Genomic DNA, 115,343 nt, shown 5'->3' with positions numbered 1-115,343 from the left:
AAAGCTGGACACTCAAAGCCCAGATAACTTTTTGCGATCTTTCGAGCAACTCACCATTGACTGGCAAGAACATGCAGATGCTATCGGGCTAACAAGCGACCAGGAAAAATATGAGCGTGCGGTCACCCTGATTCCTAATAGTATGAGCCTACCAGATCGCTTGGCGCTCATCGCAGAGCTAGAACGAACTTACTTAACGAAAGAAGAAAGTAAAAACATTCATGCTCGTCAGCAGCAAATTACAGAGCAAAAAAAACAAGTCAAAGATTACCAACAAGCATTACAACAACTTGAGTCCAAGCTAAGAACACAAAGAGCCTCTAGCCATTCACATTTGTCAGAACCGGAATGGCAAAGCTATTACCAACAAGAAGTCGCGGATTTTCGTCGTGAATTTTTTTCTTCTTAACAATGCGCTTTGACTGACTGGGAGCTTAAAAAGGCACGTTGTTAACCAACCGTCGTGCCTTATGTTCAACTCTTTACTTTTAATTCAGAACAAATTCAAACCAAATACATCTTTCACATCAAATAGCACTTTTTCGGTTTTCTCGCGAGAACGCTCACTACCTTGTTTTAAAATATCAATCAGTTGCGCTTTATCATTCAAATACATAGCGCGCTTTTCTCGAATAGGGCGAAGCATCTCTTGTAAACATTCTTCTAACACTTTCTTGGTCAAACCATCACCTAACCCACCTCGTCGATATTGGTCTTTTAGCTGTTCGACATAATTTTTATCAGGATGAAAAGCATCGAGGTAGATAAATACAATATTCCCTTCGACTTGGCCAGGGTCCTCAATTTTCAGATGATTGGGATCGGTATACATAGATTTCACTGCCGCGGAAATCTCCTTTTCGGAGGCCCCTAAGTTGATTGCGTTCCCCATGCTTTTAGACATCTTATTTTTACCGTCAGTACTCGGCAAACGAGGTGCATCACTAAGTAATGGACGGCATTCTCTAAGAACCTCTTTTCCACCTAGATGGTTTATTTTTCTCACGATTTCATTAGTTTGCTCTAACATCGGCAGTTGGTCATCACCCACTGGTACTAGCGTCGCATGAAACCCCGTAATATCAGCAGCTTGAGAAATTGGATACGTTAAAAAGCCTGCGGGAATAGAGCGTTCAAAACCTTTACTCTGAATCTCATTTTTAACCGTAGGGTTTCGCTCTAATCGTGCGATAGAAACAAGATTACTGTAATACATTGTCAACTCGGCTAACGCTGGAATTTGAGACTGCAACGTGATCGTAGTTTGAGTGGGGTTGATACCAACAGCCAAATAATCTGCAACGACATTGAGAATATTAGAGGATACCTTTGATGGATTATGCGCGTTATCCGTCAACCCTTGCATGTCCGCGACCAAGATCGTTTGCTCGTGCTCCGTTTGCAATTTGACTCGTTGTTGCAATGAACCAATATAGTGCCCTAGGTGTAATGGACCTGTTGCTCGATCTCCGGTAAGTATAATTTCACGCTGAGATGTATTTTTATGGGTATTCATATTTGTCTCCAAGTATTTAATAGATCGCTACTGGAGATAAAAAGATCAAACACTCTTAGCTACCATCCAGCAGCTTAAGAATGTAAGTATTCCGCGCCGCTCTATTTAGAGCGCCACCAAGAGAAGGTTGTTAATGAAGGGCGAACGTGTATTTTCATGTTTTTTAAACTAACAGCACACACCGCAGAACTCAATCTGTTTTGTACTGAATTAGTGTGAGTGTTCCAACAGCCAATTAAGAGGATTACATTGGTAAAGACATCGCAATGACCAAAACCGCACCAAATACCGAACCAGAGACAAACGCACACAGTACAGTTTTGTTGTGTTTCCTTTTCATTGATGAACTCCTATCCATAACTACGATGACCACCCCTCACATCTAATACGCATGTGGATGCATCACGACAACGAGTTAACCAACATATCGCACGTAGGACCAGTACCGCTTTGTTAAATTGGGACCTCGTCCATAACTTGGAGTGTAAATGACTCCGGAACCTACAACAGAAGAAAATTTCATCACGTTACTGTCCTACCCTCCGGGTTTGTGGCTTAATAGGCAACAGGAACACTTTTTTCTTTTGCTGCGGATACTTACATGGAAGCTGTTTTACATCAGTTGCAATTCTCTTTGTCGATAACCGGACCTATCTGTTTGATGTTGGTACTTGGCGTTCTTTTTAAGCGCTTTGGTCTAATCAACGATAATTTTATCGAAGTAGGCTCTAAGCTGGTGTTTCAAGTTACCTTGCCTGCGATGTTATTTGTCAGCATTGTGGCTTCAGAACACAACTTTTCCGCGGCAAGTGGATTCGTCAATTTCGGCGTCATCGCTAGTATTTCGTTTTTCATTTTCACCTACCTTTCCGTCAAACTTCTGTTCAAAGCATCGCCTGACCAAGGCGTTCTCATCCAAGGTGGGTTCCGAGCAAATACAGGTATTATTGGTATCGCTTACGTTGCCAATGCGTATGGTTCTCAAGGTGTGGCGCTAGCAGCGCTCTATGTCGCGGTCACCACATTTATTTATAACGTCCAAGCGGTAATTTGCTTATCGCCCAAGGGGGCAACGTCTGCCTCGCAAGCAGCAAAGATGATGGGCCGAACACTGACTAGGAATCCGCTCATAATCTCCATTGTTCTAGGAATGGCTTTTTATTTACTCGCTATTCCAGTACCGAATGTGGTTATTGACGCAGGAGACTACTTGTCCAAAATGACATTGCCTTTGGCGCTGTTGTGTACGGGTGGCTCACTTGACTTTAGCTTGATGAGAAAAGAGAAAGGTCCATCTTGGTTTGCGAGCAGTTACAAGCTCATCGTAGCGCCAGTCATCATCACCATGGGAGCTTACTTAGTAGGATTTCGAGGAATTGAGCTAGGTATTCTTTTCTTTATGAACGCCTCTCCAGTCGCTGCTGCCAGCTATGTCATGGCGCGTTCCATGGGAGGCAATGCCACGTTAGCTGCAAATATCATCGCACTCACTACGGTGCTTTCTACCGTGACCTGTACGTTGGGCATCCTATTTCTTAAGTTCTACAACTTAATATAATTGGTCCGCGATAAAATAAAGACGCTAAACGGCATTGATGTCAGTTACTGGTCGTGATTCGCAAAAGTGAGCTTTCTTACCAGACGAAAAAATTCACTCGCTTCAGATTCCGACAAACAAGAAAAAAACTCTTTCTGTAAATTCGTCATGATTTGATGAACTTGCTTTAAAGCATTTGCTCCCTCTTTTGTCATGCTTAGCATTTTAAGGCGCTGATTCGATTTACTTTTAGAAACTTGAACAAACCCTCTCTTTTCCAGATTGTCCACCATCCGCTTTGCTACACTTCGCTCAGTTCGAACCGCATCAGCCAACGCTTGCTGGCTCATAGGTTGAAATTCTTCTAAAGCGGCCAGTGCACTTGCCATTTCTAGTGTCATCAAATTTTGCCGAGAGAGCTCGGCTTGGGCACGATTGCGGTACATGCGCTGCATCACACCGCAGACAAACATAGGGCTTTGATCCAAAACGGAAATTGGAGAAATTTTCTGATCTTTCATCGTCGTTTTTCTTCTTTAGGCTTTCATTCGGTCGAAAAGGCTGTGCTGATACTGCACACAACACGCCGTCTTTCAGGCTCGCGTCATAGACGGTAACCACCAAGTGAAAACATAAAATAAAGAGCGCCGAAGCGCCCTTTTATTGTGTTTATTATCACTAGTATAACTCAGTTAACACAACCAAGTCCTACTCGCTTTGCTGAGTGGGTTTAGTGCTGGTCTCAGACAACTCTGCCTCCGACTCTTTTCTCGCACGTCGATCAAACAATCGCTCAACCACTACAAAGAAGATTGGGACGAAGAATATACCCAATATCGTGGCACTGATCATGCCACCAAGTACGCCGGTACCCACTGCGTTTTGACCTGCCGATCCCACACCTGAACTGATAGCAAGTGGTACCACACCCAAACCAAAAGCAAGCGATGTCATGATAATTGGGCGCAGACGAACGCGAACAGCATGTAAGGTTGCTTCGATAAGCCCAGCGCCTTTCTCATAGTAGTCCTTTGCAAACTCAACAATCAGAATGGCGTTTTTGGTTGCCAAGCCGACCGTAGTTAATAAGCTCACCTGGAAGAACACATCGTTATCCATACTGCGCGTCATTACCGCAAGCACAGCACCAAGCACACCAAGAGGAACAACTAACACCACGGCGAAAGGTACTGACCAACTTTCATACAAAGCGGCAAGAACTAAGAATACGACGAGGATAGATAGCGCATATAGCATCGGCGCTTGGTTTCCGGAAAGGCGCTCTTCATACGAAATACCATTCCAGTTCACCGTGAAGCCTTCCGGTAGCTTTTCTACCATTGCTTCAATTTCTTCCATGGCTTCACCAGTACTTACACCAGGAGCTGCACCGCCTTGAATATTCATTGCTGGCAAACCATCAAAGCGCTGCAAAAGAGGAGAACCATAGGTCCACTCGCCACTCGCAAAAGCAGAGAAAGGCACCATCTCTCCTTTAGCGTTGCGTACGTACCATGAATCGAAGTCTTTTGGCTGCATGCGGTATTCCGCATCACTTTGTACCATCACTTTCTTCACACGACCGCGGTCAATATAATCGTTAATGTAAGCCCCGCCCCATGCAGCTGACAGGATTTGGTTTACGTTATTGATACTGACATCCAAAGCACGAAGTTTGACGTGGTCAATGTTCACTTTGTACATTGGCGCATCTGCCTGACCGTTTGGACGAACACCGACAAGTTTCGGGTTTTGTGCTGCCATGCCCAGAAGTTGCCCTTGAGCCGCAACTAATGCATCGTGCCCTTTATTCAACGAGTCTTGGAGATAGAAATCGAAACCTGTCGAGTTACCTAGCTCTTGAATCGCTGGAGGGGCGAACGCAAACACCAAAGCTTCTTTAATGGTAGAGAAGTACCCCATCGCTCGACCTGTAATGGAAGCGGCATCGGCGCCAGGCGCTTCACGCTCAGACCAATCTTTCAGGCCGATAAATGCCATCCCCATGTTTTGGCCTTGACCTGCGAAACTAAATCCAGCAACGGAGAAGACGGATTTTACATTGTCTTTTTCGTCTACTAGGTAAAAGTCACGCATTTTCTCAAGTGTTTTTTCCGTCTGTTCTTGTGTTGAGTTAGGTGGCAAAATAGCCATTGAGAATACTGTGCCTTGGTCTTCATCTGGCAAAAATGACGTTGGAAGGTTCATAAATAACCAGCCAGCACCTGCACTCATTGCCAAAAATACAACCAACATGCGACCTGTGCGTTTTAGAAGTTTGGCAACGCCGGTTTCATAGCCTGCTGTCATCGCATCAAACTTGCGGTTAAACCAGCCAAAGAAGCCTTTCTTCTCTAGAAGCTCAGCATCGCCTTTTTTCAGCAACGTAGCACACAATGCTGGAGTCAGAATTATCGCAACCAAAACGGAAAGCGTCATAGCCGCCACAATAGTTATCGAGAACTGACGGTAAATAACCCCGGTAGAACCAGACATAAACGCCATAGGGACGAATACCGCTGAAAGCGTCAACCCCACACCAATCAGGGCACCAGTGATCTGCCCCATCGACTTTTTGGTCGCTTCTTTGGGCTCTAAACCATCTTCATGCATCACACGCTCGACGTTTTCCACCACAACGATGGCGTCATCCACCAGCAAACCGATAGCCAGAACCATCGCGAACATGGTTAACGTGTTTACGCTAAATCCAGTCGCATACAAAATAGCGAAGGTTCCGAGCAATACGACAGGCACTGCGATCGTTGGAATGATCGTCGCACGGAAGTTCTGCAAGAACAGGTACATGATTAAGAACACAAGAAGAATGGCTTCTAATAGCGTTTTAACCACTTCTTGAATCGAAGCTTTGACGAATGGCGTTGTTTCAAATGGGTAAGCAATCTGCAACCCTTCTGGGAACGTTGCACTCAGTTGTTCTAAGCGCTCTTTTACCGCATTGGCTGTCTCAAGCGCGTTTGCGCCAGTACCTAATGAAATACCTAACCCCGATGCTGGGAAGCCATTATATTGGCCTCGAATATCATAACTTTCTGCACCACGCTCAACGCGAGCTACATCTTTCAAATAAACATTCGAACCACTGGCGTCGGACTTAAGAATGATGTCTTGGAACTCTTCTACACTGCTCAAACGACTTGCAGAAGAAATCGTAGCATTCAACAACTGACCCTCCTGCGCAGGTGCCGCACCAAGTTGACCTGAAGAAACTTGCGCGTTCTGTTCACTGATTGCATTTGCTACGTCGATCGCGGTCAAGTTGAACTGCGTAAGCTTAAAAGGGTCCAGCCAAACTCGCATTGCATACTGCGCACCAAACGCCTGCACTTGTCCTACGCCAGTTACACGACTTATCGGGTCTTGAATATTCGTTACAACAAAGTCGCCGATATCGTTTTCTGTAAAGTCTGGATCTTCAGAATAAACTGCGACAACCATGAGAAATGCCGTGTTGGATTTATTGACGACAATACCTTGGTTTTGTACCTCCATCGGCAATGAAGTCAATGCCAATTGCAGTTTGTTCTGCACCTGTACTTGCGCGATATCAGGATCAGCTTCGCTATCAAACGTCAGGGTAATTGTCGCATTACCAAATGCATCACTGCTCGATGATAGGTAGCGAAGGTAATCTAATCCTGTCATGTTTTGCTCGATAACCTGCGTTACCGAGTCTTCAACGGTTTTTGCTGATGCACCTGGATAGCGAGCACTGATGGTGATCGTCGTCGGTGAAATCGTTGGGTATTGCGAGACGGGTAAATTGAATAATGACATTACCCCCGCCAACATCGTTAGAATCGCGAGAACCCAAGCAAATACCGGACGATCGATAAAAAATCGTGCCATGATTACTCCTGTTCACCGTTTTGGATAGTTACCGAACTGCCTGGCCCTACCTTTTGTAAACCGGCGGTAATGACTTTATCACCCGCGTTCAAACCATCAATAATGCGCCATTGGCTATTGATCGCTTCGGCAGTCTTCACTGGTTTCGCTTCCACTTTGTTCTCGCCATTAACCGTCATCACTGTCGCTTTACCTGTCGCATCACGAGATACCGTATTTTGTGGTATTAGAATCGCATCAGGGTCGACACCAGTAATGACCGTCGCACGAACAAACATTCCAGGTAGCAACAAACCGTCAGGGTTTGGGAATTCGGCACGAAGCGTCACGCTGCCCGTACTTTCGTTCACATTGACCTCAGTAAATTTCATTGTGCCTTTGTGTTCGTAAGTGCTGCCATCTTCAAGCATCAATGTAACTTGCGCAGAGTCATCTTCTTGCATATGGCCTTGGGAGAGTGATGCTTTCAAACGCAGCAGTTGCGCGGATGATTGCACAATATCAACATTGATAGGGTCAAGCTGCTGAATGGTCGCTAATTTGGCAGCTTGGTTAGCCGTAACCAACGCACCCGCTGTCACACTCGATTTACCGATCACCCCGCTAATCGGAGCTTTGACTTGCGTATAATCTAAGTTGATTTTTGCTGTGTTGATCTTGGCTTTTGCGACTAGGACCTGCGCTTTCGCTTCTTTGTATGCCGCTTCTGCTTCATCCAAGTCTTGTTGGCTGATGGATTTTTTGGTGATCAAGGTTCTGTAACGCTTCACCGTGGCATAGGTCGACTCTGCCGCAGCTTGCGCACGGATTAATTCCGCTTCAGCGCTCAGCAAATCCGCCTGAAATGATGAATCATCAATTTGATATAGCGACTGTCCTTGTTCAACAAGGCCACCTTCAACAAAATTTCGCTCCGAAATAATGCCAGTGACTTGCGGACGAACTTCCGCTTCTTTGAATGCTCGGCTACGACCCGGCAACTCTACTGTCAATGCTTGGCGCGTTGGCTGCACTGTTAACACTTCTACTTCGGTTGCGGGCGCAGGCCCCCCTCCTTGGCTCGATCCTTCTTCGCTAGGTTGACATCCAACCACAAAAAGGCTCGACGCAATCAGCAGAGATAGCGTGGTTTTACGTCTCATGAATTTTTCTCTCTTATCTACCGACAAGCCTTCAAGATTCCTTATTAAAAGCTTCTAGAATGACTTAATAATGACTAAAGGATGTATATCCAGAACAAATTAATTAGGATGATAAATACCCAGTGTTGTACATACAACAAAATTTACAGTTCTATACGCTTACGGAAAACGTTTATGGTAAAGGTGTTATAAAGTTCTCAAATTTGAAGATTTTGGGTTGGAAATCACATTTTCCTGTGTGCAATTGCAATGGTTAAAAAGCAGCAAAAGTGATGATAAAAGCATCATCACGCTGTACAGAGTTTGTTACCGCTGTCTAGGGTTATTTGCCCACTCTGGTATACGAACTAAAGTGAGAAAGGAATGTAAATATAGTCGAAATTTCACAAGTCAGGTTCGCCACTTATCTAAAAAATAACCCGCTAAGAAGCGGGTTATTTCGTCAGTGAGATTGCTGTTCTCAAGCTTATACTTTGAACTGACTGACCTGATGATCTAAACGTTGAGTTTGCTCTGACAACATGGCTAAAGAAGCTTGCGCTTGGTTTACGATTTCCACAATTGAAGTGCTACTGTCTGCAATGCCTTGTACGTTGCTATTTACTTCGTCACTTACTGTACTTTGCTGGCTCGCAGCCGTTGCAATGTGTGTATTCATCTCGTTCATACGTGAAATCGCGTTCAAGATTTCAGAAAGGGATTCACTCGCTCGGCCAGCGGACTTGATCGTTTCATCACTGCTATTTTGGCTACCGCGCATCACTTCTACAGCTTGTCCTGCACCAGATTGTAGCTTTTCAATCATGGTTTGGATTTCTCCCGTACTCTGTTGCGTACGACTGGCTAAAGAACGAACCTCGTCCGCTACCACAGCAAAGCCTCGCCCTTGCTCTCCAGCGCGAGCCGCTTCAATGGCTGCGTTAAGCGCTAATAAGTTTGTTTGCTCGGCAATACCACGAATTACATCCAGTACGGACGCAATGTTACTCACATCATGATCCAATGTGTTAATGACGTGGCTTGCGCTTTCGATTTCACTTGCGAGGCTACGAATTGAGCTAACCGTTTGATCCAAAATAACATTGGTATTGGTAAGTTCATCATTCGCTGTTTGGCTCGCAACCGCAGCTTCGTTAGCGCTATCGCTTACATTTCTGCTGGTGACTTGCATTTCATGCACTGCCGCCGCTACCGCCTCGCTATCTTTTTGCTGAGAAACGGTCGAGTTCGCGATGGTCGTGGTCAACGAGCTAAGATTTGCCATTTCGTTACGTAAGGTATTTGAGCTTTCAATTACCTGAGCGACTGTCATTTGAATTTTGGACACAAACTGGTTAAATGCGTCTGCTAAATTGCCAATTTCGTCTTGTGTTTTTACATCGATTCGCTGACTTAGATCACCTTCACCGGACGCAATTTCTGTCATCGCATTTTTAATATCATTGATAGGCTTCACAACCGTTTGTAACAACAAAAAAGCCATCGCGATAGCGGCAAAAATAACAATCACAATGCCAGCCTCAAGAATGAGTTCTGCTCTTGTTGCAGCCGCTGATATTTCGTCCTTCAATTGGCTTTGCTTTTCTTCTATTGCATCTTTTACAACGTTAAGCTGCGCTCTAACCTCGATAAATTGGTCTTCAAAGGTATGTTTGTGCTCATTATAGTAACCACGCCATTGAGATTGAGGTAAACGTAGCATCGCTTCATAACTTACTAACCATTTTTCACCCAAAGAGACAAGCGTTCGAACTTCATTACCATGTGTAGAAGGCATCACACCGGCTTGTGATAGCTCAATCATTTGTTCCATACGTGGCAGTGCTTTGTAGGCGTTGTCTTTGTATTCACCGATGTGATGATCAATATCGTTTTGAGTATCAGAAAGTGCAACACCTTGGATTGCAGATGTTGCTTGGTAAAGATCGCGATAAGCATCCTCAATCGTTAATAAGTTCGGCACGATCTGTTCGTTGAGTGTCTCACTCAATTCAGATTGCTTCCAACTTGTCATAACGTTTAATACAGAGCTCACAATAAACAATCCAATAATCAATGACAGCGGGATCACTATCTTCTGCTTGATCGTTAAGTTCTGGAACATGAATAGACTCTCTTTATTTATGGTATACAAACTGCCGGAAATTATATCAAACAAATAGAGTATACTATTAGGTAAAAGAGGCTATTCAACATGAAATCTAATGACTTTTTGACAAGGGTTCTAATTTCAACAATTAGTTGATTTTATACAAAATTTAACAAAGAGACCTTTTCAAAAGATGCAAATTAAAATGCTCTTTCAAAACGAAAAATATGTAACAGAAAGTGAATTAAAAGGGACCACATTTTGAAGAATAGATCGAATCAATGATTTACTGAGAACACATACAAAACACAGTTCTTGGATTGAGCACCACCGCGGAATATGCAAAGGTCCGAACATTTCTTCTAAAGCTCAAAAAACCATTGTTTATCTGACGTATTTAAGGGTACTCCTTGATGATGTTAGTCGTGATGTTGGCAAACAGGATGCTTACAAGTTTTCGAAGTTAACCAGTAGCACAGTGAACGATTCAGATTTTCTTGAGCGCCAAGGCAATAAAAAAGTTTGCTATTTTCCTCTCAAGAGACGCATTAAAGAAAATAATGCAACCTAGTCACAAAGTCTTGCTACATCTTCAGAAAAGAATGATGTTGCTAAACAAATCTGGTGCAGCATACACATTGAAGCTAAACTCGTTTAAGGAACTTTTTCATATCAATATGAGAAAACATAGATTTCTCAAAGTTACACCGACCATTCAACGATTAAACTAATGTTAGCGTACCGGTACGTCCGAAAACTCCATGCATGAACCATTTGAAAGAGCCAAAATGTTCCAACCCAACTTCGCCTCAGTGGAGTGGCGAGTCGTTTCGCTCGCTCTCCTACTCTCTCTTCCTCACACTGCTCAAGCGGATCCACTAGATAAGGAAATTAGCAACCTTCTCCAACAACGTTTTTCTATCGCGGTGTTGCTGTCCGACACTGACGCAATTGCGTTTGGTATTGGCGACTTTGATCCGAATGCATTATTTGATACCGCCAACCCAGAGTTCGGGACTGACGAGTCAATCAATGAACGTCGAAGCAAATCCGTATATGTTCTCCCTTACACGACTAACTTTGACATAGAGGGCAGCGAGGACTTACATGAGCTGTCGTTTAAGGCATTTACGATACAAACAGAGAATGATCTCAAACTATTCGGCACAAGTAAGGATCTTCTCAAGGAAAGGACATACGGTGCATCGATTGGTTATGGGTATCTATACAAAGCAAGTGAAAACGTCACCCTTAGCACCAGAACGACGACTCACCTTATGCGTTATAAAAACTCATTCTCTACCGATAATAAACTTTCATCCATCATTGGAAGAATCCTAGACGGCCGTGCCGTTAACGTTTCAGCATGGGCGGCAATAGTTCAACCATCCATTAAAGCCAAATACACGTCTCCCACAAGTTGGGGGAAATGGCATGCCAGTTCGACATTGAATTCATTCATTGGGCACAGCTGGGGAAGCGCAAATAACGGCAATATAGGCAACCCTAAAGGTTGGTACCTATCTAATGAAATCACCGGTTACTACAATATTTATCACGGTGAGCAAGCTTTATTTACTGGGATTAAAAGAGTCGACCTTTCGCATGATTTAAGCGACGAACTTGGAAGTCCGCATTACTACGAAGCTTCTATAGGATGGCTATTTTATGCACCAAAGCCCTTTGATTGGTTGGACAATTTCGGCATAGGCGTTAACTTCAACTACGGCTCGACTCTCAGAGGTGGCAGCATTCAACTTTACTACAACAAACAATAAAGCCGTCAGTACAGGAACCAGTTGGTAGCATATATAACAAGAAGAACTAGAAGACACAAAAGGAATGGCAGAGTTAGCGTCTTCGCAAACTTTTTCATGAGACTTGGGTTATCAAACACCACACCTTCCGCTTCTCTTACCCTTCGCTCTTCGTCAAAATGCCATTTAATGGCTAAGTAGGCTCCTATCCCTAATACAATAAGCTTAAAAGCTCCAGCAAAGTAAGGAAAGAAATTAGCCCAACTGTCGTTCATTATCCATCTCCATCAAATTCAATATCAGCTTTGCGGTGGCAGAATCCAAGATTCATGTAGAATGCCCCCCTCAAAGTCAGACTCTCTGGCTAGCGTCAGTCTACTGCTCGAGATAGCTGTCCACAACTCTCTTTACCATATCGGCATTTATTAATTATTTAATAAATAACAAGAAAGACACTAGCACACTTGCTGAAAAGTAAGTGTCAGTTTGGATTGAAACTCATCAGGAATCGAAAATGGTCCGCAGTCGACTTGTTGATTTAGTGAAAGCCGAATTACCTAGTGCTAAATCGTTCGCTAGTATAAAAATGTAGCCTATCGCACTTCTGGTCGAGTGCTAACGAACTTATGATGCATATGTCATTAACGGCGCAATTTTGAGTTTATCAATTAGCTAAAGTTTCCCACCTTAACTGTCAGTAAGCTTGCTGTGTTTGAGATGATCTCGACATGACTAGTGTATAAATAGTATGGAGGTTCAAAGTGAAGGCAAGGCAAATTTCCTTACTAAAAATATTGTTTCTGTAATTTTATTTCAGGATTATCGAAACCATCATAAGGATAATTCGAACTAATCTTAATCCATGCTCCTTCAGTTACATTTGCTTTCTTTTACTCACTTCTCGCGACTATTAGTGGCATTTTGAGACAATTTCCTACACTCCTTTCTTTGTCTTAGTTGATATAAATCATGGTTAGAAGAAAACAGAATCACCTGTATTTCTCGATACATGAATCCAAACTGCCCGACTTTTCGTAACTAAATTACAGATAGACACGATTTTTAGTATGGCACGTTTTTGAGGAACCAAGATGTTAGATACCCTCATACTGTCGCGGATCCAGTTCGCGGCCAATATCAGCTTTCACATTCTCTTCCCGACCATCACCATTGCGTTGGCATGGATGTTGGTGTTTTTCAAGTGGCGATATAACCGCACACAAGCCCCCGTATGGCTCGATGTTTATTACTTCTGGGTCAAGATATTCGCTCTCACTTTCGCCTTGGGTGTGGTATCCGGCATTACGATGAGTTTCCAGTTTGGTACCAACTGGCCAGGCTTTATGGAACGAGTCGGAAACGTAGCTGGACCATTGCTCGGATACGAAGTGATGACCGCCTTCTTTATGGAAGCCACCTTCCTGGGTGTAATGCTTTTTGGACGAGGACGAGTACCGGAATGGGTTCATACTCTCGCCACCGTTCTGGTTGCTGTTGGGACAAGTATGTCCGCGTTTTGGATTCTAGTGCTTAACAGCTGGATGCACACACCAAGTGGCTATGAAGTGATTGACGGCATTGTTCATGTAACCAGTTGGAAGGAAGTTATTTTCAATCCTTCTTTACCTTACCGTCTTCTGCACACGCTATTAGCATCGGCGCTGACTGCCAGCTTCTTGATTGCAGGTATCTCGGCTTATCAAATAATGAAAAAGCCAGATCACCGCTCAGCCAAACTTGGCCTAAAAGTCGCGCTGTTCGCGGCGGCTGGGTTCATCCCGGTACAAATCTTTGTCGGTGACCTTCACGGGTTAAACACGCTTGAACATCAACCTGCAAAAATCGCAGCGATGGAAGGCGTGTGGGAGACCGAGCAAGGCGCACCTCTTCTACTATTTGCGATGCCAAATGAAGAAACTCGCAGCAATGATTTTGAAGTGGGCATCCCAAAGCTGGCGAGTTTGATTCTTACGCATGACTTAGATGGGGAAATCCAAGGACTTAACGAGTTTGCACCTGACCACCCGCCAGTGAAGCCCTTGTTCTTTGGCTTCCGCGTGATGGTTGGTGTTGGTGTCCTTATGTTGCTTGTTAGCTGGTATGGCGCGGTGAAGCTAGCACGTAAAAAAGCGCTACCTAAACCTTACCTGTACACGGTATTAGCCATGACGTTCTCTGGTTGGATAGCCACACTGGCGGGTTGGTATGTTACTGAGATTGGTCGACAACCTTGGTTGGTCAGCGGTGTATTGCGAACATCCGAAGCCGTCACCACGGTTGCGAGCAGTAGCGTGATGACTTCGCTCATTATGTACTTAGCCATTTATGCTGCATTGCTGGTTGCGTACATCCATACCCTATTCTATTTGGCGCGCAAAGACATTGCAGCCCATGAAGTCCCACTGACACAACAAGAGGCCTAATCATGCTCGACTATCTACCAGAAATTTATCTTCTGCTGCTTGGCTTCTCGGTCTTTATGTATGCTGTGCTCGACGGCTACGACCTTGGCGTCGGTATCCTTTTACCAAGTGATAATGAAGCGCAACGTGACCGAATGATAGCCTCTATCGGCCCTTTCTGGGACGCGAACGAAACGTGGTTGGTGTTAGCCGTTGGTATTTTGTTGATTGCCTTTCCTACCGCTCACAGTTTGATTTTAACGGAGCTCTATATGCCGACCGCCATAATGCTTATCGCACTGATCATGCGTGGCGTGGCATTCGACTTCCGAGCCAAAGCCAACTCGGATCATAAGCCTCATTGGGATTGGTGCTTCCGAATTGGCTCGCTAATCACCGCACTAACTCAGGGTTACATGGTGGGTCGTTACATCATGGGGTTTGAGCAATCAACCGAAGCATTTGGCTTTGCATGGTTAAGCGCACTTTGTGTAACAGCGGCGTACGTTTACATCGGTGGCGCATGGTTGGTACTGAAAACGGAAGGTGATTTGCAAATACGTTCGGCGCGTTGGTCTCGCCGTGCTGGTTGGTTAGCGGCTCTGGGTATCTTGGTAGTGAGTGTTGTAAACCCAATTGTAAATCAACAAGTTGCCTTGCGTTGGTTCAGCTTCCCAGAAATCTTGTTGCTTGCCCCAGTTCCGTTAATTGTATTGGCAACCATCTTCCTAGTTGATCGCTATTTGCGTCAGGTTCCAATGGTGAATGATCTGGGTGTGCGCTGGCCTTTCTTTGGTGTCACCGTCATTTTCGCGTTGAGCTTTCTAGGTCTTGCGTACAGCTTCTTCCCAGAAGTTGTGCCGGGGTTGATGACCGCACAACAAGCGGCCTCCTCACCTGCGACATTAATAATCGTGGGCTACGGTGTAATGATTGTTATGCCGGTGATATTGCTTTACACCTTTGTGGTATACCGGATCTTCAAAGGCAAAGCGACAGAACTTAGCTACAAGTAGGAAGGGAATTCCTCAACGAAGCGCCGCTGCTCATGCGGCGTTTTTTTGCAGTACTCACGACTAAAGTATCTACCCAAAGCGACTGAGTGGGAACGCTGAGAGAATGTAGCGGCAGCCAGTAGTTTGCTCCTAACTAGAACGAGATAACCGTTTCTCAACTATAGCGATACAGGCACAAAAACAGAAAGAATATTTGATGTTACAGAAGGTAGACCGCCACTTAAAAACGCTTTGAGTATTTTTTGCGCTCAATGAGGTGCAAGTATACTTATGCTTTTTATGACTTGTGAACACTCAATTGCATGTTATGTTGCTGTTGAAATAGTACATGAAATAAGGACAAGAACATGAAGATACGATGCAAAACGACGCAAAGCATTGAAAAATTTAACCCAGATGACCTCAATCCAAACACAGATCTCTTTGTTATGATTGCTGTTGTATTCGTGTTCATGGCTGTTTTGCTTAGCATCTAGTAGCAATACGTTCATTCTTGTGGCCGTATTCATACCTCATGTGATATAGCTGCTAAATTCTAGATTAAAGCGGATAGGCTAACCCGCACCAATCAGATTATGGCTGCCTCTGTATAGCTTCTTCAATTTTGGCGTTGTATCGAGGTGAGATATGAACAGTTGGCTTGTAGATAGAGTTGCGTTTGCACCTTGAGCACTCTTGTGTACTTTCAATGACGCATTACTTTAGTGTAGATACGAAAAAAGGCCTGACAAATCAGACCTTTTAGAGAGTGAGACTCCAACTTTAAAACTTAACTAATTGATTTAAAATGAAATTATTCAATTCGATATTCAAAAGCATTTCAAAAAGCATTACTTAAAGCAAACGATAGGACTCGGACAATACTCAGAGAATTACTATCAGTTCGAGTAGTTTGTTAATGGAAGACCAGCACAAAAACTCGCACCTGCACCTAACAGAACCGCTTTTGAGTGCGAGAGCAATTCTTCGAGTTTATTGATTGCTTCTCTGAACTCCTTTTGTTCAAAAACTGTGGTATCGAATGCCACACTCCCTCCTTAGAGCTCGCCTTTGAATGCTGAATCAAGAATTGATTCTTTTAACTGTTTCAACTGTTCTATTTTATCAACCAATTCAGCTTTTACTGGAGTGGTTAACTGACTAATTTTAGATAGCTCACCTACTATTTTCTTTTGCTGTTCTACTGACGGCACAGGAAACTTAAAATTCTGAAAGTCTTTATATTTTAGGCTTTCAACTGTAACGCCGCCTTTTACCAATTCAGACAAAATGAACGACTCATAACCTTTCAACATATGTTGTGTATATTCAGAGCTTATCCTTTCGCTAGGAATGAAAACTTTAATATCTTGGTTTACTGTACATTCAGCTTCATTTATACAGACAGGTAAGGTATGTCGTAATATTCCACTCCGAGCCACAATTAATATGCTTTTAGGCGGAATAAATTTAGCTGACGAACCCGAGACACCTTCTTTCGTTATTTTTAACTCGGAATCAGTAATCACTGGAGATTTCATGTCTTTGGGCGTAACCCACAGAATTTCTCCATTCCAAAACTCAGATTTGCTCTTTGATGGAGTGCCGCCACCAGAAAAAGAGCCTAGTTCTTCTAGCGATAACTTTTCATATTTTTGAGATTCATCGCAAACTAATGAACTCAATGTTGATTTAAATAGCGAATCGGCAAGTGTGGTACTTTCCTGCAAATGCTCTATGGCGGTGTCGATACGGGTGAGCAGTGCATCGAGTTTTTCAACGATGCGTTTTTGTTCAGATATAGGAGGGATTGGAATCTGTACATCTCCCAACCGTTTTAAAGCTAACTTAGGTTGGGCAACAGTTTTTGTAGCTAATCCAATTTGCTCAATAAATGAATAAGTTTTTGTAAAATAATATACATATTTAAGAAGTTGCTTTTCTTTATCCTTAAATACGATTTTGGCAGCATTTTCAGTTAAGTTTGCACCACTTAGATGTGATGGAACTATCCCAGTTTTTCCAATTGTACCTGCGATACTGATGTATAAGTCATCATCGGAAATTGTATACCTAGCTATTTTGTTGTGTGTCTCAGCCGAAATATACTTGATTCTATCGAGATCAATAGAACCTGACTCGTTAAAATCGGAGACTCTGATATATGGGTGCTCGGTAGCCTCGTCCAAGAGTGTATAGCCTTTCGGAAGGCGTTTACCTCCTTTGACGTGGGCAATATCATTTAACGTGAATTGAGTTATTTCCATCAAGCTTGCTCCACCAATAGCTCTTCAATTTCATCCAAGAGGACAGACACCAGCTTTTCCTTGGTACGGATTTGTTTGAGGATATCGCTTGGTGCTAAATGCTCGAAATCTTTTTGCTTGGCTGGATTTTTGGCGGATAGGTCATAGTCTTCAGACAATTTACCGGCTGAAACTGTCCATGAACGTTCAGTAGTTTCGCGGTTGTTATACAGCTCAACAAACTCTTTTAGGTGGTCATCGGTAATAGGTTTGTTTTTGGTAAGTTTTTGCTCAGGCTCACATTCGTAGTACCACACATCGCTAGTACCGCCGCTGCGCTCAAAAAACAACACGTTTGTTTTTACGCCCGAATATGGCAAAAATACCCCAGCGGGTAGGCTTAAAATGGTGTGCAGGTTAAAGTTTTCCAGCAGTTCTTGTTTGACTTGCTTAAAGGCGCTGTTGGTTTGGAACAGGACGCCTTCTGGTACTACGATGGCTGCTTTGCCGCCACTTTTAAGGGTTTTCATAAAGTGCTGTAAAAACAGCAATTCAGTCGCATTACTCTGGATAGGAAAGTTTTGCTGAATTTGCGACTTTTCTTTACCCCCAAATGGCGGGTTAGCCAGAATAATGTCGTAACGGTCTTTTTCCTGAATGTCGCGGATATTCTGGGTCAGGGTATTACCACGGAACAAGTTGGGTGACTCGATGCCATGCAAAATCATGTTCATCATACCCATAACATAAGCCAGTGAGGTTTTTTCAAAGCCAAAGAAAGTATCGTGCTGGATAAAGTCCCATTGCTCGGTAGAAAGCGCACTCTTTTTGGCTTTTAAGTGGTCAAAGGCTTCGACTAAGAATCCGCACGAGCCCGCAGCCGCATCGTAAATGGTTTGCCCTGCTTGTGGATCAATAGCCTTGATCATGGAGCGTACCACGGGGCGCGGCGTGTAAAACTCGCCCGCATAACCACCAGCATCTCCCATGTTTTGCAATAGACCTTCATAGACCAGCGAGAGCTCAAACATTTCATCACTGGATTGGAAATTCAGCGTGTCAATAATATCCAGCACTTCACGCAAGGTGTGGCCAGACGCAACTTTGTTGTCTAAATACTGGAAGATGGCACCAATTTTATAGGCGAAGGATTTAGGGTCTGACCCCGTAATAGCGGCATTGGCAAAGCCTTTTAAGTAAGGAAATAACTCGTTATTAACGTAATCGGTTAAGTCATCACCCGTGCGAACTTTGTTTATGTCTAGCTTGCCATCGGCGTTTTTCGGGCAGGCCCAATTTGACCAGCGGTGCTCTTCATCCAATACGGGTTGATAGTCTTTACCTGACAGTACTGCTTCATCTTCTTTTTCAGACTCATAATCATCCAAAAACTTTAAGAACAACACCCAAGAGGTTTGCTCGGTATAGTGCATGGCACCACTAATGCCATCGTCGCGGCGCAGTATGTCTGTAATTCGGTCAATTTTTTGTTGTAATGACATGGCTTATAGTTTTCTGATAATAAAATTGTACATATTGGTGATGTCTTCGCTGATTTCGTCTGGCGGCATCAGGTCGATATAGGCTTGGAGCTTGTCAATGTCGAGCCCTATACCCTCGGTATTGAGCAGAGGGTCAATGACACTTTTAGCATTCAATCGGCGGATATCGTCGTTATCACCTGGGTTATTTGGTTGTAAATAACACGGCGCCCTTAATCGTTCAGCGTTGTTGATTTGATCTAAAACATCATGGTGCAATAACGCTGAGTGTGAGAGCAGATAGTTTTTGATTTCGCGGCGTTTCCAAGTTAGTAAGTGGAAGTTTATTCTTTCTGGACAAGGTAAACCTATGTTGAATTTGTCTGGGCAATCGACACCAATCACCTTGACACCGCTTTGTGTGTGAATGTTAGCTTCTGGCAGTTCATCACGATCACATACCAAAAAGACGTTGGTTACTTTGTGGTCATGCAACGCAGGTGTTTTGCCATATTTCTCAGCTTTACACGCCCTGATATAGTCCTTCATATCTCTCAATTCATGCAACCACTTGATCTTAGACGCACCGAAGCTATCGCCTGCCGCACTGTAACCAGATGACTTTGCTATAGGATTGATTGAGGATATCGGTGTCCAATCAAGTCCTTTCTTCTTTGCTAATAACTCAAAAATCTTCCAATCGTTGTAGTAATCAATCAAGCAAATGTTGTTCAATTTAGAGGCTATTTCTAATTCGACGACTTTACTTTTTGACAAAATTTTCAATCTTTCCAATAACTTTTGAGACTTCTGCTCATTTTTTATCTGCCCATTTTCAACCAAAAGCAATGATTCGAAGTCGTTCTCAGCGATTGAATCGACTAAATGAGTTGTGGTTATGACCTTAGCTTTAGTTTTGCCTAGGATATCCCAAAGTAGCTCAACGTTTTTATGGTGTAGATGTGAGTCAACTTCATCGAACATAAAAAGAGAAGAAGTGCTATCAAATAGATCAATTAGTGAAGCTACGAATAGAAACTGATATTCACCATCACTGAGCAATGAAAATTCAATATTATCAGTTAGGTAAAGCGACATTTCAGAGGCTGAAAAGAAATATTCGTTGTATGAGCCTTCTATTAGAAATTTTGTGGCATCAACTCTAGAGCCATCAAAAACCTCAAAAAATTGTTCATAAGTTACTTCTACTTCGGTTGACTTTAAGCCTTTGCTTGTTTCTAGCAGAGCATCAAGGTCCGGAAGTGTTTCTATCTTTTCAAGAAAGGCGTCAAGTCGCTGATTAAAAGGTCTTTTTCTTATCGACGGGTGTTCATAGTCTTTAGCTTCAGCTATCTGGTCTTGTTGTACATTCTTTATGTAAGTATCAGGAACAGATATGTTCAGTCTCAATTTAACTGAAACTTGATCCTTAAATGCCTTGTGGTTGTTAACAAAATTAAAAACTAAGCCGTCCCTCTTGAATGTGTAGGCGAGAAATGTAAGGAACCGAACATCTTTCTGAGTAAAGAAAAGGCTAGAAAAATCAATGTCACTGATATCTTTCCTTGAACGTAAAGAGGTTAGTCTTCGTTCAAAAAAAGAAGAGAAGTTTTCATTTTGTCCTGAAGTAGCACAGATCAGCTGAAGCGTGTCGCTAGGTTCTTCAATCTGCTTTCTAAAGATTGAATGTAAGATACTGGATTTACCGCTGCCATTTTCACCAATCAAGGTCGCTACTTTGTTGATATGTAGGGTTTGCGGCTGATCGTGTAGCGGGTTAGGCGCTAGTGTTAGTTCCATTTCAATTCACATGATAAAGCTGTTGTTGTAATTGTTTAAAAGCTGCCAGCAAATAGGCTGGCTTTCCACCGAATGCAGTTGAAGCATCTTTCACTGTACCCAACCCTGATAGCTCGATGAGAGCAGGCAAGCGCTCGCGTGATAACTCCGTGCTACCGGTTTGCTCATAACGATTGAGTACAAAGTGTAAAAACTGCTGAGCCTTTTCTTTTTGGTACTGATTAAAGAAAGCGCTGTTTGTACGTACTTGATCGGCGCGAGCTTTGCGGGTTGCCATTGGCTGTTCAAAGGCTAAAAAGGCCAATAGGTCGAAGATATCGCACTCTTCTGCTTCAAACATGCGCCGCAGCGTGGCGAGTTGCTCTTCGTCGAAGCCTGCTTGCACGAGTTTGCCGAGCAAGCTTTCGCGCTCGTCTGGATCTGACCAAATTCTTCTCAGCTCGTCTACTGATTTGAATAATCCTGGTAACTGATTGATTAAACGTTCAACAAATTCTTGTATGGTGAGTGGTTTACCGTTGTCATCGATATACCGAGTTTCAACGTCAATCACTTTAAGTTCACGGTGTTTACCTAGTTTTACTTTTAATCGTGGCTTGGGTTCGCCCGGCTCAGGCTCTGGGCCATCTGTTCCTCCGGGTGGCTCTGGTGTGTAAGGTGGTGGAGTTGGCTCACCAGTGCCACTTGGCTCTGGCGCTTCAGGTTCGCCATCCCAATCTTTGTCATAAAACTTATTGGTTGCACCGCGAAAATCAACAATGGAGAAGTAGTCTTTGCCATCAAAAACACGGGTTCCACGACCGACAATTTGTTTAAACTCCACCATTGAACCTACCGTTCTATCCAGCACTACGTTACGCACATTACGGGCATCTACCCCAGTGGTTAACATTTGCGATGAAGTAATAATGGTGGGAATGTCTTTGTCGTTATCTTGGAACTTTTCCAAAAGCTCCCGACCAACTTTGCCTTCATCACTGGTTACACGCACACAGTAATGCGGGTCTGTCAGCTTTTTGTGTTTGTTGATCATGTCACGCATGGTCAGCGCATGATTTTGGTTTTCGCAAAAGACGATGGTTTTTTCTAATAGATTGATATTGTCCAAAATAGCTTTTGCGACCAGTTCAGTACGTTCATCTACGACGATTTTTTTGTCGTAATCTTCAACCTGATAGACGTCTTGACCTGATTCACCTTCGATCACTTGGTCATCTTTGGTTAGCACCAGCTCATCTAAGTTGGTGCGTACCCGTTTGACACGATATGGCGTTAAGAAACCATCGTTGATTCCATCTTTTAATGAGTACTCAAAAGCAGGCGTGCCAAAGTATTCGTAGGTGTCCACGTTGGCTTCACGTTTTGGTGTGGCTGTGAGGCCGACATGCACCGCACTACCAAAGTGGTCGAGTATGGCTCGCCACGAACCTGTCTCATTGGCACTGCCACGGTGACACTCGTCAATCATTACAAGGTCAAAAAAATCACTTGGGTACGCTTTGTAATAGCCTTCGATATTTTCACGCTCAGCAATGGCTTGGTAGATAGCAAAAAAGATATGCGCATTGGTTGGCACCACACCGCCACGCTTGCGTACCTCCTCACCATTTATTTTGATGAGATCTTTTTCGTATGGGTTGAAAGTGTTGATAGCTTGGTCTGCCAATATATTGCGATCCGCTAAAAACAAAATTCGAGGCCTGCGTGTACCCGGAGATTCTTTGTTCCACCGAGACTGGAACAGTTTATGGACGATTTGAAAGGCAATAAAAGTTTTACCTGTGCCGGTAGCTAGCGTTAACAGTACTCGTGGCTTACCTTTCCCAATAGCATCTGTGGCAGCATGTACCGCTAATTCTTGGTAATAACGTGGCTGCATTGCGCCTTCTAGATGGAAAGGCACATTACGAAGTTGTTGGCCTAGATCCGAATTAACACCAGCGTAGCGGTTTTCTAGTTCTTGTGGCGTTGGGTAAAACTCGATGTAGTCGCCTTTACCAGTTTCTAAATCGAACTCGTAAGTTTGCTTGCCATTGCTTGAATAGACAAAGCGAACAAGTAGCTTCTTTGCATAGTCTATGGCTTGTTGAAGACCTTTGGTTGGGTGCTCTGATTCTTTCTTCGCTTCAACGACAGCAAGATAACGATTGTCTTTGTGGAGCAGATAATCGACGAAACAACGACGACCGCGCACACCACCAGCAAGCTTACGGCCATCGGTAAAGTAATGCTCCCGAATGATGTTACCCGGTTGCCAATGTGCGGCCTTTAATGCTGGGTCTATGTAGTTTGCTCTGGTATCTGCTTCTGACGACATATATAACTACTCCCTCAATGCTCTAGTTCAACTAAAGCTTTTTCTGCGATAGTCCATGGTAAACGCCTACCACTGTCTTGCATCTGCCTGTAGGCCTCTCTCGCTTGTTCTGTGTTAATTTTCTGATGTACTACCAGCTGGCTTACTAGCCAAATTGTGCCTTTGACAATGGCAGCTTCTTTCTCAGCTGCTTTTCTAAGTGCCATATCTCCCGTTAGCAAAGGGCACTGCTCTTGCTTAGCTAAAGCAAGGGCAAAGCAATCGTTTCTACTTGCTTGGGTATAGGTGCCTGTTAGCTGCATGGCATACATCATTGATTCTGAAGACACCTCTTTTAACGCTAACCCTAAATCGGGTAAGTGGGCATGTTCTTCCTCCAGCTCTTCGAAAAAAAGAATATCTGGCGTTGCGAAATCAAAAGGTAATTGAAACATTACTTCCAACAGGCCGCCTTCTTCCATGTCAATGAGGATATTGGCGTCACTAATTAAAAGTTGCTGCACTCAACACCTCCAACTTTCGTTCTTTATGAAAGCTAGAGACAGACATGCCAAGTAACTCAGCGGCTTTTGATTCCCCTATGTACTCCTCACCTAAAGCACGGTAAACCAGTTGCTTGTGTAGATATGTCGATTCATGAGGGTATGCCTTTCCAGGCTCTTGAGTGCGCCATCCATTTTTACTAAACAGCATAAACAAGTTTTTCTGAGTCGCTGGCGTAATAATCCCACATTGCCCAGCACGAAACAGTGCTGCCAACATGCTAATACCATATTCATGCTTAAGCATAAATAATTCACGTGGTTCGATGTGACGGCGTTTTTCGCCCAAGTGTTCAATAAGTGTTTGAGCAGGGAGGAGAAACGCACCAGCAAACGTATTACAAACCTTCTCTTCATCAAGACCTTCAGCCAAGCGCCCATGCACAACCAGATGACCTAGTTCATGAGCCAAGGTAAAGCGCTGACGATCACCGCTTTGAGCCGTAGAGATAACCACTACAGGCGTGTTCCCGATTTTCCCCGCAAGACCATCAAACTTTTTATCCGTTTCCACATCAGTGGTAATGATCATCACTCCTTTAGATTCGAGGGTATCGATCATATCGTGGATTGGATTTAAACCAAGATCCCATGCGTGGCGCATTTGAACCGCTAAGTCTTCGGCTTGCTCCAAGCGAGTGATTTGCACAGGAAGGTCATCAGGTAGCTCGAAATCAGGGATAGGTTTCACGGAATCTGGATAAAGCTCTAAAAGCTCTTGCCAACGCTCCGCTTGATCTAAGACGTCGCCATTGATTCGATCTAGTACTTTCTTTGGGGTGTTAGCACGCTTGCGGTACTCAACACCTTCTAACTTCACCTTGGTCGGTCGAAAGAAGTATTCAGTGCGTACATCTAGCGCTTTCGCAAGCTTAAGCAAGTTTGAAGAAGAGGGCATAGTTGTACCATGTTCGTACTTTTTAATGGCGTTAGCTGACAGACCAACTTCGTTAGCTAATGCACTCATTGATAGCCCGGCAGCCTTGCGGGCTCGTTCTAGGCGTTCTGCAAACATGGTATCCTCTCAAGCAACGGATTGGTTTATAAAAATGGTAAAATAAAGAAAAGTATAAACCTTGTTGGTACACTTTTCTATCAGTTTCATAGCGCAGAAGTCACATTGGTTGAAGTTGGGTCTTATTGCACCTGTATATGGACGCTGTCTTATCAGAGCAAAGCAAGATTAGGTGATGTTTTATGTATCAAGTAACACCTGATGTTCACCTTTGATTGTTTCTCAATTTTTAGCTGATTTCCCTGACATTAAAAAGGCGCTAATCCCTGGGTACTTCTAGGTTTAGCTGTACTTTTCTGATCGTTCATTCAGTGTTCACTTTCCTTCCTTTTCGGTGGTCTCGCAGTAAGCTTATATGGCTTAAGTTTTTGATTTAATTCAACTGTACCAAACCGGACACACTCAGCTAGGTCTCTAATCCTATGCTACAGGTGAAAGTGCCTCGCCAACCAGTTCTGAACTAAGGCCGCTTTGGGTGTGTAACTTGTCATCACCAAACTGTAAAGATTAGCCTCATTAATAAGCATAAGTTGTTGATTTAATTCAACTGTACCGATTCGGTACACTCCAAGCAGAGCACGAACTGGTTTCTTATTGCCGGAAGACAATAAGAATTTGCCACTTTCTCTATGCCACTTTGCTTATCAGAGGTATGTGAAGAACGACGCAACGAAACAGCTTGTTTGTACGACAGAATCGCTTGGTGATCACAACGGAACAGCTTGTTTCGTAAATTACTTATGCCCCATTGTGTGCCAGTGTAGATAGAAACGCTCTTGTTCTAAGGTCATAATTGCGTAATGAAAGCTACTGAGTGAGGTGAAAGTCAAGACCTGACCTCATTTGTGCTAATCGAAAGCAAGATCGTCAGATCTAAATCTTGAATTTAAGTTACTATGGTCACAAAAAACGCCCTAAGGCGCTTTATATGCTGAATTGGGGTGAGTGTAATTTGGTATTTATATAAACTTAGTATGTGGCTAATTACACTTCACCAAAGCTTTATCGGCCATTTCTGTTTTTCTATCTGCGCACTGCTTCTCAAAATCAAGCTCACTTAATGCATGGTGTAAAAAGTAATCATTGTATACATCCTCGATCGCTTCAAACGTGCTAGTGTCGTCGAAATACGTCGGCGAAACTGCTATTTTGGACTTAACAAATCCTTTATATTCTTTTAGCAACGGTTCTGCGAAAGAGTACACAGGGAGATTGTATTTGTACTGATAATCATTTAACCGAGAGTCCAACCACTTAAAGTTTCGATATTTTTTGTACTCTAAAGTAGCGGTTGTTAACTCTGCAAAAGCTTCTTGATTGTACTTGTTCCATTCTGAGCGAAAATTATTACTGTTAGTACTTAAAAGCGTAGGGTTTTCGATCCCAACTAACTTTCCATAGTCGCTTTTTCTGTCAATAAGGTAGTTTTGATAACAATGTCCCAACTCATGACGTAGCGTCATATCAAAATCTAGATCATCCATTGCTTTTGATTTATCGAAAGTAATTACGCAAACATCTCGCTTTATTTCGGAGTCTACTTGATAAGGTAGCGCAGACGCAGATGCATTCCTATTCATTGGTGCAGCTAGTCTATTTTGTTGGGAAGTGACAGCTCTTTTTAGTTCTGGGTTCTCGTGTTCGAATTTTTCGTTAACGGACACAAATAGAAGTTCAATAAACCTAGGTGAGTGTTCATTCGTTGCTTGGAGTAAACTTATAGCCTCAGAGGGAGTCAAAGTATTTTTCTGGCTCATGGAATAAAGAGGTGAGGAGAAGAGTGAAATAACACATGCACATCCCACCACTGTGAGCTTGGTGTTTATGGAGAAATTCAAAAAAATACCCTTATTAATCAAAGTTATGATGAACATTTAACTATATCTTTTTCTAATAATCAAATAGTTCGTACCCGATTTGTATCTATTCAGAGAGCAAGATATAAACAAAAATGTAACCCTAAACTTCAGATTGCCACATACTTCGTAACTCGGAATTTTCCAGGACCTTCACAGTTGGCACTTCGTAACTCAGAAGTCCCCCATAACGTGCCAGAGTAGCTGACTGCCACTGTCCTACAAAACCTCATTTTGACTTAATAAATCTAATACGCTTAATATAAAACCAATATACCTATTTGTTTATCACTGCAAAGCAAATGGTTGGGAATGATGCCGCAGCTCAACGGTTACAAAGAGGCGTACTCATCTTCAAGCTTAAAGAGCTTGAATCACTTTAGGCGATAGCTTGTCAAGTGCTTGATAGATTAATTTTTATCTGATTGGCAGGCTGTTGTGCACGATTACGGATTATTTGGACATGATAGGTCAACTATTGGTCGGTGGCTAAACTAACCAATGCTGTCGTCTTCGGCAATCAGTTGGCGTGACGATATAACAACTGAAATGCAACCTTGATTTGATTTTCGAGACGAACGTAAAGGCAAAGATAATCGGAAAACCGTACCTGCCTTTAACGATTGCATTTCTCACTTATCTGAACGTGATTTTTGAGTATTTGATTGGCTAGGCAGACACACAAACAGGACGTCGATCAATAAATCTACGTTCTCTACCCAACTTTTTTTCCTTAATACATAGTGTTTCGGTGCCTTCTCGGCCAGCCTTGGAGAAATTGACCAACCGGACTTACTTTTTACAATCTCACAAACGCGATTTGTAACGGTCAATAAATCACCGTTAAGTATATAGAAAACAACACAGGCATCACAATTAAATCGCTCAGCGTATGCAGGGGCCTGCACAAACAACGCTTTCGGTATTTCCTCCTTTGAAGTGCACAACTTTCCATTTTTATAGGCAATTTTAGCCTCAACCGCCAGCTCAGCAACAGGCTCCTTGGACCGCAACAGCAAATCAATAAAACTCTTTCCATCTGTAACCTGAAGTTCCGTTACAACACCTTCAGGCACCTTGAGCAGGTTGTTCAAGTTTGCAGTAATTTGGTCCTCATTGAGAAACAGACTATTAGATTTGCTGTAATAATCGTATGGTCGTCCACGGAGTTCTCGGATGCCATTAATCAACATGTCGATAAAGGGCTGATGTCTTTTGTATACGGTATACCCTTTGTCAACACGAACTTCAGCGTTGTCTTGACGCACTAGACTATTAAAAAAATCGATCGCACTCGGTACATCAGGATACCGCGCACTCAATTTTGTACTGAGTGCGTAAGATAAAACTGCGGGTAACGAATGCGTGTTCTGGTGTTCATAATAGGAAAGCACCTGCCTCACCCACTCCAGATATTGGAGCAAACTATCTTCATCTGGAAACACATCGGACAACTGATACTGCCAGTTACGACTGTGGTTAGACTCTTTTCGCTCTCTAATGAGATTTTCCGTATAGGCAAACCAGTATTTTCTGAAACGAATATATTTTCCAACCAGTTCAGAACTTGGCTGTTCATAGGCGTATACAATAGAGGGTTTACATAAAAATCCAAATTGATGCCCGTTTTTCGCTCTAACCTCCACCAGTATTTTATCTCTCTCGGGTAAATTTTCTATCGATTTCGGGACAACTAAGTAAGTAGGGTTGATTATTATTATAGTGCAGGAGCGATCAAACTCTGTCACCTGACGAATTTCACTAGACGTAGGGAATGTCTGTTTATTGATGCCGTCCGACTTCATACCACCTATGCTACATATAATGTTCGAAGCCTGATTTTTTACATAATCGAGATAACCTTGATGCCTTTCTTGGTTTGATAAATGAGGATTTACAAAAAAATAATCTTCCGGAATAAAGGTATATTTATTGTCATTAGACAGGTTCAAAATGATTTCATCTGAGGCGGTTGAATAGTCCGGTTTTATCCATTTAAGGTCATCAAACATCAATCCTGTGTTTGGACCTGATGTTAATCCAAGCATCACCTCTAACACCCCTGCCTGCTCCTTGTTGTAGAGCAATTTGTTTAGAGCATCCGATTTGGGATAGGCACCACCATTTCGAAATAATGACTGTCTATAATTTACCGTAATTTTCTCACTTTCTTCATATGCTCTTCTGAACTTTTCGTGACTATCTTGATCATCTAAAACGGCGTCATCAACCCAAAGAAAATCAACCAAATTGCATGTATTTATTTTCGCCATAGACTTGATCACTATTCTTTAACACTAAATTTATAAGAATTATCACAGCTTCCCGAATCATTCCAAATGATGTGCACTTTATTATCCACGTTATGCCGCGTCTCCCGCAGACGCGTGGATTGAAACTCTTCAATCGCTGCTTGAGCCGCCTCAAGGTTGTCTGATAATTTCAGTGTTATCTGCTCTAGCAACTGGACAAAATTGAACTTCCCAATACAAAAACTAATTCGATTCAGCTTAGTTGAATTGAAACGCGAAACTTATTTTGTCCAAAACCTTTTTAGAAACTGATTGTAGTTGTTGTGATCAAACTTTTTTGTTTTTTACTCGACTATTTAGCGTCAACATAAAATGAAATATAAAATGAAATTAGTATAAAACCAATCAAGCGTTAGTCTTCACATCGTTTTGTGATAGCGTTAAAGTGGCTCATTTCCGTTCAAGCTATATTGACTTCCGATACTTATGGCTGTCTTTCATGTACTTGCCAATTGCTCATTTAATCTCTTCGATTTTGCCTTAGATCGGATGTATGGTAATTTACCTACCAAATTGAAAAAATCGTTTAAGCCGAAAATGACCCGCGCGCATACGTAAGCCATAATTTTTATTTTATAGATATGGTTATATATAAAGGTGTATTAAATCGATACACGGTACATATATTTAACAATTTCCATAAGAAAAGCCCCAAACCTATACGAGACGGGGCTTCTAGTTAAGCTAACTTTTTTCTTCCGTGTATCAAATCAATACCGTTGGAGATCTACCATGTATTAAATCAATACCGTAAATAGGGCTACCGTGTATTAAATCAATACGCCTGATTTTTAGCGAGCTAGGATTTTAACCTGTCTACTCATATCTGTTAGCCACACTTGAAAACTACCATTGAACGGGAAACCGCTCTCAAGAGACTTATCAATCCTTTCGTCTATTGGCTGCCAGTTCAAAGCAAACAGATTACAAATTCGCCTACCTTTAGCCACGCCACCGTTGCGGGTCTGCGTGATAAGCCCAGCTTGAATTAATATGTTTATTGCCTTGGTATTTGAATTTGTAGAAGGGTAGCCTCTAGCCTTTAAATCAGCCCTAGCCAGACTCAAATAGCCGTTGTTTTTCCCGTTGTACTGTGCGGCAAGTTCATACAACAAACACTTAGCCAAAGGTGGCAATGTCACATAGGCGCTAGACTCCATAACAAACAAGGGAATGCCAGCAAACCGCCCCTTGTTTTTGCGCTCTTTAGCCATTTCGCATTCCCTGACTTTTAATACTCTTAATATCATTAATGTAGCTAGGTTCCGACAAGGGGAGCTTCACCACGGTTACAATATTTCTATCCTCGAGAGCTTTGATTGCCGCCTCTATCTCGGTTGCAGGCATACACGTTTGGCCCGCCAACTCTTCAATTGTCAATGACACAGAGTATTCATGATTAATTAGAGAGTTCAGTTTCAATGCTGTATTCGCCATCAAATGTGCTCCTATCGCTGGTGGAGGAGCGTTGGCTGCCTTTCAGGTTTCTCTAGAGACTTTTGAGCAACATTCAACATGAAAGTTAGGATGTTAAGTAGTGTATTTTGTTTAAACTCCATACCTGAGCTTATGTTCTATGAAACTATATGAGCAAGGCTAGCTAGTTGCTGAGCAGAAGGAGAATCAATAACCACTAAGTATTCGTACAGGCCGTTTAATGTCCAGCACAAGTCATCCATTACCCCTTCCGAATTAAGGCATAAAGCATCGTAGGCACAGTCAATTACACTACGAGCCCGATCTAAAGCCAACGACTGTTCTTCTATTTCATGTAGAGTCATACTTCAATCTCCTTAGCGCTCTCTTGGCAAGCCTTCCCCCTGCGGCTAACCCACATATACTGTATTTTCATCAAATTTAGTCCTATTGCTGGTGGGGTAACGATGGGTGGTTAGTCGCTGTGCTTTCAATTAATCCGGCATTGATCAGCTTCTTAGCAAGCCATACCTCACCTTTGCCAGTGATAAGAGAAGTAAAGCTTCTCTCTCTACCGTGGGACGTGTTGAACACACGACGTTTGATAGTGAAGTATCCAGCATCAATAAAGTGCTGGTATGGCATGTTGTGATTCTTGCTGTATTTCGGGATAGGGTCAGACATTAAGATCTTTTCTTCACGCAACCATGCAAACAGCTTATTGCGCCCTATGCCTACCGACTTAGCAAACACGTCAAGATTCACGCCAGACTTAGACGAACTCACGGCTCGAGCAAATTCAACATCATCTTTGGTTTCTTCGATATAGGCTTGCTGGTGGTCCAACATCCGGCTTTGCTCTAGTATCATATCAATAGCCTCCGTTCTTGTGCGGGGCAATTGCGGCTTCGATGCTCTTTCCAGTTCATCTAGTCTTTTGACAATGGGGTGGCGTAGTTTAATGTTGTAACCAGAGACTAAAGTCAAGGCGAGGTCTTTTGGTAGGTAGTAGCACTTACGGGCCTGTCCATTACCGCCTTGATAGACCGCCCCAAATTTGGGGGCGTCTAATTCAAGTTCGCTCAACATTAATTCAGCATCCCGTATTACATGGTCGTGACGCTTACCCGTAAGCTCTGCAATTTCAACGCTACTCATAGCAATAGGCTCACCAGTATTGGCTATCGGTTGGATAGTGCTATACTCGTTGCCGGAAACTGAAACGGATTGCGCCCCTTGGTGGGCGTTTTCTTTCTTCATAGCCCCGCCACCTTTTCTGCTCGACATTCAATAACGTAATCCCCCAGCGCATTAACAAACCCAATGCTTGCTTCTTTATCTTCGTGAAAGCACATATCTAGAATATCTGACTTTTCTGGCACCCAATCCGAATACAGATAAGCCTTAGCTACACAGCTACCCCAGTAAACACCAGACTTAGGTCCCATTGTTGTTGGATAGGTTGTTCCGTCTTCGAACACATAGAGAAGTGCATCACCCTCTAGGGCGTAATCTAGAGCGCTTTGGTCACTTAGGAATGATTTAGCTGGTCTTGAATATCCACCAGCGCTAGGTGTTGGATGGACAAGGATTAATACTCGCTTGCTGCCGTTCTCGTTGGTATCCATTAGCTGGCGACCTCACGATTATTGACAAGCTTCTCTTTCCATACATCACATTCTGACTTGAGCCAGCCAATAGAGTTAGGACCAATTTTAATGGCCTGGGGGAAAGAGCCTCTTTCCATCCAGTTGTAGATTGTTTGGCGAGAACGCGCACCAGTTAAGGCTAAAACCTCAGGAAAGCGTAAAATAGGATCGATACTTAAGGCGTTATTGGTTTCAATTTGTGTCATGGTTTCCCCTTGTCGTATATTTGCATCTTTGGACAAGGGAGATATTACAAAATCGTATATCTGAATATTGGGCAGTAAATTTTACTCACGGGGGACTAAATTTACTCCCTAGTCTTTGGGATCTCTTAGGGAATTTCTTAACATATCAATAATAGTCGAGTTGGCTAGCGGTGGAGATCCAGTGTCTTTCCATCTAAGCCCTGCCTTTTGGTCAATTGTGTTAGCCCATTTAGTGCAATCCTCGCATTGCTCCGGCCATTTATGTTTAACGAAGATAGCAAACTCTAATATTTCCTGCCTTTTAATAGCATTATTAACCGCATTTCCATGAGTCTTGTCTTTTTTTTCAGGCCTAGCCTCAACAACAGCCATGTTATCGCGTAACACACTGTTATTATTTAAATTATTAGATTCGGTTATATCTACATACAGCAAATAATACAATTCAAGCAAATCACTACTTAATATTCGTAAATTACCTTTATTTACTTTTTCGAGATGGAAGCCCCAAAAAAACACTGTATCACTATCCCAACTTGTTGATTTAACCAAGTTTACGTCCGACTCTATAGTTACCGCTTTTAATAGTGCACCTTCAGCATCGGCTAAATAACTAAGCTTCCAGATACCTCCTAAATGAGCACTCACCGAACCGTAACGACTAGTAACATCAGTATCAAATATATCCGCAAACGATAATTCAGTACCTATATCCGCACATGCTTTTTCTAAGAGTTCTGCTTTTTTGTTATCCGAGACGTTGCTACCAAAAATCACTTTTGAGTGACAAAATTCGCCATTCATTTCAATACAGCAATTTATCGTGCCTAGGTTTAGGTAATGTTCTATATCTTCCTTTTCACACTGCAAAATTTTTGCAGCCCGACTTATTGAACAGTACTTCAAAGATCTTATTAAATTCTTAGTAAAATCTGTCATAAAATCACAACCTCTTTAATGTGATCTCTAGTATCAAAGTGTTGTCAGCAGATAGAGTTACGGTATCTAGTAGCACGCTGAACAACATATATTCAAAAAATGTTATGTACTCAGACAACCTTGAACTGACGCAACCCAGTTACAGATAATGAGCCATAGCTAGCCTGTTCTATATGATCACTCCACCATTGCATTAGTGGTTTACGCTGCTCGAAGTAACTCGTACGGTTATACGCTTTACGAATCGCGTTCTTATCGGTGTGCGCAAGTGCTGCCTCTATCACATCAGCATTAAAACTCTGTTCATTTAGAGTCGTCGATGCAAGGGAGCGCAAACCGTGGGCGGTTGTTCTACCTTTAAAACCAATTCGACTCAGAGCTTTATTGATGCTCTCTGCATCTGTAGGTTTCTTAGGGTCGCGTATAGACGGGAACACAAACTCTCGATGACCGCTTATCGGCCTAACAGCTTCAAGGATGGCGAGTGTTTGAGTTGTGAGTGGTATCTGGTGCTCTTTGTTCATCTTCATGCGTTCAGCAGGAATGGTCCAAACTGCGTTATCAATATCGATTTCTGACCATTTTGCTCCTGCGGCCTCGTTCGGACGTGTCATTGTGTGAAGTTGCCATTCAATCAAACACTTCGTTGTTATCGCCATATTAGCTTTAGCGACTTCTTGAATTAGTTCAGGCAATTCATCAGGCTTTAATGCCAACATATGCTGAACTTTTGGCTTACGAAATACTTCTTTGATGCCAGTAAGTGGATTAGCGTGGATGAGACCAGCGTTAACAGCATAGGTCATAACCTCATTGATAAGCTGTGCTGTCCTCTTCACCGTTTCTAGCTGCCCTTTCTTCTCCACAGGTTTGAGCGCTGCGATAGCCATAGGAGCGGTAAGCATTGATACTGGAATAGAGCCAATTTCTGGGAAAGCGTATAACTCAAGTTTGCGCCAGTTTCCCTCAATCGTCTTTTCTTTGATTCGGTTTCGCTTGGTATCCATCCATAAAACAGCCACAGCTTTAAATGTACTGTTCTGTTCGCTGGTGGCTCTCGCTTTTTGTTCAGCTTTAACAAGTTGAGGATCAATACCATCAGCCACCAGCTTTCTAACTTCAGTTGCTTTTAACCTAGCCTCAGCCAATGATGTATCTGGATAGGAACCAATACCGGTGTAAGTCGGTTTACCTGTAGCTGGTTTAACATAGCGACATTCCCAAGACTTAGCCCCGCTCTTACGAACGTATAGGAACAACCCGCCACCATCTCCAAGACGATAAGGCTTATCTTTGGATTTTGCGCTAGAGACTTCTTTTGCTGTCAACTTGGCCATATTCCCCCCAAAAGTAATGCTTTATTGGGCTCAATACTGCTCCTCGATTTTCGAGTAATGCTTTTTTGCAGCCTTGATAGATATCAACGAGTTACAAAATTCAGAAGCCAACTCTAAGCCTGTTTCTTCACTCTTAAGTAATGCTGATTTCTTTCCCAAAAGTAATGCCGATTTTCCATATATTATAGAGGCATTACTTTTGGCATTACAGAAAAAAATGGTTTGGAATTAACACGAATAGACAGGAATGGACACTAACTTATTGATTTTTAAGAATATCAGAAATGAAAAAAGACGCCCTTGGACGTCTCTTTACATGAATGTGGCGGTGAGTGAGAGATTCGAACTCTCGATACGTTGCCGTATACACACTTTCCAGGCGTGCTCCTTCAGCCACTCGGACAACTCACCGAATCAAATTTTGGTTAGCATCATTGGCTAACGAGGCGCTAATTTAATGATTATGTGCCTGATGGTCAAGGCTAAACATAAAAAAAAGCGCCCTTCTCGAATCGATTGCTCACTAAGTAACTAAATTGAGCAAAACTGGGGCATTTACATGCTTTGAGAATAACCGGGAACACGGAACCAACGGCGGCACATATCCAAGAAGTACCCATACAACACACCCATGCCACAAGAAATAACAGCGTTACTTGCCACTGCGGTCACAATTTGATCTGTAGACGCGCCAACTGCGAATAAGATACCCGCATAAACTGGAGATTGAAATAGTACATAAGCGACCAGATCGGAGATGTTTTTCATAAAGGAAGACGGTGACACCTTACTACCTTGATGCAGCACCCAATCACGAAAAACCCCATACGGCCAAGCAATAGCGATATTCACTGGAATCGATAGCGTACGCGATGCTAGAGATTGCTCAAATGTCATCCCTGAAATCAAAATCTCGACAATCATCCCTGTGATAAAGCAAAAAACAACCATAGCAAAGGTATCCGCTGCGGCGTGACGAATACAAAATGGTCCACGAGACTTCATTTACAAAACCCTTAAAATCAAACACTGCAATTAATAAAAATAATAAAACTATTAACCACTAAAAAGACATCAAGCCAGCTAATGATGCAATTAGAACACACAAAAACTAGCTTATGGTTCTGTATTTAAAATTAAGTTGTAAATTTATAACCAACTTTTAAAGTAAAAGTAGTTTTTTTCACCAATGGCGAGTAAAAGCGCCTAAAATTACGTAAAAATGGTACAAAAACACGGATTTCACTTACATAAAAAGGGGTTACGATAATTATTTTGGCGTAAAGTTAGAACAAAACTCGGACTGTAAACAGTCACTCCTATAGCTTATGCTACCAAGCTGCGAAAATTCAGAGTATTACCGATATAATCACAGTAGAAGGTCTTGCTGCTTTACTCGTAAAAGTAAAACTGCAAGCCTGTTCATTGCAGGTTAGAAGAGTTTGTCACGAAGCTGGATGACGTATGAATAGTAAGAACAATTCACAGTTGCGCCATATTGATTCAGTTATGGTGAGGCCAGCAAAATCGTTAATGTATCGATATCATCTTGGTCTGGGGATTGCTGACGCTTTAAGTTACTTCTTATCCGTTCAGCGACTGAAGAAACGTCGTCACTGAGTTCAAGGGGAGCCTCCGCAATGATCGCTGAAATAGCCTCAAGTGCTTCATTAAGATGTCCATTATCTAGAGCGACATAGAAGTTGAGTAACCACTTTTCAGCATTAAAGCTATCTGCTGCATTTCCATCAAAGTCCGATTGGTACTGATATAACTGTGTCGCATGAAGATACAGTGCATCATTTAATTCAGACTCCACTATTGGTTTCGCTATTATGTGATCTGCTCCTACATTAATCATACGCTCTTGTGTTTCTTTGAACACATCCGCTGTACAGCCAAAAATCAGTACCGACTTAGCAGGTGAACTCATTGCTCGAATGGCTGATATGGCCCCAACGCCATCTAGAACAGGCATATGATTATCCATCAGTATCAAATCAAATGGTTTGATCGCAACCTCATCGACTGCAAGCTGACCATTTTCGACACTTGTGCACTCAAAGCCCTTGGCTCGGAGGAAAGTTTCCATAATGATCGCATTTGTTCGGTTGTCTTCAACAATGAGTGCTTTCAACCCTTTACAGTTCAATTTATGTGTATTGATTGACTCTACTTTACCTGGCTTGCAAGGTGTAAGGGCAATTTCGACAGTAAAAGTCGTTCCAGCGTCCTCCTGACTCTCTACAACCACTTGCCCACCCATATGTTCCGCGATTTCTTTGACTATTGCTAAACCAAGCCCTGTACCACCAAACCGCCTAGTCGTTGATGACTCCGCTTGCTCAAAAGGACGAAAAATGCGTTTTTGTGCCTCTTTTGAAATACCAATTCCTGTATCTTTTACCTTTAGTATCAGCTTGGTGCCTGCCTTACTCGATTTCTCGGCTAGCTCTACCTCTACGATGCCACGATCGGTGAACTTAACAGCGTTATTGAGTAGATTGAACAGTACTTGACGCAAACGGGCTTTGTCATTGTTGTACCAACGACCCGTTGGTAAATGCGAGACTACTCTAAAGCGAAGACCTTTTTCTGCACATAGAGTTTGATAAACACTCTTGATACTGCCGATAATCGACTCAATTGGGAAAGGCTTATTTTCAAACTCAACATGCCCTTGTTCAATTTTTGAGTAATCTAAAATCTCATTGAGTAATGTCATCATGTGATCACCTGAATCATAAAGTGTTCTCAGGTGCTTACGCTGCTCATCGGTAAGTGGTGTTTTTAACAGTATCTGGGCAGTTCCTAGTACACCGTTCATTGGTGTGCGAATCTCGTGGGACAATGTGGCTAAGAATGCCGTTTTAGCGTTTGTCGAAGCCTGAGCTTTTATTCTCTCCTGCTCTAAATAGATCGTCTTTTCATTGAACTTCTCGATAAGCTGTCCGATTTCGTCATCGCTATCGTAGTCAATATCTATGATCCCACCAGTTTTCGAGTCATCAATCTTAGCGGCAATGCGAACAATTGGTTCAACAATATAGCGATTCAGTAAGTAGTAACCGACCAAGACACACAAGAGCAAAAATGGAATGATCCTCCCCTCAACGCTCATCACTTGTTCAAACACTTGATCGGCGACTTTAGCTTTTGCGTTGACAACTTCCATGCGCCAATCGAACTCTCCGAAATCAAGCTCGCTGACATAAATTTCGTCCGTCAGTTGAAAGTTGTGCTCAATAATCACGTTTGAGTCAGCATCGCGAACCACTACCCCCAAAGAATGCTGGTTCGTGTGCTCTCGAATAAACTGAAAAAGTGCATCAAGTGATAGGTCTACCGTTACAACTCCAGCGAATCGACCGTTTTGGTAGTACGGAGAAGACGCGGTAATCATCTGGACCTGAGTAAAGGTATCGATGTAAACCGTAGACCAACTAACAGAACCTACCGGAGCATCGGCGGCAGCGACATACCAGGGTTCATTATCATAACCGCCAGATTCGGGGTTATTGTAGGAGTGAATTTGGTCAATACCACTATCACTGTTTTTATTGAAGAATAGACTTTTATATCTCCATTGTTCTGCTTTGAGTTCGGGTTTAGGCCATACGCCACCACTAACAAGCATCTTGTCACTCAATTGAAGTATATGTGGAATTATTGTGTTGAGAGATTGAATATTTTCAGTCCCTTGGGCTAGCCCTACTAAGCTGCTCAATACACCTGTAGAACTGAGGAGGGGCTCTTTTATCTCAAGAGCCAGGAGTTGGGTACGTAACTCTAGGTTTTGCTCTAGCTTTTGTCTAACCGGTGGCTCAACAACCAAATAGGCGACAGAACCGATAGTGGCGATAAAGAAGCACAGGTAAAGTGTTAGGGCGAGAATGCTTTTTTTTCTAAGTGATGAGCGAATTTCCATAGATGTGTGAATCATTCCCTAATATCGATTTATCACTAATTGATTGGTAAGATGAGCGCAATCAACCAGCCCATTAACAAATGGTATTCTATTTTGAAACTACAAGACATCCTTTCTCTCCCAGAACTTGACGGTAAACTACTAAACCTAGCAAAAACTCAAGGCTTTGTAACAGCGATGGCTGCAGCGCCAAACGTATTAATGCCTCAAGAGTGGTTGCCATTCTTATGGGGTGGAGAAGAAACAGCGCCATTTACTGACGGTGAACAACTAGAGCAGTACATTGACGAGATTGTACAAATGTGGAACCAAACTCGTCCCGCTCTCCTAGAAGGCACTTGGCAGTGGCCTGCAGGGTGCGCGCTAGATGAGCAAGACATTGTAACAAGTCAGGCTCGCGATTTCTGTGAAGGTGTATTACAAGGCTGGCAACTTGCGCGTGATGACTGGGAAACGTTGATGCCTGAGGATAGCGAAGATAATGCCCTACTCGGTGGTGTTTTACTTTCTCTTACTATGCTTTACGACCCAGAAACAACCATTGAAACATTGGCCGAACAAGGTATGGAAGGCTTAGAGCAGTTTGAAGAGATCTTCAATGCAATGCCAGTGATGTTATGTGGTCTTACCCAGCGCGGTGTTGCATTAGCTGAAGAACAATAGACGCAACGCTGTCGACCATCAAGATTGAACGGCTGAATAGACAAAAAGCTCTCCAAATGGAGAGCTTTTTTGATCATGTTAAAATTACATGTGGAATATACCGCGCCATATCTTGAGTCACTAAGCTACTGTCTTCCCTAATCGAAATACCGGCAGCTCTATCATTGACCAACCAACTGCCAATTAACGTATGGTTGTGCCCAAACTTAGGTAGTGGATGGTATTGCTGGACGATATTGAATTTAGATTCATAAGGCCCTGACGTTTTAACAAAACGTTTTCCATCGATGACGATCTCGATGTTCGCGCCCTCTCGAGAAAATAGTGGCTTGATGACATAATCTCTCATAGTGTTCGCTTTTGAATCGTTAGCAAAATAAGCGGGCAAAAGGTTCGGGTGATTAGGAAAGCGCTCCCACAATAACGGTAAAAGTGCTTTATTGGATAGAATCGACTTCCACATCGGTTCTAACCAGTTTACGTTCGCAGTCGCTAAGTACTTCGCATATTCCTCTTCAAACATAAACTCCCAAGGGTAAAGCTTAAACATCCAACGAATCGCTCTGTCGTCAGCATCCACAAACAGACCATCTTCCGTCACTCCAATATCTTCGACATGCACGAATGCCGTTGCTAACCCTGCCTCTCGCGCGCAATCCTCTAAATACTGGACAGTCCCTTTATCTTCTTCAGTGTACTTGCAGCAGCTAAAGTGAAGTGTTTGTCCTGGTTGGTATTTTGCTATTTCGGCAAAGCGCTCGATCAAAAAGTCTTGAAGAATATTGAATTGATCCGCGCTCTGGTGAACTCGACCTTTATTTACAACATCTTCTAGCCACACCCACTGCCAAAAGCCAGTTTCAAACAAGCTGGTTGGCGTATCCGCATTGTTTTCCAGTAATTTTGCTGGCGAGGTCCCGTTGTACGCGAAATCCAGCCGCGAATAAAGCGAAGGTTCGCTTCGTCTCCATGAAGAAGCGACCTGCTCCCACATAGATTCAGGGATCGCACATTGCGTCAGCAACCGCTCACTCCGAACGACTTCATCCACAATAGCCAGGCACATCTGATGCAGCTCTTCAGTGGGCGCTTCTATATCGCGCTCAATTTGCTCCAGCGTGAATTGATAGTAAGCACTCTCATCCCAATACGGTTGGTCATACATGGTATGGAAACCAAAACCAAACTGGCGTGCTAATTCACGCCAGTTTTCGCGCTCTTGTATTTCTCGTCGAAACATAGTGCTTTTTAACCGCCTCGACTGACCGACACCGCTTTACCAAACCCGCCTCGAGACATCGCCCTGCCAATGGTGCCGCCACCACGTTTATTAAGGCTATTCGTCGCAACTTTGGTCGGCTGATTTCGGTAGGAGCCAAAGAATTGTCCTGCTCCATTATAGAATTTGGATTTATAACGGTACATCGGCTCTGAGTAATAGCTCTTGTTATAACCTTTCAACCCGCTTAATGAGCGACTGTAAAAAAAACCGCCAAAGTTAGGTACATAAGCTCGGGAACTGGAACTGTAGTAACAATCATCCTCGTAGAAATCATTCTCGCATTCGAACTCGCTGCGGTAGCGAGGGGCATTTTGTTCGGCACGAGCTAAAGCTTCTTGGTATGCAATGTCACACTGTTCACTAAACTCAGGCGAGTTAGATTTACACTCATCAGCATCAGAAAAAATGTACCCTTCTGTTTTTGACTCGTACGTAGCAAAGAAGAAAATACCACCAAAGGCAGCAAAGGGAAGAATTTTCCCAAGCTTTAAGCTTTTGTCCATGGAAGAACGTTTAACGTTAGAACTCCGCTTCATCGTTCCTCCTAGTAGGTCATGCACGCGGCATTCAATACGCCAACCGAAACAGAAACTGCTGCTAATACAATACCGGCTGGCAGTTCATCTTTTTCGATACGCTCTGCCACTTTCGGAAGTAAAATAAAGCGTACAATTGCAAATGCAATAATTTGAGCAAGCATTGCAACAACGCCCCATACCATAAAATCGACGATATTGACTGAGTTTTTTGCCGCCCCCGAAATCGCGAGACAGTAACCAAGGAAGGCCCCACTTAGCGCAATCGCTGCTGCTGTATTTTGTTTTTCTTTGATCAGATGCCACTCATCGTATGGCGTCAACTTGACGTAGATGAACTTAAACGCCAATACAAAAATAATAGAAACAGAGAAATAGAGTAAAAAGTTTGGGAAGCCTGCTAACAGGCCAGCAATCATGTGCATTATTGTTCCTTGTTCATTTCTTTCCAGGCAAAATCTTCAATACGTTCATCTGCAATGTAAAACAGCTTGGTACTCGCGGGTACTTCAGCATCTAAATCTGGGTTGAGTTGAATACCATCGCCAATATCAAAAGCAATCAGCGTGGCATGATGGCGTCTTTTGAGAAAAACGAAGAGATTCTCAATAGTGGTGGCAGACTGACCCTCGGGATAAATAACTGAGTATTGCGTCATACCTCGTGTTGAAGCCAAAAGCTCCTGATGAAGCGCACTTGAGCCCGGGTCAACCGCCGCTTTTGCCAACATTTCTGCGCCAACAGCAGGTATGCATTCCGCTTTCGGGCAATGCTGACTTAGAAGTCGGCCTAGCGCTTCATCTTTAAAGTAAGCGACCAAATGAGCGGAAGGGTTTACAGATGCGCAGTATAGAGCGGCTGACAAGGTAATGTCGTCCGAGAGATTATCCACAATAATGCAAGCGGCTTCGGCAATATTGGCGTTTTTCATTTCTTGCGAATCGGTATAACTGGTCACTTTGATAAAACTGATTTCGCCAGGTAACGGGTTCTCTATTTCTGAACGGCTGCATAAAACAATCGGACGCTTTCCCTCTTCTTCATGTTGTAACATGCGAATAAGGTGCATCGTTCTCGATCCATTCCAGCCCAACAATACAATATGGTTTTCCACTCTTACTCTCCGTTTTCCTAAAATACCCGCTCGCCAATAGTCCATCGCTGCTCCAGCGACACGCCCCAATAATGCGGCGAATAAGCTCAAACCGCCGGGGATTACAAATAGCACGACAACCCATTTACCCAAATCTGTTACTGGAGAATGGTCGCCATAACCCACCGTACTCGCCGTAACCATGAGGTAATAGATAAAGTTAGCGAAACTGTCTGTTAATGCGGTTTCACCAGCGAGAACCAGCAGCCACCATGAAAGGCTCACATATAAGCCACTAAAGATGAGAAGGCTTCGGTTGCTCAATTTAAAAAGGTGTGAACTAAGCCACTTTTTAACTACTAACCACACCGCCATAAATTTATGACCTCGATATTCATTGATTGCATCAATAGTAACTCATTGATAGTAAGACACAAAAAAACCAGCCATATTCGGCTGGTTTTTGAGATTTACTTTCAGTTACGCCTACTTTTTAAGCATTACCTTTCACTTGCATATTTAGCTGCTCAGCAAAATCTAGCATGCGGTTAAGTGGTATAAGGGATTTAACACGCAGTTCTTCGTCAACAAAAATCTCGTGCTCTTTACCACCTTCACTAAGCGCTTTCTCAATTGCTTTCAAACCGTTCATTGCCATCCAAGGACAGTGTGCACAGCTGCGGCATGTTGCGCCTGCACCTGCGGTTGGTGCTTCGATAAGTTCTTTTTCTGGCACTAGTTGCTGCATTTTAAAGAAAATACCTTTGTCTGTCGCAACGATCATTTGTTTGTGAGGAAGCTCTTTCGCTGCTTTGATCAGCTGACTCGTTGATCCAACGGCATCGGCAAGTTCTACGACGCTTGCTGGTGACTCAGGGTGAACCAAAATAGCCGCATCTGGATACACGCTCTTCATTTTTCGTAACGCATCAGCAGAGAACTCATCATGAACCACACACTCACCCTGCCAAAGCAGCATATCTGCGCCAGTTTTGTTAGCGATGTACGATCCTAGGTGACGGTCTGGTCCCCAAATAATTGGCTTATCTTCAGCGTCTAAGTGTTCCACGATTTCAAGCGCAATACTCGATGTAACGACCCAGTCGGCACGGGCTTTAACCGCTGCTGAGGTGTTTGCGTAAACTACAACCGTATGATCAGGGTGAGCATCACAAAACTCGCTGAACTTATCCGCAGGACAGCCAAGGTCGAGCGAACATTCCGCTTCCAACGTTGGCATTAGAATGCGCTTTTCTGGTGTCAGAATTTTGGCCGACTCGCCCATAAAGCGAACACCACCAATAATCAATGTACTTGCAGGGTGACGATTACCAAACTTCGCCATTTCCAACGAGTCACCAACAAACCCGCCAGTGTCTTCAGCTAGGGCTTGAATCTCAGGGTCGGTATAATAGTGCGCGATAAGTACCGCATCTTTTTCTTTGAGTAACTTTTTAATACGCTCAATGTAAGATGCTTTTTCTTCTTCGCTTAATGGAACTGGTTTCGGTGGGAATGGGTAAACAGTGTCGATTTTATCTAATATATGGCTCATTGCTCTTGCTCTACGCAACTTCCTTTAATCCGAGTATTGTAACCTCGTTAATTTTCAAAAACCAACTTGTCGCGGGGATTTCTAGCGGTCTAGCCGTATATCTTTGTTACAGGTAGCATTTCCGAGTAGCGAAATTCGGTGCAACACAAGGTCAGAGGCTCTGCATCATTGCTATCGACTTAGCCGTTCTGCACCAACAGAAAATGGAAAAGAAAAAGGAAGCCGAAGCTTCCTTTTCAAAACATAACGTCTTACAGCTTAGAGCTGGCAAGTTTTGCAGATGCACTACCTGGGTATTCATCAACCACTTGTTGGTAGTACTTTTTCGCTTGAGCTGCATTGTTATTACGCTCAGCGATTTCGCCTAACTTAAGCAACGCATCGGCTCGCTTATTGGAGTCTTTGTAAGACACCACAGCGGCAAAACTTTTCACTGCATCCTCATCCTGCTTTTTAGCGAAGTACAACTGACCTAGCCAGTAGTGAGAATTCGCTGAATATGTAGAATCAGGATAATCTTTCTGAAACTGCTGGAACGCTGCAATTGCGCCAGTGTAATCACGCTTTTTGAGAATGAGGTCAACTGCATTCTGATATGCCGTTTGCTCATCAACATTTGGAGTGTACTGGCCACCTGTTTTCACAGGTTGTGCTTCTTGTGCAGGTGTGGATTTTATCTCTCCACGAACACGATCCAGCTCGACAAACAACTCACGTTGACGTTGCAACATTTGTTTCATTTCGTAGCTATTTCGCTCTAATTGACCACGCAATTCACTGATCTCTTGTGACATTTGGTCAATTTGCTGTTGCATTTGGAGCTGAACGCGATTGCGGTTTTGGAGCAAACGTTCTAGACGCTCTACTTCCGTTTCAGATGAACGGCTCTTAGAGACGGATGATGTGCTGTTGAGATCGGATACTGGAGCTGGTGCAGCGAACGCAAAGTTCGCTGCACTTGCCAGTAACGTAAGCGCAACAGCGCGCTTAGTGTTACTGAACATGAGGATTACCTCGAATTAGTATACTAGAACCGCGCGACGGTTCTTAGCGTAAACTTCATCTGATTGACCTAGAAGAAGTGGCTTCTCTTCACCGTAGCTAACGATTGAGATTTGGTCAGCTTGAACACCTAGTGCTTGTAGGTAGTTCGCTACTGCTTGTGCACGACGCTCACCTAGAGCAATGTTGTACTCAGGTGTACCGCGCTCATCAGCGTGACCTTCGATAGTTACGTTAAGTGCTGGGTTCTTGCTTAGGTAAGAAGCGTGAGCCGCTAGCATCTCTTCGTAATCTGCTGCAATTGTTGAGTTGTCAAAAGCAAAGTAGATTGTTTGAGTTTCACGTAGCGCTTGCTCTTTTAGCTCTTGCTCTGTCAACTGACCGCTTTGATCAATTGGCGTAGCTACTGTTGTTTCCACTGCGCCATTGTTGTTTGTTGCTGCACCAGTGTTAGAAGCAGCGTCGTCGCTTGAACTACACGCTGTAACAGCCATTACAGGAAGCGCGATTAGTAGCCCTTTTAGAACCTTGTTCAGTTGCATCTTATTTTCCTTTATTAATCAAACTTATTACTACAAAAACGGTGACCATGCAGGCGCTCGAACACGCCCATTTGTTGCCGGTAATCTAGCTTTGAATCGACCATCAATTGACACCATCGATAGTACGTTTTTCTTGTTGTAAATCGAGCTATACACAACCATGCCACCGTTTGGGGCAATACTAGGAGACTCATCAAGCAAGGTCTTAGTTAAGACTTGAAGAGCACCAGTTTCCAAATCTTGTTTCGCCAAATTAAATCCTGCGTTGCTGCGGTTCACCATAACTAGGAATCGCCCATCAGGAGTAATCTGACCACCCAAATTTTGGCTGCCTTGCCAAGTCAAACGGTCAATAGAACCGCTGCCCAAATTTACTTGATAAATCTGTGGTTTACCACCCCTATCCGATGTGAAAATCAACGATTTTCCATCCGGATGCCAGAACGGTTCCGTATTATTTGATCTGCCACGCGTAATTTGCGTCAGTTTACGAGTGTTAAGGTCAAACGTATAAACATGAAGCGAGCCTGTTTTAGAAAGAACAATCGCTAACTTATTGCCATCAGGCGAAAATCTTGGTGCACCATTGTGACGTGGGTATGAAGTAATTTTCTCACGTTCACCGGTGTAGATGTTCATTATGAAGATTTCTGCTTGGCCATTTTGGAAGCTAACATACGCAAGCTTTTTACCATCTGGTGACCACGCTGGTGACATTAATGGTTGCTTAGAGCGTAAAACCAGACGCTCATTGTAGCCATCGTAATCAGCGACTCGAAGTTGGTAAGGGAAACGGTCTTTATCGTTCACTACCACATATGCGATACGAGTCATGAAAGCGCCACGGTCGCCAGTCAACTGCTCATACACCAAATCAGAGATACGGTGAGCGTACTCACGCATACGAGGCCCTTGAACAGTGGCTACTTTATTGAACAGCACATGATCTTTTGACAGAACCAATTCACCGTCACTACCAAGCGCCTTACTCTTCCCACCCGTTAACTGACCACGCACAATATCAACAAGTTGATAGTTGATAACGTAGTCACCTTGGTCGTTTTGCTTGATTGAACCAGTCAATAGCGCATCCACGCCTAAATTGGTCCAAGCATCAAAATTAACTTCTGATTCACTGAACGGTGTTTGTGGCATTTTGCTCGTTGGAACTGGGCTAAATTTACCACTACGTTGTAAATCCGAGGCGATAACAGCAGAAACATCCGTTGGAAGCGCTTGTGTGCCCTCCCACTTAAACGGAACAACAGCAATTGGTCGTGCTGAATCAATACCATCGGTAATGACCAACTCTAATGCGGCATTCGCCACATTTGTCATACTGCTAAACAGTACAAACATTCCTAGTAAAAGGCGTCTAATCACGTCTTATTCCTTTTAGTCCAAAGCAACAGTTATGTTGATGTCTTTTAGTCTTTCATTGACCGCTGATTCTGAAGATTTAGGGAACGTCCCTACCTGAGCTATTGCTCGCTTCGCCGCAGCACATACTCGAGCATCACCACTCAAAACGGTAACACCAGAGACCATCATATCAGTTCCTGTCGGAATCAATTTGATGTTTACCCTACACTCCTTTCCCAGCAAGTAGTCATCCTTAATCAGCTTTTTCTGAATATTTTGAGTATAGATGGATGACATACGAGAAAGTTCGTCGTCAATAAATTGATTGCGCGCAGCACTGTTTTTACTGACCTCATCCTCGAGACCCGCAAAAATATCATCTAACGCGGCTTCTTGAGCTTTACGCTCACGCTCGGCACGCTCAGCTGCTTCTCTCGCTTTACGCTCTCGCTCCGCTGCCTCTTTTGCCGCTTTCTCTTTTGCGATGCGCTCTTGTTCAGCTTTTTCAGCTGCTTCACGCTCACGACGTGCTTTTTCTTCCGCTTCTTTTGCTGCTTTTTCACGAGCTAAACGTTCTTGCTCAGCTTTTGCGATAGCCGCTTCTTTTGCTAAACGCTCCTGCTCAGCTTTACGCACGGCTTCTTCTTTTTCCTTGCGCTCTTTTTCTAGCTTAGCAGCTCGCTCTTTTTCTTTGCGAACACGTTCTTCTTCCTGCTTGCGCTCTTGCTCTTTTTTCTTACGCGCAGCTTCTGCTTCTCGTGCCGCTTGAGCATCTTTCGCTTGCTGCTCTTTCAACTTGCGAATTTGCTCTTCTTCAGCTTTGCGGTTTTTTTCTAGCTGCTCTGCTTCGCGTCTCAGTTTATCAAGACGCTCTTGTTCTTTTTTCGCTGCCTTTTCGCGTTGCTGGCGAATTTCTTTCGCTTGTTGCTGCACAAGTTTTGGATCGATGACAACAGCTTGAACCATTTGCCCTGTAGGCTCTGGTTTAGACATATTGAAGTCCGTCCCCCAAAGCAGGGCTGCAACTAGAATTGCATGCAAACCAACCGATATTGCTATCGGTTTGGTGTATTGGTTGGGTTTCTTCTTGTGATCTTTCATAGATAATTGATGTCTATTCCCTGATATCGGTCATTAGACCTACCTTAGGGATACCAGCTCGACTTAGTTCATCCAGCAATAGAACAACATCGGCATATGGTGTTGCCGCGTCGCCACCTACCGCAACTGGTGAATCCGGCTTAACCTCTCGCTCCGCTTTCACTCGCACAATAACATCTTGCAACGACAAACCTCGCTGAACTTCTTCATCATTGACGCTTAGGCCTAAATTACCCTCGCTATCAATTTCGATGATAATAAAGCTACTGTCAGTCTCGCCAGCAAGGTCTTGCATAGATTCTGCAGTCGATGTTTTCGGAAGATCAACGTCGACGCCTTGAGTCACAAATGGAGCGGTCGCCATAAAAATGATCAACAGTACGAGCATTACGTCGATATACGGAACAACGTTGATCTCCGCTGTCATTTTTCGCTTTTTAGGTTGATAACCCGCCATGCTTTATTCCTTATCCGCGCTGTCTCGGCCAGCCATCGCTTGACGATGAAGGATGCTGTGGAATTCTTCAGAAAATGTTGCGTAAGTGTGCTCTAGTTTACTCACTTTATTGCTTAGGCGGTTGTACGCCATTACTGCCGGAATAGCCGCAAATAGACCCATCGCTGTCGCGATAAGTGCCTCGGCGATACCCGGTGCAACCATAGACAACGTAGCTTGCTTTACTTCACCCAGCGCAATAAAGGCGTGCATGATGCCCCAAACGGTACCAAATAGGCCGATATAAGGGCTTATAGAACCGACTGTTGCCAAAAACGGTAAGCTTGTTTCTAGCTCATCAACTTCACGAGAAACAGCAACGCGCATTGCGCGGCCAGTGCCTTCCATGATGTAAGCTGGTGAATTTGCGTTGCTCTTACGTAGGCGAGCAAACTCTGTAAAACCTGCGTAGAAGATTTCTTCTGTGCCTTCAATTTCGTCTTTACGCGCTTTTACTTTTTGGTAAAGCTGAGAAAGATCAGTACCCGACCAAAATTTGTCTTCAAACTGCTCTGCATTTTTTGACGCTTGAGAAAGCACTTTGCTGCGCTTGATGATCATTGCCCATGACACAATTGACATGCCAAGCAACGTCAGCATCACAAGCTTTACCAACAGACTGGCCTGAAGAAAGAGATCTAAAATGGAAATATCAGCAGTCACTATTTGTTAGCTCCGAATTTATAAAGGTTGGAATAGCTATTGGTTTCATTTTCTTATTATCGATACATGCTACCTTAACCGAGGCCTTGCACAATATCTTGCCTTGATCATTGACCAACTCTTGACAGAATTGCAGAGAAGCACGTTTTATTTCTGACACTCGGGTTACGACTGTCAGATGCTCGTCCAGCCTAGCCCCTTGGTTGAAATCGATATCCATGTGTCGGACAACAAAGCCGATATTTTGTTCCAGTAACACATGTTGAGAAATGCCTTTAGCACGTAACATCTCTGTCCGTGCGCGCTCAAAGAATTTTAGATAATTAGAATGATATACAACACCGCCCGCATCAGTGTCTTCATAGTACACGGTGATCGGCCAGTGAAAGAGATTTGATGTGCCTTGCAAGGGAGTACCAATATATTCAATTCTTTAAAGTAATTACTATAACTGAAGCGACAGCAATTGGTACCGAGCTAAGGAAATATTTTTGAAATTTGTAGAAAAAATAAAAGCTAGGCGAGATACCTAGCTTTTATTCGATAATTTAGTAACCGACTTTATTACAGCATATTTCAGCCTAAATGAAATAAAGTGCCGTTAGATAAATTAAGATAGCTAACGAGAAATAAGGACTAAACAAAACTTGCCAGTACCAGTTTCTTGGCTTGAAGCCCACCCCATACACCATGCTTGAACATACAGACCAAATCAGTGCTGGTGCGATGATTGAGTTAAAACCACCAATTGCTTGATGGTAAGCTTCAGGGTCCCACATCACCAATCCTACGTGCATAAAGCCAAGGATGAGAGATAAGACTCGTAGCAGAGTCTTATCCATTGGTGCGTGAAGTTTCGCTACCTTATCAGCGAGGTTACTCACTGTCTTTATCCATCATTTCTGAGTGCTCTAGCCAAAGAGCGTTGATGATACCGAATGCACAAGCAAGTAGTACACCTAGAATCCATGCGAAATACCACATAGTAAATGCTCCTTAGTAAAGTGAGTTTTTGTTGTCTTCAATGTACTGGTCATCAAGGCGACCAAACATCTTGTAGTAAGTCCAAGATGTGTAACCAAGGATGATTGGCACCATAACAAACGCAACGCCTGTCATTAGGTTCAGAGTCAGCTCAGATGACGTTGCATCCCACATTGTTAAGCTGTGGCTTGGCATTAAGTCTGAAGGCATGATGAATGGGAACATCGCAAAACCTGCAGTAAAGATAACACCAGCAACACCCAAGCTTGAAGTAATGAACGAAATCGCACATTTTTCAAGACGAGATGCCAATACAGCGAGAAGCGGCATTGCAACACCTAATACAGGAGCAGCCCATAGTAGTGGGTAGTTTTCAAAGTTCTTCATCCACGCACCAGCTTCACGGATAACCTCTTTGTTTAGAGGGTTAGAAGCAGCGTTAGTGTCGATACCGCCAACAATGACGTAGCCATCGATATTTTGGATCCAGAAACCAGCCGCTACAAACGCAGCAACCGTCAGTAAACCAGCCAACTGAGCAACGTTGCGCGCACGCACATGCACTTCGCCTGTTGTTTTCATTTGTAGCCAAGTAGAACCTTGCATCAAAATCATGAACAAGCTTACTAGACCACACAACAGTGCAAATGGGTTTAGTAGACCAAAGAATGAGCCATGGTATGTTGGCATCAAGAACTCACTCAATTGGAATGGTACACCTTGTAGAAGGTTACCAAACGCTACACCAAAGATGATTGGCGGAACAAAACCACTGATTGAGATACAGATATCCCAGGTATTGCGCCATTTTGGATCTTCGATTTTAGAGCGGTAGTCTAGGCCCAGAGGACGAAGCCATAGCGCTGCTAGTGTCAAAATCATCGCTAAGTAGAAGCCTGAAAATGACGTTGCGTAAACCAAAGGCCAAGCAGCGAACAGTGCACCACCAGCAGTGATAAGCCAAACTTGGTTACCATCCCAGTGAGGAGCAATTGAGTTAATCATGACACGGCGTTGCGTGTCGTTTTTACCGATGATAGGTACAAGCGCGCCTACACCCATATCGAAGCCGTCTGTTACTGCAAAACCAACTAGTAGAACACCGATTAGTACCCACCAGATGAGTCGCAAGATTTCGTAATCAAACATCTTGTTATCTCCTTACCTTACGCTTCTACTTGGCGACTAACTTTGTCTTCAACAGAGTCAGCATTTTGCTCGAAGTGGTAGCGACCCGTTTTCAGGCTACTTGGGCCTTTACGAGCGAATTTCAACATTAGGTAAACTTCTGCAATCAGGAATACCGTGTATAGCGCCAGAATTGCGAAGAGTGAAGTCCAGATTTCACCTGCAGTTAGTGCAGAAGCTGCAACATGCACTGGTAAAATTTCACCTACAGCCCAAGGTTGACGGCCGTACTCAGCGACGAACCAACCCGCTTCAATTGCAATCCAAGGTAGTGGAATGCTAAATAGTGCAGCTTTTAGAATCCATTGTTTCTGTTCAATCTTCTGACGACACGTTTGGATAAACGCCGCACCAAAGACAAACAACATGATGAAGCCACAAGCAACCATGATACGGAATGACCAGAATAGCGGCCATACTGTTGGGATTGAGTCGTCCGCAGCAGCTTGGATTTGCTCTTCTGTTGCATCAACAACATTGTCTGTGTAGCGTTTTAGAAGTAGACCGTAACCTAGGTCACCTTTCACTTCATCAAACGCAGTCATGTTTTCTTCTGACTTGTCGCCCGCACGAAGCTTCTCTAGAAGTTCATAAGCGTACATGCCGTCACGAATACGATCGACGTGTTCATCACGTAAATCACGAAGACCTGTTACTTGCTCATCAAAAGAGCGTGTCGCGATAATACCCATTACGTAAGGGATCTTAATTGCGTAATCGGTATGCATCGTTTCCTGGTTAGGAACACCAAATAACGTAAATGCGGCAGGTGCAGGTTCAGTGTGCCACTCTGCTTCAATTGCAGCGAGTTTCACTTTTTGAACTTCACCAAGCTCGTAGCCAGATTCGTCACCAAGAACGATGGTAGATAAGATAGCTGCAATACCGAAAGAAGCAGCAATAGCAAACGAACGACGAGCAAACGCAATGTCACGACCTTTTAATAGGTAGTATGAACTGATGCCTAGAATAAACATTGCGCCACAAGTGTAACCAGAAGCAACCGTATGCACGAACTTAACCTGAGCAACTGGGTTTAGTACAACCTCAGAGAAGCTCACCATTTCCATTCGCATGGTTTCGAAGTTGAAATCTGCGCCTACTGGGTTTTGCATCCAGCCGTTTGCGATAAGAATCCAAAGAGCAGAGAAGTTAGAGCCTAGTGCCACAAGCCAGGTAACCGCTAAGTGTTGGCGTTTAGATAGACGATCCCACCCGAAGAAGAATAGACCAACAAAAGTTGACTCCAGGAAGAATGCGACAAGTGCTTCGATCGCTAGCGGTGCACCGAAGATATCACCTACATAGTGGGAGTAGTAAGACCAGTTCGTACCAAACTGGAACTCCATGGTAAGGCCTGTCGCCACACCAAGTGCAAAGTTAATACCGAATAGCTTACCCCAGAACTTGGTCATGTCCTTATAGATTTGCTTGTTCGTCATTACGTACATCGATTCCATAATGGCCAGAAGGAAGGCCATACCAAGGGTCAATGGTACGAATAGGAAGTGATACATCGCTGTCAGTGCAAACTGCAACCGCGATAGATCAACTACGTCAATCATGGTAACTCCTATGTGTCGGCTGAATGACACTCTCTACATATTGCAATCCATATTCAGGTGTTATTTACACTTGAAAAATGTTGAATTATCACAACTCATTGTTGCAAAAATGTGCTTCATTGGTTAGTTAATTGTTAAGCATCAGCTAATATAGCTGGGGCTAATATTACTTGTAAAAACAGATTGTTTCAAAAGGTTTATAGCCGTAACGCGCTTTGATATACATCAATGTTTATGCGCGGAATTTGCACAAAAATCCATCACATTGATCTAGATCAACCAGTATTGGATACGGATGTTAAGAGAGAGTAATCAGGAGAGAAATTAACCAGTTGCAAGCAAACATCGAGTTAACAATCAATGCTTTTTACTTACTAAACCAGTATGAGAAAAAATTCAAAAAATGTGAGTTTGGTCAACTTTAATGAAGCGCTGGGCAACAAAGGCCCAGCGAGGGAATCTTATTTTTCAATTCCGAAATGCAAATACGCACGATCTGTCGCGATTCTTCCACGCGGAGTGCGTTGTAAATAACCTTGCTGAATAAGATAAGGCTCAAGAACGTCTTCAATAGTGTCCTTTTCTTCACCTATCGCCGCTGCCATGTTGTCGAGCCCGACCGGACCACCACCAAATTTTTCCATAATCGCGAGTAGTAGCTTACGGTCCATGTAATCGAAGCCTTCGGCGTCCACATCAAGCATATTCAACGCCTTATCGGCAACATCGGCACAAATGTGACCATTGCCTTTTACTTCCGCATAATCACGAACACGGCGTAGCAAACGGTTAGCAATACGTGGTGTGCCACGCGCACGTCTTGCCACTTCCAATGCACCTTCAGGTTCCATTGATAAACCTAAACAATCCGCGCTTCGCTGCACGATATCTTGGAGGTCTTTTATCTTATAAAACTCAAGGCGCTGAGTAATACCAAAGCGGTCGCGCAATGGTGACGTTAAAGAGCCCGCTCGGGTCGTCGCACCAATTAACGTAAACGGTGGTAAATCGATCTTAATAGAACGAGCGGCCGGACCTTCACCGATCATAATATCCAGTTGATAATCTTCCATCGCCGGATACAGCACCTCTTCAACCATCGGACTCAAGCGGTGAATCTCATCGATGAACAACACATCGTTTTCTTCAAGGTTGGTTAACAGCGCGGCCAAATCGCCTGCTTTCTCAAGTACAGGGCCTGAAGTAGTGCGAATGTTCACTTCCATTTCATTGGCAACGATATTCGCAAGTGTGGTTTTACCCAAACCTGGGGGACCAAAAATCAAAAGGTGATCAAGTGCTTCGCTACGTAACTGAGCAGCTTTAATGAAGATCTCCATTTGGTCACGGACATGGTCCTGACCTTGGTAATCCGCTAATTTTTTTGGCCGAATAGCACGATCAATGACATCTTCATCACGAAAGGCAGGGTTTTCTGGCGCGATTAAACGATCGGCTTCAATCATCTTTTTACCTTGAAAAATGGTTACCTGAGAGAATAATGCCGCTCGTTTAACAGCAAGTGGCATATTTCTATATCTCGTCATCCTGTACAGCGACGAAGGAGCGTGATACAGGATCTTCTATCCGAGCGATTTATGGTCAAATTGTTTCATTAACCGCTCAGCGTGCTGCTATTAGATTCCCAGTCTCGCCAGGCTCGCTGAAATGACACAAAAAAACATCGTTAAGCGATTGGCATTAACCTTAGAGAATGAGTTATCTTGAACAAATGTTCACTGTGCAACCAGCGTTACACCATTGATTTTAGAGCTTCACGGATCATTTGCTCACTGCTCATGTCCGGTTTAGCGATCTGAGATACCACTTTCGACGCTTGAGTCGGCTTGTAACCTAGAGCTAGAAGCGCACTGATTGCCTCTTCTTCCGCGTTGTTGGATGTCGCACTAGAATCCGCAGGAGCAGCATCCGTAAATGGTGTAAATAGATCGCCTGCGCCCCACCCTTTCAAGCGGTCTTTCATTTCAACAACCAATCGCTCTGCGGTTTTCTTGCCAACGCCTGGAAGCTTAACCAGCGTAGAAACGTCTTCATGTTCCACACAAGTAACAAATTGCGTTGCTGTCATACCAGAGAGAATACCAAGACCGAGTTTAGGACCAACGCCATTGGCTTTGATCACTTCACGGAAAAGTGCTCGTTCTTTTACCGTGTTGAAACCATATAGCAATTGCGCATCTTCACGGACAACAAAGTGAGTATAAATAATGGCTTCTTCGCCAACATTTGGCAGTTCGTAAAAACAGCTCATTGGCATCTGGACTTCATAGCCAATGCCATTAACTTCAATTAATACTTCAGGTGGTTGCTTTTCAATCAGTATGCCACGAAGACGTCCAATCACTATAAATACTCTTTGGAAATGAATTTGCGACAGGATAATAAAGAACTGGATAGACATCCAGTTAATTTTATCGATAGCGCCCTTTTCTGGCACTGGTTGCTTTGCCCGCTAAGGCAACGAGAGTCTTGTTAGTATTGGCATGACAAATCGCCACACCTAAAGCATCGGCCGCATCCGCTTGAGGCTTGGCGGGCAATTTAAGCATCTGCTGAACCATATGCTGAACTTGCGCTTTGTCCGCGCCACCAGTGCCTACGACAGCTTGCTTAATAAGACGAGCCGCGTATTCAAATACCGGCAACTCCGCATTCACCGCAGCAACAATTGCACTGCCACGAGCTTGGCCAAGTTTTAGCGCTGAATCCGCGTTTTTGGCCATAAACACTTGCTCGATCGCGAAAACGTCCGGTTGAAACTGGGTAATGATTTCCGTGACGCCTGCATAAATCTGTTTAAGCCGACCCGGAAGTTCTTTTTCTGAAGTACGAATGCAGCCACTACCAAGGTATTGCAAGTGGCGTCCATTTTGACGAATGACCCCATAGCCGGTAATGCGCGAACCTGGGTCAATGCCCAAAATAATTGACATGAATGTTCCTAAAAATGAGGCCTAATTCGGCCTCAGTCTTTTTATTATTACTTGCTAACTTCGGAGCAAATACCGCTCCCGACACCTTGAGTTTAATCTAGCGTAGCCGCAACGTCGTCAGAGATATCACCATTGTGATAAACCTCTTGAACGTCGTCCAGATCTTCCAAAGCGTCAATCAAACGAAGTAGTTTTGGCGCAGTATCCGCGTCCAAATCTGCTTTCGTAGATGGGATCAGCGACACCTCCGCGTTCTCTGCCTCAAACCCTGCGGCATCAAGAGCATCTTTTACGAGTCCAAAATCGCCTGGGGCCGTGTAGACATCAATCGAGCCATCTTCTGCCGTTTCAATGTCATCAGCACCACTTTCTAATGCTACTTCCATTACCGCATCCTCATCTAAACCTGGGCCATATGAAATCACGCCTTTCTTGTCGAAAAGATAGTTGACGCTACCATCCGTCCCCAGATTACCGCCTGACTTTGAGAATGCATGGCGCACGCCAGATACCGTACGATTTCGGTTATCCGTCATACATTCGACCATGACCGCCGTACCACCTGGACCATAACCTTCATAGATCACGGTTTCCATGTTGTCGTCGCCTTCACCACCAGCACCTCGGCTGACAGCGCGGTTGACAGTGTCACGTGTCATGTTGTTAGACAGTGCTTTATCAATTGCTGCTCGCAAACGTGGGTTATTTTCTGGCTCACCGCCCCCCTCTTTTGCCGCAACAACGATTTCACGAATTAATTTAGTAAAGATTTTGCCGCGCTTCGCATCTTGCGCTGCTTTACGGTGACGAATATTCGCCCATTTACTATGACCAGCCATAATTCACCTTTTAATGTATTTTGACGCTTAATAACAAAAACATGTTCTAAAAAGCGTTGCTTGGGAAATTGCTTTGGAAGTTTCTTGGGTTTATTTAAACAAAAACTCCCGCAGTTGCGGGAGTTTTCTTCAAATGTTGTGCGCTTATTCTGCGTCTTTTTCTTTCGCTGCAGTTACTGCGATTGCTAGCTCTTCTAGCGCTGCTGGGTTCGCAATACTTGGTGCGTCTGTTAGTAGACACGCCGCTGCTGTTGTTTTAGGGAACGCGATAACATCACGGATGTTCTCTGTGCCACATAGCAGCATTACTAGACGGTCTAGACCAAATGCAAGACCAGCATGTGGAGGCGTACCGAATTTCAGCGCATCAAGCAGGAAGCCGAACTTAAGCTGTTGCTCTTCAGGTGTGATACCTAGAATATCAAATACGGCTTCTTGCATATCTGCGTTGTGGATACGAACAGAGCCGCCGCCCACTTCGTAGCCATTTAGAACCATATCGTAAGCGTTAGAATTTGCCGCAGCAGGGTTTGCTTTTAGCTCTTCTGCAGTCACACCTAGAGGCGATGTGAATGGGTGGTGCATCGCGTGTAGGTTGCCTTCGTCATCTTCTTCGAACATTGGGAAGTCAACAACCCATAGTGGAGCCCATGCAGACTCATCCGTTAGCTCTAGGTCTTTACCTAGTTTCAAACGTAGCGCACCCATTGCTTCTGCAACGATACCCGCTTTATCAGCGCCAAATAGGATAATGTCACCAGATTCCGCTTGAGTACGATCTAGAATGCCGTTGATCACGTCTTCATTTAGGAACTTAGCGACTGGAGATTGGATACCTTCCATGCCCGCTGCACGGTCATTAACCTTCATCCAAGCTAGACCTTTCGCACCGTAGATGCCAACGAATTCACCGTAGCCATCAATTTGCTTACGAGTCAGAGAAGCGCCACCTGGAACGCGAATAACGGCAACGCGGCCTTTTTCATCGTTTGCTGGACCTGAGAATACTTTGAACTCAACGTCTTTCACTAGGTCAGCAACGTCTACTAGTTCCAGTGGGTTACGTAGGTCTGGCTTGTCAGAACCGAAACGACGAATCGCTTCGCTGAACGGCATTACTGGGAATTCACCTAGGTCAACGTTTAGTAGCTCTTGCCACATTTCACGAACCATTTTCTCAGTCGTTGCACGAACTTGGTCAGCCGTCATGAATGACGTTTCGATATCGATCTGAGTGAATTCTGGTTGACGGTCAGCACGCAAGTCTTCATCACGGAAACACTTAACGATTTGGTAGTAACGGTCAAAACCAGACATCATTAGAAGCTGTTTGAATAGCTGTGGAGACTGAGGAAGCGCGTAGAAGCTGCCTTTGTGAACACGGCTAGGTACTAGGTAGTCACGAGCGCCTTCTGGTGTCGCTTTTGTTAGTACTGGTGTTTCGATGTCTAGGAAGCCGTTGTCATCTAGGAAACGACGAACAAAGCTAGACGCTTTAGCACGTAGCTTGATGCGGTCGCTCATTTCTGGACGACGCAGGTCTAGGTAACGGTACTTCAGACGCTGCTCTTCAGAGTTCTTTTGGTTGAAGTCTAGAGGCAGAACATCAGAACGGTTGATGATTTCAAGACCTTTCGCAAGGATCTCAACTTCACCTGTTGCCATGTCTTTGTTTACTTGGCTTTCAGGACGAACGCGCACTTCACCCGTTAGTTTGATACAGAATTCATTACGAAGTGTGTTAGCCACTTCATACGCATCCGCCATATCTGGATCAACAACTACCTGAACGATACCTTCGCGATCTCGCATATCAATAAAAATAAGACCGCCTAAATCACGACGACGGTTAACCCAGCCGCAAAGTTCTACAGTTTGTCCTGCAAGGGACTTGTTCAGGTGACCACAGTAATGGGTACGCATAATGAAATTCCCAATCTCTCAAATGTTGTTAACTACGCTCTGTCAGCCTCATTGCTAAGCAGAGTAAAGATTCAGTTATACGCTGAATGTCCACGAAAATCGACTACTCAACATACAATTACGTGTGTTTTATCATTCACTGGTGCTTTTTAGTACAACAAATGTTCAAAAGCGCACCAAAGCGAAAAAATTGGGGAGGATTATAGCGTGAAATTACCTATTTCAGCAAAACTCTCGTAAAGTATTCACACGAGTAGCAAGCAGTAAAGAATAATGGATAACTTACCTCTTCGACTTGGATTGACGATGTGGTCGCACAATCAATGGCAACAAAGTTTTTACGGCAGCGGGACAAAGCCCGCTGAACGTTTAGAAAGGTATGCGCAAGTGTTTCATACCGTGGAAGGCAACACGACATTTTATGCCACACCGACGCTCAATACAGTGCAAAACTGGAGAGCCGCAACCCACGATGATTTTCGCTTTACTTTCAAACTTCCTAAAGCCATTACTCATGAGCAAATGCTAAGAGGTTGCAGCGAACAACTGAGAGACTTCATGAAAGTCATGGAGCCTTTGCATGACCGTGTGGGCCAATGGACAATTCAATTACCAGCCGCATTTGGTCCTGAGCACCTTGATCGACTGAAAAAGTTCTGTGCGAGCTTTCCACCTAACTTCCCTCTCGGTGTTGAGGTTCGCCATATGGCATTTTTCTCCAAAGGCGAAGAAGAGCGAGCACTTAACCAATGGTTAGTAGAGAATAATATTGACCGCATTATTATGGATAGCCGCCCAGTCTTTGCCGCTAAGCCCGACAATGAGGCGATTATTGATGCACAAATGAAAAAACCACGAGTCCCTGTTCACGCCATTGCTACCGCTTCACATCCTTTGATTCGCTTTATTGGTCATCCAGAAGAACAACAAAATTACGAGTTTTTTAAACCATGGCTCAACAAGTTGCCACAATGGATTGCCGAAGGTAAACAGCCATATGTCATGATCCATACCGCAGACAATATAATTGCGCCAGAGTTGGCCGCAAACCTATATAAAGACATACAAAAGCGTATCACACTCCCTGAGTTATCACCTTTCCCAGCTGACGATGGCAACTCGCAGTTACAGATGTTCTAACGCAACACATGACAGAGGCGCGAAATTCCCATAAAATACGCGCCTTTTTTGGTGCCTGACATTTTCAGGCGGCTTGTATGCAGAGACTTAGTTATGAACCCTAAGAGCAATCCAGATACTATTTTTTCGGCTCCAATCGATAAAATTGGGGATTTCACGTTCGATGAACGCGTAGCGGAAGTATTTCCTGACATGATTCAACGATCGGTACCGGGTTACAGCAATATTATTTCTGCAATCGGTATGCTGGCAGAGCGTTTTGTAAAACCTCACTCAAACATCTATGACCTTGGCTGTTCTTTGGGTGCTGCAACATTGTCTATGCGTCGCCATATCAAACAAGAAGGTTGCCAAATCATCGCAGTGGACAACTCTCCTGCGATGGTTGAGCGTTGTAAACTTCACGTCAACGCTTACCGCAGTGACACTCCTGTGGATGTAGTAGAAGCAGACATTCGCAATATCGAAATTGAAAACGCGTCAGTGGTGGTGTTGAACTTCACTTTGCAATTCCTCTCTCCAGAAGATCGTTACTCCTTGCTCGAAAAAATTTACGCTGGCCTTCGTCCGGGCGGCATTTTGATTCTATCGGAGAAGTTCGTCTTCGAAGATGAAGTGTCGAACGAACTGTTAATTGACCTTCACCACGACTTTAAACGTGCGAATGGTTATAGCGAACTAGAAATCAGCCAAAAGCGCAGCGCGATAGAAAACGTAATGCGCCCAGATTCAAAGAAAGAACATAAAGAGCGTTTCGCTAAAATTGGCTTTTCTAGCTACGACGTTTGGTTCCAATGCTTTAACTTCGGCTCCATGTTCGCGATTAAATAGACCATGCATACCAAGCCTGAACCATACCGATTTCGGCTTTTGTTAATAATTTATACCCATCAACTCAGCGATGACTAACTATGTTTAACTTTGCAAATTTCTACCAATTGATTGCCCAAGACACTCGTCTTCAACCTTGGCTTAATGTGCTTCCGCAACAGCTAACGGATTGGCAAAATGCAGAGCACGGTGACTTTGGTCGCTGGTTGAAAGCCCTGAACAAAATCCCAGCGGGTAGACCGGACAACATCGACATTGTTGATTCTGTCACGATTTCAAACAATGAGCCCATACCTCAAGGGGAACTTAAAAAGCTAGAAAGCTTACTTCGTACATTCCATCCTTGGCGCAAAGGCCCATACCACGTACACGGCATCCATATTGATACTGAGTGGCGCAGTGATTGGAAATGGGACCGCGTGCTTCCACATATTTCTCCATTAAAGAATCGCAGCGTACTCGATGTAGGTTGTGGTAACGGCTACCACATGTGGCGCATGCTAGGTGAAGGTGCACGCTTAACTGTCGGTATCGATCCATCTCACCTGTTTCTAATTCAGTTCGAAGCAATTCGTAAACTAATGGGCGATGACCAACGTGCACACCTATTGCCATTGGGTATTGAACAACTACCTAAGTTAGAAGCGTTCGATACGGTATTCAGCATGGGCGTGCTTTACCATCGCCGCTCGCCTCTCGATCATTTAGTGCAACTAAAAGATCAATTGGTATCTGGAGGTGAACTCGTATTGGAAACACTCGTGATTGAAGGTGATGAGAATGCAGTACTGGTCCCGACTGCTCGTTACGCGCAAATGCGTAATGTCTATTTCTTCCCTTCAGCAAAAGCCCTAAAAGTGTGGCTAGAATTGGTCGGTTTTGAAGATGTTCGTATCGTTGATGAAAACATCACGTCCGTAGACGAACAACGTACCACAGATTGGATGACGCATAACTCTCTACCTGACTACTTAGATCCGAACGACCCAAGCAAAACTGTAGAAGGCTATCCTGCCCCTCGCCGCGCGGTTCTTGTCGCTCGCAAATCATAATTCGCTGAGATTCCTGACATTGTCTTAACTCATTTTACGAGTTAAGACATTACCCTCTTTCCTCGTAATGAGCGAGTTTGTTTTTTGAATCCATTTTTCACGTCAAAATATAAGCACGCTCTAAATAAGGATGCGCTTTTATGTCCTTGATTTTTGGCTTTTCATCACTATTCCTCAAACAATAAGTAATAGAGAAACATTCTTACTTGTGAGGCTTTATCGATATAAGCTAAACTCCTAAAAAATAAACAACTTAATCCAATCCCAAGGTTTTCAATGTTATTACGATTGACCCCGATTGTTGCCATCGCCTTACTATCTGGATGCTCACTAACCAAAGGCGAACAGTACCACCAAGAAACGTTAGCGGCGATTCAAAATTCAGAAGCGAATGTCAATAATCGCATTACCAACCTAGAGCTACAGCTCAGCAACCAATCGGACTATATCGACAGCCTTGAAGAACAAGTCGATAAACTACAGGTTGAACTTCTTACATTTCGCGATGAAGCAATGGCAGAAGTAAAAAAACCGAAAGAGCCGATTATTGTCCAATCTCCCGCTCCTGTGGAACCAACCCCAACTCACGATATTGTCCTTGGCTCTATCGAAAAGGTCACGGTAGAGTCGATTAAGCAAACTTTTGATGCACGTATCGACACTGGTGCCGCGACGTCGTCTTTAAATGCCGTTGATATTGAAGAGTTCGAAAGAAATGGCAAAAAATGGGTCCGATTCCACTTAGCAGACACCAGTAAATCCGAAGAAGAGAAAAGTACTTGGATCGAAGCTCCTGTCATTCGCTACGTCAAAATCCGCCAGGTTACCAGTGAAGAGTTAGAACGCCGCGCTGTGGTAGAACTTTGGGTGCGCGTTGGAAAAATTCATGAAAAAGCGCAATTTACGTTGGCAGATCGCTCACATATGAACCATCCTATTTTACTGGGTAGAGAATTTATGCGCGACATAGCACTTGTCGATGTAAGTCGTACCTATATCCAAACGGACGAAGATAAAAAATAATAAGGTAGATTATGACGTCAAAAATACCGTTTTACCTTTCTATCATCTTATTGGTGATTGCGGGCATTGCTCTGAGTGTTTTCAGGCATGAAAACTACGGCGTGCCTTGGACGCCAGGCGAAACTCGCCAGGTGTGGGATGTAGAAGCTCGTATTGAGTTCAATGCTAACGGCAACGAAGTAAAAGCGTCACTTGCAGCACCGCATACGCAAAGTGGTTACACACTTATTGGTGAATCTGCTTCCTCATCAGGTTATGGCGTTTCCTACATCAATGACGATTCAGGCCGTCGTGCAGAATGGTCAATTCGCCAAGCTCAAGGGCCACAAACCATATACTACAAAGCCCAGTTCTTAGTAGACCCTCAGGCTAAAGTCACTCCTTTACCGCCAACGGAAGACATTACGCCACCAACGCTATCAGCACCACAAGCAGCAGCGGCAAATGCCCTTATCGAACGTGCGATGAGTCGCTCAGCAGATAATGTGACGTTTACTCGTGAGCTTATCAAAGCGCTTAATGACCCAGATAGCCAAAACTCGTCGCTACTACTGAACGATTTCAGCCGTACTGATGCGCTGCATAACATTTTGCTTACCGCAGGTATACAGAGCAAAACCGTCGGTGTTATCGAACTAGAAGATGGTCGTCGACGCCAAACAATTCAACCAATGGTTCAGGTTTGGTCAGGTAAAGATTGGGTACTGTTTTCGCCAAAATCCGAACAAAAAGCAGTGAAACCCAACTTGTTAGTGTGGGATGAATCAAACGTATCCTTACTTGACCTTGTTGGTGGTAAAAATAGCCAAGTGCATTTCTCGATGATTAAGCAAGAAATGACACCACAACAAGCTACAAACAACAAAATAGAAGCAGATGGATTACTGAATATTTCAATTCATAGCCTACCTTTGGAAGAGCAAGCGATGTTCAAAACCATCATGCTCATCCCTATTGGTGCTCTGATCGTTGTGTTCTTGCGTGTGATTATCGGCCTGAAAACATCCGGTACCTTCATGCCTGTGTTGATTGCCGTTGCTTTTGTTCAAACTCAACTATTAACGGGTATTGTCGGTTTCTTGCTAATTGTAGGTACAGGCCTGATTATTCGGAGCTATTTGTCTAGGTTGAACTTATTGCTGGTAGCAAGGATATCTGCGGTCATTATTACCGTTATTATGATCATCTCGGTGTTCACCGTTGTTGCGTTTAAAATGGGCTTAACAGAAGGCCTAACAATTACCTTCTTCCCTATGATCATCTTGTCTTGGACGATTGAACGTATGTCAATCCTATGGGAAGAGGAAGGTGCGAAGGAAGTTGCTCTGCAAGGTGGTGGTTCATTGCTGACAGCGGTATTAGTTTACCTTGCAATGACGAACTCATACATTCAACACTTAACCTTTAACTTCATTGGTCTACAGTTGATTGTTCTGGCCGGTATTCTATTACTAGGTACTTACACAGGTTACCGCCTCACTGAGCTACGACGCTTCAAACCACTAGCGGAGGACTAAACGATGTTCGAAAGTTTTACTTCGCCGTCTAAGCTTCGCCATAAAGGCATTATGGGGATGAACAAGCGTAACCACAGCTATATTGGCCGTTACAATGATCGTTCTAAATACCCACTTGTCGATGACAAGCTAAAGACCAAAATTATTGCACAGGCAGCAGGAGCAACAGTTCCTGCCCTGATCGGTGTCATTCATAACCAAGCTGAAGTTAAGACTATCCACAAAATGGTTGAGAACTGGCCTGGTTTTGTAATCAAACCTGCACAAGGTAGTGGCGGTAAAGGCATTCTGGTTGTTACGTCTCACAAAAACGGGGTATATACCAAACCCTCCGGCTCTACAATTGGTAGGGATGAGGTCGAGCGTCACATTAGTAATGCGCTTGCTGGCCTTTTCTCTCTTGGTGGTAAAAATGACGTTGCTGTGGTTGAAAACTTAATCAAGTTTGATGACTGTTTTGATGGCTTCAGTTATGAAGGCGTACCAGATGTTCGGATCATCGTATTTAAAGGTTATCCAGTTATGGCGATGATGCGCTGTTCTACAGCGGCTTCCGACGGCAAAGCAAACCTTCACCAAGGTGCCGTAGGAGTAGGCATTGACATCGCGACAGGTAAAGCCGTCAGAGCGGTGCAGTTCGATCATCCAGTGACTCATCACCCTGATACAGGTAAAGACCTTTCGACCCTTCAAGTACCGCATTGGGAGCGCTTGCTGGAGCTTGCGTCAAGTGCCTGGGAAATGACAGGTTTGGGATACATGGGTACGGATATGGTGCTGGATAAAGATGAAGGACCTATGGTTTTAGAGCTTAACGCTCGCCCTGGTCTGGCAATCCAAATCGCTAATGGTGCAGGCTTGCTTCCTCGTTTGAAACACATAGAGAGCCTTGGCACACCTGCTGAGTATCCAAAACCGATTGAACGCGTCGCTTACGCAGCAGAGCAGTTCGGTGTGAAGCCGTTGTTCTAACCCTTCGACATAATGTTCGTTATTACTCGCCAGTAATTGTCATGATTACTGGCGTTTTTGTTCCCGCATCCAAAAACCTTGCACTTGCTCTCCTTATTAAACACATCCTTCTCATATATAAGTTGAATCAATGATCGAGCTAACAAAATCAACATAGATCGTTTCTTTTCTACTTTGCCTTTTGAGTATGATGAGAGCTCCCCTTACTCAACTTGAGAGGTTGAGAAATGCTAATAAAAGAAACAAATAATGATGAACCAGAGCTTGAAGAACAAGAGAGCTTAGACCAACACCTACAACGCTTGTCTGAGCTTTCTGTCCAAGCACTCGAAGAGCTTGCTGAAATGATCGAAGTCAGGGACGATATTCCAGAGGAATAAACGTCGCTTCCTCGTGAAGTTCCGCTAATAAGCCGAGACTGCCGTCCTACAGTCTCGGCTTGTCTTATGTTGTTCGAAGCCTACCTCGTAAATAGATACAAAAACGCCCGCGTTCATTGCGGGCGTTTTATTAGATTCGGAGTTTACGATTCAAACTCTTCAATCATCTCTTGCGCTTCAGTCTTAGGCTTATCCGTTTGACCAAAACCACGCAGACCAACTACGTGTACGTGCTCGTGGTCTTTAAACACCTTACGCACCAGTTTGTAGGTCGTACCTTTCTCTGGGCTGATGTTTTCAGGTGCCGCGATGAGAAGCTGCATATCCAGACGGTCACACAATTCGAACAATGTCGCGATCGATTTCGCATCCAGACGCGCGGCTTCATCCAAGAAGAGCAGACGACAAGGCACAATGTCTTTGCTGCGTAGACGACGAGACTCTTCTTCCCAGCTTTGAACAACCATAAGAAGGATTGACTGACCGGTACCGATCGCTTCACCTGTTGATAGCGCGCCAGACTCAGCCTGTAGCCAACCATCTGTACCACGGTTCACTTCTACACTTAGCTCTAGGTAGTTACGGTAATCCAGTAGCTCTTCACCCAGAACTTGAGGAGAACGTTGACCCATATCGATGTGTGGGTTCACGCGTTGGAACAGTTTCGCCATTGCTTCAGAGAAGGTAAAGCGAGTCGATTCAAACAGGTCTTTATGCTGCTCTTGTTGTGTCGCTAGGCCGTTCAGTAGCACTTCGTGACTTTCGCGGATCTTCACGTTCAGACGTACGCCCTTCACCTGACCAAACGAGATGTTCGACAGGCCTTGGTTCAGCATACGAATACGGTTTTGCTCACGTTGAATCGTCTTCTTGATAATGCTCGCTACCGACTCAGAGCTGATCGCTAGACGGTTTTCACGTTGCGTTAGCTCTTCCGTTAGACGCGCCAGCTCGACTTCCATCTCTTCGATTGCTTCAACTGGGTCATCAGTACGGATGATATCCTGACGAATACGCTCACGAAGGTGTTGGTATACAGCAATATAGAACAGAACTTTACGCTCTGGGCGAGCGTTGTCTTCTGATAGACGCAGCGCATCACGCAGGTCGTCATTGTTCGCAACCGCTAGACGCAGCGCACCCAGTGATTTATCCGACATCGAACGCAGTTCATCCGCTGACATGTAAGCCAGTTCACGCTTGTGTAGACGACGTTCAACATCGTTCTCGCGCGCCAGACGAAGTACAGAGCACCAGCCAGCTTTCGCTGCAACCACAAAGGTACGTAGCTCAACGTATTCTTTCTGAACTTTCTTCAGACGTTTCGCCAAGCCTTTCATCTCTAGTTCAGTAGAGGTGATTGTGCGCTCGTATTCGCTCTTACGGCTACGAGACGTGTGTAGACGCTCATGCAATTCATCACGACGACGCATTGCACGTTCTTCAGCACCTTCGTCCGCGTTCACGCCAAACTCTTGAAGTTCTTGTTTGAACTCTTGAACCGTTTCCAGTTTCGCTTGGTGTGAACTCTTCAATGACGCCAATACTTGGTTGTATTGGTTCATTTGGCCTTGCGACTGTTTCAACTCTTCACGAGAGCGTGTACGCATTTGTTCAGCTTGAACCAGTTTTGCTTTTAGCTGCTCGCTCAGTTCGCTGCTCTTGTTCAGTAGGTCTACTGAATCTGAGTAAGCGAAGTAGTGGCGACGCTCAACGAGATCTGAGAGTGCAAAGATTTGCTTCTTAAGATCTTGTAGCTGTTCGTCTGCCGCTTTGTATTCTGCTTCTAGCGCGTCGAATTGCTCTGGGTCAGCATCAAGCGCAGACGCAATATTCTCTAATTGCGCGACGGCTTTTGCATGGTTGCTTAAGAAGTTCTTCGCCTCTGCAAGCTGAGCGATTTTCTCTTCTAGCTCATCAAAACGCGCTTGCAATGACTCATCTTCAACAAGCACCATGTGTGACGCTAGCTTGTCCAGAGAAGACAACGCTTGCTTGCTGGTTTGAAGCTGAGAACGTTGTTGTTGCTCTTTCGCATCCAGATCCGCCAACACGCGAGCAATTTGGTTACGCTTATCACGAATAGTTGCCAGTGCTTGTTCTGGATCGGCGTCAAAAGCAACCTGAATGTGGTTAGACACAAATAGGTTAAACGCTTGGTACAAGCGCTGCATTTTCTGAGAATCAAACGCCGCTTTTGCGTGTTTCTCTACCACTTCTTCTCGTTCGTTACGCAGCAACTCTAGACGCTGCTCACGTGCCGCACGGCCAAACAATGGGATCTCAGGCAAGCGAGAGTAACGCATTTGGCGATCGTTCATACGAACGCAAACCGCGCCCTCTAACTCTTCTGCATCGAACGAGCTGTCATCAAAGGCATCGATGTCACCTTCAATGATGTACAAGTCTTCTGGACAGTCGTCTAGCTCTACCAGTTTCTCTTCGATGCCTGACAAGTCAGAAACAACGATAGCGTGACGAGCCGGACCGTACATCGCACTGAAATAAGGCGCGTCATCAATCGTGATGTCATCGTAGATCTCAGACAGCAATACACCGCCCAGCGTATCTGCCAAACCTTTCAGACGAGGGTCATTTGAACCACCAGGAGAAGCAAGACGCTCAATCTCAGAGTCTAGCTGGCTACGGCGCTCAGCAAGCTTATCTTTAGCTAAAGACAGCTCCCTTTCTTGTTCAAGGACAACTTGCATGTGGTTCATTACCGCATGGCGATCCTCAAGCTCTTCACCGCTCTGCTCTCTCAGTTTCTCTAGCGCATCGTTCGCCGCGATCCAAGCTGGTGCTATTGCTTCAAGCTTACTGATTTCTGCCACCGCGTTTTGCTCTAGACGGCGCTGTTCACCACGCTGATCACGAACTTCTTCTTGAGCTATCTCTAGTGATTCGATTTGCGTCGCATGACGTTCACGTTCTTGTTCAAACGTAACCTCATCGGTTAGTTCAACGTGATATTGCTTTTTGTATTCAGCAACCAGTTCACGTGCTTGACGCTGCTGGTTAAGGCTGCGTTCGAGATCACGGTGTTGTGCTCGCCATTGCTGTTCGTTTTGTGCGATTTGTTGTGACTCACGCGCTTTCGCGATTGCAGTTTTCGCATGTTCAGACGCGTCTTTGCGCTCAACTTGACCAACGATGCTTTGTACCAGTTTAAGCGCGGTTTCAAACTGCTCTGCCGCTGCAGAGGACATGTCCAGTTTGTGCTTAACCGATAGCAACGCATTGGTGTGTTCTGATTCTTTGCTCCTAAGCTCAGAGACAAGCGCTTGAGCCGATTCCGCCGTTAGGCTGTCATCGCCAAGTAGCTGCTTCGCTTTCTCCAGCGCTTGAACTGCTTGTTGATATTGAAGGGCGCGAGTTTGCTGAACGTCAAGAGCTTGCTGGTAATCAGCAAGTTGCGTCTTAAGGCTATCCACCTCTTCTTCTGCAACGGTAGCTTGCTCTTCAGCCATCATCACGCGTTCTTGCGCTTCTTCGACTACCATCATTTGTTCTTCAAGACGCTCGCTCAGCTCTTCAAGATCTTCTTGGTAGCGTTCGATCTTCTCTTGCTGACGCAGCGCGTTTTGCACCAGTTGCAAGTGATCAGAAGCCGCTTGGTAGTCTTGCTCTAAAGAAGATTCTGATTCGATCAGCAGTTCCAGCTCTTCTTGAACGCGATTAAGCAGATTGTTTTGCTCAATCAAGGTCTCGCGAGAACCAAATAACTCTGAACGCAAAGACAATGTCTGTTCTAGTTTTTTACGACGCTCGTTAGCATGGCGCATATAGTCCGCTGCCACGTAGTTAGTCGACTCTGTGATCAAGTGTTTGAACAAGTCACGGTCTGCTTGCGTAGTTTTGATCGCTTCTAGCGTCATGCGGTTTTCACGCAGCGCCGATTCCATATCTTGGAACGCTTTCTTCACGCCGCCGTTTTGTGGCAGAAGGTAGTCACGTAGCGAACGGGTAATCGCACTTGAGATACCACCGTAAAGCGATGCTTCGATCAGGCGGTAGAATTTAGAACGGTCACCAGAGTTACGCAGTTTCTTCGGAATCACACCGAATTCAAACATTTGTGCGTGGTAATCCACGATAGAAGAGAAGGCTTTAAATTGAACGCCTTCAAATTCTGCGATTGATTCTTTTACTTCATTGATTTGACGTACACGAGCTTGAGTCGCAGATACGCTTTCAACCAAGATATCTGTTGGTTTCACATGGCTTGGAAGACCTTGGATAACAAACGGTTTGATGTCTACTTTCTTATCACGACCCGCAACTTGCTGCAGTTTTACTGCGAACAATAGGCGTTGGTTACGTGAGTTCACCACATCTAGCGCCGCATAACATGCGCCCGGCTGTAGCTTACCGTACAAACCTTTGTCGCGAGACGATTGGCTGCTGCCTGCTTCTGTGGTGTTACGGAAGTGCAGTAGCGTTTGGTCAGGAATCAATGCGGTGATGAACGCCGCCATTGTGGTTGATTTACCTGCACCGTTACCACCTGATAGCGTGGTGACCAGACCATCGATGTCAAACGTACGGGCAAAGAAGCCGTTCCAGTTGACCATGGTCAGCGATTGGTATTTACCGCGTTCAATCATGCTCATGCTTCACCCTCTTCTGTCGTTTCTTCTTGGGCTTGGTCGTCTTGATCTTCTTCAGACAATAGACTGCCTTGGCTTGGCTCTTTGGTGTGCACTACTGCTTCACCATCACGGATCAGACGCAGTTGCGCTTCACGCATGTCATCGCCAATACGTACATCGGCACCAAAGCGGAATACCGCTTCACTGATGCTGAACTTACCGGTTTCACCGATGTTGATGATCATGCCTAGGCGACGCAGACGACGAAGTGACGTACGTACTTTTTCAAACAGCTTTTCTTTATCAAGGTCAGAACCGGTAGCACGGTTCGTCACTAGCTTCATCAGCTTATTTTCATCTGCTAGAGCAAGCAGTTCGTCGTACAGCTCTTGGTTAGTGAAGATGCCTTCGTGCGCAAGACGCTCTGGGCTTAGATAAAGGAAACACAGTACCTTACCCACCAGCATATCCAGTTCAGAAAGAACACTACGGCCAATCAGAGACGTTGAACGAGGACGAAGATAGAAGAAACCTTCTGGCGCTTTCACCAATTCGGTGTTGTAGCGTTGGTAGAAAGAAGAAAGCTCAAGTTCGAAATCCGACAGCAACGCGTGGTTGTCTAGATCTTCACTTGAGATATGACGCCCTGCTCGAAGCATGCTGTCTAGCGCTGGGAACAGAGGGTTAGAAATTGCTTTTGCCAGATTCTCTGACATGTATTCATTAGTATCGGTCGATGACATTCGCTTGTACCTTTGCCCCAAATTCGTTGATTGCTTTCCAGTCTGGTTGAATCGCTTGGTAATCCGATTCTGAATACCCTAGACGTACAGCTTGATCGACGATAATGCGAGCTAAATCAAAATGATGAGTATAAGGGTGCTGTGCAAGGTAATCTCGCAGTACCACACTCAAATCGATTGGTGTGCCTTGATCTTTATGCGCTTTTAGCATGTCACCAATTCGTTCAGACAACTCATCATTGACTTGTTGAAACTCTTCGTATTCTACTTCCATCGGAACTTGACCCGTGACCTCGTCATCACGCAGTACTAGGGCCTCATCACGAAGGTCAGAAAGCCTCTCCGCATCTGCATAAGTCAGATACCAAGGCGCATCGAAGTATTCTTTGACAGATTGACGCAGACGCGAGCTAAACGCACGGTTCTTATCCATATCGATTGCAGTACGAATAAACTTGTGCACGTGTCGGTCATAACCAATCCAAAGGTCGATAGCTTGCTGGCCCCAGCTTGTGATTCGGTCTAGTTTCATTTGCAGACCAAACAAAGCTTCTTCGATAAACTCCAGCTCAGGGTCACCGTAAACAATTTCTTGAATATCGAGGATCTGAGTTTGCAGTTCATCACTGGCGGCTTGCAGCGTATCTTGAAGTTCACGCAACGTGCTTGATGTTTCTGACAGAAGTGCTTCACAGTTGTTGATCGCTTCGCGCCAGTCTTTGTTAAGCAGGTCAGCAATCTGTTGTTTCACTGACTGTTGCTGCTCATCCATAACACGTTGGTTGAGGTCAATTTGATCGAAGATTTCGCCTACAGAATATTTTAAAACACCGTATACGTTTTTCTTCCAGTGACCCGGTGTGCCACCTTTTTGTGCTGCCTCAATCGCTTTCGCCATTTCATCCGCTACCATGGATAGCTGGATAGATAGACGCAGTTTTGAGAACTCACGATGACGCACGTAGTAGTCGGTTATTCCTATCGCTAATGGCGACAAGCGGTAAATGCTCGCTCCGTCAGTAATTTCACTGACAAAACGGCTCATAAGACGCTGCTTAACCATCTCGTTGATCGCATTGTTCGCACGAAAAGCGGAGGCTTCGCCGGTCTCATCAAATAGTCGAGTGACGATGGCAAATGCATCATGCAGTTCACCTTCACCCAGTTCTTCATCGAACCTTTCATTACTCAGTACGGCAATGGCTATCAAAAATGCCAATCGCTCTGTGGTCAGGTTCAACGAGAAATCGTGCTGCTTAACCCAGCCAACCAGCTCATCGATTGGTTGCTCTGCAGCATTGAGAGTCATCTCACTCATTGTTATTCCTGTTTATCGTTCTTTTTAGCCCACACATGAATGTAGCGGCCTAATGAGAGGTATGGCTCTTGTCGACAAAGTTGTTTTTCTAGCGCCAACACATCTTCAAACTCGTAATCACCCATGTATTCCATATTGCCTATGTAATCACTAAATGAGCGAATACCAGATTTGCCACAAATATTAAAACCTGAATTTTCTATCCACTGGTAGACTTCTTCAGGTTTTAAGCCTTTTTGCGGCTGTAGTTTAAATCTTTTTCGGTGAGGCATGCCGTCTAATATATGAGGAATGTTGCCACAAACTACGTTTTTATAGACTAAACCGTGGTGGTTGTAGAACATGACTGATGCGATGCCTCCCGGTTTTACTTGTTCTAGAACTGTTTCAAGTGCGGCCTTAGGATCAACCAGCCACTCCATCACAGCGTGGAACATAACCAGATCGACCTGTCCATCCATATGTTCACCGATGGATTGGACAGGCGAATGAATCAGGCGATACTGCTCAAGCAAACCGTTTTTTTCAATATCCTGCTTAGCCAACTGCAGCATTTCCGAAGATAGATCACATAAAGCGATTCGATGTCCGAGCTTAGCAAGCTTTTGCGACATTTGTGCCAAACCACCACCAGCGTCTAACACTTCTAGGGGTTGCTGGTCAGCATCTAATTCACTTAGAATCTGTAGAAAATCTTCCCACACAATGATTTGGCGGATCTCCCCTTTATCGGAGCCGTAAATATTTTTTGCAAATTTGTGGGCGATATCGTCGAAATTGCGGTCTTCTGTCACTTCTGCTGAGTTATCATAACGGATTGTGCCGCTATTCTGGCACAAGGAAAGCAGGAATAAAGAGGGATACCCTCATTTTTATTATCAATTGATGTTTTTTCGGACTATTTATGTATGTTTGAGCTGAAAAAAGTAGTGTCAGCCATGCTTATGCCCCTTCCGGCATTGCTGCTGATAGGCTTGTTGGGTCTTGCTCTCATTAGTTTTACTACAAAACGTAAAACTGGCTGCTTCGTTGTTCTATTCTCTTTTGTTGGCATTTTTCTTGTTGCCTTCCAACCTGTTTCAACCAAGCTTCTTATGCCGTTAGAGCGAGAGCATAAAGCCTTTTTGCCAGTTTCTGGCACCATCGACTACGTGATGGTTTTAGGGAATGGTCATGTTATCGATGACGAAATTCCACCCACCTCGCAGTTAAGCCGTGCAGCATTAATGCGCTTAACTGAGGGCATTCGTATTTTAAGAATGTATCCAGGCGCGAAATTAATCTTATCCGGCTATGCTGGCGGATCTGAAATTAGCCACGCGCGAATGATGGCGAACGTTGCCCTTGCGTTGGGAGTCGCGAAATCCGATATCATTTTATTAGAAGATGCGAAAGATACGTGGGAAGAGGCGCGTCAAGCGGCTGCATTCGTTCAACAAAAGGAGATTGTGTTAGTCACTTCTGCGAGTCACATGAGCCGTGCATTGTATGAGTTCAACGCAGCAGGCATTAAACCAATCCCAGCCCCGACCAACTTCTTAGCTATTAGCGAGATAAGTCAACCTTGGGATAAATACTCACCTAAAGCGCGTTACTTAGAACAAACAGAGCTTTATTGGCATGAGTACTTGGGCAGTATTTGGCAAAGGTTGCGTGATACTGTCGGCCAAACACCAATGGTTGAAGCAAACTAGTATTATCTTGAAGCCACAAAAAAGGAGAGCCGAAGCTCTCCTTTTCTTTTTACGATTGAGTTATGTTCCAACTAGTCACCAGCAAACATATAGCCTTCGCCGTGCACCGTTACAAAAATCTGTGGGTTCTTAGGATCGAACTCCATTTTTGCGCGCATACGTCGAATAAGAACATCAATGGTGCGGTCATTCGGCGCATCCACTCGATGGCTGATCATGTTCAAAATACGCTCACGACTTAACACCTGGTTAGGGTAAGACGATAATGCCACCAAAAGTTCATACTCTGCTTTAGTTAGTTTTACTGGCTCACCGTTGCGGCTAAGTGCGCGACGTTGAATGTCGAATGTCCACTCCCCAAAGCGCACAATGTGCTCTTCACTGGTTTCATTCGCTTTCGAGCTGCCACTGCGCGCTGCTGAAATACGCCACAGCAAGTTTTTCACGCGAACTAACAGCTCTCTCAGTTCAAAAGGTTTTGTCACATAATCGTCAGCACCCATTTCTAGGCCTACGATTTTATCAATGCTATCCGTGCGTCCTGTTACTAATATGATACCAATATCCGATTGGCTACGTAACTCACGAGTAAGCATCAGGCCGTCTTCACCAGGCAGGTTAATATCCAGCATGATCAGGTCTACATCGCCCGCTTGCAAAACTTCACGCATTTCTGCGCCACTCTCTGCTTCGCTGACTTGGTAGCCCTCATTTTGGAAATATCCCGCAAGCTTACTACGAGTTACAACATCATCTTCTACGACTAATACGTGATAGCTCATTTACACCACTTTTCTGTCTTCTTATTATCCAAGACGTATTCTATTCATAACTAGTAACATTTCTAGTCATAGATACATTAAAACGCAAGATTTAGCGTTTTTATTGATTCAAAACAAGCTTACCCATTGCTATTAATAAACGGTCATTTTTGACCATAAAACATAACAATTATAGTTACTGCTATTCATTTTAATTGATTACACTTAGGGGATATCCCTAATTGACTTTGTGATGCATGACTTGAAGCATCATTCAGGAGCCCAAAATGCAAGAAGTGAAAGCTTTTAATGAAAAACGCGCTGAAATTTACTGGTGGTTTTCGAGCTTGTTCGCAAAAGAACTAACAGAGAAAGAATTGGAAGCCTATCACAGTGTTGAAATTCGCAGTTTTCTCGCAGGTTTAGGTGAAAATGAGTCGCTGAAACCAGCTGTTGATAGCCTAGTTGATGCATTGAATCGGTTACAAGATCGTGAAGATGCACAACTAGAGCTTGCAGCTGACTTTTGTGAACTGTTTTTGAAGACAGAAAAATACGGCGCTCTTCCTTACGCATCCATGTACATTGGTGAATCAGGTTTACTGAATGACAAGCCAGCTGAGGAAATGGAAAAGTTGATGGCTGAATTTGGCGTTCAAGTAGACGAAAACCTAAAGGAACCTGCGGATCACTTAGCCGTTGAGCTCGACTTTCTCGGGAACATGATTATCCGCTCAAACGAGCTTGAACAAGAAAAACACATGGAAGAAGCCTTCGTTAAACAAAACGACTTTATCCAGCAACAATTGATGTCTTGGTTACCTCAGTTTTCAGACAAATGTAAAAAATTCGACGAATTTGGATTTTACTCGAGTGTCGCGAAACTATTAGTTGCATTTTGTAAACTAGACAGCGCCTACCTTCTTGGTGAATAATTGCCGCCTATTTTTAGGGAGCCTGCCTATCGGGCTTCCTGTATGCCTGAAAGTGACCAATTGTAAGTAACTTGGGTATAATATTCGTTTGCCTTAACTTAGCGCAAAGACGCTTGGTTATTTAGCAGTCAAAATGTGACTTCAAATACACAAATCTCTTGCTGAAAACATTGCTAGTCAGTCCACATAGGGCTAAAATGTGAGCGCAAACGATTAAATATGATTTATATGTAAACCGCTGAAATATAGCGGTTTTTGTGTTTTCTTAACAGGTTGATGGCAATTTCTCATCAGATAGAAAAAAGATAAAATTCATCGACCGATGCTGCTACGTACCCTTTTGTCGCACTTGGATCAACCGCTGCCGAGACACTTAGCGCCAATTTTATATTGCTAGGTGTGAAACCATTAGAGCATCAGGTACATCCAATACGACATATTTCAGTAGCTCGATACAGGACACCATTTATGGCCACGATAAAAGACGTTGCTCGCTTAGCCGGCGTTTCCACTACGACAGTTTCGCACGTTATCAATAAAACGCGTTTCGTTGCAGAAGCAACGCAAGAAAAAGTAATGAAAGCCGTTGACGAGCTGAATTACGCGCCAAGTGCCGTTGCACGCAGCCTAAAATGCAACTCAACTCGTACTATTGGCATGTTAGTAACGCAGTCAACCAACCTATTCTTCTCAGAAGTGATTGACGGGGTTGAGAGCTACTGTTACCGCCAAGGCTATACTCTGATTTTATGTAACACAGGCGGGATTTACGAAAAACAACGCGATTACATTCGTATGCTGGCTGAAAAGCGCGTTGATGGCATCCTAGTGATGTGTTCTGACTTAACCGAAGAACTAAAAGAGATGCTTGACCGTCATGCGGACATTCCTAAAGTGGTCATGGATTGGGGCCCAGAGAGCTCACAAGCAGACAAGATCATGGATAACTCAGAAGAAGGTGGCTACATTGCAACCAAACATCTGATTGACAATGGTCATACGGATATCGCTTGTCTAAGCGGTCATTTTGAAAAGCTTGCTTGCCAAGAGCGCATTGCAGGTTTCCGTCGCGCAATGAGCGAAGCGAACCTAGCTGTAAATGAAGACTGGATCCTTGAAGGTAACTTTGAATGTGATACGGCCGTATTAGTTGCAGATAAAATTACCGCAATGGACAAGCGCCCGACGGCGGTATTCTGTTTTAACGACACAATGGCTCTAGGCCTAATGAGCCGCTTGCAACAAAACGGGATCAAAATTCCTGAAGATATTTCAGTGATCGGCTACGACAACATCGAGCTTGCGGAATACTTCTCTCCACCGCTAACGACTATCCACCAACCTAAACGTCGTGTTGGTAAAAATGCATTCGAAATTCTACTTGAGCGTATCAAAGATAAAGAACACGAAAAACGAATTTTCGAAATGCAACCTGAGCTTGTAATTCGAAATACTGTGAAAAAAATGAACTAAATTTCACTGTATTTAACCGTGTTAAATAAGCGCTCTACAGGGGCGCTTATTTTTTTGGGAAAATTAAGCATTCTCTAATACTTCACACCGCTCTAATAACAATTGACTAACGTTAACTCCCTGTTTTATATAAATGTAATATATATTAAGAACTCCTTTTCAAAGGCCAATTTGCACCTTTCCATATGCAAAATAGAGCATTCAATCTATCATTTTTATTGAACCGAAATCACACTTTTAACGCTAAACCGTGATGTTAATTCAATATAAGAAGTATGCTCATTGTGTCACGCACAGGGCAAACCATTCGAAAGAGTGGGACGCAAAGCCTCCGGCCTGAACCATATTACGATATGGAAGGTAGCGGGGTTACCGATGGCAAGTGTGTAAGCAATGACTTTACTCTGTAATGACATTGTTTTTACGTATGTTTGCTACTCTCTCGGACCTGACTTTTGGTGGCGTAATATTAATTACACCGAGATAACAAAACATGGATAAACCGATACTCAAAGACTCTATGAAGCTATTTGAGGCACTTGGTAATATCAAGTCGCGCTCAATGTTTGGTGGCTTCGGACTATTCGCTGATGAAACAATGTTTGCACTAGTGGTAAACAATCAGCTTCATATCAGAGCAGACCAAAAAACTTCATCTGACTTCGAGAAACAAGGGCTAAAGCCTTACGTTTATAAAAAACGTGGCTTCCCAGTCGTTACAAAGTACTACGCTATTTCCAGCGATTTATGGGAATCAAGCGAACGCTTAATCGAAGTAGCGAATCAATCATTGAAAAAGGCAAAGCTTGAGAAAGAACAGCAAGCAAGTACAAAGCCTAACCGTTTGAAAGATTTGCCTAACTTACGACTGGCTACCGAGCGCATGCTAAAAAAAGCCGGCATCGAATCCGTAGAGAAGCTTGAAGAGGAAGGTGCGCTTAACGCCTATAAAGCGATAAGAGATACGCACTCTGCAACCGTCAACATTGAGTTGCTATGGGCACTAGAAGGTGCTATCAACGGCACTCATTGGAGTGTGGTACCTCAAGCTCGCCGAGATGAGTTGATGAACGGCCTCCAATAAAAGTCGGCCTAAAAACTATCTTGTAAAACCGCAGTCTAATCTGCGGTTTTTTTGTGAAATTTTTTCGGTTTTCCTACTGTCTTATTACATATATCCCAAATTGGAATCAAAATTATGAATAAGAAACTGATTTTAGGTCTCATCCTACTAGCGGCTATCGTCTTTTTAGGTATTAACTTTGGCCAGTATTTAACCTTAGAGAATGCAAAAGCCCAACAAGAAGCACTAACTACATACATCGATCAGAATTTTGTATTCTCGGCTGCGATTTACTTTTTTACCTACATTGCAATTACCGCTTTTTCTATCCCAGGAGCGGCAGTAGTCACCTTACTTGGTGCAGCCTTATTTGGTTTTTGGACAAGCTTGCTACTGGTTTCTTTCGCTAGCACTATGGGGGCAACACTGGCCTTCTTGAGCAGCCGATACTTATTGCGTGACTGGGTACAAAACAAATTCGGAAATAAACTCAACGCAATTAATCAAGGTGTCGAAAAAGACGGAGCTTTTTATCTATTTTCCTTGCGTCTAATCCCTGTATTCCCTTTCTTTCTAATCAACTTACTGATGGGCTTAACACCGATGTCTGTAGGTCGATTTTATCTCACTAGCCAAATAGGTATGCTGCCAGGCACAGCCGTATATCTGAATGCAGGTACTCAATTAGCAACAATTGAAAGCCTATCGGGCATTGTTTCACCCGCAGTATTAGCGTCTTTTGCGCTATTGGGACTATTTCCAATCATCACTAAATGGGTTATGAATAAAGTAAGGCCGACACCAAGTCAGCAAAACTCGTAATTGGTGAAGTGGGTATTTTGATGAAAATATTTATCGCTAAAAACCCAGCAGAAGCACACATTGTATGTGAGCTGCTTAAAGTGGAACAAATTTACTGTGAAGTTCGCGGAGAAGGTATTTTCGGCTTAAAAGGAGAACTGCCGTTTGGTGATGATACCGATCCTTATGTGTGGCTTTTTGACACGGCACAAAAGATGAAAGCTGAAGAAATAGTAAAAGCATATCGAAAACAATCCGATAGGCATGAGTATCAAGATTGGCAATGCCCAAAATGTCATGAAATAAACGAAGGGCAATTTGGTGCATGTTGGCAATGTGGATATCAACTAGGAGAGCTATAGCGGCTCTCCTATACTGTGGATGCACTCAGTTTTAAGCACATACAGCTTGCTGTTTAATAAACTCGATGGAGTGTTGATTGAAGTCTTCTGGACGCTCTACATTGCATACATGACCACAATTCGGGATTTCTCGTAGAATGCTGAGCTTATGTGCTGCAACCATTTCTTTGACAGGTTTAATAAACATGTAATCCCTGTCGCCCATTAAGTAAAGAGTCGGAATGGGTAACTCTCGATCTTTAAAATATTTCATTAACGGATTTACATCAGCGGCAAGAATAAACCAACGTTTAAATTCTTTTTGGCAAAGCTTCTTGGCTTCGCGAATAAAAAGGTGGCGAGATTCTCGTTGGCTTCTTTGAGGCATAACAATATAAGCGAACAGTTTGTAGAGCCACATGTACGGTAGGATATGCTTACAAAAATTACCTAATTTCACCAATATCTGAGAACGAGTGTTAAGCCTTGTGACAGCACCGCCGAGCACCATCGAACGTACGCGCTCTGATGACAATTCAGCAAGGTTTCGAACAATAATAGTACCAAGCGACATACCGACAAAATGAGCGGATTGGATCTTTAAATGGTCCAATACTTTCAAAATATCTTGGGTAACTTCCGTAAAGGTATAACGGCTAGCAATGAGCTCTTTAAGTAGCTGATTTGACTTTCCATGACCTCTTAAATCGATCAGCAATAAGTTAAAGTGTTGCTTGTAAGCTTTAATTTGCTTGAACCAGATAGAAGAGCTACCACCAGCACCGTGCACAAATACAACCCACTCATTACTAGTAGGGTGCAAATAGGTTTTATGAAAAAGTAGCGGCTGGGTCATATTGAGTATCAAAAAGATCGTGCTATTGAGTAAAAAGCCATCCTACCACACTCCCCTTACTCAAGATAATAAAGGCACCTCATTCGGTGCCTTTCGTTACAATTTTAAGTCAAACTAACGCTGAGTGGTAAAGCTGCAAATAAGATTCTGCGGCCTTTTGCCAACAAAAGTCTTGTTGCATCGCGTGCAACTGTACTTTATTCACTTCAGGCTCGTTTTGAGCGTAGAGCAACAGTGCCCTTAGCATCGTTAACAACAATGCCTGCGGTGTCGGTTCGAAAAAAACAAACCCCGTTGCTTCAGATGGGTTTACATCATAATCGCTAACGCTGTCCTTTAAGCCACCAACACCGCGTACTATCGGTAATGTCCCATAAGCCATACTATAGATTTGGTTTAAGCCACATGGTTCAAACTCAGAAGGCATCAAGAAGAAATCAGAACCAGCTTCAACGATATGCGCAAGTTCATTGTCATACGCTTCTACAAAGGCAAATTTGCTAGAAAACTGCGCGGCAACCTCTCGTAGCTGAGCGGCAAGAATAGGGTCTCCGGTCCCAACGACAACTAGCTGAACATCGTGCTTCAAAAAATCGGCCAAAGCAGGCAACAAGTAATGAACACCTTTCTGCTGGGTCAACCGACAAACCATACCGAACATAGCTACATTTTTTTCGGGCAAATTTAGTCGTTGTTGTAATGCTTTTTTACAAGCTTTCTTCCCTTGCGACATACTTTGCTGGTCGGCGCAGTAATTAACCGGCAAGTAGGTATCAGTTTCCGGATTCCAAGCGCTGTAATCACAACCATTCAAGATGCCGACTAAGTCCTGCGCACGTTGCTGAAACTCCCAAGCCATGCCGTGACTGCCAAGCTCTGTTTTTAGTTCCTCTGCGTACGTAGGGCTAACCGCGTTTATCTTATCTGCATTCATTACACCAGCTTTAAGCATCGTAATATGCGTTGCACTCACCGCAGCATCGGGAACGTTTCTACAATGAAACTCTGGCAAACACTGCACATCTTCATAACTAAATACGCCTTTAAAGACCGCATTGTGAATTGAAATGACGCTTTTAGTATGAGCAAAAAACGGATCATTGCCATACCTGTGCTTGAGCAAAAATGGAACAAGACCTGTGTGCCAATCGTTCGCGTGTATGATATTAGGTTGAAAGGCGAGCTTGGGTAACATATCGAGACATGCTGCACTAAAAAACGCAAAGCGCTCGCCGTTATCAGTATACGCTTGGTTGTTCTCCGCATACATTGATGGTCGATTGAAATACGGCGGACAATCAATCAGGTAAACAGGATTTTGACCTAACATGAGCCGCAAAACTCGATACTCCGTATGCGGCCATGATGTTAATTCTGTTTCTAATACAACTTCTGCGTCTGCGAGTTTATCAATACTGCTGTACGCAGGGATGGTAATTCTTACGTCTTGCTGTAGGTTTTGAAGGGCTTCCGGTAGTGCCTTGGCAACATCTGCCAAGCCACCACTTTTAATGAGGCCTTCAACCTCAGAAGCTACAAACAGAATAGATAAGTTGTTAGTAGCCAACTCGAGCTCCTTTCGGAATAACAACAATGCCCTCCTCAGACACGTGGAAGTGTTTTTTATCTTCTTGAAGATTCACACCAATCTGAGTACCAGGAGCAATATCGGCATCCTTGTCGACAATCACACGACGTAAAACACATCCTTCGCCAATTTTTACGTCACCAAGAAGTATACATTCGCTGATATCGCAAGCAGAAGCAATATTACTGCGAAAACCAAGCACCGACTTTTCGATTCTTGAGCCTCTAACATAGCTGCCATTACACACTAAACTATCGATTATCTGCACACGACCATTATCAGAGTCGGTAAATGTCGCAGGTGGCAATGGTGGGTAGTAGGTATGCAATGGCCATTTACGGTTGTACAGCGAAAATGGTGCATCTTTTTCTAGCAGATCCATATGCGCTTGCCAGTACGCATCAATAGTTCCGACATCACGCCAGTACACCTCTTCTTTTTCGCCACTGATTTTGTTGGTACTGAAGTCATACACGAACACATCACCTCTAGGGAACATCTTTGGAATGATGTCCTTTCCAAAATCATGTGATGAAGCTTCATTATCCGCATCTTCGACCAACTCTGAGAACAGTACCTGAGCTTCAAAAACATAGTTACCCATTGAAACTAAAGCGTAATCAGGGTCACCAGGAATCGATTTCGGATTTGCTGGTTTTTCTTCAAAGCCAATCATACGACCTTCGCTATCCACTTCGATAACCCCAAATTGCGACGCCTCTTTTAGTGGCATGCGCAATGCAGATACCGTCAGAGAAGCCTTCTTTTCTGAGTGGAAGTTCAGCATTTGTTTGATATCCATCTTGTAGATATGGTCAGAGCCAAAAATACAAACTTGCTCTGGTTCCTCTAATTCCATAAAACGCAGGTTTTGATAGATCGCGTCCGCCGTCCCTTCGTACCAACGTTTACCAGTACGCATTTGAGCGGGAATAGGATCGATAAAGCGGTCTGTAATGCCGTTGATGTTCCACCCCTTTTTTAAGTGATGGAATAAAGATTGAGATTTAAATTGGGTTAGGACGTAAATGCGCATCAGATCCGCATTAACAAAATTGTTTAGAGCAAAATCGATCAATCGATAACTACCACCAAACGGTACCGAAGGTTTACTGCGAGATTCCGTTAAAGGTCTCAAACGAGAGCCTTCACCGCCAGCAAGAATCATTCCCAAAACACCAGCCATTTGTTGTTCTCCATATCGTTATAGCTTGGATTTGGTACTCGCTTGAATGAGTCATACTCGGGGAGTCAAGCGAATACATTTAGCAACCGTCTCTGAGTTTCTGTGAACTCTTACAACACGGATAAAAAAGCTACGGCACTTCCAGTATGCAACGTCCACTCTTTCCTTATTTTTTGACGCAAACAATGCACACAGTTGCACTAATTTTTGTAATAAATTATCTAAGCGGGTTCTAAATTACAATTTTTAATACGCCATTCTGTGTACCATACAGCTCTTGCGTACTCAAGACGATATCTAGATCACACATGGAAAAGCAAACGATTACATTGTGAAAACAATTTACGAACGGATTCACTACACCGCCGATTTTTTAGCCCAATGTATAACAAATATGTGAATGCAAAATGAAAGTTACAACGAATATTTTTTACATAAAAAATACATCAGCGACTACGAAATATTGATACTGGGATCTTCTCGCGTCAGCAAAACTCAGTCAAAGCAGCAAAGATCTATACGAACAACACAGTGGCCTTTACGCAAAAACAAAACGCAAAAAAGGCAGCGATATCGCTGCCTTTTTACATTACTTAGATCGTACGTTTTTATGCTTTCGCTTTTTTACGCTTATCAGTGACTTCCCACTTACCGTCAACAAAGAGCGCTGTCCAACCACTTGGCTTACCGTTCTCTTCCGAACGAACGTAGTTCTCTTTTGTTTTACGGCTAAAGCGTACAACAGCAGGACGACCATCAGGATCTTCTTGCGGCGCAGTTGCTAGGTATTTGAACTTCTCAGGTAAACGCTCTTCAAAACGTGCCAGTTCAGCAACCAAAGGAGCACGTGTCTCGCGCGATTTCGGGAAATTGCTTGCCGCCATAAATAAACCCGAAGCACCATCACGAAGTACGAAATACGCATCTGAGTTTTCACATGGCAACTCGGGGAAATGAACAGGATCTTCTTTCGGGGGCGCGACTTCGCCATTCTTCAAGATCTTACGAGTGTTCTTGCACGTTTCGCTCGTACAATCCATGTATTTACCAAAGCGACCGTTCTTAAGCACCATATCAGAGCCACATTTGTCACATTCAACAACTGGACCATCGTAGCCTTTTACTTTGAACTCGCCGTATTCAACAAGGTAGCCTTCACAGTTCGGGTTATTACCACAAACATGCATCTTACGCTTGTCATCAATCAGGTATGCGTCCATCGCTGTTTCACAGATCGGACAACGCTTTTTAGCACGAAGAGCTGCGGTTTCAACGTCTTCTTCTAGAACGTTAATAATACCTTCTTCGTCACCCAAGTTGATGGTTGTCTTACAACGCTCTTTTGGTGGTAACGCGTAACCTGAACAGCCTAAGAACACACCTGTCGAAGCAGTACGGATGCCCATTGGACGGCTACACGTCGGACACTCGATATCCGTCATGACGATGTGGTTTAACTTCATACCGCCTTCTGACTCATCCAGCTCTGCTTTTTCAAGATCGCCAGTAAAATCAGCAAAGAAGTTATCTAACACAGCTTTCCAGTTCACTTCACCTTCAGCGATTTGGTCCAATTTCTGTTCCATACGCGCAGTAAAGTCGTAGTTCATCAAATCGTTAAAGCTGTCATCAAGGCGGTCAGTAACAATTTCACCCATTTTTTCAGCGTAGAAACGGCGCTGATCAACTTTCACGTAGCCACGATCTTGAATCGTAGAAATGATCGATGCGTAAGTCGACGGACGACCAATGCCTCTTTTTTCCAGCTCTTTAACCAGTGCAGCTTCAGTGTAGCGCGCAGGTGGCTTTGTAAAGTGCTGTTTAGGGTCAAGTGACTCTAAGCTTAGCTTATCGCCAAGTTGTACCGCAGGAAGGATTGTATCCTCGTTTTTGCCCATTGGACGCTGTACACGAGTCCAGCCGTCAAATTTAAGGATACGGCCTTTCGCTTTAAGCGTGTATTCTGCCGCTTTTACACTGATGGTTGTTGAATCGTATTCTGCTGGCGTCATTTGACACGCTACAAACTGATTCCAAATCAAAGCGTAAAGTTTGTGCGCATCAGCATCGACACCTTGCAGGTCTTCCGCCTTAACACCCACATTTGAAGGACGGATCGCTTCGTGCGCTTCCTGTGCCCCTTCTTTGCTACCGTACGTCAATGGTTTCGCTGGCAGGTACTTATCACCAAACTCAGAACCAATAAAGTCACGTACAGCGTCCACAGCCTCGGCACTTAGGTTAGTCGAGTCCGTACGCATATAAGTGATGTAACCGGCCTCATAGAGGCGCTGAGCTAGCATCATGGTCTTTTTCACGCCGTAGCCCAGACGTGTACTTGCTGCCTGTTGAAGCGTAGAGGTGATGTAAGGTGCTGAAGGCTTGCTCTTTGTAGGGCGGTCTTCACGCTTACATACTTCGTAACTTGCATTCTCAAGTACAGACATCGCTGCTTTGGTTTCTGCCTCATTAACTGGCTTAAACGCAGAACCGTCTTTCTGAGCAACAAGCAGTTTAAAGTCCGCTTTGTCTTTCGTTTTCGTATTCGCATGAATGTCCCAGAATTCTTCTGGTACAAACGCGTTAATCTCACGCTCACGCTCAACTAACAGTTTCACCGCAACAGACTGCACGCGACCAGCAGATAAACCACGAGCCACTTTTTTCCAAAGTAGAGGTGAAACCATAAAACCAACGACACGGTCCATGAAGCGACGTGCTTGTTGGGCATTTACACCATCCATGTTCAGCTCGCCAGGTGTCTGGAAAGCTTGTTGGATCGCGTTTTTCGTAATTTCGTTAAAAACTACACGTTTGTATCGCTCTTCATCGCCACCGATGATCTCACGAAGGTGCCATGCGATTGCTTCCCCTTCGCGGTCCAAATCGGTTGCGAGATATACGCAATCTGCGTCTTTGGCGAGTTTTTGTAGTTCGTTGACAACTTTTTCTTTGCCTGGAAGGATTTGGTAATTCGCTTCCCAGTCATGATATGGGTTAATCCCCATCTTTTTGATCAACGCTTTGCGGTCTTTCTCTTTTTTAACGCGCGCTTTCTCTTCCGGACTCATCCCTTTAGTTGAGATGGCTGCGGCTTTTTTCTCACCAGTGCTTTGACCGGCCGTAGGCAGATCACGCACATGACCAACACTAGACTTAACAATAAAGTCTTTACCAAGGTACTTATTTATCGTCTTTGCCTTGGCTGGTGACTCCACTATAACGAGTGATTTACCCATAACTGACTCTAACGTCCTTCATAATAATGCGGGTAGAAACCTTGTTTAAAGGCCACCCGCATAATGTTCTATTTCATTGCTTCTTTTTTTACTATTGTGCGAGATGAAAAGAAGATCAACTGCTTTTTTGAAATTCAGATCCGATTGGTTGACAATTCATCGTCTTTATACTTCAAAGAGACAGGGTTCTGAAAGGTATTGAGCGGCATATCTAAACAGGCAAACTTAGCATCCGCTAATCCAATGCAATAAATTTTGTTACCCATCACAAAATAGTTTGGTTCAATGCTCTGCCATCTTCCTCCGCATCATGCTTATACTCTAAAAATTGATCTGTTTAGTCTTACTGAACGATTGACTGAATTAATCATGCAAACCCATTTTAGTTGTAGGTATACTCAGCGTTCTTAACTGAATAGGATGGTAGAAAGAATATGTCTGATAGAACGTTTATCGAAGAGTTCGACCTTCTTTTGATCGCTAACCAAATCATCCAAGAGCACGATGATTACATCGAGGGAATGCGAGCCACAAGTGTAGAAGAAAAAGAAGGTGTTTTAGTTTTTAAAGGTGAATACTTCCTTGATGACAAAGGTTTACCAACTTCAAATACGACTGCAGTATTCAATATGTTCAAATACTTAGCGCATCACCTTTCTAAGGAATTTACGCTGGTTAAATAGTATTGGGAAACAAAAAAGCCAGAGTGTTATTCACTCTGGCTTTCCTGTTTTAGGTCAGAATATTTAGCAGCTTAAAGCCTTAAGTTTGTCGAAGTAGTCAGGGAACGTTTTCGACGTACACTTTGGATCGTTAATCGTCACAGGCGTATCACTAAGTGCCACCAGCGAAAAACACATCGCCATTCGATGATCATCGTAAGTATCAATCGCAGCATGCTTTAACTGAGACACAGGTTTGACGATGATGTAGTCTTCCCCTTCTTCCACTTCCGCACCAACTTTACGTAACTCAGTCGCCATAGCTGACAAACGGTCTGTTTCTTTTACACGCCAGTTATAAACGTTACGAATAGCGGTAGTGCCTTCGGCAAATAACGCTGTTGTCGCGATGGTCATTGCAGCATCAGGGATATGGTTGTAATCCATATCAATGCCTTTTAATTGACCAACACGTGAAATTACGTAGTCATCACCCCATTCAATTTCTGCACCCATTTTTTCAAGCGCATCAGCAAATTGAATATCACCTTGAATGCTGTTTTTACCGATACCCGTGACTTTAACTTCTCCGCCTTTGATGGCTGCCGCCGCCAAGAAGTAAGAAGCAGAAGACGCGTCACCTTCAACCAAGAAATCACCTGGAGCGATGTATTGCTGACCGGCTGGGATCACAAACTCTTGATAGTCATTGTTGATCACATCGACTCCAAACTGCTTCATGATATGCAGGGTGATATCGATATAAGGCTTAGAAACCAAATCGCCTTCGATGTTGATGCGAATTTCACCTTCAGCCAATGGCGCAGACATTAAGAAAGCGGTCAAGAACTGACTTGAAATGGACCCATCGATAGAAACTGTACCTGCTTTTAGGCCAGTACCAATTATTTTGAGAGGCGGAAAGTTCTCGTTTTCCATGTACTCAACGTTCGCACCAGCATCTTTCAGTGCCGTGACAAGGTGACCAATTGGACGCTCTTTCATACGAGGTTCGCCCGTCAGTACATACTCCCCTTCTCCAAGACAAAGAGCCGCAGCTAATGGTCGCATCGCAGTGCCAGCATTGCCGAGAAATAACTCTACCGGCTCTGAGACAGAAAACGGACGCCCAAGGCCTTCAACGAGACATTCTGTTTTATCTTCGGAAAGTTGGTATTGAACGCCTAGTTTAGTCAGCGCATTCAGCATATGACGAATATCATCACTGTCGAGGAGATTAGTAAGGCGAGTTCTGCCTTTAGCAAGAGCAGCAAGTAAAAGAGCTCGATTAGAAACGCTTTTAGAGCCAGGAAGGTTCACTTCCCCTTGAATTTTATTGATAGGTTGTAACGTTAGGCTTTCCATTAAAAGTTGATAATCCTTTGTGCCCTCAACATACGATTTTTATGAGGGCTAAACAATTCTTCGTGAATTCAGACTACCCAAAAAAACACGACAAAACCAGAGTAAATCGGCGCTAATTTATGAATATCCTCAAGCAGCCTAAAGATACAGAATTAAAGGCATTGCCAGCGATGTAAATCAGAGCGAAAGAAGCACGGCGAAACAGCAAACTATTTCGACTTTATTTGACTATAAGCCAGCCCGACTGTACATGCCTGATTAGGCTTCGTTAGACTAAAACAACCTAGGGTTAATAAGTGATATCAACCCTGACTCCATCATCAAAATATAAAATACGAACTTCATACCCTCGACTAAATAACATATTTTTATCAACATCTTGGATGACATTAATTAGCTTATCACCCTTCACTTTGATGAGTAGCTCAACTAACTTATATTCAACCGTGTATTGGTAATTACTTTGGTTTTGAGCAACTGCGGCACCAGCAAGCGCACCCACTGCCGTCGCGACTTCTCTTCCCGTACCGCCACCAAATTGATTACCGACTAAACCACCGATAGTGGCACCAAGTAGTGTCTTCCAACCGTTACTTTTCGATTGAACAACCTCTTGTTGAGTAATATAACGGACAGAGTCAATCTTCCCGTAAACTACTTCATTAACTGGCTTGGCAACATTTCTTTCATAGGCTGCGTTGGCGACAAGTGGTAAAAACAGTATGATCCCAAGCCATACTTTTACGATATTTCTTAACCAGGTCATCATAAACTCCTCTGACTCCAATGTTGGTAACGACTTCTTATGGCTATTTATTTAACTGAACTCGATGAAACGTTCAACTTTCCCTCACCCTATAAAGCACTCAGCGACCCCAATGGTTTGCTGGCTTTTGGTGGTGACTTAAACCCCATGAGAATCCTCAATGGTTACTATCAAGGCATTTTCCCTTGGTATGGTCCTGGTGAACCTATTTTATGGTGGAGCCCTTCTCCGCGCGCCGTGTTTGACCCATTACAGTTTAAGCCATCTAAAAGTCTCAAAAAATTTCAGCGTAAACATAACTATAAAGTAACACTCAATTTCGCGACAGAAGAAGTGATTAGACTATGTTCTTCAACACGCCCTGCAGAGGAAACATGGCTCAACGAGGAAATGCAAGCTTCCTACATTGAGTTAGCCAAACTTGGTCACTGTCACTCTGTAGAAGTATGGCATGACAACAACCTGATTGGCGGACTATATGGCATTTGCGTGGGCCAACTTTTTTGCGGAGAGTCGATGTTTAGTCTAAAAGATAACGCATCCAAAATTGCATTGTGGTACTTATGCAACCATTTGGCGTCAAAGCAAGGTCAATTAATCGATTGCCAAGTTATGAATTCTCACTTGGCATCACTTGGCGCATTTGAACTTGAGCGTGACGAATTTATGCAAAAACTACTATCTTTAAGAGAAAAGCAAACACTATTTGATGCCTATCAGCCCCAAGTTTTGCAGGATTCAGTATGAGTACGGATATACAACATATTCGAATAGGGTTGACGAATAATCACCCTTGTAGTTATTTGCCTGAACGGCAAGAGCGGGTTGCGGTGGCGCTTGATGAAAGGCTGCATACTGAAGAAAATTACCAGTTGCTCATGGCTAACGGTTTTCGTCGTAGCGGAGATACCATATATAAACCGCATTGCGAGCATTGCACCGCTTGCCAGCCAATTCGAGTCTCGATTCCAGACGTTAGACTATCAAAAAGTCAGAAGAGGCTGCTTAATAAAGCACAGTCTTTACGCTGGGAAATGAAACCTGAAATGGATGAGGAATGGTTTGAGCTTTACAGTCGGTACATCTGCAAACGGCATAAAAACGGCACTATGTACCCACCAAAGCGTGATGAGTTTGCTCGATTTGCTCAAACCAGCTGGCTGACAACGTCGTTTTTACACATTTACGATGAATCAGATCAATTGCTTGCCATTGCAGTGACAGATTTGATGCCACAATGCTCGAGTGCTTTTTATACTTTCTTTGACCCTGACTACGAGTTATCTCTTGGGACATTAGCGGTGCTTTATCAAATTAAATACTGCCAAGAAAACAAACAACAGTGGCTATATTTGGGATATCAGATTGATGAGTGCCCAGCAATGAGCTACAAAACACGCTTTCAACGCCACCAAAGGCTAGTAAATCAGCGTTGGCGAGGGTAGAATACGCCTCAACTTTACATAATTACTATTTAGCGGCAGAATATAGCCCGCTAATATTGCCTAATTTCTAAAGAGGATTAAATGGCTAAAGAAGACGTAATCGAGATGCAAGGCACAGTCCTTGACACTCTACCAAACACTATGTTCCGTGTTGAACTTGAAAACGGTCACGTTGTGACTGCTCACATCTCTGGCAAGATGCGTAAGAACTACATCCGTATCCTAACGGGTGACAAAGTAACTGTAGAGATGACTCCATACGACCTGTCAAAAGGCCGCATCGTCTTCCGCGCTCGTTAATCTCTGATTTTCGGATGCAATAAAAAACGGAGCAAGCTGCTCCGTTTTTTATTGCACAATTTTTTCCGATTTAGTTCAGATAAAAAAGCGCACGATCTTCTCGTGCGCTTTTGCGTTTGTTACCGACTAACGATTAATGCATCGCTGTCTCTTTCTCACTTAAGTATTCAAACTCAAGCGTATCGTTGACCAGCGTTACTTTCACTGTACCGCCGTCAACTAAAGATCCAAACAACAGTTCGTTAGCCAAAGGCTTCTTAAGCTGTTCTTGGATAACACGCCCCATTGGGCGAGCCCCCATAGCTTTGTCATAACCTTTATGTGCTAACCAATGGCGAGCGTCTTGCGATACTTCCATTGAAACGCCTCTCGCATCAAGTTGCACTTGCAGTTCAACAATGAACTTATCAACCACTTGATGGATAACGCTTTCATCAAGGCTGTTAAACCAGATGATGTTATCAAGACGGTTACGGAACTCAGGAGTAAACACCTTCTTAATTTCCGCCATTGCATCGTGACTGTTGTCTTGTTGAATCAAACCAATTGATTTCTTCTCGGTTTCCGCCACACCTGCGTTAGTTGTCATAACAAGAATGACATTACGGAAGTCTGCTTTGCGACCATTGTTGTCCGTTAGCGTACCGTTATCCATGACTTGCAACAACAGGTTAAAGATATCAGGGTGCGCTTTTTCAATCTCATCAAGTAATACGACTGAGTGTGGGTGCTTAATAACAGCATCGGTTAGCAAACCACCTTGGTCATAACCGACATAACCAGGAGGCGCACCAATTAAGCGACTTACGGAGTGACGCTCACCATACTCAGACATATCAAAACGAAGTAGCTCGATACCTAGAAGCTTAGATAACTGCACCGTCACCTCTGTTTTACCAACCCCTGTTGGGCCTGCAAACAAGAATGAACCAACAGGTTTGTTGTCTACACCTAAACCTGCACGTGTCAGCTTGATCGCCTCGGACAATGCATCAATCGCATTATCTTGACCGAATACCAACATCTTCATTTTGCTATCTAAGTTTTTCAAAATGTCTTTATCTGAAGAAGAAACCGACTTCTCTGGAATTCGCGCCATTTTGGCAACCATTGATTCGATATCAGCCACTCCGACCGTTTTTTTACGACGGCTTGCAGGAGCAAGACGACTACGCGCACCAGCTTCATCAATGACATCAATGGCCTTATCTGGTAGATGGCGTTCATTAATGTATTTAGCCGACAGTTCTACCGCGGCACGCAGTGCTTTATTGGTATAACGTACTTCATGGTGAGCTTCGTACTTCGGCTTCAAACCCATCAAGATTTTAGTTGTATCATCCAATGAAGGCTCTACAACGTCTATCTTTTGGAAACGGCGAGACAACGCACGCTCTTTCTCGAAAATGTTGCTGTATTCTTGGTATGTCGTCGAACCAATACAACGCAACTTACCGCTACTTAAAAGAGGCTTAATAAGATTTGCTGCATCGACTTGACCACCAGATGCCGCGCCTGCACCGATGATGGTATGTATTTCATCGATGAACAAAATGGCATCTTCTTCTTTTTCAAGTTGTTTCAAAATCGCCTTGAAGCGCTTTTCAAAATCACCGCGATATTTGGTACCAGCGAGCAAAGAGCCAATATCTAGTGAATAAATCACGCTGTTTTGAATGACCTCAGGGACCTGCCCTTCGACAATTCGCCATGCAAGACCTTCCGCAATGGCTGTTTTACCAACTCCTGCCTCACCCACTAGTAGTGGATTATTCTTGCGGCGTCGACAAAGTACCTGAATAGTGCGCTCTAACTCTTTATCACGTCCAATGAGTGGGTCGATGTTTCCATCTTTAGCGACTTGATTAAGATTCGTCGCAAAGCTTTCTAGGCGTTCTTCAGAATTAGGCTCTTCAACACTTTCTGAGCTAAACGAGTCTGATGATGAATCCTCACCTGCACCTGATGCTTTAGTAATACCGTGGGAGATGAAATTAACAATATCTAATCGGGAGATGTCATTTTTCTTCAGTAAGTAAGCGGCATGCGACTCTTGTTCACTGAAGATAGCAACAAGCACGTTGGCGCCTGTTACTTCATTACGACCAGACGACTGTACATGAAAGACGGCGCGTTGTAGTACACGTTGAAAACTCAAAGTCGGCTGCGTTTCACGCGTCTCATCACTATCTGGGATAAGAGGCGTAGTTTGATCGATGAAAATATCGAGTTCGTTGCGTAAAGCGTCAAGATCCGCCTTACAAGCTAGAAGGGCTTCCTTAGCTGCATCATTTTCCAACAATGCAAGTAGGAGGTGTTCGACAGTCATAAACTCGTGGCGTTTATCTCGCGCCCGAGCAAATGCACCGTTAAGGCTTGACTCTAGTTCTTTATTTAGCATAAGTACCTCCCGAAAAAACAACTGGGGTTGTTCGAGCAAGTCTTCTTTGTTTACGCTTGCTCCATAGTGCAAAGTAGCGGATGTTCATTTTCCCTTGCGTACATCGTAACTTGCGCTACTTTTGTTTCGGCAATTTCTGCGCTGTATGTGCCGCAAATTGCCTTTCCTTCATAGTGGACCTGAAGCATGATTTGAGTTGCTTTATCAATATCATGTGAGAAAAATCGCTCAAGCACCTCTATGACGAAATCCATAGGTGTATAGTCATCATTATTGAGTACGACATTGTACAGCTTAGGTGGCTGGACTTTCGTACTTTCTCGCTCCAGAAGATCAGAGTCCGGAGTGACCCATTCAAAATTTTTACTCATGGCAATCTAAAGATATCGTATCAAAGGGTTGATGTTTTCGACCTATAAAAACAATCTACCACAAGCGTGCAGCGCGGTGTAGTGAGTTATGGCACCGAATTCGATCTTTGATCGATAAAAGTTGCTACCTAATATAGAGACTAATGCACGTCTTGATACGGCGCAAATAAAAGATGCTTGTCGATAAGTTACACATTTTTTCTTATAAAAGAACTTTCTATTTATTGCTTTCGGACTATTGCAAACCACCCCATCATCTTCTATCTGGATCACACTTCCTCATTGAGAATACGGTAATTATCACGAAAACTTCATTTTTTATTCAGTCAGAGGATTCTTCTCCCATAAGCAACACGGACAGTATGGCTTTTTCAGTATGAGCCACTTCATAGGCAAATTGACTAAACTTCTGCGTATATACGAAAAACTGTTTGCAAATTTGTTAATCTCAAAAGTGATTTGTTTTCAATTATGTTTCTGTTTGTTGCTCACTGCTATTGACTGTCGAAATTCATTGACTACAGTGGAAAGTGTCGATGCATAAATCATCATTTTGAAACTTCTCTTCTTTAAGTGGTTTGATGAATGTGACTTATCATTGATTTGACGTTTGTTGGCATTCGCTGACAATGGTAGTACCAAGTTAAAGGTATAACTTGGTTGCAGTAACAACATCAGTAAAAAATGCATGAGGGATGTAAAGCATGGCTACAGGTACAGTAAAGTGGTTTAACAATGCCAAAGGATTTGGGTTTATTTGTTCAGATGAAGAAGAGGGAGATATCTTTGCCCACTACTCAACTATCCAGATGGACGGTTATCGTACACTGAAAGCAGGCCAACAAGTCTCTTACGAGATTGAAAAAGGTCCCAAAGGCTGTCACGCGAGTAGCGTCGTGCCTCTTGAAGGCCAAGCCAAATAATTAGAGCGCTGTCGAAATATAAAAATATTGCTCTCGAAACGCCACGTTGATGTTTTGAAGAGAAAAATAAACCCGCCAAGATAGCGGGTTTCTTACTATTTAGAGCACGTGTTACAAAAGGAACACTTACAACGCACTTACAGGATAGGAAACACGCCGAAAACGACGTGTTTTTACACTAACTTACTTGTTAATGATTGCGTTAAAGGTTTCGCTTGGACGCATCAATTTAGAAACCAATGCATCGTCTAGTAAGTAGTAACCTCCTAGCTCACCTTTCACGCCTTGCGCATTATTTAGCTCAGCAACGATCGTTTCTTCCTGCTCTAACAGCGCTTTTGCAATTGGTGCAAATTCAGCAGCAAGATCCGCATCATCCGTTTGCTCTGAAAGCGCTTTCGCCCAGTAAAGTGCAAGATAGAAGTGGCTTCCACGGTTATCTAGCTCACCCACTTTACGTGACGGAGATTTGTTGGTGTCTAAAAACTCACCGGTCGCTTTATCTAGTGTATCTGCGAGAACCTGAGCCTTAGGATTGTTTGTCGCTACACTTAAATGCTCTAACGAAGCTGCAAGCGCTAGGAACTCGCCCAAAGAATCCCAACGAAGGTGATTCTCTTTTTCTACTTGTTGAACGTGCTTAGGAGCGGAACCACCAGCGCCTGTTTCAAATAGACCACCACCATTCATCAATGGAACAATAGATAGCATCTTAGCAGACGTACCTAACTCTAGAATTGGGAACAAGTCTGTTAGGTAGTCACGAAGAACATTACCTGTAACAGAGATAGTATCTAGGCCCGCTTTCATACGCTCTAGTGAGTACTTACAAGCTTCAACAGGAGATAGGATCTTAATCTCTAGACCGTCAGTATCGTGATCTGGTAGGTAGGCGTTTACTTTCTTGATGAGCTCAGCATCGTGCGCGCGGTTTTCATCTAGCCAGAATACAGCTGGAACACCTGTTGCACGTGCGCGAGTCACTGCTAGTTTAACCCAATCTTGGATTGGTGCGTCTTTAACCTGACACATACGGAAGATATCACCTTCTTCAACCGCTTGCTCTAACAGTACGTTACCTGAAGCATCAACAACGCGAACAGTACCCGCAGCGTCTAGAATGAATGTCTTGTCGTGAGAACCATACTCTTCAGCTTTCTGAGCCATTAGACCAACGTTAGGTACGCTACCCATAGTGGTTGGATCAAATGCGCCGTGCTCTTTACAGAAATCAATAACCGCTTGGTAAATACCTGCGTAGCTACGATCTGGAATCATCGCTTTGGTGTCTTTTTGTTTACCATCTGGTCCCCACATTTGACCAGAAGAGCGAAGCATTGCTGGCATAGAAGCATCTACAATAATGTCACTTGGTACATGTAAGTTTGTGATACCACGATCAGAGTCAACCATCGCAAGCTCTGGTTGAGTTTGGTAAACCGCTTGAATGGCCGCTTCAATTTCTGCTTTTTGCGCTTCAGGTAGAGACTCAATTTTTGAGTAAACATCACCGATACCATTGTTTACATCAACACCTAGCTCTTCAAACAGCTTACCGTACTTATCGAAAACGTCTTTGTAGTAAACTTTTACTGCATGACCGAAAATGACAGGGTCAGAAACTTTCATCATCGTCGCTTTCATATGAAGAGACAGCAGCACGTCTTGTGCTTTCGCTTCAGCAATCTCTTTCTCGAAAAATTCAACCAACGCCTTCTTCTTCATTACTGAAGTATCAATGACTTCTTTATCTAGTAATGGGAACGCAGACTTAAGCTCTTTAACTGTACCATCATTACCGACAAACTCGATTTTGACCTCTGTTGCACCAGAGATAGTTGTAGACTTTTCGCTACCAAAGAAGTCATTGTCTGACATGCTCGCAACATGGGACTTAGATTCTGCTGACCATGCACCCATTGAGTGTGGGTTTTTCTTCGCGTAGTTCTTAACCGAAGTCGGAGCACGACGGTCTGAGTTACCTTCACGAAGTACTGGGTTAACCGCACTACCTTTGATTTTGTCGTAAGCCGCTTTAATCGCTTTCTCTTCGTACGTGCTCGGCTCTTCTGGGTAGTTTGGTAAATCGTAACCTTTCGCCTGAAGCTCTTTAATCGCCGCTTTAAGCTGAGGAACTGAAGCTGAAATGTTAGGTAGCTTGATGATATTTGCTTCTGGAGTTTGAGCTAGTTCACCAAGCTCAGTCAACGCATCGCCAATGCGCTGTTCTTCTTTTAGATGCTCTGGGAAGTTAGCGATAATTCGACCTGCTAGTGAAATATCACGAGTATCTACATTGATGCCAGACGATGCTGTGAATGATTGAATGATTGGTAGTAATGAATAAGTTGCTAGCGCCGGCGCTTCATCAGTGATGGTGTAGATAATTGTAGGTTTTTCTGTAGGCATGAAATTTCCCTATTTTTTAATCAACTTGTTGGCTGATCAACTCAGCGTCTGAGTTGGTTTAATTGACGCATTGCTGCGCGTTAGCAGTACATGTCTCCTCACTAACGCCACATGCGGTTCGCACTCTTTGTTGTAGTTTGAAGCTCTAAGCTCTGAATCCATGAGTGCACTGATATAATTAAACAAATAACACGAATTAGTCTATCATTCTGTGCGCGTTTGTTAGTTTTAGGCGCGCAAATCATATCCGATCATGAGAAAACTTAAAACTTTCAAACACAGTTCATTTACATTTTTGCAGGGTAGTTAACATGTCATCTCGTACAGGTCAGGAAAAAGGTCGCAGTCGTAACCAGTCTAAAACGGGCCATTTTAAACACTCAGGAGCTCGCAATGGCTCGAAGACTCGTACTCAGCAAGACCGCCGCCCTAATCGCCCAACAAAGAGCCAAAAGCCAAAAGTGCCCCCTAAAGATCGTAAAGTCATTATTTTCAATAAGCCTTACGATACGCTCAGTCAATTTACCGATGGCGATGGTCGCAAAACGTTAGCGGACTATATCCCGATCAAAAATGTCTATGCGGCTGGCCGATTGGACCGAGACAGCGAAGGTTTAATGGTACTCACTAACGATGGCATCTTGCAGGCGAAGCTAACGCAGCCAAAGTCAAAATCGCCGAAGACTTATTGGGTTCAAGTCGATGGCGCTCCTCAGGAGCAAGATCTTGAAAAATTGAGAAAGGGAGTAGAGCTAAAAGATGGTATGACTCTACCAGCCGAAGTTGAAGTTATTCCAGAACCACAAGTCTGGGACAGAACGCCTCCGGTTCGTTTTCGAGCAAATATCCCTACAACTTGGTTAGCCATTACCATTATTGAAGGAAGAAATCGTCAGGTGCGTCGCATGACTGCGCACATTGGCTTCCCTACCTTGCGCCTCATTCGTCATTCGATGGGTGATATCGTCCTTAACGACCTAATGCCTGGTGAATGGAGAGAAATCTCTCTCTAATAAGCAGAAAAGATAAAAGCAGGCTTAAAGCCTGCTTTTTAGATTCGTACTTTTTCAGTTAAGCCCTATCTAATGAACTAAGGGATTACTGCTCAGCAAGCCAGTTTTTAAAGGCCTCTTTTTCCGCCGGAGACGCTTTCTGGTACATCGTCTTTAATACATCAACCATTGGGCTGTCGTTCGATGCGGCTGTTGAACGGGTATCACTAGTCTCAACTCGAGGCTCGATATCACTTACTGATTGTTGATGCTGATTCACAGTTACATAGCTAACAGCAACACTCGCGATACCGCCAGCAATATTGTAGTTACGAGTTTCTTGAGGGTAATTACGACCAATTTGAACACCATCTGACTCTAATACATCTTCGACCAAAGCAATAGGTTGGCCTTTGGTATCCAGTAATTGCCAATCTAGAGGCGAGATGTTGTTTTGCGCTTGGCGAAGAGTTTTAAACTCTGGCAGCTCAAACGTTAGCTTTTCGTTTTCAGCATCAAATTTAGCAACGATTACATCACTGTAAACCGTCTTAAGGTTTTCGTTTGTTTCAAAAGCAGGTTGATATTTGAAGACAATTTGGTTAGTTCCGTCAGGGATCTCAATTGTCTTCTCACTAGAGAAAAGTCCCCCCTCAAGTTTTGGCTTCTCCATGTTGACGGCCAATAACTTCACGTCTTCTGGAACCACTAAAGTCGTTGCAGCATAAAGGTTTGTACTGGCAAGAATAGACAACGCCATTGCCACTTTTAATGATAACTGCATAGAATTTTTCATCCTTATCTTCATAGTAAAAGACCCAGCATATAGCTGGGTCTTACAATATCAAACTGGGTATTGATTACCAGTAGAAACGTGCACCAACACCGAAGTCAGTTTTAGAATCAGTTGCTGCAGTTGTTTTACCAGCTTCTAGCTTATCACCATCAAAATTGTAACCCGCTTCTGCGAATACGCGAGCCCATTTAGAGAACTTGTATTCAACGCCAGCGTAAAATTTAGATTGGTCGCCATCTTTCTTGCCAGATTGGTCAGAAGACGACATTACTAGCTCGTAACCAGAGTAAAGTGTTGTTTTAGGAGCTACAACGAACATGCCTGCTAGAGAGATACCGTGAGAATCGATAGTCTCGTTAGCTGCTTTGTCTTCATTTTCGTTGTAGTAGTACGTAGCACCTAGAGTGTGCTCATCTAGAGCGTATTCAGCAGTTACTTCGAAAGATAGGTTTTCAGTGTTGTTACCTTTAGAAGCAATCTTGTTCTCAGAAGAAAGAACGCCAGCGTGTACAGATAGGTCATTGAAAGACTTACCTACGAATACTTCGCGGATTTCTTCGTTTTGATCTTTCTCACCTAGCGCGTAACCAGCTTTTAGCCAGAATGCGTCATTTTCGTAAGCGTATTTAATTTGAGAAGAGTTGTTCCACGCGTGTCCGTAAAGAAGTGCAGAACCACCGAAGAAGTATGAGTAATCAGCTCCGTAGATGTCATCAGCCCAAGTACCTTCTTTACCAAAACGAAGTGTACCCATATCGCCCATGTCGAAGCCAAAGATGTGACGGCGTACGTATACTGAGTCATCAGTACGCTCGCTTGAATCAGCACCTGCACCGTAGTTGTCACCTAGAGCAACACCGATTTCAACTTCACCCAGAACTTTTAGGTTGTCGTTTACAACGTAAACACCGTTTACACCCATACGAGAAGAGCTAGTGTTTAGCTCTGCAGTGTGGTCTGTGCTGTCTAGGAATAGAAGAGTTGGACGTAGCTGACCGTAGAAATCTACAGAACCTTCTTCAGATTTGAATACTTCAGCTGCGTTCACTGAAGTTGCAGACGCAACTACAGCTAGTGCTAATAGAGTTTTTTTCATAATTAATCCACTGCCTTTTCTTAGTTCGGGATATCCTTGTCCGGTTCCCTTTTTTTATATGTTTGAGATAGAGCGTTAACAAAAGGTTATACAACGCCTCCTCAAAATCTGGAGCTAAGAGTGCAAAAGATTATTCTGACTGTCAAATTTTCTAAATGCCAATGTAAAAAAACAAAAATAATATTAAAAAACAATAACTTGTAATGCTTATCTTTATTTACTCGACGAACATCTAATCAATCCTCTTGATTTTTCATAATTTATAAAACCGTTAACAATGAGATTTTAAACCCAAAACAGACTCTATGAAACACATAAAATGGAATAAAAAACCACAAAAACATCATATTTAGAGTTTTATATTTTTCATATAATGAAATTAATTTCATTAAGATTAGGTTCAATATTTTTTTGTGAAGGAGATCTACATTCCTTATAAAAGCATTCCGTTTTGTGAACTACTGTACAACTAGTGATGTGTGCTACTATTCGCCTCCAACGCATTTGAGGCCCGTATGCTGACCAGTAACATTCAAAAATCGATTCGTAATAGCTATCAAAACCTTCAAGATCAACTTGATAACTTTGTGCCTAGAAGAGCACAAAACTACCTTGTTGCAGAGATTGCAAAAACGCTGTGCGGTCATTATCACAAATCTAACCGAATACTCGTTGCAGAAGCAGGGACTGGAATTGGTAAATCGCTCTCCTATCTAATGGCGACCATTCCCGTGGCTGTACATAACAATAGAAAAGTGGTTATCTCAACGGCGACCGTCGCTCTGCAAGAGCAGCTCATAAATAAAGACCTCCCTCTTTTTCGTCGGATTACCGACCGAGAGTTTTCTTTTATTTTGGCAAAAGGCCGTCAACGCTATTGTTGTGCAGAAAAGCTCGCCACTGCTAGCGGTGCTGATGGTGGCCAGTTAGCCATGTTTGAAACCAAACCTAAGCAAAAAGATATAGAGCTGTTAGAAACAATGCATCGCTCTCTTGCGCAAGGTAAATGGGACGGTGACCGTGATTCTTGGCCTAAACCCATCGACGATAAGCTTTGGCAACTGATTGTCAGTGATAAACACAGTTGCAATAACAGTTTACCAGGCCACCGCGGCTGCCCATTCCAAAAAGCGCGCTCAGAGTTGGATAAAAACGATGTCATCATTGCTAACCACTCTCTCGTCATGGCAGACGCAGATTTAGGTGGCGGCGTGATTTTACCTGAGCCAGAAAATACGATATACGTCTTCGACGAGGCACATCACTTACCTCACGTCGCTCGTGACCATGCTTCAGCATCTGCGAGTTTAAAAGGTGCGGCAGCATGGCTTGAGAAGTTAAATCAGTCGATTAGTAAGTTTTCATCACTCGCAGACGAGAAACGCGTAGCTCGATTTCGCAACGACCTTCAAGACGCGGTTCAGAACTTGATACCGGCACTGACTCAATTGCCCAAACAGTTCGACCCAGCTCAATTTGAAGAGGGTATCTACCGCTTCGAACACGGTGAACTACCTGAGTGGCTAGAGAACCAATCCAAAGAACTAAAACAGTTCAGTAAAAAAGCAAATCAGAGCGTGGCAAAAATTGCCGACCTTATTGCGGAAAGAGTAAAAGACGGGGAGCTTGCGACAAGGTTGGCTGAACCAGCGCTTGCAGAGCTCGGTTTCTACATTCAAAGGTTAGAAAACCTAGCGCAAGTATGGCATTTAATGGCTGAACCAACTCGTGAAAAAGGTGCGCCTTTAGCTCGCTGGTTAGAAACCCACCCCGATCGCGAGGGTGATTTCATTGTGAGTGTTTCGCCACTTGAAATTGGATGGCAACTCGACCAACAGATTTGGAGCAGATGTATTGGCGCCATTTTGGTTTCCGCAACGATGCGTGCATTAAACTCTTTCCATTACTTTTGCCATCAGGTTGGTATTGATGGAAAACCAGAATCAGGCACTCAGTTTTTAGCGCTTGCGTCACCATTCGATTACCAAAACCAGGCAGAATTGCTCATCCCTGCGATGAAATATGAACCACCAGCGCCTCAATTTACTGAATATCTTATCGAGATATTGCCTAAGTACTTGGAAGACAAGAAAGCCAACTTAGTATTATTCTCATCCTATTGGCAGATGAACCAAGTCGCGAAGGCACTCTCTTCGGAGTTCATAAAAAAAGGCTGGGCGTTGCAAGTTCAAGGTGAAAGCTCACGTCAAGAAATTCTAAAAAAACATAAAAAGTTAATAGAATCAAATAAAACCAGCGTCTTATTTGGTACTGGCAGTTTCTCTGAGGGGCTAGACTTACCTGGCGAATTACTTGAAAACTTGGTGATTACAAAAATTCCATTTGGCGTTCCAACCTCCCCTGTTGAGCAGGCTCATTCCGAATACATTGAGAAAAAAGGAGGAAACCCGTTTATGCAAATAACTGTACCAGACGCAAGCAAAAAGCTGATCCAGAGCGTAGGTCGCTTACTGCGTAAAGAGAGAGATTCTGGTAGAGTAACGATTCTTGATCGACGCCTAGTCACTAAGCGATACGGACAAGCCTTAATCGACTCACTACCTCCATTTAAACGTAAAATAGAATATTAGAAGAATCACCATTTATGGAAATGATTGAGCCAACCATGCTGTTGGTGTTGGCGCTTGTCGCTTTTGTCGCTGGATTTATTGATGCAGTTGCCGGTGGTGGTGGCATGCTTACCGTACCTGCTCTACTGTCGCTGGGCTTGCCGCCTCATATTGCACTAGGCACCAATAAACTTGCCGCTACCTTTGCTTCTTCTACTGCGGCATTTACGTACTACAAAAAACGTCTATTCAAGCCTCAATGCTGGCGGCGTGCATTCGTGGCGACACTCTTCGGAGCGACATTAGGTACGCTATTTGTAGATGCGATTAGTACGGATTGGCTGGAAAAAGGATTGCCGCTTGTTATTTTGGCGGCAGCGTTGTATACCGTTTTTCATAAAACGCCCCACTCTGCTCATCAAAGTCCAATACCCGAGCCTTGCCCAAAACTTCATAAAAAACAGTACATGCAAGGCTTATCCATAGGATTCTACGACGGACTCGCAGGGCCTGGAACTGGGGCTTTTTGGACAGTAAGTTCAATGGCGCTGTACCGACTGAATATCTTGCTCGCCTCTGGCTTAGCAAAAGCAATGAACTTTACCAGTAACTTTACCTCTTTGATCACTTTTGCATTCCTCGGACACATCAACTGGGTGCTAGGCTTAACAATGGGAGTATGTTTAATGGCTGGTGCTTTTGTTGGCGCGCACTCCGCTATTAGATTTGGTTCTAAATTCATTCGTCCTGTATTTGTTACTGTCGTCAGCATACTAGCCATTAAATTGGCTTATGACGCATGGTTTGTAGGCTTGTCATGAACATTTCTCAACTCCAGGAAAATCTAGAACAAATGGCGAAGCAAGCCGCTGTTCTTGACCGTCAAAGAGGCGAACATCATGTTCCGCTTTTTGATGAGCGTTTATTTGGTTGCCGCTCTCGCTTACTTACTCCTTGCGTAAAAGAAGCAAAAGCCACGCTGGATGCGATTGTGCGTGAGCAAAATGAAGGTAAGCTCACCGCTTTGCGTGCTGAGTACCTCACTGAACGGTTAGTGGCGCAAATCGGTGCAATTCAACGCGAGATTTCTACCACTAAAATTCGTAAGAATGAAATCAAACATAGCAGCTATTTCCGCAAGCCTATCAACGTGCTTTATCAGGAACTCGCTCAACACCAAGAGTGGGCAAGACGCTTGCGCGAGATGGTGTTAGAAAAAGAACGTGCTGTCGAAAGCGCTCCGAGTTTTATGCGTGCCGACGCTCAAAAAGTATTACTAGCAACCGAGCAACGTTTAGCGCGTTGTGAAGCAGCACTTCTTAAGCTAGAGAACCAAATTACACATAGGGAAAAACATCAATAATGGCTGACCAACCAACCTCGCCTTTAGATGACGCACCTGAAGAGATCAAACTGGCTGTCGATTTAATCTATTTGCTTGAGAGCAATGAGATAGATCCAGAAGTTGCGCTTAACGCTTTAAAGATCGTGCAAAACGACTTAGAAAACAAATTAAAAGCAAAGTAGCTCAGAGCGTTTCAATCCTTTCACCGAGACTCATTTTCAGTGCTCTTACACAATGATACTATTCATAAAAAAGTACGCCCCCAAAAGGATAAATAATGAAAGTAATCAGCTTTAACATCAATGGACTACGTGCGCGACTGCACCAACTCCAAGCGCTAATCGACAAACACCAACCTGATGTGATTGGTCTTCAGGAAATTAAAGTTCACGATGAAGCATTCCCGATTGAAGCTGTCGAAGCCATGGGCTACAAAGTGTATTTCCATGGTCAAAAAGCACATTACGGCGTAGCAATGCTTTGTAAGCAAGAGCCTCTACACGTACAAAAAGGGTTCCCGACGGATAACGAGGAACATCAAAAGCGCATGATCATGGCAACGTTTTTAAATGAAAACGGCGAAAAGGTCACTGTGCTAAACGGCTATTTCCCTCAAGGGGATAACATCAGCCACGAAACCAAATTCCCATACAAGCGCCAATTCTATAAAGATCTGATGACCTACCTAAACGATCATCACAATAACGACGAGCAATTGATTGTTATGGGTGACATCAACATCAGCCCTATTGATGCAGATATCGGTATCGGCGAACCAAACCGTAAACGTTGGCTAAAAACAGGTAAATGTTCATTCCAACCTGAAGAGCGCGAATGGTTGAAAACCTTACTAGACTGGGGCTTTGTGGACACCTTCCGTAAGCTATACCCAGAGGTGAACGATCAATTTTCGTGGTTTGACTACCGTTCTCGCGGTTTTGATGATAACCGTGGCCTACGAATTGATGTCATTTTGGCAACCCCTTCTCTAGCGGAAAAGTGTATTGAATCTGGTATCGACTATGAGCTTCGTGGTATCGAGAAGCCTTCAGATCACGCACCAATCTGGTCAACATTTAAGTAATATATTGCAAAGCTATAAGCGAGACTCAACGCTAAGCTTAGTCCAATAAAAAGGGAGACTCTGTCTCCCTTTTCATACAAATTACCAGTTAATCACTGATTCAGCGGCCAAACCGTTTGACCATCAATAGTTATCGGTGTTTGAGCAAATTCGTTCAGACAGTAGCCTGTATTACTACTTGCAAAGTAAGTGAGCGGCATCGGCGGTAGATTCAGCGCCACAACCTGCTGTTTCGCTTTTTCTGTGAACGAGAACCCCCACATATCGAGATAGTTAGTCATATCTCGCTGAGAGATGTAGCTCAGAGCAATAAGCAACCAGTCGTTGTTCGAGATGCTATTTGCTTCTTCCCGAGAGTAGTTGGCAAAACCAATGCTCAATCGTCTCTCATCCCAAAGCGCGTCGTCCGATTTTAAGCGGTTAAACTCACGTTCAATCAGGTGCAAGCGCGCCAATAAATGCCAACCATTTTTAAGCACACCTTCATGCTGCGCCGCCATCATCATTTGAATGTAAACACGAGCGCCCCAACTCCAACTGGTTTGATTTTGCGCAGCCATGTATGCGTTTGGATCCGCTTGAGTTCGGCTAGCTTGCAATAATTCAAACTGGCCTTTGAAATCCAAGCTTTGGCAAGTTGAAACTTTTCCCGTATTCTGGAAGAAACGAGACTTACTGTAATACGAGTAGTAATTGGTCGTTGAATGCCCTTCCCAGCCTGAAAATCGGAATCGACCTTTTTCTAAACCATGACCAAGCTCATGTAAATCACCGTGACCGAGTGGGCTGAATGACCAGTAAGCATCGTAAGGGTTACCCGAACAACCATAACCACACGTCGCTTGGTCAGCGTTCATGTGCTTCACTGTATCAATATTGGCGATTTCCCAACCTTGGTTTTGGGCGTATTGAATAATTTCAGGCACTTCATCTATGCCCGGCCCTTGGAAACCTGCCAGCACATGCGGGTAGTTGTGAACATATTCTTCTGTTGCAAGCGCCATTTCCGAAGGGGTAGACCACATTTCATCGTTGACCGACTCCAACATTTTGTCGCGCTTTGAGTGTACTTCAAACCCAGGAGTGATCAGCTCAGCCCAATCGAATAAATTGGCTTCTAACTGTTGAATAAAAGCGTCGTTGTCCTTCTCACTTCTCCAAACTGGATGCTGTGCCACATGATTAAATTTCAGTTCAACCGGAACATCATTTTTGTCAAAGTGAACCTGTACTGGGCCGCCATAAGGAGAAGTCAGCGTGATGGTTTCACCCGCTTTGACTTCGTAAGCAAATGAAGTCAGCAGTTTTGGTCGCGTGTATCCATCTTCGCTGAACTCATGAGTTGCACCACTTCTTAAAGTGTTGATGACAATCTTAGTCGCCACATCATTGCTGTCATTACGTTTAACCGTAAAAGTTTCCCCAGGAAGCGCATACACACCAGCCGAACGGAAGTTACGCTTTGATTCCATATTAATCGTTGCACTGATTCTCTTTATTTCAGGGCTAAACTCACTACGGCTGAAGTTCCCCATATTTGGTTGTTTTGGGTTCACGCTTCGGCTGTTGTATTGCACGTAATCGGCAAAGTACGACTTTAGGAATTCGGTCGTTTGGGTTGACTGTTTGTCCATCGGGAAGACAACCGTTTGACGATAATGATCAGCCAGCAATACCATGAGTTTTTCGTATTGGTAGCCGTTTTGATTAAACAAATCTACTTTTTGTTCATCAAGCTTTTGCAACCAATGGCGAATGCTGTTTGCCCCTGCATAAAATTGACTGTCCATATTCGCAGTGTCAGGGCAGGATTTGTCATCACACAGTGACAAGTCAACGTTGAAATTTTGAGATTCAAAACGAGACAACAACGCTTGTTGTGTAATAACAGAATCCGGCACAACGTTCATCAACGATGAAGGTTCCCAGTCGACCAAGCCTAACTTACGCCAATAGTTATCTCCCACATAATCAACATGGAATTTTTCCAAAATGTCTTGGCCAAGATCAGTTAGTCCTCCATCCCAATGCAGGTATAGAACAGGAATTTGGGCTTGCTCAGCGTATTCCAAAGCTTCGAGTACTGGTTTGTTGGTATCTCCAGATTGCAGATGCTGTGACAAGATCAATAAGTTTGGAGTATTGGTTTGCAAGCAGCTAAGTAGCTTCGAACCATCGCATAGGTTGGCCTCGTTAAACGCCAACTCTTGTGAAACATTGTCTTTCAGCCAATTCCGAGTCGCTTGCTCATCCGGAAAGTAATAAGACTGATCCATTTGCGCGATGACGACGTTTGAAGTAACTCCGCCCGACAACCAAGTGACCAGGTTACTTAACCATTGCGTCATCGCCGCGTTGGAAGAGTCGGGAAAACGTTGTGCCGTTCTAAATGGGTTACTACCTAATAGTGCGTAACGTTGACCATTAGACTTTTCCCCGGCAACGCCAATTGACAGAGCTTGATCTTTGTAACCGCTTGCCATGGCCTTATTGGTCATCAAGATGGTGTCGTTGAAGCCATACTGAGGTGCCAAGATCGCGGCATCATGGGTTGGATCCCAATAAAGACCTGAAAGGCTTTTCGCAATTGCAGATTTGATCGTATTCGACTGCATCTTGTGAGCTTCCACAACCTGATGACTTTTACGAATGAAATCGCTCGGGTCAGAAACGAGCAGTGCATTACCAGTTTCCAGAGCCTGTTGAACTGGAGCTGGCGTTGGTTTTACTTGAGCATTAGGTTGTGATTCTCCCTCTCCCCCACCACATCCTGTGGCTAAGGCGGCAATGCCCAACGATAGAATTGTTTTTTTCATTTTTACTTACTAAACAATGAGTTTACCGAATGTTAATGTAAGTTAATGAATAATAAGAAAGAGTCTTTTATATCGGCTGGAAAAATAGGAATGAAGATAACAAAATTATCAAAAGCAATAGCACCCATTCCGGTGCTATTGCCTCTATTGATAATTAGCTTAAAGGACGTAGATAAGCTAAGAAACGCCTCTCTGCCACTTTGAAACACCACAAAATCATAAACGTCAGTGCCATGTAGAACAGCCCCGCCGTCAGGAAAGACTCAAATGGTGCATAGTAGCGCGAGTTAACTAGACGCGCAGCACCAGTTAAATCCATGATGGTAACGATGCCCGCGACTGCACTTCCGTGCAGCATAAATATGACCTCGTTGGAATAAGCTGGTAATGCTCGACGCAATGCACTCGGCAAGATAATACGTCTGTATGTCATAAACTTACTCATGCCATAGGCTTTCGCAGCTTCCACCTCACCTTTCGGCAAACCATTAATCGCACCACGAATAATTTCTGCGGTGTAAGCCGATGTATTCAGAATAAAAGCGACCAAAGCACAGAACCAAGCGTTCTCCCACAAGGTATCTTTCACAGGGAAAAACTGATCCATGCCGTAGTAAATCAAATACAGCTGAACCAATAGCGGCGTTCCACGGAAAAAGTAAATGAATCCCCAAGAAGGTAAGCTTAGAGCGTAATTGGTACTATTGCGTGCCACGGCTAATGGGATAGAGACACACAAGCCAATAACCAACGCTAATCCCACTAACCAAACTGTTGTCCAAAGTCCCTGAAGATAAGTTGGAAAGCTTTCAATAATCAAAGAAAAGTCCATAACTTACCTCGCATGAATACTGAACTTACGCTCAACAAGCTTGAGTAGCCCGGTCGAAACGCTGGTAAAAAATAGAAAGATGAGCGCGACAGCCATGTAAAAGGTGAACGGCATTTTCGTTGTACCTGCTGCCAATGAGCTCATTCTCACCATGTCATCCAGACCAATAATGGAAACTAACGCAGTGGTCTTAAGTAACACTAACCAGTTATTACCAAATCCAGGTAATGCATGACGAATCATCTGAGGCAGTAAGATTCTTCTAAACGATAAAGCAGAACTCATCCCATAAGCTTTCGCCGCTTCTAGCTCACCTTTGTCCACCGCCATGATCGCTCCACGAAAAGTCTCCGCCATGTAGGCACCAAAGATAAAACCAATCGTGAGTACACCAGCAATAAATGGGCTGACATCAATATAATCAGGTAAGTAAGACGTCCATTCATGGTTTGGATCACTCGAGGCAAACCACTCGTTGAGCGTTTCGTTGATGGAGTAAAGGCTGTTATTTAAAAGTATTTGTCCACCAAAGAAAATTAGCATCATCAGAACCAAATCTGGAATGCCGCGAATGACGGTGGTGTAAAGAGTGGCAATCGCCCTTGCCCATTTGTAAGGTGCTAACTTAGCTAATGCGCCAAGCATGCCTAAGACCATGGCGAGAATGAGTGAAAGCACTGCAACTTCTATTGTTACTAAAGCTCCTTTCAAAATCGAAGCTTCGTATCCTTGTAAATCTAGCATAGGTGAGTTCCTAATCCCTAAACTCAAAAAATCGACCGTTGACTACTTCTAGGAACAAGCCAACGGTCGCTTAATTACGGTTTATTCACCGTACACATCGTAGTTAAAGTATTTACCAGCAATTTCTTGGTAAACACCTTTCTCACGTAGTGAAATAATTGCTGCGTCGAGTTTCTTCGTCAGATCTTTGTCTTGTTTACGAACAGCGATCCCCATACCTTCACCAAACCATTTTGGATCGGTTAACGACGGTCCAACAAACTCATAAGCTTCGCCACCTGCTTTGTTGATCACACCCTCTTCTAGAGCAGACGCATCACCTAAAACGGCAGCAATTCGACCATTTTCTAGATCAAGATACGCTTCATCAAAAGAGCCATAACGCACAATTTCAACATCATCGCCGTAGTTGTCAGTTAAGTACTTGTCATGTGTCGTCGCACGTTGCACGCCAATTTTGACATCTTTAAGATTATCAAAATCTAGACCAGCACCTTTCTTAGCGATAAATTTATTTGGGATTTGTGCGTACTTGCCAGTGAAATCGACTTTTTTCTTGCGCTCTTCAGTGATAGACATTGCTGCGATGATGGCATCGTACTTACGTGCAAGAAGAGAAGGGATAATACCATCCCAATCTTGAGCGACGATTTTGCACTTCACTTGCATCTCTTCACAGAGTGCATTTGCCATATCTACGTCAAAGCCTTTTATTGAGCCATCAGTTTCTGTCCAGCTAAACGGAGGGTAAGCACCTTCGATACCAAAGCGAACTGTTTTCCATTCTTTCGCTTGGGCAACACCTGATACTGCCGTTGCAGCAATCGTTGCTGCTAATAACCACTTTTTCATTTCCATACTCCTGTGATTGCTATTTTATTTCGTTTTGTTTGCTGTGTTGGCTTAGGAGGCAATAGTCTGCCGCCTAACAAATATTAGTAAATGGATGAGATAAACTGCTGTAATCGTTCTGAATCCGGGTTTGTAAATAGCTTAGCTGGATTTCCCTGTTCTTCCACTAAGCCTTGATGTAAAAACATCACATGGTTTGATACGTCACGCGCAAACGCCATTTCGTGCGTGACCACCAGCATAGTTCGCCCTTCATCTGCCAAATCTCTCATTACCCCCAGAACTTCTCCTACAAGTTCTGGGTCAAGCGCAGAAGTTGGCTCGTCAAACAACATCACCTCTGGGTCAACTGCTAGCGCACGGGCAATAGCTGCACGTTGCTGCTGGCCGCCAGATAAGTGCCCAGGGTAATAATCTTTACGCTCATACAAGCCTACTTTCTTAAGCAAGACTTCTGCATTTTCAATCGCTTGAGCTTTTGGCACGCCTAAGACATGAACAGGCGCCTCAATCACGTTTTCTAGTACGGTTAGGTGAGACCAGAGGTTGAAACCTTGGAAAACCATTGCCAGGCGTGAACGAATACGTTGGACTTGCTTTTCATTAGCAGGAACAGATTCACCTGCTCTGTTGTTCTTCATTTGGATTAATTCACCATTTACCCAAATTTCGCCCGCGGTAGGCGTTTCTAGCAAGTTGATACATCTGAGAAAGGTACTCTTACCTGAGCCGGAAGAGCCAATGATGGAGATAACATCTCCTTTGTGCGCGGCAAGTGAAATGCCTTTTAAAACTTCATTTTGTCCAAATGTTTTGTGCAGGTCTTTTATATCTAGCGCTGGTACATCATTCATGCGCCCTACTCCCTGTGTTTTTGTCACTGCAATTAAGGGACTCCGCCCTCTCTAATTCGGAACAAATTAGCATCGCCCTCTGAAACTTGCAACAAATTATTAACCTAAATAATTCGAATAGAAAGATACGATAGACAAATTAATATGCAATATATAGCAACATATTCTTCAAAAGTTGAATATTAAATATAAAAAAGCCCCTTTCAAAGGGGCTTAATAAATTTACAAAAGTGTTAATTGAAACCTATTCGAGGTCGCAATGAATTAATTAAAACGACTGACTACCAACGAGTTTGAAGTACGTAATGTCACCTCATTTTCTAAGCCTTCTTTTTCAGAAGTAATGATGCCATCTAGGTCTTCATCTAGTTCAGGCTCTGACGCTTCACCATTGGAGAAGAAGCTCATGAAAACTTTAGAATCAATATTACTATCTTCATTCACTACCAAAGCAGTGCGATTAAAATCGTCCGAAGCTGAAACTTTCAAACCGTTAACGGCCGATGTTGGGAAGTTGTAGTAATGCAATTCTGGAACAACAACAGAATCACTATCACTTGTTGTGAAAATGCGATGTGTGACCCTGTAGTCGCCTGAAGTTGCAAAGTAAGCGACACGAGTAAAGCCTTCAGTAGACGATGTTAAGCCCATGTCCAGATCAATCACGGACTCTGCACTTCCTTGCGTTGATACACTTGGTTTTGTGTTCGGCAGGTTATCAATATTTAAGTAAGCACTCGGATCAACGTCAATATCCCATCCGTCAGAGATCGTTTCGTTAAGTAGAGACTCCCAACCATTAACTTGATTCTCTGAGAACGCCATGTATACCCAAGTTTCTTTATTCGTTGCACTAGGGCGATTATATTCAACGGCCGTTTTATCCAGCTTCAACGCGTCATATGCAAAGCCGTTAGTAACAAAGCCAATGTTGAGCGAGTCGTAAGTATAGTCAGAAGACGAATAAATGTTTGACGTATTATCCGCTCTAACTAAGGCTATCTCACCAGTTCCCCACGAACCAATACCATACTGGTAAAGCGCTTTGTCGCTTGAACCTGATTCATACTGAAACAATGCCGTTGGTTCACCTTTAAGCCCCATCAGTTCATCAGTAGGCAACATATCAGGGTTCGGAGACGTGAAAATATCGGTTTGCGAGACAAAGTTGTAATCTCCGCCACCTGATTCAGCGTTTCGGTAATCTAAGTTAGTAAACTTATTGCTTGCTAAGTTACCGCCAGTAAAGCATTTGTTCAAAGAGTCTCGGTTTAGTGCAAAAGTAGCATTACGTAGTTTCTTATCTTGCAAGAACTCTTTTGAAAACGTGTTTACGCGAGCTTCTTTGCCGTTAAATTCTATTGCTTGAAACGTTACAAAGCCGCCGTCAGGGATATCTTCAAGATAAAACTTAAAGTTATCAGTGGTAGGTTTGATAATGTCTCCGGATCTTTTGCCATCGGCATCAGAGTAGTAACCGATAACATAGTTGGTCACTTGCTCTTTTGACGCTGCACTGTAGGTTAAAACCGTTTTATCGCCGTTCAGCTCAGTTTTGTGGTCATATACAGTACAACCTTTCGTAGTTGCTTCACTTTCAGTCATTGTTGCTGGTATAGCAAAATCAAAAGTAAACGCAGTTTTCGGCGCTGCACCACCGCCACCGCCGCCACCGCCGCCGCAACCGACCATTAACCCTGAGATGATTGCCACTAGTGGCAGTACTTTAAGCTGTTTCATGTCTTTTTCCTAAACTGAGCGGCAATGATTAGCCAAAAAATTGTCTTTGCTCTGTCCAAAGCAAGAATAAAGCCAGCTTTATATAATCATCGTGAATATTGACATTTAATCTGCATCTCGTGCAAAAGGACAAAAAGTTCTAATTTTATGCAACTTGTGTAATGAAATTACACAAGATCTCCGCATCTCATTCGCATGCCAGAAACTTTCTGTAGTTTTATTTCACAACCATTCTTAAAGTGATCTAAATCAATCACCCTAAATGGCTATCTTGCTAGACTCCTGCCAAAAGATGAGGCTTTTTTTTGTGCCTCAACACAATAAGTTATTAGCTATGCTTAGGCACAGTGTCGACGTGTAACAAATCTAACAATAGCTAGCATAAGCGTGCCGCAGGATGCGGATTAACACAATTGAATGAAGAATTCATAACTTTTAAATATATGAGGAATCTATGTCAGACGCAGTTAACAAAACGCACTCTGATTCAGATATCGAGACCAAGAGCTACCGTGAGCTTCATCGTCCAGCATCTGAGTTCGCAAGCCGTTCAGACTACCTAGACCACGAACTACAAATCATGAAGCCACGTCGTTTTGGCTTGAACTTGCCAGGTCGTGACTTCCGCTTTGAGCTTGAAGACCTTGTTCCAGCACTTGCTGGTACTATCGGTATTATCGCAATGTACTCTGCGGTAATGATGTCTTGGGCTGAAGGTCTTACTGCAGCATGGGACCACGTAAACTTAGGCAAGGACTTTGCTATCGAAGTTGCGCGTGTAGAAATGCTCATCCCTGCACTTCTTTTCTGTGTACTTGCCTCTGGTTTTATTAACCCTAAAGCCAACCTAGCAGGCAACCACGGCCCAATGATCCCTCTTATTGGTACCATCGCTCTTGCTGGTGCTCATCCTCTTGCATTAGCAATTCTCATTGGTGTGTTTGGTTTGATTTTGAGCCTCTTAAAAGGTGGGTCAAAACTGGTTAACCTCACCTCTGAAGGTACGGCTGGTGGCCTTCTTATTTTCCTAGGTTTAACCGGAACCATGAGCCAAATTAACTCTATTCAAGCTTGGGCTGTTGGTTTGCAATCCGATACGGTTGCCGCTGGTAGCATGGGTTACATCGGTCTAATTGTTCTTGCGGTTACCATTGGCTTATACGCGTTCCTTGCTAAAGTGAACAAACGCTGGCTAGCGATCCCTGTTTGTGCCTTCACTGGGCTTGCAATCGCACTTGCTCTTGGCGCAGGCTTCGATATTAAATTCGTAACCGAGACAGGCCTTCCAAACCTAAATCCAATCTACTGGTGGGGTTCAACAGAAGAAGGTTGGATGCTTGGTCTTCCTAATATGGAACACTTCATCGCTTCACTACCATTCGCCATTCTTGCGGTAGCAATGTGGTCACCTGACTTCTTGGGTCACCGTATCTTCCAAGAGATGAACTACCCACGTAAGAGTGAGAAAGTGCTGATGGACGTTGATGACACAATGACAATGTGTTCCGTTCGCCAAATGGTCGGTACTGCAGTGGGTGGTGGTAACATCACATCATCTTGGGGGACTTACATGATCCCTGCTGCAATCGCGAAACGCCCTATTCCTGCTGGTGCCATCTTACTAGGCTCTCTATGTATTATTGTTGCAATCCTTGGTTTTCCTATGGACGTTGCAGTATGGCCTCCAGTTATGCGCGTTGCTCTTCTCGTTGGTGTATCTCTACCACTGCTTGAAGCTGGCATGCAGATGGTGAAGGACTCGAAAGACTCACAAGCAGCAGGTATCTGTATCTTTGGTTCTGCCGTTGTTAACCCAGTTCTAGCTTGGGCACTAACTATGCTTTTAGATAACAACGGTTTAATTGGAGATAAAGAGCGCGCGTCTCGCCTATCATTTGTAGACAAGATTGTGATCCCAGTAAGCGTACTTGTTATCTGTTTAGTTGCTATGCTTGCAGTTGGTATGCTTGAAGGCCAGTATGGCATCCAAGCTTGGCTATAAGCTAGCAGTCCAGAAATTTGTGGGTAGCGCTCGTCGCTACCCCATTTTTATCGAGATTTTTGAGGATTTATTGATTTAGTTTAAGGTTTGCAAAAAAATTTTAGTTTAACCTCTAACTGTTGCTTAAAAAGAGAAACGTTAAAACTAGTGACAATATTTATAGTTTTGTAAATCGAATACGTAAATTTAAGACTATAAATATTGTTATTCATAAGAGTGTACTGTTCCCCTCTTTTATCTGGGGATAGCTGGCTCAACGGCGAAGCAGTACGTATTTTTTTCTACTAAAAAGGTAGGTATGTCATGGCAGAGCAATTTGCTAAAGCTTGGGAAGGTTTTGCTGCAGGCGACTGGCAAAACGAAGTAAACGTTCGTGATTTCATTCAGAAGAACTACACTCCGTACGAAGGCGACGAATCTTTCCTAGTTTCTGAAGGTACTGAAGCGACTAACAAGCTTTGGGCTAAGGTAATGGAAGGCATCAAACAAGAGAACGCGACTCACGCTCCTGTTGATTTTGATACTTCAGTTATCTCTACCATCACTGCTCACGATGCAGGCTACATCGAAAAAGACCTAGAAACTATCGTAGGTCTTCAAACTGACGCTCCTCTAAAACGTGCGATCATCCCTAACGGTGGTATCCGCATGGTTGAAGGTTCATGCAAAGCCTACGACCGCGAGCTAGACCCACAAGTTAAAAAAATCTACACAGAATACCGTAAAACTCACAACCAAGGCGTTTTCGATATCTACACTCCTCAAATCATGGCGTGTCGTAAATCTGGCGTACTGACTGGTCTTCCAGATGCATACGGTCGTGGTCGTATCATCGGTGACTACCGTCGTGTTGCTCTATACGGTATTGACTTCCTAATGAAGGATAAATTCGCGCAGTTCTCTTCTCTACAAGAGCGTTTTGAGAACGGCGAAGACCTACAAATGACAATGCAGCTTCGTGAAGAGATCGCAGAGCAACACCGTGCTCTAGGTCAAATCAAAGAAATGGCTGCAAAATACGGTTGTGATATTTCTCGTCCTGCTGAAACTGCGCAAGAAGCTATTCAGTGGACTTACTTCGGTTACCTAGCTGCTGTTAAATCTCAAAACGGTGCGGCTATGTCTCTAGGTCGTACTTCTACGTTCCTAGACATCTTCATCGAACGTGATATCGCGGCTGGTAAGCTAACTGAAGAACAAGCTCAGGAAATGATCGACCACTTCGTAATGAAACTACGTATGGTTCGTTTCCTACGTACTCCTGAGTACGATGATCTATTCTCTGGCGACCCTATCTGGGCAACTGAGTCTATGGGTGGTATGGGTCTTGACGGTCGTACGCTAGTTACTCGTACAAACTTCCGTTTCCTAAA

At 43.8% G+C, this 115,343-nt stretch carries 102 protein-coding genes, 1 tRNA gene and 1 riboswitch (2 of these 104 cut by a window edge); of the genes, 33 read left to right on the top strand and 70 right to left on the bottom strand.

Going from position 1 to position 115,343, the window contains the following annotated elements; all coding sequences use genetic code 11:
- Positions 1–409, top strand: the 3' portion of a protein-coding gene (locus tag R7F64_RS04000; RefSeq protein ID WP_136976037.1) for an ATP-dependent dsDNA exonuclease. It extends 548 nt beyond the left edge of the window; 409 of the gene's 957 nt are visible here — the last part of the coding sequence; its start codon lies off the left edge, out of view; the stop codon is at positions 407–409.
- Between the two features lie 84 nt (positions 410–493).
- Here R7F64_RS04000 and trpS read toward each other — a convergent pair whose 3' ends face one another.
- Positions 494–1,516: a tryptophan--tRNA ligase gene (trpS, locus tag R7F64_RS03995; protein WP_104975184.1), complete on the bottom strand. Its 1,023-nt coding sequence runs from the start codon at positions 1,514–1,516 to the stop codon at positions 494–496.
- 601 nt (positions 1,517–2,117) lie between these two features.
- Here trpS and R7F64_RS03990 point away from each other — a divergent pair.
- Entirely contained in the window at positions 2,118–3,074 is a 957-nt protein-coding gene (locus tag R7F64_RS03990; RefSeq protein WP_318071477.1) for an AEC family transporter, read from the top strand.
- Positions 3,075–3,118: 44 nt separating this feature from the next.
- On the opposite strand, the gene R7F64_RS03985 is transcribed toward R7F64_RS03990, so the two are convergent.
- From R7F64_RS03985 to R7F64_RS03970, 4 genes are all read right to left on the bottom strand, one after another.
- Positions 3,119–3,574, bottom strand: a complete 456-nt coding sequence (locus R7F64_RS03985) for a MarR family winged helix-turn-helix transcriptional regulator (RefSeq protein WP_017635039.1) — start codon at positions 3,572–3,574, stop codon at positions 3,119–3,121.
- A 187-nt stretch (positions 3,575–3,761) separates the two neighbouring features.
- Positions 3,762–6,923: an efflux RND transporter permease subunit gene (locus R7F64_RS03980; RefSeq protein WP_318071476.1), complete on the bottom strand. Its 3,162-nt coding sequence runs from the start codon at positions 6,921–6,923 to the stop codon at positions 3,762–3,764.
- Positions 6,924–6,925: 2 nt separating this feature from the next.
- A complete protein-coding gene (locus R7F64_RS03975) occupies positions 6,926–8,065 on the bottom strand; it encodes an efflux RND transporter periplasmic adaptor subunit (RefSeq protein ID WP_042522092.1) in 1,140 nt (379 codons plus the stop codon).
- A 466-nt stretch (positions 8,066–8,531) separates the two neighbouring features.
- Positions 8,532–10,169 carry a methyl-accepting chemotaxis protein gene (locus R7F64_RS03970; RefSeq protein WP_017635041.1) on the bottom strand — a complete coding sequence of 546 codons (1,638 nt, stop codon included), beginning with the start codon at positions 10,167–10,169 and terminating at the stop codon, positions 8,532–8,534.
- A 773-nt stretch (positions 10,170–10,942) separates the two neighbouring features.
- Here R7F64_RS03970 and R7F64_RS03965 point away from each other — a divergent pair.
- Positions 10,943–11,932, top strand: a complete 990-nt coding sequence (locus R7F64_RS03965) for a Solitary outer membrane autotransporter beta-barrel domain (RefSeq protein WP_167415112.1) — start codon at positions 10,943–10,945, stop codon at positions 11,930–11,932.
- 5 nt (positions 11,933–11,937) lie between these two features.
- Here the strand turns inward: R7F64_RS03965 and R7F64_RS03960 are convergent, their stop codons facing one another.
- On the bottom strand, positions 11,938–12,186 hold the full coding sequence (locus tag R7F64_RS03960; RefSeq protein WP_005378271.1) for a hypothetical protein: 249 nt from the start codon (positions 12,184–12,186) through the stop codon (positions 11,938–11,940).
- 816 nt (positions 12,187–13,002) lie between these two features.
- Here R7F64_RS03960 and R7F64_RS03955 point away from each other — a divergent pair.
- From R7F64_RS03955 to R7F64_RS03945, 3 genes are all read left to right on the top strand, one after another.
- Positions 13,003–14,334: a cytochrome ubiquinol oxidase subunit I gene (locus R7F64_RS03955; RefSeq protein ID WP_318071475.1), complete on the top strand. Its 1,332-nt coding sequence runs from the start codon at positions 13,003–13,005 to the stop codon at positions 14,332–14,334.
- Positions 14,335–14,336: 2 nt separating this feature from the next.
- Positions 14,337–15,329, top strand: a complete 993-nt coding sequence (locus tag R7F64_RS03950) for a cytochrome d ubiquinol oxidase subunit II (RefSeq protein ID WP_132936546.1) — start codon at positions 14,337–14,339, stop codon at positions 15,327–15,329.
- Positions 15,330–15,676: 347 nt separating this feature from the next.
- Positions 15,677–15,805, top strand: coding sequence for a hypothetical protein (locus R7F64_RS03945; RefSeq protein ID WP_256902832.1), 129 nt, complete (start codon positions 15,677–15,679; stop codon positions 15,803–15,805).
- A gap of 402 nt (positions 15,806–16,207) precedes the next feature.
- Here R7F64_RS03945 and R7F64_RS03940 read toward each other — a convergent pair whose 3' ends face one another.
- The 21 genes from R7F64_RS03940 to R7F64_RS03845 all read right to left on the bottom strand — a co-directional run bounded on the left by R7F64_RS03940 (position 16,208) and on the right by R7F64_RS03845 (position 38,352).
- Positions 16,208–16,357 (bottom strand): hypothetical protein, encoded by a 150-nt coding sequence (locus R7F64_RS03940; protein WP_262639501.1) that lies wholly within the window; start codon positions 16,355–16,357, stop codon positions 16,208–16,210.
- 9 nt (positions 16,358–16,366) lie between these two features.
- Positions 16,367–17,575, bottom strand: a complete 1,209-nt coding sequence (locus tag R7F64_RS03935) for a restriction endonuclease subunit S (RefSeq protein ID WP_262639500.1) — start codon at positions 17,573–17,575, stop codon at positions 16,367–16,369.
- The gene (locus R7F64_RS03930; protein ID WP_262639499.1) at positions 17,575–19,056 is read right to left on the bottom strand and encodes a type I restriction-modification system subunit M; all 1,482 of its coding nucleotides are present in this window, start codon (positions 19,054–19,056) and stop codon (positions 17,575–17,577) included. The genes R7F64_RS03935 and R7F64_RS03930 overlap by 1 nt, the downstream gene beginning before the upstream one ends.
- Before the next feature lie 3 nt (positions 19,057–19,059).
- The gene (locus R7F64_RS03925) at positions 19,060–20,835 is read right to left on the bottom strand and encodes an ATP-binding protein (RefSeq protein WP_262639498.1); all 1,776 of its coding nucleotides are present in this window, start codon (positions 20,833–20,835) and stop codon (positions 19,060–19,062) included.
- Between the two features lies 1 nt (position 20,836).
- Positions 20,837–23,152, bottom strand: a complete 2,316-nt coding sequence (hsdR, locus tag R7F64_RS03920; RefSeq protein WP_262639497.1) for an EcoAI/FtnUII family type I restriction enzme subunit R — start codon at positions 23,150–23,152, stop codon at positions 20,837–20,839.
- A gap of 14 nt (positions 23,153–23,166) precedes the next feature.
- Entirely contained in the window at positions 23,167–23,655 is a 489-nt protein-coding gene (locus R7F64_RS03915; protein ID WP_262639496.1) for a DUF3368 domain-containing protein, read from the bottom strand.
- Positions 23,636–24,709: a helix-turn-helix domain-containing protein gene (locus tag R7F64_RS03910; RefSeq protein ID WP_262639495.1), complete on the bottom strand. Its 1,074-nt coding sequence runs from the start codon at positions 24,707–24,709 to the stop codon at positions 23,636–23,638. The genes R7F64_RS03915 and R7F64_RS03910 overlap by 20 nt, the downstream gene beginning before the upstream one ends.
- Before the next feature lie 425 nt (positions 24,710–25,134).
- Positions 25,135–25,275, bottom strand: coding sequence for a BRO family protein (locus R7F64_RS24500; RefSeq protein ID WP_412034460.1), 141 nt, complete (start codon positions 25,273–25,275; stop codon positions 25,135–25,137).
- A 414-nt stretch (positions 25,276–25,689) separates the two neighbouring features.
- Positions 25,690–26,583: a hypothetical protein gene (locus R7F64_RS03905; RefSeq protein ID WP_301575040.1), complete on the bottom strand. Its 894-nt coding sequence runs from the start codon at positions 26,581–26,583 to the stop codon at positions 25,690–25,692.
- Positions 26,584–27,197: 614 nt separating this feature from the next.
- Complete coding sequence (locus tag R7F64_RS03900) at positions 27,198–28,838, bottom strand: hypothetical protein (RefSeq protein WP_318071474.1); 1,641 nt, start codon at positions 28,836–28,838, stop codon at positions 27,198–27,200.
- 830 nt (positions 28,839–29,668) lie between these two features.
- Positions 29,669–30,091: a hypothetical protein gene (locus R7F64_RS03895; protein ID WP_262639492.1), complete on the bottom strand. Its 423-nt coding sequence runs from the start codon at positions 30,089–30,091 to the stop codon at positions 29,669–29,671.
- Positions 30,084–30,314, bottom strand: a complete 231-nt coding sequence (locus R7F64_RS03890; protein WP_318071473.1) for a hypothetical protein — start codon at positions 30,312–30,314, stop codon at positions 30,084–30,086. The genes R7F64_RS03895 and R7F64_RS03890 overlap by 8 nt, the downstream gene beginning before the upstream one ends.
- Positions 30,315–30,451: 137 nt before the next feature.
- The gene (locus tag R7F64_RS03885) at positions 30,452–30,658 is read right to left on the bottom strand and encodes a hypothetical protein (protein ID WP_318071472.1); all 207 of its coding nucleotides are present in this window, start codon (positions 30,656–30,658) and stop codon (positions 30,452–30,454) included.
- Between the two features lie 82 nt (positions 30,659–30,740).
- Entirely contained in the window at positions 30,741–31,553 is an 813-nt protein-coding gene (locus tag R7F64_RS03880; protein ID WP_318071471.1) for a phage regulatory protein/antirepressor Ant, read from the bottom strand.
- Entirely contained in the window at positions 31,550–31,921 is a 372-nt protein-coding gene (locus R7F64_RS03875; protein ID WP_262639488.1) for a hypothetical protein, read from the bottom strand. The genes R7F64_RS03880 and R7F64_RS03875 overlap by 4 nt, the downstream gene beginning before the upstream one ends.
- On the bottom strand, positions 31,921–32,148 hold the full coding sequence (locus R7F64_RS03870) for a helix-turn-helix transcriptional regulator (RefSeq protein ID WP_262639487.1): 228 nt from the start codon (positions 32,146–32,148) through the stop codon (positions 31,921–31,923). The genes R7F64_RS03875 and R7F64_RS03870 overlap by 1 nt, the downstream gene beginning before the upstream one ends.
- Positions 32,149–32,256: 108 nt before the next feature.
- Positions 32,257–33,087: a hypothetical protein gene (locus tag R7F64_RS03865; protein ID WP_318071470.1), complete on the bottom strand. Its 831-nt coding sequence runs from the start codon at positions 33,085–33,087 to the stop codon at positions 32,257–32,259.
- Positions 33,088–33,197: 110 nt separating this feature from the next.
- On the bottom strand, positions 33,198–34,424 hold the full coding sequence (locus R7F64_RS03860; RefSeq protein WP_262639485.1) for an integrase domain-containing protein: 1,227 nt from the start codon (positions 34,422–34,424) through the stop codon (positions 33,198–33,200).
- 323 nt (positions 34,425–34,747) lie between these two features.
- Positions 34,748–34,835 (bottom strand) — tRNA-Ser (locus R7F64_RS03855).
- Positions 34,836–34,979: 144 nt separating this feature from the next.
- Positions 34,980–35,429 carry an L-alanine exporter AlaE gene (locus tag R7F64_RS03850; protein ID WP_005378276.1) on the bottom strand — a complete coding sequence of 150 codons (450 nt, stop codon included), beginning with the start codon at positions 35,427–35,429 and terminating at the stop codon, positions 34,980–34,982.
- 502 nt (positions 35,430–35,931) lie between these two features.
- Positions 35,932–38,352 carry a hybrid sensor histidine kinase/response regulator gene (locus R7F64_RS03845; protein ID WP_033905057.1) on the bottom strand — a complete coding sequence of 807 codons (2,421 nt, stop codon included), beginning with the start codon at positions 38,350–38,352 and terminating at the stop codon, positions 35,932–35,934.
- Positions 38,353–38,403: 51 nt separating this feature from the next.
- Between R7F64_RS03845 and R7F64_RS03840 the strand changes: the two genes are divergently transcribed.
- Positions 38,404–39,015: a YecA family protein gene (locus R7F64_RS03840; RefSeq protein WP_005378278.1), complete on the top strand. Its 612-nt coding sequence runs from the start codon at positions 38,404–38,406 to the stop codon at positions 39,013–39,015.
- Positions 39,016–39,088: 73 nt separating this feature from the next.
- Here R7F64_RS03840 and R7F64_RS03835 read toward each other — a convergent pair whose 3' ends face one another.
- From R7F64_RS03835 to aspS, 21 genes are all read right to left on the bottom strand, one after another.
- A complete protein-coding gene (locus R7F64_RS03835; protein ID WP_042522104.1) occupies positions 39,089–40,255 on the bottom strand; it encodes a glutathionylspermidine synthase family protein in 1,167 nt (388 codons plus the stop codon).
- Between the two features lie 8 nt (positions 40,256–40,263).
- Positions 40,264–40,833, bottom strand: coding sequence for a DUF1190 domain-containing protein (locus R7F64_RS03830; RefSeq protein ID WP_025766906.1), 570 nt, complete (start codon positions 40,831–40,833; stop codon positions 40,264–40,266).
- Between the two features lie 8 nt (positions 40,834–40,841).
- Positions 40,842–41,258, bottom strand: coding sequence for a DUF350 domain-containing protein (locus tag R7F64_RS03825; RefSeq protein WP_005378281.1), 417 nt, complete (start codon positions 41,256–41,258; stop codon positions 40,842–40,844).
- Entirely contained in the window at positions 41,258–42,301 is a 1,044-nt protein-coding gene (locus R7F64_RS03820; protein WP_017635053.1) for a potassium channel protein, read from the bottom strand. Before R7F64_RS03820 ends, R7F64_RS03825 begins: the two co-directional genes overlap by 1 nt.
- 118 nt (positions 42,302–42,419) lie before the next feature.
- Positions 42,420–43,481: a quinolinate synthase NadA gene (nadA, locus tag R7F64_RS03815; RefSeq protein ID WP_017635054.1), complete on the bottom strand. Its 1,062-nt coding sequence runs from the start codon at positions 43,479–43,481 to the stop codon at positions 42,420–42,422.
- A 251-nt stretch (positions 43,482–43,732) separates the two neighbouring features.
- Positions 43,733–44,485, bottom strand: coding sequence for a tol-pal system protein YbgF (ybgF, locus tag R7F64_RS03810; protein WP_005378285.1), 753 nt, complete (start codon positions 44,483–44,485; stop codon positions 43,733–43,735).
- A 15-nt stretch (positions 44,486–44,500) separates the two neighbouring features.
- On the bottom strand, positions 44,501–45,025 hold the full coding sequence (gene pal / locus R7F64_RS03805) for a peptidoglycan-associated lipoprotein Pal (RefSeq protein ID WP_005378293.1): 525 nt from the start codon (positions 45,023–45,025) through the stop codon (positions 44,501–44,503).
- A 30-nt stretch (positions 45,026–45,055) separates the two neighbouring features.
- Positions 45,056–46,408, bottom strand: coding sequence for a Tol-Pal system beta propeller repeat protein TolB (gene tolB, locus R7F64_RS03800; RefSeq protein ID WP_005387925.1), 1,353 nt, complete (start codon positions 46,406–46,408; stop codon positions 45,056–45,058).
- 12 nt (positions 46,409–46,420) lie between these two features.
- On the bottom strand, positions 46,421–47,488 hold the full coding sequence (tolA, locus tag R7F64_RS03795; protein ID WP_318071469.1) for a cell envelope integrity protein TolA: 1,068 nt from the start codon (positions 47,486–47,488) through the stop codon (positions 46,421–46,423).
- 13 nt (positions 47,489–47,501) lie between these two features.
- A complete protein-coding gene (locus tag R7F64_RS03790) occupies positions 47,502–47,945 on the bottom strand; it encodes an ExbD/TolR family protein (protein WP_005378298.1) in 444 nt (147 codons plus the stop codon).
- Positions 47,946–47,948: 3 nt separating this feature from the next.
- The gene (gene tolQ, locus R7F64_RS03785; RefSeq protein WP_005378301.1) at positions 47,949–48,647 is read right to left on the bottom strand and encodes a protein TolQ; all 699 of its coding nucleotides are present in this window, start codon (positions 48,645–48,647) and stop codon (positions 47,949–47,951) included.
- A complete protein-coding gene (ybgC, locus tag R7F64_RS03780; protein WP_017820044.1) occupies positions 48,637–49,056 on the bottom strand; it encodes a tol-pal system-associated acyl-CoA thioesterase in 420 nt (139 codons plus the stop codon). Before ybgC ends, tolQ begins: the two co-directional genes overlap by 11 nt.
- Positions 49,057–49,228: 172 nt before the next feature.
- Positions 49,229–49,531: a cyd operon protein YbgE gene (gene ybgE / locus R7F64_RS03775; RefSeq protein ID WP_005378304.1), complete on the bottom strand. Its 303-nt coding sequence runs from the start codon at positions 49,529–49,531 to the stop codon at positions 49,229–49,231.
- A complete protein-coding gene (gene cydX / locus R7F64_RS03770; RefSeq protein ID WP_000270284.1) occupies positions 49,524–49,631 on the bottom strand; it encodes a cytochrome bd-I oxidase subunit CydX in 108 nt (35 codons plus the stop codon). The genes ybgE and cydX overlap by 8 nt, the downstream gene beginning before the upstream one ends.
- 12 nt (positions 49,632–49,643) lie before the next feature.
- Positions 49,644–50,780, bottom strand: coding sequence for a cytochrome d ubiquinol oxidase subunit II (gene cydB, locus R7F64_RS03765; RefSeq protein WP_006742909.1), 1,137 nt, complete (start codon positions 50,778–50,780; stop codon positions 49,644–49,646).
- Between the two features lie 17 nt (positions 50,781–50,797).
- Complete coding sequence (gene cydA / locus R7F64_RS03760; protein ID WP_005378311.1) at positions 50,798–52,384, bottom strand: cytochrome ubiquinol oxidase subunit I; 1,587 nt, start codon at positions 52,382–52,384, stop codon at positions 50,798–50,800.
- Positions 52,385–52,845: 461 nt separating this feature from the next.
- Positions 52,846–53,850, bottom strand: a complete 1,005-nt coding sequence (gene ruvB, locus R7F64_RS03755; RefSeq protein ID WP_005378312.1) for a Holliday junction branch migration DNA helicase RuvB — start codon at positions 53,848–53,850, stop codon at positions 52,846–52,848.
- A gap of 287 nt (positions 53,851–54,137) precedes the next feature.
- On the bottom strand, positions 54,138–54,749 hold the full coding sequence (gene ruvA / locus R7F64_RS03750; RefSeq protein WP_017820041.1) for a Holliday junction branch migration protein RuvA: 612 nt from the start codon (positions 54,747–54,749) through the stop codon (positions 54,138–54,140).
- 67 nt (positions 54,750–54,816) lie between these two features.
- On the bottom strand, positions 54,817–55,338 hold the full coding sequence (gene ruvC / locus R7F64_RS03745) for a crossover junction endodeoxyribonuclease RuvC (RefSeq protein WP_005387909.1): 522 nt from the start codon (positions 55,336–55,338) through the stop codon (positions 54,817–54,819).
- Positions 55,339–55,430: 92 nt separating this feature from the next.
- Positions 55,431–56,177, bottom strand: coding sequence for a YebC/PmpR family DNA-binding transcriptional regulator (locus R7F64_RS03740; protein ID WP_005378402.1), 747 nt, complete (start codon positions 56,175–56,177; stop codon positions 55,431–55,433).
- A 144-nt stretch (positions 56,178–56,321) separates the two neighbouring features.
- On the bottom strand, positions 56,322–58,100 hold the full coding sequence (gene aspS, locus R7F64_RS03735; RefSeq protein WP_064353747.1) for an aspartate--tRNA ligase: 1,779 nt from the start codon (positions 58,098–58,100) through the stop codon (positions 56,322–56,324).
- Between the two features lie 273 nt (positions 58,101–58,373).
- Between aspS and R7F64_RS03730 the strand changes: the two genes are divergently transcribed.
- The 7 genes from R7F64_RS03730 (at position 58,374) to R7F64_RS03700 (ending at position 65,015) form a co-directional block, all read left to right on the top strand.
- Positions 58,374–59,240 (top strand): DUF72 domain-containing protein, encoded by an 867-nt coding sequence (locus R7F64_RS03730; RefSeq protein WP_064367988.1) that lies wholly within the window; start codon positions 58,374–58,376, stop codon positions 59,238–59,240.
- A 93-nt stretch (positions 59,241–59,333) separates the two neighbouring features.
- Positions 59,334–60,071, top strand: coding sequence for a carboxy-S-adenosyl-L-methionine synthase CmoA (cmoA, locus tag R7F64_RS03725; RefSeq protein ID WP_017635063.1), 738 nt, complete (start codon positions 59,334–59,336; stop codon positions 60,069–60,071).
- Between the two features lie 80 nt (positions 60,072–60,151).
- Positions 60,152–61,123, top strand: a complete 972-nt coding sequence (cmoB, locus tag R7F64_RS03720) for a tRNA 5-methoxyuridine(34)/uridine 5-oxyacetic acid(34) synthase CmoB (protein ID WP_318071468.1) — start codon at positions 60,152–60,154, stop codon at positions 61,121–61,123.
- Between the two features lie 276 nt (positions 61,124–61,399).
- On the top strand, positions 61,400–62,146 hold the full coding sequence (locus tag R7F64_RS03715) for an ATP-dependent zinc protease (protein WP_005378391.1): 747 nt from the start codon (positions 61,400–61,402) through the stop codon (positions 62,144–62,146).
- A gap of 11 nt (positions 62,147–62,157) precedes the next feature.
- On the top strand, positions 62,158–63,663 hold the full coding sequence (locus tag R7F64_RS03710) for an inactive transglutaminase family protein (RefSeq protein ID WP_005378389.1): 1,506 nt from the start codon (positions 62,158–62,160) through the stop codon (positions 63,661–63,663).
- Between the two features lie 3 nt (positions 63,664–63,666).
- Positions 63,667–64,635, top strand: a complete 969-nt coding sequence (locus R7F64_RS03705; RefSeq protein WP_005378387.1) for an alpha-L-glutamate ligase-like protein — start codon at positions 63,667–63,669, stop codon at positions 64,633–64,635.
- Positions 64,636–64,862: 227 nt separating this feature from the next.
- Complete coding sequence (locus R7F64_RS03700) at positions 64,863–65,015, top strand: hypothetical protein (RefSeq protein WP_005378381.1); 153 nt, start codon at positions 64,863–64,865, stop codon at positions 65,013–65,015.
- Positions 65,016–65,158: 143 nt separating this feature from the next.
- Here the strand turns inward: R7F64_RS03700 and mukB are convergent, their stop codons facing one another.
- From mukB to cmoM, 4 genes are read right to left on the bottom strand one after another with little or no spacing between them, the layout of a single operon-like run.
- Positions 65,159–69,622, bottom strand: a complete 4,464-nt coding sequence (mukB, locus tag R7F64_RS03695; protein WP_318071538.1) for a chromosome partition protein MukB — start codon at positions 69,620–69,622, stop codon at positions 65,159–65,161.
- Positions 69,623–69,624: 2 nt separating this feature from the next.
- The gene (gene mukE, locus R7F64_RS03690) at positions 69,625–70,350 is read right to left on the bottom strand and encodes a chromosome partition protein MukE (RefSeq protein ID WP_005378379.1); all 726 of its coding nucleotides are present in this window, start codon (positions 70,348–70,350) and stop codon (positions 69,625–69,627) included.
- Positions 70,331–71,668 (bottom strand): chromosome partition protein MukF, encoded by a 1,338-nt coding sequence (gene mukF / locus R7F64_RS03685; protein ID WP_213966496.1) that lies wholly within the window; start codon positions 71,666–71,668, stop codon positions 70,331–70,333. Before mukF ends, mukE begins: the two co-directional genes overlap by 20 nt.
- A 2-nt stretch (positions 71,669–71,670) precedes the next feature.
- Positions 71,671–72,462 (bottom strand): tRNA uridine 5-oxyacetic acid(34) methyltransferase CmoM, encoded by a 792-nt coding sequence (cmoM, locus tag R7F64_RS03680; protein WP_025766915.1) that lies wholly within the window; start codon positions 72,460–72,462, stop codon positions 71,671–71,673.
- A gap of 114 nt (positions 72,463–72,576) precedes the next feature.
- Here cmoM and elyC point away from each other — a divergent pair, with 114 nt between their 5' ends.
- Positions 72,577–73,362: an envelope biogenesis factor ElyC gene (elyC, locus tag R7F64_RS03675; RefSeq protein WP_005387893.1), complete on the top strand. Its 786-nt coding sequence runs from the start codon at positions 72,577–72,579 to the stop codon at positions 73,360–73,362.
- Between the two features lie 71 nt (positions 73,363–73,433).
- Here elyC and torR read toward each other — a convergent pair whose 3' ends face one another.
- Positions 73,434–74,144 (bottom strand): two-component system response regulator TorR, encoded by a 711-nt coding sequence (gene torR / locus R7F64_RS03670; RefSeq protein ID WP_005378370.1) that lies wholly within the window; start codon positions 74,142–74,144, stop codon positions 73,434–73,436.
- A gap of 266 nt (positions 74,145–74,410) precedes the next feature.
- Between torR and torD the strand changes: the two genes are divergently transcribed.
- The 5 genes from torD to R7F64_RS03645 all read left to right on the top strand — a co-directional run bounded on the left by torD (position 74,411) and on the right by R7F64_RS03645 (position 78,757).
- Positions 74,411–75,058, top strand: coding sequence for a molecular chaperone TorD (gene torD / locus R7F64_RS03665; protein WP_005378369.1), 648 nt, complete (start codon positions 74,411–74,413; stop codon positions 75,056–75,058).
- A gap of 468 nt (positions 75,059–75,526) precedes the next feature.
- Entirely contained in the window at positions 75,527–76,531 is a 1,005-nt protein-coding gene (purR, locus tag R7F64_RS03660; protein WP_005378368.1) for an HTH-type transcriptional repressor PurR, read from the top strand.
- A gap of 287 nt (positions 76,532–76,818) precedes the next feature.
- A riboswitch (cyclic di-GMP riboswitch) is annotated at positions 76,819–76,908 on the top strand.
- A 116-nt stretch (positions 76,909–77,024) separates the two neighbouring features.
- Complete coding sequence (locus R7F64_RS03655; protein ID WP_005378367.1) at positions 77,025–77,615, top strand: TfoX/Sxy family DNA transformation protein; 591 nt, start codon at positions 77,025–77,027, stop codon at positions 77,613–77,615.
- A gap of 114 nt (positions 77,616–77,729) precedes the next feature.
- Positions 77,730–78,416, top strand: coding sequence for a TVP38/TMEM64 family protein (locus R7F64_RS03650; RefSeq protein ID WP_005378366.1), 687 nt, complete (start codon positions 77,730–77,732; stop codon positions 78,414–78,416).
- A gap of 20 nt (positions 78,417–78,436) precedes the next feature.
- Positions 78,437–78,757, top strand: a complete 321-nt coding sequence (locus tag R7F64_RS03645; protein WP_017820033.1) for a DUF2007 domain-containing protein — start codon at positions 78,437–78,439, stop codon at positions 78,755–78,757.
- A gap of 31 nt (positions 78,758–78,788) precedes the next feature.
- Here R7F64_RS03645 and R7F64_RS03640 read toward each other — a convergent pair whose 3' ends face one another.
- From R7F64_RS03640 to topA, 4 genes are all read right to left on the bottom strand, one after another.
- A complete protein-coding gene (locus R7F64_RS03640) occupies positions 78,789–79,592 on the bottom strand; it encodes an alpha/beta fold hydrolase (RefSeq protein WP_017820032.1) in 804 nt (267 codons plus the stop codon).
- Positions 79,593–79,701: 109 nt separating this feature from the next.
- On the bottom strand, positions 79,702–81,159 hold the full coding sequence (gene glgA, locus R7F64_RS03635; RefSeq protein WP_033905051.1) for a glycogen synthase GlgA: 1,458 nt from the start codon (positions 81,157–81,159) through the stop codon (positions 79,702–79,704).
- Positions 81,149–82,366 (bottom strand): glucose-1-phosphate adenylyltransferase, encoded by a 1,218-nt coding sequence (gene glgC / locus R7F64_RS03630; protein ID WP_005378352.1) that lies wholly within the window; start codon positions 82,364–82,366, stop codon positions 81,149–81,151. Before glgC ends, glgA begins: the two co-directional genes overlap by 11 nt.
- Positions 82,367–82,974: 608 nt before the next feature.
- Complete coding sequence (topA, locus tag R7F64_RS03625) at positions 82,975–85,605, bottom strand: type I DNA topoisomerase (RefSeq protein WP_005378351.1); 2,631 nt, start codon at positions 85,603–85,605, stop codon at positions 82,975–82,977.
- 434 nt (positions 85,606–86,039) lie between these two features.
- Between topA and R7F64_RS03620 the strand changes: the two genes are divergently transcribed.
- Positions 86,040–86,288 carry a YciN family protein gene (locus R7F64_RS03620; protein WP_005387884.1) on the top strand — a complete coding sequence of 83 codons (249 nt, stop codon included), beginning with the start codon at positions 86,040–86,042 and terminating at the stop codon, positions 86,286–86,288.
- Positions 86,289–86,351: 63 nt separating this feature from the next.
- Here R7F64_RS03620 and aroA read toward each other — a convergent pair whose 3' ends face one another.
- Together aroA and R7F64_RS03610 are read right to left on the bottom strand one after the other, a co-directional pair.
- The gene (gene aroA / locus R7F64_RS03615; RefSeq protein WP_005387883.1) at positions 86,352–87,632 is read right to left on the bottom strand and encodes a 3-phosphoshikimate 1-carboxyvinyltransferase; all 1,281 of its coding nucleotides are present in this window, start codon (positions 87,630–87,632) and stop codon (positions 86,352–86,354) included.
- A 289-nt stretch (positions 87,633–87,921) separates the two neighbouring features.
- Positions 87,922–88,398, bottom strand: a complete 477-nt coding sequence (locus R7F64_RS03610; protein WP_318071537.1) for a glycine zipper 2TM domain-containing protein — start codon at positions 88,396–88,398, stop codon at positions 87,922–87,924.
- A gap of 39 nt (positions 88,399–88,437) precedes the next feature.
- Between R7F64_RS03610 and aat the strand changes: the two genes are divergently transcribed.
- The 3 genes from aat to infA all read left to right on the top strand — a co-directional run bounded on the left by aat (position 88,438) and on the right by infA (position 90,143).
- On the top strand, positions 88,438–89,145 hold the full coding sequence (gene aat, locus R7F64_RS03605; protein WP_005387881.1) for a leucyl/phenylalanyl-tRNA--protein transferase: 708 nt from the start codon (positions 88,438–88,440) through the stop codon (positions 89,143–89,145).
- Positions 89,142–89,843, top strand: a complete 702-nt coding sequence (locus R7F64_RS03600) for an arginyltransferase (RefSeq protein WP_005378346.1) — start codon at positions 89,142–89,144, stop codon at positions 89,841–89,843. Before aat ends, R7F64_RS03600 begins: the two co-directional genes overlap by 4 nt.
- Before the next feature lie 81 nt (positions 89,844–89,924).
- Entirely contained in the window at positions 89,925–90,143 is a 219-nt protein-coding gene (gene infA, locus R7F64_RS03595; RefSeq protein WP_001040192.1) for a translation initiation factor IF-1, read from the top strand.
- Positions 90,144–90,276: 133 nt separating this feature from the next.
- On the opposite strand, the gene clpA is transcribed toward infA, so the two are convergent.
- Positions 90,277–92,544: an ATP-dependent Clp protease ATP-binding subunit ClpA gene (clpA, locus tag R7F64_RS03590; protein WP_005387879.1), complete on the bottom strand. Its 2,268-nt coding sequence runs from the start codon at positions 92,542–92,544 to the stop codon at positions 90,277–90,279.
- Between the two features lie 50 nt (positions 92,545–92,594).
- Complete coding sequence (gene clpS, locus R7F64_RS03585) at positions 92,595–92,915, bottom strand: ATP-dependent Clp protease adapter ClpS (protein WP_005378419.1); 321 nt, start codon at positions 92,913–92,915, stop codon at positions 92,595–92,597.
- 704 nt (positions 92,916–93,619) lie between these two features.
- On the opposite strand from clpS, the gene cspD reads away from it, so the two are divergent.
- Positions 93,620–93,838, top strand: coding sequence for a cold shock domain-containing protein CspD (gene cspD, locus R7F64_RS03580; protein WP_005378407.1), 219 nt, complete (start codon positions 93,620–93,622; stop codon positions 93,836–93,838).
- Between the two features lie 183 nt (positions 93,839–94,021).
- Here the strand turns inward: cspD and R7F64_RS03575 are convergent, their stop codons facing one another.
- Positions 94,022–96,247, bottom strand: a complete 2,226-nt coding sequence (locus R7F64_RS03575) for an NADP-dependent isocitrate dehydrogenase (protein ID WP_318071467.1) — start codon at positions 96,245–96,247, stop codon at positions 94,022–94,024.
- A 311-nt stretch (positions 96,248–96,558) separates the two neighbouring features.
- On the opposite strand from R7F64_RS03575, the gene R7F64_RS03570 reads away from it, so the two are divergent.
- Complete coding sequence (locus tag R7F64_RS03570) at positions 96,559–97,260, top strand: pseudouridine synthase (RefSeq protein ID WP_042522115.1); 702 nt, start codon at positions 96,559–96,561, stop codon at positions 97,258–97,260.
- 85 nt (positions 97,261–97,345) lie between these two features.
- Here the strand turns inward: R7F64_RS03570 and R7F64_RS03565 are convergent, their stop codons facing one another.
- Complete coding sequence (locus R7F64_RS03565; RefSeq protein WP_318071466.1) at positions 97,346–98,023, bottom strand: DUF2057 family protein; 678 nt, start codon at positions 98,021–98,023, stop codon at positions 97,346–97,348.
- Positions 98,024–98,099: 76 nt separating this feature from the next.
- A complete protein-coding gene (locus tag R7F64_RS03560; protein ID WP_182038222.1) occupies positions 98,100–99,131 on the bottom strand; it encodes a porin in 1,032 nt (343 codons plus the stop codon).
- A gap of 515 nt (positions 99,132–99,646) precedes the next feature.
- On the opposite strand from R7F64_RS03560, the gene dinG reads away from it, so the two are divergent.
- The 5 genes from dinG (at position 99,647) to xthA (ending at position 104,130) form a co-directional block, all read left to right on the top strand.
- Positions 99,647–101,722 (top strand): ATP-dependent DNA helicase DinG, encoded by a 2,076-nt coding sequence (dinG, locus tag R7F64_RS03555; protein WP_318071465.1) that lies wholly within the window; start codon positions 99,647–99,649, stop codon positions 101,720–101,722.
- A 14-nt stretch (positions 101,723–101,736) separates the two neighbouring features.
- Positions 101,737–102,522, top strand: a complete 786-nt coding sequence (locus tag R7F64_RS03550; protein ID WP_005378430.1) for a sulfite exporter TauE/SafE family protein — start codon at positions 101,737–101,739, stop codon at positions 102,520–102,522.
- Positions 102,519–103,064 carry a primosomal replication protein gene (locus R7F64_RS03545; protein ID WP_033905048.1) on the top strand — a complete coding sequence of 182 codons (546 nt, stop codon included), beginning with the start codon at positions 102,519–102,521 and terminating at the stop codon, positions 103,062–103,064. Before R7F64_RS03550 ends, R7F64_RS03545 begins: the two co-directional genes overlap by 4 nt.
- Complete coding sequence (gene rsmS / locus R7F64_RS03540) at positions 103,064–103,228, top strand: pleiotropic regulatory protein RsmS (RefSeq protein ID WP_005378432.1); 165 nt, start codon at positions 103,064–103,066, stop codon at positions 103,226–103,228. Before R7F64_RS03545 ends, rsmS begins: the two co-directional genes overlap by 1 nt.
- 95 nt (positions 103,229–103,323) lie before the next feature.
- A complete protein-coding gene (gene xthA / locus R7F64_RS03535; protein ID WP_005378433.1) occupies positions 103,324–104,130 on the top strand; it encodes an exodeoxyribonuclease III in 807 nt (268 codons plus the stop codon).
- A gap of 92 nt (positions 104,131–104,222) precedes the next feature.
- Here xthA and R7F64_RS03530 read toward each other — a convergent pair whose 3' ends face one another.
- From R7F64_RS03530 to R7F64_RS03505, 6 genes are all read right to left on the bottom strand, one after another.
- On the bottom strand, positions 104,223–106,946 hold the full coding sequence (locus R7F64_RS03530) for an ImpA family metalloprotease (protein WP_318071464.1): 2,724 nt from the start codon (positions 106,944–106,946) through the stop codon (positions 104,223–104,225).
- A gap of 154 nt (positions 106,947–107,100) precedes the next feature.
- The gene (locus R7F64_RS03525) at positions 107,101–107,778 is read right to left on the bottom strand and encodes an ABC transporter permease (protein WP_053303243.1); all 678 of its coding nucleotides are present in this window, start codon (positions 107,776–107,778) and stop codon (positions 107,101–107,103) included.
- A 3-nt stretch (positions 107,779–107,781) separates the two neighbouring features.
- Positions 107,782–108,522 (bottom strand): ABC transporter permease, encoded by a 741-nt coding sequence (locus R7F64_RS03520; protein WP_005378436.1) that lies wholly within the window; start codon positions 108,520–108,522, stop codon positions 107,782–107,784.
- A gap of 81 nt (positions 108,523–108,603) precedes the next feature.
- A complete protein-coding gene (locus R7F64_RS03515) occupies positions 108,604–109,374 on the bottom strand; it encodes an ABC transporter substrate-binding protein (RefSeq protein WP_005378437.1) in 771 nt (256 codons plus the stop codon).
- A gap of 83 nt (positions 109,375–109,457) precedes the next feature.
- Positions 109,458–110,228 (bottom strand): ABC transporter ATP-binding protein, encoded by a 771-nt coding sequence (locus R7F64_RS03510; protein WP_005378438.1) that lies wholly within the window; start codon positions 110,226–110,228, stop codon positions 109,458–109,460.
- Between the two features lie 264 nt (positions 110,229–110,492).
- Positions 110,493–111,968, bottom strand: coding sequence for a hypothetical protein (locus R7F64_RS03505; RefSeq protein ID WP_017820023.1), 1,476 nt, complete (start codon positions 111,966–111,968; stop codon positions 110,493–110,495).
- A 454-nt stretch (positions 111,969–112,422) separates the two neighbouring features.
- On the opposite strand from R7F64_RS03505, the gene R7F64_RS03500 reads away from it, so the two are divergent.
- Together R7F64_RS03500 and pflB are read left to right on the top strand one after the other, a co-directional pair.
- The gene (locus R7F64_RS03500) at positions 112,423–113,970 is read left to right on the top strand and encodes a DUF3360 family protein (RefSeq protein ID WP_005378441.1); all 1,548 of its coding nucleotides are present in this window, start codon (positions 112,423–112,425) and stop codon (positions 113,968–113,970) included.
- Positions 113,971–114,273: 303 nt separating this feature from the next.
- Positions 114,274–115,343: the 5' end (the start) of a formate C-acetyltransferase gene (gene pflB, locus R7F64_RS03495; protein WP_005378442.1), read on the top strand. 1,207 nt of this gene lie beyond the right edge of the window; 1,070 of the gene's 2,277 nt are visible here — the first part of the coding sequence; its start codon is at positions 114,274–114,276; its stop codon lies off the right edge, out of view.

It is taken from the genome of Vibrio sp. Vb1980 (genome assembly GCF_033338615.1).
GTDB lineage: Bacteria > Pseudomonadota > Gammaproteobacteria > Enterobacterales > Vibrionaceae > Vibrio > Vibrio alginolyticus.
This window is presented reverse-complemented; position numbering and strand designations above follow the sequence as displayed.

What these genes read in the sequence shown, in the direction of transcription:
- R7F64_RS03560 (WP_182038222.1), bottom strand. Translation starts at nt 99,131, where the DNA reads ATGAAAAAAACTCTATTAGCACTAGCTGTAGTTGCGTCTGCAACTTCA.
- R7F64_RS03565 (WP_318071466.1), bottom strand. Translation starts at nt 98,023, where the DNA reads ATGCAGTTATCATTAAAAGTGGCAATGGCGTTGTCTATTCTTGCCAGT.
- pal (WP_005378293.1), bottom strand. Translation starts at nt 45,025, where the DNA reads ATGCAACTGAACAAGGTTCTAAAAGGGCTACTAATCGCGCTTCCTGTA.
- ruvC (WP_005387909.1), bottom strand. Translation starts at nt 55,338, where the DNA reads ATGTCAATTATTTTGGGCATTGACCCAGGTTCGCGCATTACCGGCTAT.
- R7F64_RS03500 (WP_005378441.1), top strand. Translation starts at nt 112,423, where the DNA reads ATGTCAGACGCAGTTAACAAAACGCACTCTGATTCAGATATCGAGACC.
- R7F64_RS03960 (WP_005378271.1), bottom strand. Translation starts at nt 12,186, where the DNA reads ATGAACGACAGTTGGGCTAATTTCTTTCCTTACTTTGCTGGAGCTTTT.
- aspS (WP_064353747.1), bottom strand. Translation starts at nt 58,100, where the DNA reads ATGCGTACCCATTACTGTGGTCACCTGAACAAGTCCCTTGCAGGACAA.
- R7F64_RS03575 (WP_318071467.1), bottom strand. Translation starts at nt 96,247, where the DNA reads ATGCCTACAGAAAAACCTACAATTATCTACACCATCACTGATGAAGCG.
- cmoB (WP_318071468.1), top strand. Translation starts at nt 60,152, where the DNA reads ATGTTTAACTTTGCAAATTTCTACCAATTGATTGCCCAAGACACTCGT.
- cmoA (WP_017635063.1), top strand. Translation starts at nt 59,334, where the DNA reads ATGAACCCTAAGAGCAATCCAGATACTATTTTTTCGGCTCCAATCGAT.
- R7F64_RS03570 (WP_042522115.1), top strand. Translation starts at nt 96,559, where the DNA reads ATGTCATCTCGTACAGGTCAGGAAAAAGGTCGCAGTCGTAACCAGTCT.
- R7F64_RS03845 (WP_033905057.1), bottom strand. Translation starts at nt 38,352, where the DNA reads ATGGAAATTCGCTCATCACTTAGAAAAAAAAGCATTCTCGCCCTAACA.
- R7F64_RS03550 (WP_005378430.1), top strand. Translation starts at nt 101,737, where the DNA reads ATGGAAATGATTGAGCCAACCATGCTGTTGGTGTTGGCGCTTGTCGCT.
- R7F64_RS03790 (WP_005378298.1), bottom strand. Translation starts at nt 47,945, where the DNA reads ATGGCGGGTTATCAACCTAAAAAGCGAAAAATGACAGCGGAGATCAAC.
- R7F64_RS03900 (WP_318071474.1), bottom strand. Translation starts at nt 28,838, where the DNA reads ATGGCGAAAATAAATACATGCAATTTGGTTGATTTTCTTTGGGTTGAT.
- R7F64_RS03870 (WP_262639487.1), bottom strand. Translation starts at nt 32,148, where the DNA reads ATGACACAAATTGAAACCAATAACGCCTTAAGTATCGATCCTATTTTA.
- cydX (WP_000270284.1), bottom strand. Translation starts at nt 49,631, where the DNA reads ATGTGGTATTTCGCATGGATTCTAGGTGTACTACTTGCTTGTGCATTC.
- R7F64_RS03985 (WP_017635039.1), bottom strand. Translation starts at nt 3,574, where the DNA reads ATGAAAGATCAGAAAATTTCTCCAATTTCCGTTTTGGATCAAAGCCCT.
- R7F64_RS03510 (WP_005378438.1), bottom strand. Translation starts at nt 110,228, where the DNA reads ATGAATGATGTACCAGCGCTAGATATAAAAGACCTGCACAAAACATTT.
- torD (WP_005378369.1), top strand. Translation starts at nt 74,411, where the DNA reads ATGCAAGAAGTGAAAGCTTTTAATGAAAAACGCGCTGAAATTTACTGG.
- cydB (WP_006742909.1), bottom strand. Translation starts at nt 50,780, where the DNA reads ATGTTTGATTACGAAATCTTGCGACTCATCTGGTGGGTACTAATCGGT.
- R7F64_RS03885 (WP_318071472.1), bottom strand. Translation starts at nt 30,658, where the DNA reads ATGACTCTACATGAAATAGAAGAACAGTCGTTGGCTTTAGATCGGGCT.
- mukB (WP_318071538.1), bottom strand. Translation starts at nt 69,622, where the DNA reads ATGATTGAACGCGGTAAATACCAATCGCTGACCATGGTCAACTGGAAC.
- trpS (WP_104975184.1), bottom strand. Translation starts at nt 1,516, where the DNA reads ATGAATACCCATAAAAATACATCTCAGCGTGAAATTATACTTACCGGA.
- aat (WP_005387881.1), top strand. Translation starts at nt 88,438, where the DNA reads ATGGCTATTTATTTAACTGAACTCGATGAAACGTTCAACTTTCCCTCA.
- R7F64_RS03905 (WP_301575040.1), bottom strand. Translation starts at nt 26,583, where the DNA reads ATGTTCATCATAACTTTGATTAATAAGGGTATTTTTTTGAATTTCTCC.
- glgC (WP_005378352.1), bottom strand. Translation starts at nt 82,366, where the DNA reads ATGGCTGGTGTTTTGGGAATGATTCTTGCTGGCGGTGAAGGCTCTCGT.
- clpA (WP_005387879.1), bottom strand. Translation starts at nt 92,544, where the DNA reads ATGCTAAATAAAGAACTAGAGTCAAGCCTTAACGGTGCATTTGCTCGG.
- R7F64_RS03980 (WP_318071476.1), bottom strand. Translation starts at nt 6,923, where the DNA reads ATGGCACGATTTTTTATCGATCGTCCGGTATTTGCTTGGGTTCTCGCG.
- R7F64_RS03530 (WP_318071464.1), bottom strand. Translation starts at nt 106,946, where the DNA reads ATGAAAAAAACAATTCTATCGTTGGGCATTGCCGCCTTAGCCACAGGA.
- mukF (WP_213966496.1), bottom strand. Translation starts at nt 71,668, where the DNA reads ATGAGTGAGATGACTCTCAATGCTGCAGAGCAACCAATCGATGAGCTG.
- R7F64_RS03655 (WP_005378367.1), top strand. Translation starts at nt 77,025, where the DNA reads ATGGATAAACCGATACTCAAAGACTCTATGAAGCTATTTGAGGCACTT.
- R7F64_RS03600 (WP_005378346.1), top strand. Translation starts at nt 89,142, where the DNA reads ATGAGTACGGATATACAACATATTCGAATAGGGTTGACGAATAATCAC.
- R7F64_RS03990 (WP_318071477.1), top strand. Translation starts at nt 2,118, where the DNA reads ATGGAAGCTGTTTTACATCAGTTGCAATTCTCTTTGTCGATAACCGGA.
- R7F64_RS03730 (WP_064367988.1), top strand. Translation starts at nt 58,374, where the DNA reads ATGGATAACTTACCTCTTCGACTTGGATTGACGATGTGGTCGCACAAT.
- R7F64_RS03710 (WP_005378389.1), top strand. Translation starts at nt 62,158, where the DNA reads ATGACGTCAAAAATACCGTTTTACCTTTCTATCATCTTATTGGTGATT.
- R7F64_RS03850 (WP_005378276.1), bottom strand. Translation starts at nt 35,429, where the DNA reads ATGAAGTCTCGTGGACCATTTTGTATTCGTCACGCCGCAGCGGATACC.
- R7F64_RS03945 (WP_256902832.1), top strand. Translation starts at nt 15,677, where the DNA reads ATGAAGATACGATGCAAAACGACGCAAAGCATTGAAAAATTTAACCCA.
- purR (WP_005378368.1), top strand. Translation starts at nt 75,527, where the DNA reads ATGGCCACGATAAAAGACGTTGCTCGCTTAGCCGGCGTTTCCACTACG.
- R7F64_RS03880 (WP_318071471.1), bottom strand. Translation starts at nt 31,553, where the DNA reads ATGAAGAAAGAAAACGCCCACCAAGGGGCGCAATCCGTTTCAGTTTCC.
- R7F64_RS03975 (WP_042522092.1), bottom strand. Translation starts at nt 8,065, where the DNA reads ATGAGACGTAAAACCACGCTATCTCTGCTGATTGCGTCGAGCCTTTTT.
- elyC (WP_005387893.1), top strand. Translation starts at nt 72,577, where the DNA reads ATGTTTGAGCTGAAAAAAGTAGTGTCAGCCATGCTTATGCCCCTTCCG.
- R7F64_RS03835 (WP_042522104.1), bottom strand. Translation starts at nt 40,255, where the DNA reads ATGTTTCGACGAGAAATACAAGAGCGCGAAAACTGGCGTGAATTAGCA.
- clpS (WP_005378419.1), bottom strand. Translation starts at nt 92,915, where the DNA reads ATGAGTAAAAATTTTGAATGGGTCACTCCGGACTCTGATCTTCTGGAG.
- xthA (WP_005378433.1), top strand. Translation starts at nt 103,324, where the DNA reads ATGAAAGTAATCAGCTTTAACATCAATGGACTACGTGCGCGACTGCAC.
- infA (WP_001040192.1), top strand. Translation starts at nt 89,925, where the DNA reads ATGGCTAAAGAAGACGTAATCGAGATGCAAGGCACAGTCCTTGACACT.
- R7F64_RS03515 (WP_005378437.1), bottom strand. Translation starts at nt 109,374, where the DNA reads ATGAAAAAGTGGTTATTAGCAGCAACGATTGCTGCAACGGCAGTATCA.
- R7F64_RS03650 (WP_005378366.1), top strand. Translation starts at nt 77,730, where the DNA reads ATGAATAAGAAACTGATTTTAGGTCTCATCCTACTAGCGGCTATCGTC.
- mukE (WP_005378379.1), bottom strand. Translation starts at nt 70,350, where the DNA reads ATGTCATCGACCGATACTAATGAATACATGTCAGAGAATCTGGCAAAA.
- cspD (WP_005378407.1), top strand. Translation starts at nt 93,620, where the DNA reads ATGGCTACAGGTACAGTAAAGTGGTTTAACAATGCCAAAGGATTTGGG.
- dinG (WP_318071465.1), top strand. Translation starts at nt 99,647, where the DNA reads ATGCTGACCAGTAACATTCAAAAATCGATTCGTAATAGCTATCAAAAC.
- ruvB (WP_005378312.1), bottom strand. Translation starts at nt 53,850, where the DNA reads ATGATTGAAGCCGATCGTTTAATCGCGCCAGAAAACCCTGCCTTTCGT.
- R7F64_RS03740 (WP_005378402.1), bottom strand. Translation starts at nt 56,177, where the DNA reads ATGGCTGGTCATAGTAAATGGGCGAATATTCGTCACCGTAAAGCAGCG.
- nadA (WP_017635054.1), bottom strand. Translation starts at nt 43,481, where the DNA reads ATGAGCCATATATTAGATAAAATCGACACTGTTTACCCATTCCCACCG.
- R7F64_RS03840 (WP_005378278.1), top strand. Translation starts at nt 38,404, where the DNA reads ATGAGCGCAATCAACCAGCCCATTAACAAATGGTATTCTATTTTGAAA.
- R7F64_RS03505 (WP_017820023.1), bottom strand. Translation starts at nt 111,968, where the DNA reads ATGAAACAGCTTAAAGTACTGCCACTAGTGGCAATCATCTCAGGGTTA.
- aroA (WP_005387883.1), bottom strand. Translation starts at nt 87,632, where the DNA reads ATGGAAAGCCTAACGTTACAACCTATCAATAAAATTCAAGGGGAAGTG.
- R7F64_RS03545 (WP_033905048.1), top strand. Translation starts at nt 102,519, where the DNA reads ATGAACATTTCTCAACTCCAGGAAAATCTAGAACAAATGGCGAAGCAA.
- torR (WP_005378370.1), bottom strand. Translation starts at nt 74,144, where the DNA reads ATGAGCTATCACGTATTAGTCGTAGAAGATGATGTTGTAACTCGTAGT.
- R7F64_RS03520 (WP_005378436.1), bottom strand. Translation starts at nt 108,522, where the DNA reads ATGCTAGATTTACAAGGATACGAAGCTTCGATTTTGAAAGGAGCTTTA.
- R7F64_RS03965 (WP_167415112.1), top strand. Translation starts at nt 10,943, where the DNA reads ATGTTCCAACCCAACTTCGCCTCAGTGGAGTGGCGAGTCGTTTCGCTC.
- cydA (WP_005378311.1), bottom strand. Translation starts at nt 52,384, where the DNA reads ATGATTGACGTAGTTGATCTATCGCGGTTGCAGTTTGCACTGACAGCG.
- R7F64_RS03715 (WP_005378391.1), top strand. Translation starts at nt 61,400, where the DNA reads ATGTTATTACGATTGACCCCGATTGTTGCCATCGCCTTACTATCTGGA.
- R7F64_RS03820 (WP_017635053.1), bottom strand. Translation starts at nt 42,301, where the DNA reads ATGGCGGTGTGGTTAGTAGTTAAAAAGTGGCTTAGTTCACACCTTTTT.
- R7F64_RS03895 (WP_262639492.1), bottom strand. Translation starts at nt 30,091, where the DNA reads ATGGCTAAAGAGCGCAAAAACAAGGGGCGGTTTGCTGGCATTCCCTTG.
- R7F64_RS03935 (WP_262639500.1), bottom strand. Translation starts at nt 17,575, where the DNA reads ATGGAAATAACTCAATTCACGTTAAATGATATTGCCCACGTCAAAGGA.
- R7F64_RS03860 (WP_262639485.1), bottom strand. Translation starts at nt 34,424, where the DNA reads ATGGCCAAGTTGACAGCAAAAGAAGTCTCTAGCGCAAAATCCAAAGAT.
- tolA (WP_318071469.1), bottom strand. Translation starts at nt 47,488, where the DNA reads ATGAAAGATCACAAGAAGAAACCCAACCAATACACCAAACCGATAGCA.
- R7F64_RS03955 (WP_318071475.1), top strand. Translation starts at nt 13,003, where the DNA reads ATGTTAGATACCCTCATACTGTCGCGGATCCAGTTCGCGGCCAATATC.
- R7F64_RS03890 (WP_318071473.1), bottom strand. Translation starts at nt 30,314, where the DNA reads ATGGCGAATACAGCATTGAAACTGAACTCTCTAATTAATCATGAATAC.
- R7F64_RS03875 (WP_262639488.1), bottom strand. Translation starts at nt 31,921, where the DNA reads ATGGATACCAACGAGAACGGCAGCAAGCGAGTATTAATCCTTGTCCAT.
- R7F64_RS03950 (WP_132936546.1), top strand. Translation starts at nt 14,337, where the DNA reads ATGCTCGACTATCTACCAGAAATTTATCTTCTGCTGCTTGGCTTCTCG.
- R7F64_RS03925 (WP_262639498.1), bottom strand. Translation starts at nt 20,835, where the DNA reads ATGGAACTAACACTAGCGCCTAACCCGCTACACGATCAGCCGCAAACC.
- topA (WP_005378351.1), bottom strand. Translation starts at nt 85,605, where the DNA reads ATGGGTAAATCACTCGTTATAGTGGAGTCACCAGCCAAGGCAAAGACG.
- R7F64_RS03705 (WP_005378387.1), top strand. Translation starts at nt 63,667, where the DNA reads ATGTTCGAAAGTTTTACTTCGCCGTCTAAGCTTCGCCATAAAGGCATT.
- R7F64_RS03525 (WP_053303243.1), bottom strand. Translation starts at nt 107,778, where the DNA reads ATGGACTTTTCTTTGATTATTGAAAGCTTTCCAACTTATCTTCAGGGA.
- R7F64_RS03930 (WP_262639499.1), bottom strand. Translation starts at nt 19,056, where the DNA reads ATGTCATTACAACAAAAAATTGACCGAATTACAGACATACTGCGCCGC.
- ybgF (WP_005378285.1), bottom strand. Translation starts at nt 44,485, where the DNA reads ATGTTCAGTAACACTAAGCGCGCTGTTGCGCTTACGTTACTGGCAAGT.
- rsmS (WP_005378432.1), top strand. Translation starts at nt 103,064, where the DNA reads ATGGCTGACCAACCAACCTCGCCTTTAGATGACGCACCTGAAGAGATC.
- R7F64_RS03645 (WP_017820033.1), top strand. Translation starts at nt 78,437, where the DNA reads ATGAAAATATTTATCGCTAAAAACCCAGCAGAAGCACACATTGTATGT.
- R7F64_RS03610 (WP_318071537.1), bottom strand. Translation starts at nt 88,398, where the DNA reads ATGACCTGGTTAAGAAATATCGTAAAAGTATGGCTTGGGATCATACTG.
- R7F64_RS03640 (WP_017820032.1), bottom strand. Translation starts at nt 79,592, where the DNA reads ATGACCCAGCCGCTACTTTTTCATAAAACCTATTTGCACCCTACTAGT.
- R7F64_RS03970 (WP_017635041.1), bottom strand. Translation starts at nt 10,169, where the DNA reads ATGTTCCAGAACTTAACGATCAAGCAGAAGATAGTGATCCCGCTGTCA.
- R7F64_RS03910 (WP_262639495.1), bottom strand. Translation starts at nt 24,709, where the DNA reads ATGTTTGCAGAACGCCTAGAACGAGCCCGCAAGGCTGCCGGGCTATCA.
- R7F64_RS03620 (WP_005387884.1), top strand. Translation starts at nt 86,040, where the DNA reads ATGTCTGATAGAACGTTTATCGAAGAGTTCGACCTTCTTTTGATCGCT.
- R7F64_RS03865 (WP_318071470.1), bottom strand. Translation starts at nt 33,087, where the DNA reads ATGACAGATTTTACTAAGAATTTAATAAGATCTTTGAAGTACTGTTCA.
- hsdR (WP_262639497.1), bottom strand. Translation starts at nt 23,152, where the DNA reads ATGTCGTCAGAAGCAGATACCAGAGCAAACTACATAGACCCAGCATTA.
- R7F64_RS03700 (WP_005378381.1), top strand. Translation starts at nt 64,863, where the DNA reads ATGCTAATAAAAGAAACAAATAATGATGAACCAGAGCTTGAAGAACAA.
- R7F64_RS03830 (WP_025766906.1), bottom strand. Translation starts at nt 40,833, where the DNA reads ATGAAGCGGAGTTCTAACGTTAAACGTTCTTCCATGGACAAAAGCTTA.
- R7F64_RS03825 (WP_005378281.1), bottom strand. Translation starts at nt 41,258, where the DNA reads ATGCACATGATTGCTGGCCTGTTAGCAGGCTTCCCAAACTTTTTACTC.